This is a genomic window from Niallia circulans NBRC 13626 (assembly GCF_001591585.1).
Lineage (GTDB): Bacteria > Bacillota > Bacilli > Bacillales > Cytobacillaceae > Niallia > Niallia circulans.
Genome location: NZ_BCVE01000002.1, coordinates 230,686 through 346,028, shown reverse-complemented (window position 1 = coordinate 346,028; position 115,343 = coordinate 230,686). Strand labels below are relative to the sequence as shown.

The window sequence follows — 115,343 nt, the reverse complement described above, 5'->3', positions numbered from 1 at the left end:
AAAATACATAGCTTTCAGTTTACAATTGTAATATATAAATTATATATTATTTATGATAAACAATTGTTGGTTTATATTAAGGTTGTTTAAGTTTGAAAAGTTTAGCTTATGTTAACATCTTATAACTTAATCGATAAAGGAGAATGATTTTATTATGGTAGAAAAACAATTTAAAGTTATTGCAGATACAGGAATTCATGCTAGACCGGCGACTCTTTTAGTACAAGCTGCTAGCAAGTTTGACTCAGATATTCAATTAGAATATAAAGAGAAAAAAGTGAATCTTAAATCGATTATGGGTGTTATGTCATTAGGTATTGCTCAAGGTGCTGATATTAAAATTATTGCTGAAGGTAACGACGAACAGGAAGCAATTAATGGATTACAAGAAACTTTAAATAAAGAAGGTTTAGCAGAATAATGAGTTTTTTACAAGGAATTGCTGCATCTAGTGGAATAGCCATTGCTAAAGCTTATCGCCTAGTTGAACCAGATCTTTCTTTTGAAAAGACTAGTGTGGAAAATGTAGAAAGTGAAATTTCTCGTTTTCAAGAAGCTTTAAATAAAGCGAAATCAGAATTAGAAGCTATTCGTGAAAAAGCTAATAAAGAGCTTGGTGCGGATAAAGCTGCTATTTTTGAAGCGCATTTATTAGTATTAAGTGATCCAGAATTAATTGCACCTATTGAAGACAAAATTAAAACAGACCTAGTGAACGCAGAATTTGCATTAAAAGAAACAACAGACATGTTTATTACGATGTTTGAATCAATGGATAACGAGTATATGCAAGAAAGAGCTGCAGATATTCGCGATGTAACAAAGCGTGTAATGTCTCACCTTTTAGGCGTACATTTAGCAAATCCAAGTATGATTTCTGAAGAAGTAGTTGTAGTTGCAGAAGATTTAACACCATCTGATACTGCACAACTTAACCGCCAATTTGTTAAGGGATTCACAACAGATATTGGTGGAAGAACATCTCACTCTGCCATCATGGCTCGTTCTTTAGAAATTCCTGCTGTTGTAGGGACAAAAAAAGCAACAGAAGAAATTAATAATGGCGATTTAGTCATTGTTGATGGATTAAAAGGAGAAATCCATGTTAATCCAACACCTGAAGTAGTCGAAAGCTATAAAAAAGTTGCCGAGCAATATGAACAGCAAAAAGCAGAGTGGGCTAAACTAGTTAATGAACAAACAGTAAGCTCTGACGGTGTTCACGTTGAACTTGCTGCAAATATCGGTACACCTAATGATTTAGAAGGGGTAACGAATAACGGTGCAGAAGCTGTCGGTTTATATCGTACAGAATTCTTATACATGGGAAGAGATCAGCTTCCAACAGAAGATGAGCAATTTGAGTCTTATAAAGCTGTTCTTGAAGGCATGAAAGGAAAGCCAGTTGTTGTTCGTACATTAGATATTGGTGGAGATAAAGAATTACCTTATCTAGATCTGCCAAAAGAAATGAACCCATTCTTAGGTTTCCGTGCAATTCGTCTTTGCCTGGAGGAGAAAGATATTTTCCGTACGCAATTAAGAGCATTGCTGCGTGCAAGCTCATATGGAAATCTAAAAATTATGTTCCCAATGATTGCTACATTAAATGAATTCCGTGCAGCTAAATCTCTTTTAGAAGAAGAGAAAGCTAATTTAGTGTCTGAAGGCGTTAAAGTTGCAGACAAAATCGAACTAGGAATCATGGTGGAAATTCCTTCTACAGCAGTGCTTGCAGATCAGTTTGCGAAAGAAGTTGACTTCTTCAGTATTGGAACAAATGATTTAATCCAATATACAATGGCTGCAGACCGTATGAACGAACGCGTTTCATACCTTTACCAACCATACAATCCTTCTATTCTGCGTCTTGTTAAAATGGTTATTGATGCAGCACATAAAGAAGGTAAATGGGCAGGTATGTGTGGAGAGATGGCAGGAGATGAAACAGCTATTCCTTTATTATTAGGATTAGGCTTAGATGAATTCTCTATGAGTGCTACATCTATCTTAAAAGCAAGATCACAAATTCTAAATCTTTCTAAAGCAGAAATGGAAGAATTAGCAGCAAAAGCATTACAAATGTCTACAACGGAAGAAGTTATGGAAGCAGTAAAAGCAGCTGCGAAACTTTCTTAAAAAAACAGGTTTATCCTTAAAAATAGTGGGTATAAATAAAAATAGCATAAGCTCTTTTTACAAGTTAGCTTAACGCTATTCTCATTTTCCCCTTATTTGAACTGACTAGATGATTCTAGTCAGTTTTTTTTTTGCTTATCTTTAAAGTTTCAACCATACATGAAAAGGAAAGATGGAGGCAAAATACAACTATTCCATTGTTTTTTGAGACAGGTTTATAAAAATTAAATAATGGGAAGGGGTTTTAAATAGAAGTATGCCGCTATACATATGAACAAAGAACAGTTTATTTGTTCCATTTCATTAAGGTGTAATAAGACGGAATCATAAGGAGTTGAATAAAGTCACGTGGAATTTTATCAAAAGGATAAAGAAGCAGTATTAAAAGATTTGCAGTCATCTGAACAAGGACTATCAACAGACAAAGTAAAAGAAAGCTTGGAAAAAGAGGGTTACAATGAGCTACAAGATAAAGAAAAAATACCAACTTGGAAGCTCTTTTTAGAAACGTTTAAAGACCCAATGGTTATTGTCTTATTACTAGTAATTATTATCCAATTAATCATGGGGAAATTTGTTGAATCTCTTATTATTTTTTTAGTGTTATTGCTAAATTCTGTTATTAGTGTGATTCAAACAAAAAAGGCAGAAAGTTCTTTAGATGCTTTACGTAATATGAGCGCACCGGAGGCAAAAGTAAGGCGAGATAATACCAATATCACAATTCCTGCACGGGAGTTAGTTCCAGGAGATATCGTCTTTCTAGAAGCTGGTGATTTTATCCCAGCAGATGGACGTATTTTAGAAAGTGGTTCTCTGAAAGTAAATGAAGGAATGTTAACAGGGGAATCAGAAGCTATTGAAAAACAAGATAAAGTAATAGTTGAGGAAGCTGCACTTGGCGACCGGATTAATATGGTATACAGTAGTTCACTAGTCGTTTATGGCCGAGGGACCTTTGTTGTAACCGGTACAGGGGAAAAAACGGAAATTGGTAAAATTGCTGATATGCTTAATAAGGCAGAGGAAAAACAAACACCATTACAACAGAAGCTTGCCGAATTTAGTAAAAAATTAGGAGTAGGAATTCTTCTCTTATCTATTCTTATTTTTGCTATTCAAGCATTAAGAATATGGTTAGGAGATGAAAATGTTGATGTTACAACTTCTATTCTTAATGCGTTACTATTTGCAGTAGCCGTTGCCGTAGCGGCTATTCCAGAAGCTTTATCATCTATTGTAACCATTGTCTTGTCGGTTGGAACTAATAAAATGGCAAAACAGAGTGCTATTATACGAAAGTTGCCTGCAGTCGAGACGCTTGGTTCTACCAGTGTGATATGTACAGATAAAACTGGAACATTGACACAAAATAAAATGACCGTAACCGATTATTTTATACCGGAAGGAGTAAGAGAACATTTACCACCAGATCCTTCTCAATGGAATCATTCGGAAACTTTTTTGCTGAATATAGCTGTATTATGTAATGATTCGTACATTAATAAAGAAAATAGAGAAGTGGGAGATCCCACAGAAGTGGCGCTTATTAACTTCTATAATGATGGTAAAAGAAATTATGAACAAATTCGCTCAAGATATCCTAGAGAAGCAGAATTACCGTTTGATTCGGATCGCAAACTAATGTCTACGATTCATACCATTGATAATAAACGTTTCATGCTTGTAAAAGGTGGCCCAGATGTTATGTTTAACCGGGCGACAAAAATATTAGTAAATGAAAGGGAAGAGCCATTTACAAACGATTGGTTAAAGAAGTTGCAGGAGGCTAATGAGGATTTTTCCAATCAAGCATTAAGAGTTCTTGCATATGGATATAAGCATGTGCCCGAAGATAAGAGAACTATTACGGAAGAAGATGAATCGGATCTCATCCTTGTTGGTTTAACGGCGATGATGGATCCACCACGTGAAGCTGTTTACGGATCGATTGAGCAAACAAAAGATGCGGGGATTCGTACAGTAATGATTACAGGAGATCATAAAACCACAGCACAAGCCATTGGCCGTAAAATCGGATTAATGGAGAATAATGATATTGCTTTAACAGGCCAAGAATTAGATGCATTATCAGATGAAGAACTGAATCAAAAATTAGAACAAATATCTGTATATGCACGTGTTTCTCCAGAAAATAAAATCCGCATTGTGCGAGCTTGGCAAAAGAAAAATCGAATTGTTGCGATGACAGGTGATGGAGTCAATGATGCGCCAGCACTAAAACAGGCAGACATTGGTATTGCAATGGGAAGCGGGACAGATGTTGCTAAAGATTCAGCTGATATGATTCTTACGGATGATAACTTTGTTTCGATTGTAAATGCTGTAGGAGTAGGAAGAACTGTTTTTGACAATATCAAAAAATCAATTGGCTATTTGTTTGCAGGAAACTTCGGTGCTATTATAGCCATTTTGTTTGCGGTTATTGCAGGATGGGCAAATCCCTTTACAGCATTACAATTATTATTTATAAACTTGGTAAACGACTCCTTACCAGCCATTGCTCTTGGAATGGAAAAGTCAGAGCCTGGTGTTATGAAGCGAAAGCCGCGAGACGTGAAAGAAGGAATTTTTGCAGGTGGGACGCTTCGAGCGGTCGTTGTAAGAGGGGTATTAATTGGTATTGCGGTTATTATCTCTCATTATATTGGTTTACAGCATTCAGATGAATTAGGAGTAGCGATGGCCTTCACCACGTTAATCCTTTCTCGTTCCTTGCAAACCTTTGCTGCACGTTCTAGCACCCAAACAATCTTTGGTGTGGGCCTATTCTCTAATAAATATGTATTAGGAGCAGTTGGTATTTGTTTCTTGCTTTATTTAGTTACCATCCTGCCTTTTGCTAGAGAAGTATTCGCCATTCCTGATTCCTTTGGCTTAAACGAATGGTTAATTGCAGCTGGGTTGGCCATCGGAGCAGTAATAGCAATGGAAATAATGAAAATGCTTCTTGTGCGGGTATTACGTAATAAGTAAAAGAAAAAACTACCTAGTATTATGCGATCGGTTTAGAAAGATTGGGATATTGGGTAGTTTTTTTCTATTAGCAGTTTTCAATATTCTATAGAAGAATTATACCTGCTTTCATGATACTATTAGAAAAAGAAAGTTATTTGCCAAAAAAGGGAGAGGATCGGATGTTGGCGAAAGAAACAACTATAATTGGTTTTATTGGTACTGGTGTAATGGGGAAAAGTATGGCAAGCCATTTATTGCATGCAGGGTATCCTGTTATGGTGTATAACCGCACGAAAGCAAAGGCAGACGAACTAGTAGCTGCTGGAGCAGAATGGGCAGACAGTCCCCATGAAATTGCTTTAAAAGCAAATGTCATTATTACGATTATTGGTTATCCGAAAGATGTAGAGGAAATATATTTAGGAGAACTAGGATTAATTAACAATGCCAAAGAAAATACATATTTAATCGATATGACCACCTCAACTCCTAGTCTTGCCAAGAAAATATACGAAGAGGCGAAAAAGAAAAATATATATGCAGTTGATGCCCCTGTAAGTGGTGGAGATGTAGGGGCAAGAGAAGGAAAGCTATCCATTATGGTAGGTGGGGAAGAAGCAGTTTTCCAACAGCTTCTGCCTCTATTCGAGATACTTGGCACTAATATTGTCTATCAAGGACCTGCAGGTTCTGGTCAACATACGAAAATGTGTAATCAAATTGCCATTGCTTCTACAATGATTGGTGTAAGTGAAGCCATCGTTTATGCTCAAAAAGCTGGACTAGACCCTGAAAAGGTATTGCAAAGTATCTCAAGCGGAGCTGCTGGGAGCTTTTCCTTAAGTAATCTAGCACCTAGAATGATAAAAGGGGATTTTGAACCTGGATTTTATATCAAGCATTTTATAAAAGATATGAGAATTGCTCTTAAAGAAGCAGAGGAAATGCAAATGGAAACACCAGGATTATCTCTTGCGGAAACATTATACAGCCGCCTGTCAGCGAAAGGAGAAGATGAGAGCGGAACACAAGCTTTATATAAATATTGGGATTGAAAAAACAGCTTCTAATCGGTGAAAGCCAAGATTAGAAGCTGTTTTTTTATTTTGCTAGATGTATTTTTACATATTCCTCAAAACGATTGCATGCATCTTCCAATGTTTCCATAGAATAGGCAAAGGAAATTCGAAAATATCCTTCTCCTAATTCAGAAAAGGCACTTCCAGGAACAACCGCTAGATTTACTTTATCGACTAGATCAAGGCAAAAATCAAAAGAATTCAATTTAGCTGTTGGCACTTTTATGAAAAAGTAAAACGCCCCATCTGGCATGACTACATCCAATCCAATAGAGGACAAGCGATCATACACATATTTTCTTCTTCTTTGATAATCTTCTCTCAAAGGTGCTGCATCATTAATACCAATAGTTAAAGCTTCTAATGCCGCTCTTTGCGAGATTGAAGAGGCACAAGTTACATTATATTGATGGACTTTAATGATTTGTTGACAAAGATAAGAAGGAGCAAATAATAGACCAACTCTCCATCCAGTCATGCTATGTGATTTAGATAGACCATTAATCACAATAGTTTGTTCGCGTAGATATTGAGCAATGGATACATGCTCTTGATCATATAGTAATTCACTGTATATTTCATCTGCTAAAATAAAGATATCTTTTCCTTTAATCAGGGCTGCAATCTCCTTGATTTCTTCTTTTGTTAGGCTGACACCTGTTGGATTTGACGGATAGGGTAAGACGATACATCTTGTTTTTTCCGTGATATATTTTTTTATGACGTCAGCTGTAAAACGGAAAGAAGTATGACGAATATCAGCATGCACAGGAATCGCACCACATAAACGAATAATTGGTTCATATCCAGGATATACAGGTCCTGGCAGGATTACCTCCACTCCACCGTCGAGAATTGTTCGAAATGTCACATCAATAGCTTCGCTAGCTCCCACGGTAACAATCACTTCTGTGGAAGGATCATAAGAAAGATTATATTTTTTATTTACAAAATGGGATGCCGCTTCCCGTAACGCAAGGTCTCCAGCATTATGTGTATAAGAAGTATAGTTTTCATCAATGGAAGTTTTTGCTGCCTCTTTAATATGTAGTGGGGTGGGAAAATCAGGCTGGCCGATGGTTAAAGAAACCATTCCTTTTTTTCCAGCAACCATATTAGCGAACTTTCTAATACCAGAAATCTCAATATTTTTAACTTTTTTATTGATTAAATGTTCCATATCAAGTCTCCTAACGTAACGTATTCTATAATGATATCAAAAGCTATGATTGTTTTAAATACATAAAACAAAATAAAAAGAGCAGGGGATAGAAGAATATATCCCTGCTCCAAGCTTGCTCTAATATCTATTTAATTAGTAACCATAATCCCAATCAACGCCTTCTTCCATTAATAAAAGTTGTTCATGGTTTGATTGATTCAGATGATTTTCTAAAAGCAGTTTCCCATTGTCCATTTTATCTGTTTTTTTCCATGTGTCTAAATCGACATTTTCTAGAAAAGTTACCGTTAAGTCATCGTGAAAAAGAATTGCAGTACCCTTCATTGTGTACTCGTCCTCTCTTTAATTAATTAAATAATATTCGGTTTTCTTCCTTCACAACTTACACTATTAGCGTATTCTAATAGCATAAAATCGTCTAGGTGTTTGTTTGACATTTCACAAATTAGAAAAAAACAAATAAACATTTTATGAACTTTTAAAGACAAGGAGCAGGAAGGTTTCTCTTTTGTTTAATAATTGTAAAGCTAGCAGTCATTTCATAAAAAAGGTTGTTTAGAAAATAAATACCATTTATCATATTAGTGGGGAGGGGAAAATAAATGGTAACAACTATACAAATAGAAGAAAAGGAAAATCATCCTCAATATGCAGGATTTTGGATTCGTTTTGGAGCATGGGCAATTGATAGTATCATTTTAGGCATTCCATTATTATTTTTTTCCAATATCATTTTTGCTTTATTTATTAGTTCAATGGAAATACCGGATGAATTATTGATGGATCCAGCCAGTATAAATGCATTATCTGATTCTGAAATTTTATCTCTATTAGGCTCATTAATGACCGCTTTTTTGGGAACGATGGCAGTATGTATGTTTATTAGTCTTTTTTATTATTCACTGCTTCATTCCTCTAAATGGCAAGCGACGATTGGAAAGAAATTATTAGGTTTAAAGGTAGAGGATTTGAAAGGAAATAAGCTTTCTTTCTGGAGAAGTCTAGGAAGATACATCGTATCAAGTCTCCTTTCAGGGATTTTATTAATTGGCTTTATTTTGGCAGCGTTCACGGAGAAAAAACAAGCGTTACATGATTTAATTGTAGGTTCCATTGTTGTAAAAAAATAATTCATAAACCTGTGGGCTTATCCATAATGTGAGTAAGACGACAGCATTATGGATAAGCCAAATGGTTCTTAAGGAGAACAAACAGGAGTATGTTGTTTTATCCCTACATACCCGCTATTTGAGAGGAGAGCTTAATAGATGGAACCGATAACTAATAAAACAGAAATAAAAAAAAGAGGGCTGGCATTATATTTTTCTTTGCCTATAATCTCATGGGCCCTTTATGATGCGGCCAATACTATTTTTTCGTCTAATATTAACACTATCTTTTTTCCTATGTATTTACAAGATATGATTGGCTCAAATGAAGTTAATAAACAGATTGCTTCGACTTTTATTTCATATGCGAATGCATTAGCTAGCTTTCTGTTAGTTATCTTTACACCATTATTTGGCGTTATGATGGACAGAACTGGAAGAAAGAAAAAATATATTGTTATATTAACATTATTAACCGTATTTGGAACCATAGCTATGGGTTTTTTCTCTTTTATCCCGTCTACACAAATGATATTTGGGATTCCGATATCTTTATCACTTGTTATCCTCTTTTTTGTTTTATCTAAATTTACTTATCATTCTAGCTTAGTGTTCTATGATACGATGATTTCTGATTTAGGAACAAAGGAACAGATTCCATTAATCTCAGGTTTTGGTGTAGCCATCGGTTATATTGGAACACTGATTGGATTAACTGTTTATCTCTTTATAGATAAAGGGGCATATAATCAATCCTTTATTCCAACTGGTATTCTTTTTTTACTTTTATCCTTGCCATTATTTTTTTTCATTAAAGATACACCAAAAGAAAATATCCAAAAACAATCTGTTCTTTCTGGATATCGAGAAATAATAGAAACTTTTAAACAAATGAAAAGTTATCGGAAAATTTTCACCTTTATGCTTGCTTACTTTTTTCTAAATGATGCATTAGCTACTACTATTGCGACGATGTCTGCATATGCCAATGCGGTTATTGGATTAGATACTGGTAAATTTATTGTTCTTTATCTTGTGTCAACCATTGCAAGTATTATTGGTTCCTTTGTTTTTGGATATATAACGAAAAGTGTTGGTGCATACAGAGCTGTTCGTTATGTGGGGATATTGTTAGTTATTGCGATTATTATTGCAACGCTTGCTAAGAATGAAGGGTTATTCTGGGTAGCTGGCAGTTTATTTGGAGTAGCGCTTGGAAGTATGTGGGTAACAACAAGATCATATATCGTTGAAATTACGCCGGAAGAGAAAAGAGGACAATTTTTTGGTTTATTTGCTTTTTCTGGAAAAGTATCATCTATTATCGGTCCTATAATATATGGGACGATTACATTTGTTTTTGCTGAGTATGGTAATATGGCAAGTAGATTTGCACTAGGTTCCTTAATCATTCTAACTATTATCGGTTTAATTATTCATGCACGTATAAAGGAAGAATGATATTGAAAAAACTTTTCTTCTTTCCAATAGAAGAGGAAAACTAAGCTGTTCATGAAAGCTAACGATAGAAAATATTCTTTGAGAGGATTGGAATATTTTCATATTGTTCTTTCATGAACAGCATTTTTTTTAGCCATTTACTAGTAAAAATCGTGGAGACTGAAATACTATCGGATGGTGAACAGCTTTTCGTCTTTCGAATTTAGGGAAATTACCGAGTCCTACTTTAAGAGTGGATAAAAAGTCCGATATAAAAGATAGGTATAAATAATTTGATGTAGTCTGGCTAAATAAGTGAATTTTTAGGCGAGCGAAAGGACAAACAGAAATGAAAAATGATAAAGGGATACTTTTAGAAACGGGAACAAATGAATTAGAAATTGTAGAATTCAGCGTAGGAAAGAATCATTTTGGAATCAATGTGATTAAGGTTAAAGAAATCATTAATCCAGTACCTATCACACCAATCCCACACGCACACCCATATATAGAAGGGATTATGGAGTTAAGGGGAGAAGTATTAACTGTTGTTAATCTTGCAAATGTATTAGGTTATCCTCCTTCTGATACTCCTGAAAAGGACAAGTATATTGTTTCTGAATTTAATAAAACAAAAATAATTTTCCATGTTCATAATGTAACACAAATTCATCGTATATCATGGGAAAACATTGAAAAACCATCTGAGACATACTATGGAACGGAAAGTCAGATTATCGGGGTAGTCAAATTAAATGGAGAAATGATTTTATTATTAGATTTTGAAAAAATCGTTGTTGATATTAATCCGGAGTCGGGAATCAATGTTCAACAAGTAAAAAAATTAGGTGAAAGAAAAAGAAGTGACAAGAAACTAATTGTTGTGGAAGATTCTGCCCTTTTAAGAAAATTATTAGAAGACACTTTAAATGCTGCTGGATTCCAGGATATCACCTTTTTCGAAAATGGGCGTGAAGCATTAGACTATTTAACGAAAGCTATAGAGAACGGTCATCCAGTAGAAGAAGCTGCTCAGTTAATGATTACCGATATAGAAATGCCTCAAATGGATGGACATCATTTAACAAAAGTAGTGAAAGACAATCCTGACTTAGCAGCATTGCCAGTTGTTATATTTTCTTCGTTAATTACAGATGATTTAAGACATAAGGGCCAGGTAGTAGGAGCGAATGATCAAGTAAGTAAACCTGAGATTAATGAATTAATTCATATTATCGATAACATCATTTTATAAAATGTTTTTGATGTATGGTGTGGCCTTTTAGTTTAGAGACGGTTACCTGTATACTATAGATTCCCAATACTGGTCTTTGTTGATTCATATTACTTTGCATTTCTATTCTTCATTTATGAAAAATAACATTTTGTAGAAGGAAGCTTTATGAGATGCACAATTAAAACGAGACTCAACATAACTAAATAGAGGATCTTTCTGCGGGAAAGAAGCGGATTCTGCTTAATTTGTCTTTAAGAACTACTTAAAAGACCTGGGGCATAAGTGTCCCTACCAAATATAAGCCCAACCAATTATACAAAGAAGTTGGGTTTGTGATGATCACCCGCAGCCTCAATATTGTTCGGTAAGGGTTATCTAATAGTAATTTTCTGAAACAGCCTTTTAGGACGAAAAACAGCCACCCCAGCATTCGAACGTTCATGTGATGGGGTGGCTGTTTCTTTAGTTGAAATGCTTATTCTAGCCACATTCTTGTATTATAATAAGGCTGCTTATTTTCTTTTAATTGATAGAATCGAGGGGATTACCGTTTTCATTCAAGATTAATAGCTTTCACCAAGTTTTTTAAAAACAGGTTTTTGGTATTTCTTTTTGCGGATTGAATGATTTGGTGGTGTCTCTTCTTTTAATCCAGTATAGGTGGATAAAAGCTTTTTAGATTGTGTTAAGGAAAGAGTTGATTTGGGATTTCGAATACTTTGATTGAGAGATCCTAAATGTGGCAATTCCTCAAAATCCTTTTTAGTCGGAGGCAAATGAAATGTATAGTTTTCACACGCAATCAATAAATCTGATTGTTGTTGACTATATTTTGGATTATTTGAGAAGTGTAGACCGATTTTCTTTGCTTTTCCTTCTGCTAATAGTTTATGTAAACTGTCATGTTTTAATTTATATAAAAACTTTGGGTTTGGAGCAGTCTTTGCATGACGGTTTACAACTGAGATTGCTTGTAGAAGATTTACAACAGTAGGTTGTATTGGCGGCGGATATTGTTGCTGCTTATTCAATTGTTTTAACTCTCCTTTCTATTGTTTAGTACAAGTTATTATACTATTTTTACGAAAGAAAGGAAATAAAAAAAAATAGCTTGTCTGTCAAGTGTGCTCCTGAAGCAAGATTAAGATAAACTTTATTTTAAGAATAGACATAATTTTTTATCTATTTGAGTACAGAAATGGATTCACATGCCGATAATAGTAGTAAAAGAAGACGTTGGTGTATTGTGTATATCTTTTAAGAACAAATTAATATATTGCTGCATGTAAGGAATGAGATGGATGGACAAATATAACAAGAATAGCACAAGTAAGAAAATGATCGCTCAATCCAAATCAAATATAGAGAATATTATTTTTGAAATTATTTTTATGTATATTAAAGATATGGTCTTTATTATGAAAGTCGAGAAAGGGGAAGTTTTTCGCTATATTTTTGTGAATGAAGCTGCATACTTGTTTGCTAAATTACCACTCAACTTTATAGGGAAAAAAATCCAAGATGTTAATTCTGCCTACATAGCGGCTAGATTACAAAAGGAATATTCTACAGTATGTAAGATGAAGGGAAATCATAGTTATACAGATGAAATCAAGCTTGAAGATGGAAATATTATCTATGCAGAATCTGTTTTAACGCCTATAAAGGATGATCAAGATGAAGTAAAATATATTGTTTCTATTACGAGAGATATTACAGAATCCATCAAGGAAAAACATTTATTACTTGAAAGTGAACAACGATTTCGTTCATTAGTAGAGAATAACTTAGATGCTGTTCTCACAGTCAATTTAGATGGAGTTATACAGGAGGTGAATCCTGCTGGATTGAAATTAATTGGTTTTAGTGACGAAGCTAAAACGATTTTTTCGCTTTATGATCTAATAGATAGGGAGAATACAGTTTTTTATGGAAGTTTTAGAAAATGTAAACTGACAAATACATCACAATCAATCGATTGTAAATTAATGAGCACAAAGGGAACAGAATTATCTGTACATTCAAAATTCGTACCTATTATAGTGAATCGAACCATTAAGGGGATTTATGTCATCTTAAGAGATATTTCAGAAAGGAGGAAGACGGAAGAAAAGATTCAGTTTATGTCTTTTCATGATCAGCTGACAGGACTTTATAATAGACGAGCTCTAATGGAGGATATAAATCTTGAAATAAAAAGAGCGGAAACAGAGCAAGCTGCTTTCGCCTTAATGACCATTGATTTAGACAGATTTAAATATATCAATGATACATTTGGTCATATTGTAGGTGATCAAATTCTTGTAAAAGTAGCGGAACGCTTATTAGAGTTTAATAATTACAAATGTCATGTGTATCGTCAAGGAGGAGATGAATTTAATATTCTCCTTTCGCAGACGAATAGACAAGAAGCAGCAAGCAATGCTCAGCAAATCCTTTCAACCTTTGCTAATTCTTTCTATCTAGATTCTCAGGAATATTATATAAGTCCCAGTATTGGAATTAGCATGTATCCACAGGATGGAGAAGATATTGAAACATTGATAAAAAATGCTGATGAGGCACTTTTTCGAGTAAAAGAAAGAGGCAAAGCACACTATCAATTTTATCGTTCTGATATGACAACAGCTTTAACTAATATAGTATCAATTGAAACAAAATTACGAAAAGCTATTCAAAGGAATGAACTGAAATTGTATTATCAGCCGCAAATTGATTTGAATGATTATACTTTCAATAGCTTTGAAGCACTATTACGGTGGGAGAGTCCATCGTTAGGCTTGGTTGCTCCAAATGACTTTATACCGCTTGCTGAGGATACGGGTCTCATTATATCGATTGGGAATTGGGTTATTGAAACGGCGTGTGAGCAGATAAAGATTTGGAAAACACTTTACAACCTAGATACCAGAATCGCTGTGAATATTTCTCCTAAGCAATTTCAACAACCTAATTTTGTAGAAGTAATTCGAGATGCTATCCAAAAATATAACATCCAGCCATTCCTCTTAGAAGTGGAAATTACAGAAGGGGTTATGGAGAATATTAAAGAAGCAGTTCCTATTTTGCGGAATTTAAAGGAATTGGGTGTTATTATTTCTGTTGATGATTTTGGAACGGGCTATTCTTCTCTTAGCTATATAAAGCAATTTCCCATCGATGTGTTAAAAATTGACCAGTCTTTTATTAAAGATGCTGTGATAAATGCCAAGGATGCTGCCATTACAACTACAATTATTCACTTAGGTCAAAATTTAGGAATGGAAGTAATTGCAGAAGGTGTCGAGAATAAAGATCAAGAAGATTTTTTAAAAAAGGCAAATTGTCAGAAAGCACAAGGTTATTATTATTCAAAGCCATTGACTTGTGAAGACGCAGAACAATTTCTTAGGCAATTTTAAACATGATTGATAAGAGTAAATCATAAACATACAGGAGGGAAGGATAATTGAAAATTTGCCATTATAATTTAAGTGTTTAAAAAGTGTGAAGTCTTGATTTTATAGGGAATAAGAGGGTGGAGAGTAAGGCAGCCTGAATACAAATTCCTAGGGTTAGCGCGATCAAGAACTCATATGAAGAGCAGCGTTCGCCTACATAGAAAGTGAAGTGTATTCAAGCTGCTGATTAGCTGTTAGCAAATACTAAAGGGAATGCAGCCAGCCACTTAGAGATATTCAGCTTTGATCCATACAAAGTGTAAAAAACTTTTTGGCTTTAGCGATAACTAATTGCTCTTGACTTTAAAGCATGCCAGGAGTTAATAAAGTTTTTTTTATTTACTTTGACGTTTTTCTTACCAGATAAGGGATCATTTAAGTAAACATGCTCTTTACTGAACCCGACTAAAACAACTGCATGTAAATCCAATGGTGTTTTAATTGTTCTTCCATTATGTTCCCATGATTCCCATCTATCGGGTAAACGATAATCCCCAGTCGTCCACACGACAATTGGATAACCATTCTCAACATGTTTTTCTAAGTCATGAAAAGAAGAATTTGTTAAATTAACTGCTCTTTCAGGTAAATATTTGTTAACAAGATCTTCCATTGGTCTATCAAATACAGCGTAACCAGCCTTTTTTCCAGTCATATCTCCAACAAAGCCAATAGAAGGATCTCCCCATTTAATAATATTTCCGTTTTTTCGGACTAATGGATCTGAGTCCTTCTCTATGTCTTTAAAAAGGTCCATTTTCGTTACTTTAACACCAGCATAATTTAAGACCATTGCTAAACTTGTTACCTCACATCCATATCGTAATTCTGGATTTTGTTTTATCAATGGAACATCTAACAGTATTTTATTAGAAGAGCTTGATACTTGACTTACTATTTCGTTTTTTTGTCTTGGATGGTCATCAATATGGAAGTATTCCCAAACTTGCTCCGAACTAAAAAAGGGAGCGAGCAAAAGTAATAGTTTCAACAACTTCATATTACTACCTCTTTCTTGCCAACTCCTAATGTTATCATACGATATTATCATCGAAATATGAGGGCATATTATTACCAAGAAGGCTAAATTAAGTTGATTCAAGTTTAGGGATTGTTTAGAAAATAGAAAGAATTTTCTATCATTATTTCGATAGCTAGGTGTTTATATGATATAATTAAGTTTATTTAATTTCTTAAAATAAAGTGAAGAACCTTTGCTTACTAATTAATAAATCCATTTAAGATAAAGACTTTTTACTTTTTGGAAGGCGTCGATTTGCCAAATTCTTAATTATGATATGCAAAGGAGCTTGCTTTTCTTATTAGGGAGGCGATCAAAATATGGATGCTTTGGATATTTTGACTGATTTAGAAAATGTCATCCCTTATTTTCAAGCTATTTTTAGCGCTGATGAACATCAGGTTATTGGATATGAAGTATTAGGTAGATACAATGGGCAAAATGGAGTGGAAAGTCTTGGCGATTTTTTTGTAGATGAAGGAATTCCAGATGAATATAAGCTTGAAGTAGATCAAGTTATTTTGACAAAAGCTTTGGATAAAGCTTTATCCCTTGATGAGGACGTATTGCTCTTTATCAATAGAGATGCTGAAATGCTGATGAAGGATGATGGAGAATCATTTTTAGATACTTTATTGGAGTACGAAGAGAAAGGCATCAAGCTGAATCGGATCGTTCTAGAGCTGTCTGAAAGAAATTATCAAGGACAATTTGATCATTTAGATCATTTATTAATTTACTATCGAACATATGGTATAAAGATTGCGATTGATAAAATGGGAAGCGATAGCAGTTATCTTGATCGCCTAAGTGATTTAGGGCCTGACATTTTGAAGATTGATTTATTGGCTTTGCGGTCTACGTCCACCTCGCACACTTATCAAGATGTATTGTATTCATTATCTATGCTTGCTCGAAAAATTGGTGCTACTTTATTATTTGAAAATATTGAGATGGTTTATCAGCTTCAATTTGCTTGGAAAAATGGAGGAAGATTTTATCAAGGGTATTACTTACATTATCCAGAGGAGAATTTCGTTGAACGTAATATTAGAAAGGAAACATTGAGAAATATGTTTCATGAATTTATCCTTTCAGAAAAGAAGAAATTATCGACGATCTATGACTTAACAGAAGAGTTTCAAGGTCAATTACAAGCACTGCTTGTCAAATACAAGAAATATTCTACCTATGAGGAGTTATTAAAATTATTGTCTGCCGAGTTAACGGATGCTGCTTTTCGAATGTATGTTTGTGATGAAGATGGGTTTCAGAAATCTGCCAATATCATTAAATATGAGAATGATTGGCTTATACAACCCGAATATGCACATAAAAATTGGAGTTGGAGACCATATTTTTTAGAAAATATTATGAAGATGCGAACTGAAAAACGAGGGATATTATCCGATCTATATAGTGATATTGAAACCGGTGAAACGGTTAGAACGTATTCTTATCCGTTAAATTCAAAAGAATATTTATTTATTGATTTGTCCTATAATTATCTTGATCGAATGAAATTATTGCTTCCTTAACAACAAGCTGAAGAGATTTTCTCTTCAGCTTGTTTTATTAGGAATAGAAAGGGTATGGAATAGTAATGAAATGGAATCAGCGTAATTAGAGAAGGGAAGGATTTGATGAAAAAAAGCTTCTTTATCTTATTGATTATTTCTATGTGGAGTGTTTTTCCGTATTCCATTGACGCCGCCAGCCATTTGACAAGTCGAGAGGAAGTATTCGCTTTTGTAGAAAAGGCATTCCGGGCACAAGTATCATTAAGTAAAGAAGCAAGAGAAATGGAGGAGATAGAAGAAATCCTAACGCCTTATTTTTCAGACAAACTAATTTATTTATTTCTTAATGAAAACTTGACTGGAGAACAAGGGAACTTTTTTACATATGGTAATGAATTTGGTAAATATTATCTACCTTTTTATCAATTATCAGAACAAACCTTTGTAGAACAAGAAGAGAATAGTATACTCCTATATGAATATTATGAACCAATTGTTATTGGAGAAAAAGTATATGAAGGTTCTTATGAAGGGATTTTGATAAGAAAATGGAATAATAAATGGCTTATAACCAATATGCTTTCAGATAAAGAGGTAAGGTCCATTTTAAAGAGTAAAGAAAAAAACTATAGTACATTAGTGTATATGCCGTTATTTTCCATTGATAATCAAGTTACTTATATAAAGAATAATAAAAACTATAATGATTTAAACACAAATCATCTCTAATATTATCATTGTAAAGTTTATGGCGCACATTAGGTGCTGTGCGCCATAATAAGTATTAAGAAAGATTCAAAGCTTCCTTTAGCTTTTCCAAATCAAATCCATAAATGACCGTTCCATCAATTACGAATGTTGGAGTGGAAAAAGATTGATATTTCTTTATTAAGTCTTTTTTGGCACGAGGGTCCTTTTGAATATCTCTCATTTCGAAATCAAAACCATGTTCTTTTAAGAATAGCTTTGAATATTCGCAAGGGGGACAATCTGGTTGAGTAAACAATGTGATTTGACGCATAATGTTCCTCCTACTTTTATCTTTAACTAATCATACAAAGAAAGTTATTATCATGCAATTCTTTTGAGTGATAAAAGAAGTTCTTGTCATCATTTTAGCTAGAAATTATACTCCTAAGGAAAGTGTGTATGTTAATTTGTCAAATGGTAAGAATATTCAGAGGAAATAAATAATAAAAAAACACCGAGTTTTTTTCAGTTTTACTTGGACAAACTCTCGACAATCTTTTATTCTGTTAGTATTGGCATTTTACACAAGAGGCGAATTGTACTAAATTAAACGAAGAAAGTGTATAGAAACATGCTAATAGTGAAACCTATGCTTAATAAAGGTTTGTTTGAAAGGAGAGAGAGCATGTCACAATTACAAGGCATATTAACAAGATTGAAAAATCTACAAGAGCAGGCAACTGGGGGAGAACCAACTCAACGTTTCTTTGAGGTAAATGGAGAGAGAAAGTGTCAAGTAACATTCCATCCAAAAACAGAGACGTTTGAACTAGAAGTATATAATGACAAGGAAAAACCAAAAAGATATCAATTTGATAATGTTGATATGATTACAATTGAGATTTTTGATTTAATTCAGTAATCTTATTTAAAAAAACCTTCAGCAAGGTGGAATAGTCCATTTTGCTGAAGGTTTTTTTTACTTCTAGTATTAATAGTCCTGCTAACGGCTAGTAAATCAGGAGAATTCAATATAAGGATAAAAACCTGCTGAACATTGAAGATTTTTCCTACATGAAAAAAAACATGGGAAACCATACTAATGGTTGAGGTGATAAATATGATGCCGACAGTTATTTGTCCAGAATGTTCAAAAGAAGAAAAACTAGAGAATGTCTTAACTGCTCAATCTAATCAAAATGTAATCTTTCAATGCCCACATTGTCAACTGCTTGTAAGGAATATAAAAACGAGTAAGGGTTAAAAGAGCATAATGCCGAGAACTATGATAAAATGAGGTATAAATATATTTTGTGAGGAGTTTTCGGCTATGATAAGTATGCACAGCGAAGAGTTTTTAAACATTACTTTAAAGGACTTATTAATTCCATCTGAACGAGTAGCACATGTGCAGATAGGAAATAGTTTAGAACACGCTCTGCTTGTCTTAACAAAAAGTGGATACTCAGCAATACCAGTATTAGATGCTCATTATAAACTCCATGGCTTAGTCAGCACTCCGCTCATCATGGATAGCATATTAGGCTTAGAAAGAATTGAGTTTGAGAAGCTTGAAGAAATAAAAGTAGAAACAATTATGAATAAGGTAATACCAAGAGTGAAGAGCAATAGTTCTGTATTACATACGATAAAATATTTAGTAGACCATCCTTTTATTTGCGTGGAAACAGAAGATGGCTATTTTGATGGAATTTTAACAAGAAGAGCAATATTAATGCGACTTAATATTTATTTGCATCAAATCAATCAAAATGAACGCTAAACGTATTATACCTTCATCTACGGCTGCCGCTCTTGTCTGCCTCTTCATTAGAGATGTATCCCTCTTTTGATAACAATTTTTATTTTATGAGGATAATGTTATGTCAACAATTTCTGAATTACAACTATTAACTGTACTTTCACAGGAAATGAATATGCGCAAAGCAGCAGAGAGATTATTTGTCACCCAGCCAGCCCTTTCTCAAAGGCTGCAAAATATTGAGAAAGACTGGGGAACCCCGTTATTTATTAGGTCGCAAAGAGGCCTCTCTCTTACTGCCGCAGGAGAATTAGTAACGAAATTTGCAAGGGAAACTTTAAAAAAAGAAGAAGAAGTAAAAGAATCCATTCATGCATTTAAAGAAGAGGTATATGGAACATTAAAAATCGCTGTCGCTAGTATAGTAGGACAAAATTGGCTTCCAGAAGTTTTAAAACGATTTGTCGAGCGCTACCCACAAGCAAAAGTATCATTAGTAACTGGTTGGAGCAGCGATATGATGAAATCAGTTTCAGAGGATAATATGCATATCGGTATCATAAGAGGGGTATCTGATTGGAAAGGGATAAAAATGCATTTATTCGATGATCCACTTTATTTAGTGGATCGAGAAATTGCTAAGTTAGAAGATATTGCCTTAACTGATCGACCGTTTATCCAATTTAAAAGTGATTCTAACTATTACGAAGAAATACAAGTTTGGTGGCATCAGAATTTGCAAATGCCTCCTAAGAATACTATTGTTGTAGATCAAATTGAAACGTGTAAACAGCTTTCTTTTAATGGCATTGGATATAGTATCTTACCTTCCATTGCCTTAAGAAAAGCTGATGAGGCACTATCAAGAATACCATTATTTAATGATAATAATAAACCTATTACAAGAGGGACTTGGTTAATTGGCTATGAGGCAAATTTTCAATTAAAGCAAGTTCAAGCGTTCTTAGAGATTGTCAATGAATACCTTGAAGAAGAAAAAGTGAAAGCAATTAATCCTTAATATTATAATAATTATTGCTTGTTTTCATAACTTTTGTTTGGTAAAGTAATTTTTATATTGTAATTTATACATAACTGGAGGTAAAGAAATGAAAATGATGGATGCAAATGAAATTATTTCATTTATTCAAAATAGTACAAAATCTACACCTGTTAAGGTATATGTAAAAGGGGATTTATCAGCTGTTGAATTTGGTGAGAATATCCAAACCTTTATCAGCGGCAATTCTGGGGTGATTTTTGGAGAATGGACAGACATTCAAAGTGTAATTGAAGCTAATAAGGATAAAGTAACGGATTATGTAATTGAAAATGATCGCAGAAATTCCGCTATTCCTTTATTAGATTTAAAAAATATAAAAGCTCGTATTGAGCCAGGTGCAATTATTCGTGATCAAGTTGATATTGGTGATAACGCTGTTATTATGATGGGTGCTGTTATTAATATTGGTGCTGTTATCGGCGAAGGTACAATGATTGATATGGGAGTTATAATGGGTGGACGAGCTACTGTAGGTAAAAACTGTCATATTGGAGCAGGTGCAGTATTAGCTGGTGTAATTGAGCCTCCTTCTGCTAAACCAGTTATTATCGAAGATGATGTATTGGTTGGTGCAAATGCAGTTATTGTAGAGGGTGTAACTGTAGGAAAAGGTTCTGTAGTTGCTGCAGGAGCTATAGTATTAGAAGATGTTCCCGCGAATACATTAGTAGCAGGAGCACCTGCACGAGTGGTAAAAGAAATTGATGATAAAACAAAATCAAAAACAGAAATTATGCAAGAGTTACGTCAATTATAATTTTGATGAAAAGCGTGGAGAAACTTCCGCGCTTTTCTTGTAGGTAACCTAAAGGCTATGTAAAACGATATAATGAACAAAAGGAAAAGTAGGGGAGCTAGATGGGGAATACGATAGATTTAGTTACTATTCGCAGACAACTGCATAGAATTCCAGAACTTGGATTTAAAGAATTTAAAACACAGCAATATTTACTACAGATGATTCATAGCGTCGCAGATGAACGTGTAGAAGTGAAAACATGGAAGACTGGAATCATCGTAAAGGTCAATGGACTTAATCCAACAAAAACGATTGGCTATCGTGCTGATATGGATGGATTACCGATTGTGGAAGAAACAGCATTATCTTTCGTATCAGAGCATCCGACTGAAATGCATGCTTGCGGTCATGATTTTCATATGACGATCGCATTAGGTGTGCTGATAAATATTATTAATAATCCAATTAACGATGATGTGGTATTTATCTTTCAACCTGCAGAAGAGGGACCAGGAGGGGCTGAACCGATGTTGAAAAGTGAGGAGCTCCAAGCATGGAAGCCAGATATGATAATAGCACTTCATGTTGCTCCTGAATATCCTGTAGGGACGATTGCGATTAAGCCTGGCTTATTATTTGCGAATACATCAGAACTCTTTATTGATTTAAAAGGGAAAGGGGGACATGCAGCCTATCCTCACTTAACAAATGATATGGTCGTTGCTGCATGTACATTGGTATCCCAGCTCCAGTCAATCGTGTCTAGAAATATAAATCCACTAGAAAGTGCTGTTGTAACGATTGGGAAAATCACAGGCGGTACGGTTCAAAATGTTATCGCCGAAACAGCAAGGCTAGAAGGAACGATGCGTACGCTTTCTAGTGAAGCAATGGAAAAAGTGAAAAATCGCGTCCAATCTTTAGTAAAAGGAACTGAAATCGCCTATGACTGTGAATGCACCATTGATTTCGGAAGTGGTTATTATCAAGTGGATAATAATGAGCTATTAACAAAAGAGTTTATGAATTTTATTATAGAGGAAACAGAAGCAACATTATTTGAGTGTAAAGAAGCCATGACAGGGGAAGATTTCGGCTATATGTTAAAGGAAATCCCAGGATTTATGTTTTGGCTTGGAGTAGACTCTCCCTTTGGATTACATCATAGCAAGCTCAATCCAAAAGAGGATGCCTTACAGGTGGCTGTAAATATATTAACAGCGTATTTAACCAAAAAAGGCAATTAAGAATATTTAGAGGAACTCTGTTTATATAAAAGAGAAGGCTTACTGCGTAATGGAGCAGTAAGCCTTGTTTTAACTCTTTTTATCTACTATAAGCGGAGTTTCTGGAAGTTTAATACCATTTTCATCAAGCGCGATCTTTACTTCTTGTCTGATTAATCGCTCGACCCCCCATTGCTCCATATTGATGGTTTTGGCCAGTATTCTAATAGTGATAGTATTTGATTCCATGTTTTGTATCCCAATCACATCTGGTCCATCCGTAATTACTGGATTTTCTTTGGCGATACGTTCACATAAGGCTTTAAAATTTCTAATGTTTTCGGTAGATCATTATGTACAGAAATATCTATATCTACTAAAGCTTGCATTTCTCCCCGAGAGTGGTTACTTAGCTGTGTGATTTCACGATTAGGGATAAAGTGCAGAGTTCCATCAGCAGCTCTAATTTGTGTTGTTCGCAGCCCTACTTGTTCAACAGTACCTGAAAAATCTCCTATTGATACAAGTTCACCCACTTCTAATTGTTTTTCTAATAATAAAAAGAATCCTGACACTAGGTCGCTTACTAAACCTTGTGCACCAAAACCAACTGCTAATCCAATAATACCAGCTCCAGCTAATATGGCCGTTGCGTCAATTCCTAGTAATTGAAGAATGGTAATAATGAGTATAAAAAATAATACATAAGTAATTACATTATTCGTTAAGCTTTCTAAAGTGAAGGCTCTGCCTCGGGAGATAGAATGCTTTTGAATATAAGTTTCGAATAATTTATTTATTACTTTCTTAGCCATCTTCTTGATGAAAATATAACTTAACAAGATCAAGAGAATTTTTATAGTTACATAGGAAGTGTCTAGAAGGAAATCCCCCCATTCAATATTTCGAATATTCGTTTTAACTTCATCCACATACATCATTAGAAATTGTACTCCTTTTATTAAAAAATAAGTTTTTTCTTTTTATTCCCTTTAAAGTATTTGATAAACTAAGAGGTGAAGCTATTCTATTGAGCTTCGTATAAGTTAGTTACTTTAATAGGTTTGCAAATAGGATATTCTGTTTATCTGAAAGCGGGGAGACATGATTCACTAACTTTTTATGCAAATGTATATATAGGGATAGAAGGAAAGAAGGTAACGAATCATTGAAAATAGGTGAGCAACTTCCAAACTGGAACACTCCGACCATATGGGTTAACGGAGAAACAAAGCTTACAGATGAAATAAGAGATAAGCTGATTTTAATTCATTTTTGGTCTGTAAGTTGTTATTTTTGTAAAAAGGCTATGCCCGAATTAAACCAATATAGGGAGTTATATAAGGATAATCTTGTAATAATATCTGTGCATTTCCCGCGAACAGAGCGAGATTTAGATATTGATTTAATAAAACAGACTGCCGAGACGTATAGTATGACACAATCTATTTATGTAGATCATGACTTTCAGCTAGCCAAGACGTTTTCGAATGAATATGTTCCCTCCTACTATTTATTTGATAGGGAAAGAAAGCTGCGGTACTACCAGGCGGGCGGTACTAATTTAAAAATGTTAAATACACGTATCAACCGTGTCATAAATAATCAACAATAACTGGTTGGGAAACATCATTAGCTTTTGTATGTTAATCAAGTGATTTAATGTTATAATAGGGACGATTTATTTAGGTGAAATTTTTATGATTGTTGGAGGATTTTATTGTGAAAAGAGCTTTTGCGGTTATTGGCCTCGGAAGATTTGGTGGTAGTATTTGCAGGGAATTAACCGAGCTAGGTATGGATGTAATGGTCATTGATAAAAGTGAAGAAAAAGTAAATGAATACGCAAATCTAGTTTCACATGCAGTGGTAGGTAATGCAGTAGATGAAACAGTATTGAAAGGTCTCGGAATCCGTAATTTTGACCATGTTATTGTTGCAATTGGGGAAGATATCCAAGCAAGTATTTTAACAACTTTAATGCTGAAGGAATTAGGAGTGCAAAATATAACGGTAAAAGCCCAAAATGATTATCATGAGAAAGTACTAAGTAAAATAGGGGCAGATGCAGTTGTTCATCCTGAAAGGGATATGGGCAAGAGAATAGCCCATAATATTGTCTCTAACAATGTCCTAGATTATTTAGAGCTATCGGATGAGCATAGTATTGTGGAAATTAAAGCAAGTCATAAATTAGATGGTCGCTCGATCATTGATTTAGATATTCGTGCCAGATATGGAATTACTATTGTTGCCATAAAAAGAGGGAAGGAAATTATCGTTTCTCCTCAAGCATCAGAATCAATCAGAGAAAAGGATATCTTGATCGTAATTGGAGCTGACTCGGATATTAACCGTTTTGAGAACAAGGTTATGTCTTAACAAGAAAAAGGAGCTATTTGTTCGTTATCGAACGAATAGCTCCTTTTTACTTATTTATACTTCCATAATAATAGGAAGGATCATTGGGCGACGTTTTGTTTTTTCATATAGGAATGGAGAAATAGTATCAATTATTTCATTCTTTATTTCTGACCATTGTGTCGTTTTGCGCTCCATTACTTTATTTAAATGTTTACTTATTAATGTTTGTGCATCATTGATTAAATCACCAGACTCGCGCATATACACAAATCCTCTTGAAATAAGATCAGGTCCAGCGGCAATTCTAAAATCAGTCATATTAATACTTACCACGACAACCACTAAGCCTTCTTCTGAAAGAATTCGACGATCGCGTAAAACGATATTACCAATATCGCCAATTCCGCTTCCATCAATATATACATTTCCAGATGGAATTTTACCAGCGACCTGTGCTGTATCGCTTGAAAGTGCTAATACTTCACCATTATCCATAATAAAGCAGTTCTCTTCTTTTACACCACAATCAACAGCAGTTTGTGCGTGTGTTTTTTGCATTCTAAACTCTCCATGAATTGGCATAAAGAATTTAGGTTTAATTAATCGAAGCATTAACATTTGCTCTTGTTGACCGCCATGACCAGAAGTATGAATATTGTTAAGTGGTCCATGAATTACTTCCGCACCTGCTCGGTAAAGTTGATTAATTGTTTTATTAACACTTAATGTATTACCTGGTACTGGATTGGAAGAGAATACCACAGTGTCACCAGGGATAATTTGGATTTGTCTATGTGTACCATTAGCAATTCTTGATAGAGCTGCCATTGGTTCACCTTGGCTTCCTGTACAAAGTATGACCACTTGATTAGCCGGCAGTCGGTTAATTTGTTGCGGGTCAACAAAGGTTTCTTTTGGTGCTTTTATAAAGCCAAGTTCTAAACCGATGTTAATAGCTGCTTCCATACTGCGTCCAAAAACAGCTATTTTGCGGCCAAACTCTACGGCTGCATCTGTTACTTGCTGTAAACGATAAATATTGGAAGCGAAAGTAGCGAAAATCAATCTACCGTCGGCTTTGATAAAAGTATCATGGATGCTTTTTCCGACTTTTTTTTCAGACATAGTAAAATTAGGTACTTCACTATTTGTACTATCAGATAATAAGCACAAAACGCCTTCTTTCCCTATTTCAGCCATTTTTGTTAAATTGGCAGGTTCCCCAACTGGAGTAAAGTCAAATTTAAAATCTCCAGTGTGTACAATGTTCCCAGGTGGTGTTTTGACAACAATCCCATAGGAGTCAGGTATACTATGAGTAGTTCTAAAGAAAGAAACAGATGTTTTTCTAAATTTAATAATATCGTCTTCTTGAATTTCGTGCATCGTTGTTTGTCGCAATAAACCATGCTCTTCTAGCTTGTTACGAACAAGTGCTAATGCCAGTTTGCCTCCGTAAAGAGGGATATTAACTTGTCTTAAAAGGTAAGGAATACCACCAATATGATCTTCGTGACCATGCGTGATAAATAAGCCTTTAATTTTGTCTGCGTTCTTCTCTAAAAAAGTATAATCAGGAATAACATAGTCAATTCCTAAAAGCTCGTCCTCAGGAAATTTAATCCCAGCATCAATTAAAATAATTTCATCTTGAAACTGGACACCATACGTATTTTTACCGATTTCCCCTAATCCTCCTAGGGCAAATACAGCAGTTTGATCATTTTTTACAAATTTCATTATTCAATCTCCAATACTGTAAAGTCTTCGTTTTGTTGTTCATATTCTAAGAATGCACCTTCTACGCTAGTAATAAACTCGATATTATATGGTTTTTCTGCTAATTTTGTTCGAACATCTCTTTCTGATACACCTTTTACGAAAATAGTTCTAGTATTTTCTCTTACTGGTACCTCTGTTTTTAAATCTTGAAAATATACTTTAAATATCATTGTAAATCGCTCCTTAATCATTTGTTTCTGAAATTTATTATATAAAAAAACAACATGGTTTTCATGTTTTTTCTTTTAATAGCCATTATATTAGAAAGGTTCTTTTCTCAGTAAATTCATATAAAAATGAGGAATGAAAAAAGATATTTACCCTCTATATATTATTATGAAACATAATAATATTACATAACTTTTATGTATGATCATTCTAATGAAATCGTTATTAAAACAAAAGGTCAGACTCAGTACCACAATGCTTGGTTTGTATAGCGGTATAATAACCACTATATTTAACTAAGCGTGGTATAGGCCGGACCATAAAAATACCCTTCAATTTTTTAAGCTATTGTTTTTTTGCGAAGTAAATCTTTCCACTGTTTTAAAAGCTTTTTTCTTAGCTTCTTTAACATAGTGGATCATCTCCTTAACTCTATTTTAAACCATTCTTGGACAAAGTAAAGTCATCTTCTCATTTTATATTTCTTTTTGTAAAAAATAGTTTATTAGATGGTGTTTTTTCAATCCGATTATTCAAAATGGAAGGCGATTTTACATTATTTTAGCTACGGAAGAATGGTTTACTCCTTTTATTTGGCCCTATTCCATTTGCGGTTCTGTATGAGAGTGTTTAGGAAGCTCCATCTTCCATCTTTAGTGTGAAGCCAATGGAAAGAAAGTTTTTTGACACGATGAGCATTCCTTGTATTTGCTATGAAAACAGCCTTTTATATAAATAGTATATGAATATTTTTGTAGGATTCTCATGGATAATGTTGGTAATTGTAAAATAGGCTGAATGGAAAGTGAGCAATTGCAGCGGGGTAAAGCCTTATTTAGTATGAAACAGGGGCGAAATAAGAGAAAGAAGAAGAGGCTCGAATAATGATGATCGAACCATTTCTTAGATACAAAATTTATCTTTCAACAGGTATTGCATTATCAATAGGAAGAAAAGGATCTTTTTCATTGATATGATCATAAAACATCACACCATTAAGATGATCAATTTCATGTTGGAATACAATTGCTGGTAATCCTTTAAGGCGTAATTTAATTTCTTTTCCGTCTAAATCGATCCCTTTCAAAGTAATTCTTGCATACCTTGGAACGAAACCTGGAATGGTTTCATCGACAGAAAGGCAGCCTTCGCCAGTTGTTAAATAAGCTTTTTCTATGGAATGGCTAATGATTTTAGGATTGAATAAAGCGTAGCTGTATTGCTTGTCATTTTCATCTTTAACATGCACAGCAATCATTCTTTTGGAAACATTTATTTGCGGAGCAGCTAAGCCTACTCCGCCTCTTAAACCATACTTTTCTGCTAATTCGGGGTTTTGGCTATTTATTAAATATTCCATCATGCTTTTTAGAATGCTTTTGTCTTCTTCGCTTGGTGGCATGGTAACTTCACTTGCCACTTGTCTCAGTGTTGGATGACCGTCGCGAATAATATCTGTCATTGTTATCAAAATAATCACTTCCTTGTATCTAACGGTTTATAAAAGTAGTCTAACAGAGATAGAATAAAAAGTTAATAAATGAGAATAGTACTTTATGCAAGAAGATAATTAGATATACCTATAATATATTATAGGACAAGCTAATATGTTTATAATATAAAAATATTTCTAAAGTAATCAGCGCTGCCTGTTAAAAAAATCAGCAACTGATAATTATGCAGGGAAGAATTGTGTTTTTATCAAATTTTTTAAAGAATCAAGATGGATACGAAGAAGGGAACCATTATTGTCAAAGTACAGAAGAATCGATATAGTAATAAGAAAGTGAGGAGGAAAGAAATGAAACGAAGTGTTTTAATTAGTACAATTATGCTTTTTACGATAATTGCTGCTGGGTGCAATTTTAATTCTCCAAGTGAGAAAATGTATGAAAAACTAGAAGAAGTAGTTAAGATTGAAAGTGGTTTTGAAGAACAGCAAGAGCCTCTTGTCAAATTAGAAAAGAAGGAACAAGATATTTATTCTAAAATAATTAGTCTTGGATTAGAGGACATGGATGAAATTACAAAATTATCGGACGAAGCTCTAGAATCTATTTCTAAAAGAAAAGAATATATGGATAAAGAAGCAGACAGTATAAAACAGTCACAAAAAAAGTTTGAAACAATAGCGACAGACATAGAAGAATTAGATAAAAAGGAAGAGAAATCATTAAAGAATAAGGCAGATGATCTTTACCAAACAATGATGGCCCGTTATGAAGAACATGATAAATTATACGCAAATTACATAGAAGGGCTTAATAGTGATAAAAAGCTTTATGAAATGTTTAAAGATGAAGACGTGAATATGGACGATTTAGAAAAACAAGTAAAAAAGATCAATGATACGTATGAGACGGTTTATAAAAATAACCAAACATTTAATGAATTAACGAAGAAATATAATGATTTGAAAGTAGATTTCTATAAAGAAGCCGGCATAAAAATCAAAATGAATGAAGAGGAAGAAGAGAAAAAGTAATACTTATTATTTGATTATTACCTTTATCCTATTAAAATTTTTATAAGTTACAAAATAGAGAGGACAAACGGGGCATGAATTTTGTTTCTTTGGACACACTTTGTTTTGTGGCTTTTTTTTGTAGGATACTATTTTAAAATGTAGGAGGTGCTTTGTATCATGCAGTATTCAAAACATACAAAGAGTTCATATAGACAAGGAATGATTTTTCGACACTCAGGGAAGTTATTATAAAACAGTTGTAAATAGTGTTTTCTGTATGATACAGATGTTGTGTTGTAAATAATACAGATGTATTAATTTTGTGTAAAAAAATAATAAAAACTTCGAGCTTAAAGATTGACGGATAATATTTAAGTATATTAAATTTATAAATGTATTGAACAGTTGTATTAATATTTACATATAAATAATTGATACAGTCTATACGGAAACCGAATTAATTTTATAAGACGTTTTTTCTTGCGTATTTTGTGGAAAACTGTTTAAGTATGGTTTTTTTTGTTGCTTAGAGCGATATGCTTTAAGGAATAGAAAGCGTTACCCAACTAAGTGTTTACCACGTTGAAACACATTGTAAACATCTATTTGTTTTACAGAAAAAAGTCTTTTAATATGAAAGGAAAGGGTGGCTTTAATGGCTTCTAAAACAAAGAAGGCACAATTTGATGTGCAAGCACAGCTTGAACAAGTGGCAAACCAATTTCAAACACTTCAGATTTTAAATGAAGAGGGTGAAGTTGTAAACGAATCTGCAATGCCTGATTTAAGTGATGAGCAATTACAAGAATTAATGACTCGTATGGTTTATACTCGTATTCTTGATCAACGCTCTATTTCATTAAACAGACAAGGTCGCCTAGGTTTCTATGCACCTACTGCAGGACAAGAAGCTTCGCAATTGGCTTCACAATTCGCATTAGAAAAAGAAGATTTTATTCTTCCAGGATATCGTGATGTTCCGCAAATTATTTGGCATGGACTTCCTTTATCTCAAGCATTCTTATTCTCACGTGGTCACTTCCAAGGAAACCAAATTCCTGAAGGTGTAAACGTAATTTCTCCACAAATCATTATTGGTGCACAATACATCCAAACTGCTGGTGTAGCATTAGGAATGAAAAAACGTGGTGCTAAAGCTGTTGCGATCACTTATACAGGTGATGGTGGAGCTTCACAAGGTGATTTTTACGAAGGAATTAACTTTGCTGGTGCATTTAAAGCTCCTGCAATTTTCGTTGTACAAAACAACCGTTTTGCAATTTCTACTCCAGTTGAGAAACAATCTGCTGCGAAAACAATTGCTCAAAAAGCAGTTGCTGCAGGTATCCCTGGAATTCAAGTAGATGGTATGGATCCATTAGCAGTTTACGCTGCTGTACGTGAAGCTCGTGAAAGAGCAATCAACGGTGAAGGTCCAACATTAATTGAAACTTTAACTTACCGTTATGGTCCACATACAATGGCTGGGGATGACCCAACTCGTTACCGTACTGCTGATCTTGATAGCGAATGGGAAAAGAAAGACCCATTAGTACGTTTCCGTAAATTCCTTGAAAACAAAGGTATTTGGAATGAAGAGAAAGAAAACGCAGTAATCGAACGTGCTAAAGAAGAAATTAAAGAGGCAATCAAAATTGCTGATGAAGCTCCAAAACAAAAAGTTACTGACTTAATGAACATCATGTATGAAGAGTTACCAGTTAACTTAAAAGAACAATATGAAATTTATGCAGCAAAGGAGTCGAAGTAAGCCATGGCGCAAATGACTATGATTCAAGCAATCACTGATGCGTTACGCACAGAATTACGTAATGATCCAAATGTATTAGTATTTGGAGAAGACGTAGGTGTAAACGGCGGTGTATTCCGTGCGACAGAAGGTCTTCAAAAAGAATTCGGTGAAGATCGTGTATTTGATACTCCATTAGCTGAATCTGGAATTGGCGGATTAGCAATCGGTTTAGGACTTCAAGGTTACCGTCCAGTACCGGAAATTCAATTCTTTGGTTTCGTTTATGAAGTAATGGATAGTATTTCTGGACAAATGGCTCGTATGCGTTATCGTTCAGGTGGTCGCTACAATGCACCGGTAACTATTCGTTCCCCATTTGGTGGTGGAGTTCATACTCCTGAACTTCATGCCGACAGCTTAGAAGGATTAATGGCACAACAACCTGGTCTTAAAGTTGTTATCCCATCAACTCCTTATGATGCTAAAGGTTTATTAATTTCTGCTATTCGTGATAACGATCCTGTTATTTTCTTAGAGCATATGAAATTATACCGTTCATTCCGTCAAGAAGTTCCAGAAGAAGAGTATACTATTCCTCTTGGAAAAGCGGATGTAAAACGTGAAGGTAAAGACCTTTCTATCATTACTTATGGAGCAATGGTTCAAGAGTCTATTAAAGCAGCAGAAGAATTAGAAAAAGAAGGATACTCAGTGGAAGTAGTTGACTTACGTACTGTTAGCCCACTTGATATCGAAACAATCATTGGATCTGTTGAAAAAACAGGTAGAGCTGTGGTAGTTCAAGAAGCACAAAAACAAGCTGGTATTGCAGCTAATGTTGTTGCTGAAATCAATGATCGTGCAATTCTAAGCTTAGAAGCTCCAGTTCTACGTGTAACTGCACCAGATACTGTTTTTGCATTCACACAAGCTGAAACTGTATGGCTTCCAAACTTTAAAGATATTATTGAAACAGCTAAAAAAGTTCTAACTTTCTAATTAAAACCGAATAATATTCGCACAAGAATTAGAAGATAAGTTAGTTAAAAGAAGAAAATTTTTTCATAAGATATTAGGAGGTTGTCACATTGGCTTTTCAATTTAGATTACCTGACATCGGTGAAGGTATTCACGAGGGCGAAATCGTAAAATGGTTTGTTAAACCAGGCGATAAAGTTCAAGAAGATGATGTATTATGTGAAGTTCAAAATGATAAAGCAGTAGTAGAAATTCCTTCCCCAGTTGAAGGTACTGTAGAAGAAGTGAAAGTTGAAGAAGGAACAGTTGCAGTTGTAGGAGATATCTTAATTACATTTGATGCTCCTGGATATGAAAACCTTCAGTTCAAAGGTGATCATGGTGATGAAGCTCCAGCTGCTGCTGAAGAAGCAAAACCTGAAGCTGTTGAAGAAAGCAAAGGACAAGAGACAGAAGTTGATCCAAGCAGACGTATTATCGCAATGCCTTCTGTACGTAAATATGCTCGTGACAAAGGCGTAGAAATTCAACTTGTTTCTGGTACTGGTAAAAACGGACGTATTTCTAAAGAAGATATTGATGCTTACTTAAATGGTGGTGCAACACCTGCTAGCCAACCAGCTGCAGAAGCTGCTCCAGCAGAAACAGCAGCGGAAGCTCCTAAGCCGCTTGCTATTCCAGAAGGTGACTTCCCAGAAACTCGTGAGAAAATGAGCGGAATCAGAAAAGCTATTGCTAAAGCAATGGTAAATTCTAAGCACACTGCTCCTCACGTAACATTAATGGATGAAGTAGAAGTGTCTAAATTAGTTGCACACCGTAAGAAATATAAAGAAGTTGCAGCTGCAAAAGGTATCAAATTAACTTTCTTACCTTATGTAGTAAAAGCTTTAACAAGTGCATTAAAAGAATTCCCAGCTTTAAACACATCATTAGATGATGCTACAAGCGAAATCGTTCATAAGCATTACTACAATATCGGTATTGCTGCTGATACAGAAAAAGGTTTATTAGTTCCTGTTGTTAAAAATGCTGATCGTAAAGGTATCTTTAACATCTCTAACGAAATTAATGAACTTGCTGTTAAAGCAAGAGATGGTAAATTAGCTCCAGCTGAAATGAAAGGTGCTTCTTGCACAATTTCTAACATTGGATCTGCTGGTGGACAATGGTTTACTCCAGTAATCAACCATCCTGAAGTTGCTATTTTAGGTATTGGTCGTATTGCTGAGAAAGCTATCGTTAAAGATGGAGAAATTGTTGCTGCTCCTGTATTAGCACTTTCTTTAAGCTTTGACCACAGAATGATTGACGGAGCTACTGCTCAAAATGCAATGAATCATATTAAACGTTTATTGAACGATCCAGAACTATTGTTAATGGAGGCGTAAAAACATGGTAGTTGGAGATTTTCCTATTGAAACAGATACTATAGTCATTGGTGCGGGTCCTGGTGGATATGTTGCAGCAATTCGTGCAGCACAATTAGGACAAAAAGTTACAATTGTTGAGAAAAACGTATTAGGTGGAGTTTGCTTAAACGTTGGATGTATTCCTTCAAAAGCTTTAATCTCTGCTGGACACCGTTACGAGCATGCTGCACATTCTGCAGACATGGGTATTACAACTGAAAACGTAACAGTTGACTTCTCTAAAGTTCAAGCTTGGAAAGACAGTGTTGTTAAAAAGCTTACTGGTGGAGTTGAAGGTCTATTAAAAGGGAACAAAGTTGATATTGTATACGGTGAAGCATATTTCGTAGATGCTAACACTTTAAAAGTAATGGATGAAAAATCATCTCAAACTTATACTTTTAAAAATGCAATTATCGCAACTGGATCTCGTCCAATCGAAATTCCTACTTTCAAATTCTCTAAACGTGTTCTTGACTCAACTGGTGCACTTGCACTTCAAGAAGTTCCAGAGAAAATTGTAGTAATCGGTGGAGGATACGTGGGTACTGAGTTAGGTGGAGCTTATGCTAACTTTGGTACACAAGTAACAATCCTTGAAGGTGCAGATGAAATTCTTGGTGGTTTCGAAAAACAAATGTCTTCATTAGTTACTCGCAACCTTAAGAAAAAAGGTGCTGAAATCATTACAAAAGCAATGGCTAAAGGTGTGGAAGAAACAGACACTGGAGTTGTTGTTAAATATGAAGTTAAAGGCGAAGAAAAATCAGTGGAAGCTGATTATGTATTCGTAATGGTTGGTAGAAAACCTAATACAGACGAACTTGGTTTAGAACAAGTTGGTATTGAATTAGGCGAACGCGGAATCATTAAAACAGATAAGCAATGCCGTACAACTGTAAGCAATATCTTTGCTATCGGTGATGTTATTTCTGGTCCTCCATTAGCGCATAAAGCTTCTTATGAAGGTAAAATTGCTGCTGAGGTTATTGCTGGACATAATTCAGAAATCGACTATTTAGGAATTCCTGCAGTTGTATTCTCTGAGCCAGAATTAGCAACAGTTGGTCACACAGAAGCTTCAGCTAAAGAAGCTGGTATCGAAGTGAAAGCTGCTAAATTCCCATTTGCAGCAAACGGTCGTGCATTAGCACTTAATGATGCTGAAGGTTTCTTGAAGCTTGTTACACGTAAAGAAGATGGTCTTGTAATCGGTGCGCAAATCGCTGGTCCAAGTGCATCTGATATGATCGCTGAATTAGGCTTAGCAATCGAAGCTGGTATGACAGCTGAAGATTTAGCTATGACTATCCATGCTCATCCAACTTTAGGTGAGGTAACAATGGAAGCAGCGGAAGTTGCAATTGGCAGCCCAATTCATATCTTACGCTAATTATAAAAGGAAGTCCTCGATTGAGGGCTTCTTTTTTTTGTTTTAAAAGCGATTCGGGAAGATTTTTCCCTATGTCTAATCTAGTTTTAGTAGAGAAAATTAGCTAGTAGAATTTAGTCCTATTACTGTTTTTTGAAATGAAATAAATATAAAATAAAACAAAAGATTGGTACATATACTAGTATTAATTGTTAATGGAGGAAGGGTGGTGTTTTTCTTGAAGATTTATACAGCAATTTTATTTCAGCTAATGATTTGGAGTGGATTTTCCATTATTGAATGGTTATCAAGATATGATTTAATTTTATATAAGGTGTTTATGTTTGGTGTGTTCTTTTATTTAGCGATTATCATAGGAAATACAATCATAAAATCAACAAGAAAAACAATGCTGGCCACGATGATTAGTTTATCCATTTACGGTTCTTTTCATTTAATTATGACCATTATCTCCGTTGTCTAAATCATATAAACATAACATGATGATTTATTTTAAATATATTCTTTCTTGAGAAGAGAAGAAGAAAATCAGCTCTTTCTTTCCTGCTCTTGCGAAAAGGAAAGACTTTCTATTTATTATGAAAAATCCTCCTATACATATATAAATTCAGCACCAAAAATGCCTTATTCTAAAAATATAGGCATTTTTTAATACAATAAATTCTTATGTAGCTATAATCTCCGCTGTTTTGTTGATTATTTTCCAAAAAAGCTACTAAAAGCGGTAAAAATCGATAGAATTAATAAGAAAAATACAAGAAAACTAAAAATAAATGGAATTGGATGGAAAATAGTTTTCGATTGCACAGGTGATTCGAATGTAATTTCTAAAGGGTATGCCTCAACGGAAGTTGGCAGCAGCCTTTTTTGTTCAGCAAATGGAATGGGACCACCGAAACGGAATGACTGTTCTAATTGTTCAGGTTTTTGTGCCACATAATTTTTAAAAATAAATGGAGAAACTAGGCTAATTAGTAAACTGATAATCATTATAACAATATATTTTTTCAAAAAGGAAAACTCCAATCTTTTTATATACAAGAAACAAATGCTGTCTTTTCATTTATCTCCAAATTAAAGACAGGAATACCCTAAATATGGCATCCCTGCTCTCCGAAATTTATTTATCTTATTGCACGATGCTCTTTAATAACACGAAGCTTTTTGAAATCGTAATCCTCAGGCCCCTGAACAGGCAATCCTGCTTCCATATTTCTTTTTATATAAGCAAGGTTATCTTCTGTAATAATTTCGCCAGGAATGAAAATTGGGATTCCTGGAGGGTATACCATAATAAATTCTGCAATTACTCTTCCAACTGAATCATCAAAATCGATTAATTCTGTCTCTGAATAGAAAGCATCTCTCGGCGTTAGTGCGAGTAAAGGGATGTTTGGCAGCATCACTCGTGCTTCTACTTTTGAAGCCTTATCTTTTCGTTCTACTGCAAGAGCTTTTAAGGCGTCAATTAAAATGTTGGCCTCTTTTTCAGAATCTCCTGGTGTAATAATGCACAAAATATTATACAAATCGGACATTTCTACTTCAATGCGATAATTTTTCCGAAGCCATTCTTCCGCATCGTGGCCAGTTAAACCAAGGTCTTTAACAGATATAATCAGTTTTGTTGGGTCATAATCAAAAGCAGAATCAGATTCCAGAATTTCTTCACCCACACAATATAGATGTTCTATGTCATTAATCTGTCTTCGAATGTATTGTGCAAGATTAATCGTTTTATCAATCAGTTCTTTTCCTTCTGTTGCAAGACGCTTTCTGGCAACGTCTAAAGATGCTAGAAGCAAATAGGAAGTACTAGTCGTTGTCAGCATACTTAAAATAGATTGTACACGTTTATAGCTAATCAGGTCGCCTCTCATATTTAAAATGGAGCTTTGTGTCATCGACCCACCGAGTTTGTGTACACTTGTTGCGGCGATATCTGCTCCGGCTTGCATAGCCGACATTGGCAAATCCTCGTGGAAATGAATGTGAACTCCATGTGCTTCATCTACAAGAACAGGGATATCATAGGAATGCGCCAAATCTACAATCGTTTTTAAATCAGCAGATATGCCAAAATAAGTAGGATTAATCACTAAAAGCCCTTTAGCATCTGGATGAAGATCTAAAGCATGTTGAACAGACTCGATGGTGATTCCATGAGAAATACCAAGATTTTTATCTACTTCAGGGTGGATAAAAATTGGGATTGCACCTGCAAATATAATGGCAGACATAACAGATTTATGGACATTTCTAGGAACAATAATTTTATCTCCTGGGCCACAAACACTCATGATCATCGTCATGATAGCACCACTTGTGCCTTGAACGGAAAAGAAAGTATGATCTGCTCCAAATGCTTCAGCAGCAAGCTGCTGTGCATGTTTAATCATCCCTTTTGGATAATGAAGATCATCAAGAGGACCAATATTAATAAGGTCTATCGAAAGAGCGTTTTCTCCGATAAAGTTTCTAAATTCTGGATCCATTCCATTCCCTTTTTTATGGCCGGGTATATGAAATTGAATAGGATCCTTTTTAGCATGTTCCAATAATCCGTGGTATAACGGTGTTTCGTGTTGTGACAATTTATTACCACACCTCTTTATTTAGTATTTTTATGCAATTTTAAGCGAACTTTATTTAAATTTCTTATGTACATTTAAAAATTTTATTGTACATCGCTGCCGCTGTTTTGTCTTTAATTTCATTACTCTTAACAAGTTTTACCCTAATCTCTAAATATAAAAATCAGAAAACAAAAGAATTATAGCATTTTTTATTTTCTTTGCATACAATTAGTTTTCACTATAGGAAAAAGAATTATTTTTTATTCCTATTTTTTCTTTTTACAGTTTATCTAACAAAGGAAAAGAACAGGAATAAGGATCCATATTTTACTTTCTTAGCTACTTAAATTACAATAGTTTTTATCTGAAAAACTTCAATATAATAGGATGTGGAAATATGGATTATCAATACCCAATCGATATTGATTGGTCAACGGATGAAATTATTACAGTCATTAAATTTTTTGAATGCATTGAGAAAGCATATGAAAAAGGGGTAGAGAAGGCAGAATTAATGGAGCAATACCGCGCCTTTAAAAAAATTGTCCCGGGAAAAGCGCAAGAAAAGAAAGTTTGTGATGAATTTGAAGAAGTAAGTGGCTATTCAACTTATCGAACAATCAAAAAGGCGAAAGAATCTGCAGATGATATTCGAATAAAGATGGCATAGGCAAGGAATATTGAATTTTATTGCTTATAACTTTCTGCTAGAAGATAATAATAAAAAAACTGTAAACAAACCACAGATTTTAGTTTGCTTACAGTCTAAGAGGCTGTAGATATCGGCCTCTTTTTTTAGCTAATCCCAATCTAATACTCCAATGATAATTTATAAAGGGGAAGCAATGTATCATAAGTTTTTTCGATTAATGCAAGCAGTTCCTCTCCATTTGATAGAATAGAATCTCCAGCAGCAATTCTCTGACCAACTAAAAATTCGGCTTTTTTCACATCACGGAATCTTGTTAAAGCTGCCTCTAAATTTGTTTCTCCAATTTTAACTGCATCCTTTTGCATATGGTCCATGGAAAGAACATAATCTTGTGGTAAAGTGGACTGCAAAAGCTTGTAATTTGCCAAAAAACCTTCAGCGATTTCTTTCTTTTTTGGAAGTTCATATATATATGCTAACCATATAAAAAGATGGTCATCAAATAAGCCGACTTGGAAATGTGGATGCTGTTTGTAGCCTCGTTTATTATTTGCGATGGCAAGCCAAGTATCCTTTGGCGGGTTAACTGTTCGTCTTGCATGCTTTGCGATATGTAGGAACATTTCCATGCCAAGCTTTCCAGAAAGCTGTTCAGTAAGCTGTGTGCCAATTTCACGAAACTTTGGCTGAATTCTTTCCTGGATCGCTTCCATTCGAGCATCTAGTCCATCAATTGTAAAGGTATCAAAATCTTTTTGTGTAAAACCAGTGAATGACATTATTTCTTATCTCCTTTTTAGTTTATCTCTACTGTTTACGGGTAAATACTGTATATAAAATCAAGTAAGCTATTTAGTCACTTAAATGTAGCTTCATCTTAGCTAGCCTTTTCGCAAATATTGTAGCATACATAAATAATATTATGAAGGAATTTGGATTGCGCTGGGTTATAGCACAAAAAAGGAGCAAGCTAATTAGTTTCCACATAATATATATGAAATCAACAGAAATGCAAGTCGATGAAAGGGGTGTTCTGTCAGTGAAACAATTGATGAATTTAGCGAAGAAAATGGAAGTGGAAAAGGAAAAAAAGGCTGTTCTTCGTCTAGAAATGGATTATGAATTGGCTACCTTATTCGATGCAATGAATGAAAAGGATGAAAAACAAAAAAAATTAAGTAAGCAAAAATTAGAAAGAATTAGACAGGAACTTCTAAGACTTAAAGCATTATAACTAATGAATAAGCTGATAGGTAATCATGCAGCTGACTCTATAGGAAGCAACCTTTCATTCCTATAAAGTCAGCTGCATGATTTTGCATACCATATGATTTCACAATAACTAATATATCAAGCTGTTTTCAATAGGCAAATGTGCTTTAGAAATACTGCGCAGTTTGAATGTGGATTGTAACTGCAGTGAAGAAAAGGATTGGAAAGGAAAATATGTTTATGCTTGGGCTCCTAGTAATAGACTTTAAGAAACAAAATTCATAAGTTATCCAAAAAAACTGTATTCATAGAATTTTCTTGTTTTATGATACTATATAGAAGAAGGATAGATTTTTTTAGAAGTATGTTTAGGGATAATCTAAGTTAAAATATAGGAAACGATGAAAAAAGAAAGTAAAGAAGGGTTGAGAAGATGACAAATTGGCTGGAAATCGATAAATATGCGAAAGAATGGATAAAAGAGGCAGGGGCAAGAATTATCAAGTCATTTTCGTCTGAGCTCATTATCCAAACGAAATCAAATAAAAATGACTTGGTTACCCAAATAGATAAGGGGACAGAAGAATTTTTGATTAATAAGATCAATAAAGTTTTTCCTTCCCATCGTATTTTAGGCGAAGAAGGATTAAGTGAAGAACTAGAAGATTTGAAAGGGATAGTCTGGATTATTGATCCTATTGATGGAACGATGAATTTTGTCCATATGCAGCGGGATTTTGCCATCTCTATCGGCATTTATGAAGATGGAGTAGGAAAGATTGGATTAATATATGATGTAGTAGCAGACGAGCTATATCATGTTCGAAAGGGAAATGGTGTTTTTATGAATGACATAAGGCTATTACCTTTAAAAGATACGGCTGTGGATGAGGCTATTATCGGATTAAATGCTACGTGGGTAACGAAAAATAAGCGGATTGATCCGACTATCCTAGAACCACTTGTAAAAGAGTCAAGGGGAACGAGGTCATTTGGATCTGCCTGTTTAGAATTAGCGTACATAGCAGCCGGAAGAATGGATGCTTATTTAACTTTAAGATTATCGCCCTGGGATTATGCAGCAGGTAAGATAATGGTAGAAGAACTAGGCGGCAAGGTAACAACTTTAAGAAACGAACCACTTGATTTATTAACGCAGCAATCTTTCTTTGCATCCAAACCTGGATTGCATGATGAAATACTACAAAAATATTTAAAAGAAGGAAATTGGTAATAGTTGTTAAAGTTATTTTTCGGTTACATGTAGCATTTTCTTTTTCTTATTGGATTTTAAGAACCAAATTCCACAAAAGAGGCAAAAACAAATTATACTGCCAGCTAACGTTTTTTCTAAAATACATATTCCAATGCTGATAAAACTAGATGTACCGTAAACGTTATAGTAAAAATATGGATAATTATCAAAATTCATGTTTATCTTCCTTTATTATGGTCTATATTTATCATAAATAATAGCATATGATAGTAAAGAAATCCCACAGCGAATGTTGTGGGTATTTTTTAACTGTGTCTCCTCTATCATACTATGGTATGGAATGGAAAGAACAGCGATAATGTAAATAAATTGTTATATTTAAGCGTAAATTGATGCTAAAATAAATTATTTTGTAATAATAACGTTTACATTTGTTATTTTTATAAAAGGTTTTAGGTTTCTGTGAAATTATGTGATATAATGACTCAGTTATAATATTATTAAAAAAATAAATTAATCCAGATAGACATATTTAGGTAGGAGTGAAATTTTTGAAAATTAGAGAAGATATTCGTAATATTGCTATTATTGCTCACGTTGACCATGGTAAAACTACATTGGTTGACCAGCTGTTAAAACAATCCGGCACATTCCGTACAAATGAACATGTGGAAGAACGTGCAATGGATTCCAACGATTTAGAAAGAGAACGTGGAATAACAATATTAGCGAAAAATACTGCTATTCAATATAAAGATAAACGTATTAATATCCTAGACACACCAGGACATGCTGACTTTGGTGGAGAAGTAGAGCGTATTATGAAAATGGTTGATGGTGTTCTACTAGTTGTTGATGCATATGAAGGTTGTATGCCTCAAACACGTTTCGTTTTAAAAAAAGCTTTAGAGCAAAACTTAACTCCAATTGTTGTTGTTAACAAAATTGACCGTGACTTTGCTCGTCCTGCTGAGGTTATTGATGAAGTATTAGATTTATTTATTGAGTTAGATGCAACAGAAGAACAATTAGAATTCCCTGTTATCTACGCATCGGCTATTAATGGTACTGCTAGCACAAATCCTGAAAAACAAGATGAAAACATGCAATCATTATATGATGCGATTGTTGATCATATTCCTGCACCAGTTGATAATCGTGAAGAGCCTTTACAATTCCAAGTAGCTCTTTTAGATTACAACGATTATGTTGGAAGAATCGGTATCGGCCGTGTATTCCGCGGTACGATGAAGGTTGGACAGCAAGTAGCGTTAATGAAATTAGATGGAACAGTTAAGCAGTTCCGTGTAACCAAAATCTTTGGTTTCTTCGGATTGAAGCGTCAAGAAATCGAAGAAGCATATGCTGGGGATTTAATCGCAGTATCAGGAATGGAAGATATTAACGTTGGTGAGACAGTATGTCCGTTTGAACACCAAGAGGCACTTCCAGTTTTACGTATTGATGAACCAACTCTGCAAATGACATTCTTAGTTAACAACTCTCCTTTCGCAGGTAAAGAAGGTAAATATTTAACTTCAAGAAAAATTGAAGAAAGATTGCGTGCACAATTAGAAACAGATGTAAGTTTACGTGTTGAAAATACAGATTCACCAGATGCATGGACAGTATCAGGACGTGGGGAGCTTCATTTATCTATCTTGATAGAAAATATGCGTCGTGAAGGTTACGAGCTTCAAGTGTCAAAACCTGAAGTTATCGTTAAAACAATTGATGGTGTTCGTTGTGAGCCAATTGAACGTGTACAAATTGATGTACCTGAAGAGCATACAGGTGCAGTTATGGAATCTATTGGTGCTCGTAAAGGTGAAATGTTAGATATGATTAACAATGGTAATGGACAAGTTCGTTTAATCTTTAACGTACCTGCTCGTGGACTAATTGGTTATACCACTGAATTCTTAACATTAACACGCGGTTATGGTATCATCAACCATACATTTGATAGCTATCAACCAATGGCATCAGGTCAAGTTGGTGGACGTCGTCAAGGTGTATTAGTAAGCATGGAGTCTGGAAAATCATCTACTTATGGAATTATGCAAGTAGAAGACCGTGGAATTATCTTTGTAGAAGCTGGAACAGAAATTTACGAAGGAATGATTGTTGGGGAGCATACTCGTGAAAATGACATTACTGTTAATATCACAAAAGTAAAACAAGCAACAAACATCCGTTCAGCAAACAAAGACCAAACGGCAACAATGAAAAAACCAAGAATTATGACTTTAGAGGAATCTTTAGAATACTTGAACGAAGATGAGTATTGTGAAGTAACTCCTGAATCTATTCGCTTACGCAAAAAAATCTTAAATAAAGCAGAACGTGAAAGAGCTGGCAAGAAGAAAAAATCTGCTGAATAATAAAAGATAAGGAAGTCATCTATTGATGGCTTCTTTTTTTTGTATTCAGTAGAGTGGAGGTGTGGAATATGACTGAGAATGCAAGCAAGGAAAACTAAAGTGAGTGTGAACAAAGAAGAGTCCTCAATGACTGTAAGCAAGTTGGAAGAATGGGGTTCATTATTTTGAATTGTGAGAGAGGGAAACAGAGTTCATGGAGGAAATGAACACCATTTTTGCATTGGGAGAGAAGAAGAATGGTGTTCATCGAGGAAATGAAAGCCACATTCAGCATTGGGAGTGTAGAAAATGGTGTTCATCGAGGGAATGAAAGCCACATTCAGTATGGGGAGAGAAGAAGAATGGTGTTCATCGAGGAAATGAAAGCTACATTCAGCATGGAGAGTGTAGAAAATGGTGTTCATCGAGGGAATGAAAGCCACATTCAGTATGGGGAGAGCAGAAAATGGCGTTCATCAAGGAAATGGAGGACAAAGAAATCAGAGTAAAAGGTCATGGAGACCATCTCTCGTAGCTCTCATAAGTTAAACCCAATCTCCAATCGTAATAGAAGCACATATTTCAAAAATAAATTAGGTGTTTTCTTCAACCCATCTCTAATTTATAATTAGTAAATAAAGGAAAGGGAGGAACAGAATGAAAATTTTTCAATTTAATAAAGAATATGGTAAGCAAATCACTCAATATAATTCCTATTTTATTATGAGTCGTATAGTGGAAACTAAGAAAGAAGCTCATATTGGATGTATGTATCTTGAAGAAAATGGGATTATTGGTTTACATCAAGCTGTAATACCACAACTTCTGTTAATCGTTAGCGGCGTAGGCTATGTTCGAGGAGAAAAGAATGAATGGTTTCAAGTTAGAAGTGGAGATGCGGTATACTGGGATAAAAAGGAATGGCATGAAACGAAAACAGATCTAGGGTTAACAGCCATTGTTATTGAAAGTGAAGAGATAATGCCAGCATTAATGATGCGTTTAAAAGAGAAGAACATATAAAAAAGAAGACCTTAGGTAAAAGATCTTCTTTTTATTTAAAATGCTTGTCTACTTACCAATCATCTTCTTGAGTTTTGTTTTGATAAAGAACAAAGTTACCCGAATCGATTCTTTTTTTTGTGTTTTTGGCGATTCTATCGTCACACTCATTACACATATACGTATGAATTGGGCGATTTCGTAGTCGTTTTGCCTGAAAGGAGTTTTCGTCTATATCTTCAATTTTATCACATATCACACATTTAACTTTCAATACTTGCACCTCTAATCATAAAATAGATTATAGGCACATTATAATATATAATCATATAGAAAATCGAATTTTAATCTCTTATATGATTATTTGATTGTTCATCTTGGTCATTTTTCAACTCTTTTTCTTCTTTATCATTCAATTTTTCATCTGGTTTTTTGAGATCTCTATCTGGCTCATTTCGAATCATATCCGCTGGTACCTCTGGGATAAGTCTGCCGCTAATATCAGCTAATTCATTGAATATGCCTTGAATAGGCTTTCCGTTTTGAATATCTTCCCCAATTTCTTTCAGTCTTGCATTAATGTCAGGGTCGGCAATGACAACAGCATTAGCGCCATCAGGATCGTTTTTTAAACTCTCGGCTACCGCATATTTTATTGAACCAACCTCAGAACGATCTAAGTCTGCGTTGATATCAATTCCTACGAGCGCATATTTACCGATTACTACCGCTGTTGCATCATTAACATTATCAATGCTTGTTGCAAGAGCTACGAGCCTTTTGGCGATATCCTGTCCAGTCTTACGGTCAACCCTTTGGTTGGTAGAATTTTTTACATTTGTAACTTGAGGGCTGTTTTCTCTATTCTCAGATTGCTGGTTATTTTCTGCGTTATTATTTGTACATCCTGCAAGAAGAAAAAGGACTGCGATGAAGAAAAACCATTTTTTCATAAAATTCCCTCCTTTAATATTGAAGAACTACATTTAAAAGTGTACATTTCCCTGATTTGTAGGTGGAAATGAGCATTTTTATGATTTTTTACACTTCCTCTTTCTTTATTGTGCAAAATATCTTCTATCTTTATGCGGTAAAACATATATTTTACCAAGGTTCTTTCCGTTACACGGATAAGTGCAGCAATATATGACGTTTTAGAGCAGGGGGCATCGGTTTGAGTAAAATTTACGTATTGGATACAAATGTCTTGTTACAAGATCCTTATTCTATTTTTTCTTTTAGTGACAATGATGTAGTAATTCCAGCAGTAGCTTTAGAAGAGGTAGACAGCAAAAAACGGTACATGGATGAAATCGGAAGGAACGCAAGGCAAATATCTAGATTGATCGATAACTTAAGAGAGTCAGGAAAGTTGCACGATAAAATTCCATTGGAGAATGGTGGAACTTTACGGATAGAATTAAATCACCGTTCTTTTCACGAACTCCAAGAAATATTTGTAGAAAAAACAAATGATAATCGCATATTAGCAGTCGCAAAAAATTTATCAATAGAAGAAAGTAAAAAAGAAAATGGACGAACCGTTATTCTTGTTAGTAAAGATACACTTGTCCGTGTAAAAGCAGATGCAATTGGTTTGAAGAGTGAGGATTTTTTAAGTGATCGAGTAGTAGAAAATGAACATTTATATACTGGTTTTATGGATGTACAAGTAACCATAGATGTGTTGAATAACTTTTATGAAAATGGTCAACTCCCGATTACGGAAATTGGGAATGGCAATTACTATCCAAATCAGTTTCTTATTTTAAAGGATGTATTGGGATCTTCCTCTTCTGCATTAGCAATTGTGGATTCATCGCGGAAGTTTGTTAAAAAGCTAGTGTTCGATCATGAGCATATTTGGGGAATCCGTCCAAGAAATGTGCAGCAAACGATGGCAATTGAAATGCTATTAAAAAAAGATATGCCATTAGTGACATTAATAGGAAAAGCAGGTACAGGGAAAACACTATTGGCATTAGCATCTGGATTAATGCAGACAGAAGATTTTGGAGACTACAAAAAACTATTAGTGGCAAGACCGATTGTACCGATGGGGAAGGATTTAGGTTTTCTACCTGGAGAAAAGGAAGAAAAATTACGTCCGTGGATGCAGCCTATTTTTGATAATCTTGAGTATTTGTTTAATACAAAGAAACCAGGAGAGTTAGAAGCAATTCTGGCTGGAATGGGATCTATTGAAGTGGAGGCATTAACGTACATTAGAGGAAGAAGTATTCCAGACCAGTTTATTATTATTGATGAGGCCCAAAACCTAACGAAGCATGAAGTGAAAACAATTTTAACAAGGGTTGGAGAAGGTAGTAAGATTGTTTTGATGGGAGATCCTGAACAAATTGATCATCCCTATTTAGATGCTTTTAATAATGGATTAAGCTATGTAGTAGAACGTTTTAAAGACCAGCCGCTAGCAGGTCATGTAAAACTAGTTAAAGGGGAAAGATCTTCTTTAGCGCAGCTTGCCGCAGATTTATTATAATTTACAGTAAAACATTGTTACGCCATCTGCCAATAGCTAGATGGCGTATGTATGGATGAATACAATTATGTAATTTTAAATGCTCTGATATTTTTGATAGGGGTTTGATCTGGGCCTTTTGTTTGATCAAAAATATGTACAGGACCATCTTCTGTAAGCGGTTTTCCTTTTACGCAAAATAATAAGAAGATCGAATCGATTTTTTCTAAAGGAATCGCATATTCTGCCTCTTCTGTTGTGATTAAAAGAGTTGTTGCCTCTTCCTGCGGTTCTGCATTTTTTATAAAGGGAGCTAAAGCCATATAGAAGGTACCGGTTAGCATTTCCACTTTTTTATAGGTTTTTGTGGATTGCTCTGGGGCTTTGGCTCCCTCTGTAATCTCTTGATCCCAGTGTTTGGAGGCTTCTTTTGTATACGCTTCTAATTCGTCCTTTACTTCAACTGGGGCAAATACCGTATCAGCTGATTGTTTTCGATCATCAAAGATCCAGACAGTAGGATCAATAGTAATCGGAAAATTTACCAACCCAGAAACTTGAATAATACTATCCATTTTATATCTCCTCCGTAAACGTGTTCTTTGTTATGTATAAAAAATTCTGCAAATTAGTAGCTGCTTCTAAAAGAAAATATTTTATATCGGCTAAATTTTAATTGGCAGATTAAAACAGTTGTTACGTTAAGTATAGCTTTTTCTTGTCTTTCTGTCATTTGAGATGATAGAATGTAAACTTTTAAATTTTTTAAAAGGGATTGTTCTTGCAATTTTTCTAGGTTGAGTTTAAACTTTATAGATAGGATAATCGCTCGGAAACGGGGGGATAGGATTGACTTCTGAAATGATTATTAATCATAAAGAAAAAGCAAATGAGTTATTGAAAGCAGATGCTGAAAAAATATTAAAACTAATTAAAGTTCAGATGGATAATTTAACAATGCCACAATGCCCTCTATATGAAGAGGTTTTGGATACGCAAATGTATGGATTGTCTAAAGAGATAGATTTTGCTATTCGATTAGGTTTAGTAGAAGAACAGGTTGGTAAGAAAATTTTAGATGAATTGGAAAAAGAGCTATCGATTTTGCACGAAGCATCTATAAGAAAATAAAAAGTAAACTCAAACAAAAGCATGTATTGTTTGAGTTTTTTTAGTGGCTATGTGTATTATTTGTAAATAAGGGAAGTACATACGAACAAAAGCGCTTGATCTCATAAGCTTGTAGTGACTTATTAATGGACCGTAAGCAGCGATAAAAATAAGTAATTTGTTATGATAATTAGCAAAAATAACAGAAGACGGCCCAATATTTTAAGAGAATGAAAATTAGAAGTTTATCCTTTTCAGCAGGAAAAAGATAAGACATAACGAATACTCTAAATGAGGAGATTGAATAAGGGATGCGGTTGAATGATAAAGAAGATATTAAAATCGTATGATTATACATTAATTATAGCAATGGTACTTTTAATTCTATTTGGATTGATTATGATTTATAGTGCCAGCATGGTTTCGGCAGTCCAATATTATGGAGAAGACAGCAGTGATTTTTTTTATAAAAGACAACTAAAATATATTATCATTGCCTTGATTGCTTTTGTGATAGTAGCTATTTTTCCATATAAGGCATTGTTAAGCAATAAAATATTAGTACCAATGGTATTTGGCTCAATTATTTTTTTAGGTGGAATCTTTTTATTCGGTAGTGTTTTTGGAAATGCGCAAAGCTGGTATAAAGTTGGAACAGCTAGTCTTCAGCCAGCTGAGTTTGTTAAATTGGCTGTGATTATTTATTTATCAGCAATTTACTCTAAAAAGCAGGCGTATATAAATGAGTTTAATCGGGGAGTTGTTCCCCCGCTAGCATATTTGGTTATTGTTTGTGCATTGATTATTCTTCAGCCAGATTTTGGTACGGCAGCGATTATTTTTATGATTGGTGCTACGGTTATTTTATGTTCAGGAATGAACTGGAAAAACTTGTCCAAGTTAGTGCTGATTGGCTTGGCGTTTCTATTATTACTTGTTTTAATCCTCCAGCTAGCAGGAAAAAGCATTTTCACTGAAAAGCAAATGGCGAGAATCTTTGTTTTTCTGGATTCCCCTTTTGCTGAAGATGTTGTACAAGAATCTGGTTACCATATGAGTAACTCTCTTATTGCTATTGGATCTGGTGGTCTAAAAGGGCTAGGTTTGGGTCAAGGTGTTCAAAAACTGGGTTACTTAACAGATGGTCACACTGATTTTATTATGGCAGTAATTGCTGAAGAATTGGGGATTTTTGGTGTAGGCTTTGTAGTGGTAGGACTAAGCTATATTGTTTTAAGAGGGATTTATACAGGACTAAAGTGTAAAGATCCATTTGGAAGCTTATTAGCAATCGGTATTTCCAGTATGATAGGAATCCAAGCTTTTATCAATATTGGAGGAGTTTCTGGATTAATACCATTAACAGGTGTCCCGTTACCTTTTATTAGTTACGGGGGATCGTCTTTATTACAATTGTCCATAGGTATGGGGATTCTTGTTAATGTTTCTATGTTCGTTAAATATGAAAGAGTTTATAAGCATAAAGAAGAGAATGTTGCAGAAATAGCAGTGAAAAAGCAGCCTACTTCAGGTTTTGTACGGCCAAACCGTCATTTTTAATCAATTAGATAATAATGGCTGGGATATAAGTTTTCCAGCTGAAGAAAAACCAAAATCATTTACGAAGATATTAAAGTATTTCGTATCAGGATTTTGGTTTTTTATCTTTTTTATAGATGAATGCTATTGGAAAGAGGTTGATTCATTTGCTTCCTTGCTAAAAAAGGCTATAATATATAGAGTGTCTTTTTGTTTGTAAAACGCTTTCGAATATGATGTGAGGAATGTTAAAGTTTACCAATAATGTGACAACTGAAGTTTTTAGCGTAAAAAGAGAGAAATATTCATGAAAATATGGTTTAATAGCAAAAGAGTCTTTTTTAACATTGCTATGATGTTTAAATGTGAATAATGACACAATGAAACGAACGGTATTTTATATAGTATGATATCTTTTTCTATGTAATGAAAGGGGAGGCATGATCAAATGGCTAATTCTCGCGTTTATCCTGAGGCCAAATTGACGAATCAACAATCAGAAACAAGTGCGTGGAAGGATTTTCTCGCATTAATTAAAATAGGAATCGTAAATTCAAATTTAATCACTGTATTTACTGGAATCTGGCTTGCAATAGTTTTCACAGATGCAAAGTTTTTAGAGCGAATTGATACAGTATTATATACACTAATCGGATCAGGCTTAATTATGGCAGGTTCCTGTGTATTAAATAATTTTATCGATCGTGATATTGATCCATTAATGGAAAGAACGAAGACAAGACCGACAGTAACAGGAAAAGTGAAGCCTGCAAAAGTTGCTGTTTTAGGTTTTAGTTTTCTCTTCATTGGTACTTTATTCTTATTATTAACGACAATAACTGCAACTGTCATTGCTTTAATCGGGGCATTTAGCTATGTCGTTGTCTATACTATGTGGACAAAGCGTCGACTAGTATCTAACACCGTAATAGGAAGCTTTTCAGGAGCATTTCCACCACTAATTGGATGGGCTGCCATTGATCCTGGCCTTCATGTTATTGCTTGGAGCTTGTTTTTAATTATGTTTGTTTGGCAGCCGCCACATTTTTATTCTTTAGCAATTCGAAGAGCAGAAGAGTACCGAGCAGCAGGAATCCCAATGCTCCCTGTTGTTAAAGGTTTTGAGGTAGCAAAAAGGCATACGTATATATGGATTATTGCTTTATTTCCACTGCCATTTTTGTTATACCAAATCGGTATTCCATTTTTAATATTAGCAACATTATTAAATATCGGTTGGGTTATTACTGGAATACGTGCAAGTAAAAAGCAAGATGAATACAAATGGGCAACAGCAATGTTCATTTATTCTATTCAATATTTAACAATATTATTTGTCTCAATGGTAGTATTTACATTATTCTAAAAAGGATTTGTTTTTAGGGGAGAACATTCCAGGAGAATAATGGTTGATTTCTTATTGGTTAAAGCTTGATGCTTTTTCCAATAAGAAACATTAATATCCTGAAATTCGGAGGAGTCTGAATACATATAGACGTCGGTGGGATTAGTGAGACAGAGGAGATCAAGCAAAGCTCACTTTCATAGAAAGATCGAGGGTGTGCATTCAAGGTTGCTTTGGTCACCTACACTAAATTTGTGAACCAGTCTTATGGAAAAAAGGAACTTTGGGAGTTTGTTAAACAAAGAGGTAAATACTTTATGGAGTGGGTAGCTAAATGGAATTTACATTACCGATATTGCCGACAATAAGTACTACGTTTATTATTTTAAGTGCCATTTTTGTAGCGATTGGTTGGGGATTAATTAAGCAGAAAAAAAGACAACAACACCAGACTGTCATGTTATTTGCAGCGATTTTTGCGGTAATCTTTTTCATCATTTATGCATCAAGAACGATTTTTATTGGTAACACTTCTTTTGGAGGACCAGATGATATTAAGATTTACTATACTATATTTCTTATTTTTCATATCACCTTGGCAACAATAGGTGCTGTATTAGGAATCATTATGTTATATACAGGTTATAAGCAGCAATATGCAAAGCACCGAAAGTTAGGACCGATCACAAGTATTATTTGGTTTATTACAGCTATTACAGGAACAGCAGTTTATTTACTACTCTATGTTTTTTATCATGGAGGAGAAACGACATCTGTTATTAAAGCAATATTAGGTTTTTAAAATCAAAATGTAAAAAATGCTTCTAAAAAATAGAAGCATTTTTTATTTGCTATCTAAGAGAGAAATGGGTGGTTTTAAATGTAACTTTATTTACATAATTGAAAAACTACTTATTCTATTAAAATTATTTAAAGTAAGTTATACTATTTAGTAAGAAAGCCACATATATTAATAGAAACAATGCTAGAGAGGGGGGAATCCTCTGAAAATTTTATTAAGAACTGTCATAATTATTGCAGTATTATCAGCGATTGGAATCTATTTTAGTATAACTGATGATAATAATCAGCCAGATGTATTAGTTGAAAATGGTGATCATCCTAAAAAAGTAGAGGATAATCTCAAAGAAGCAAGTGAAAATACGCAAATTTTACCAACTCCTAAAGAAGGGTTAGGGAGTTTAATCGGTAAGAGTACAAGTGAACTTAAAAAGAAGTATGGGGAGCCAGCGAGAATTGATCCTTCCGCTTATGAATATGACTGGTGGATATTCAATAAGGATGACTCTAAGTATTTTCAAGCTGGAATTCTTGATGACAAAGTAGTTACCATTTATGCAATTGGAAGCTCAGTGAATATTACGCCTTATAAAATTGGACAAGAAGTTGGAGATATTTATACAATGACTCCCATTGAAACCAATATTAGCTTTAACTACGAAAATTCTTCCTACCGTTTTGAATTATCGGAGGATGAAATAAATAACCGCCCTCTCATTCAAATCGGTGATTATTATGCACAGCTATACTTTGATAAATTTAATGGTACTTTATCAAGTATTCGGTATATGGATGCTCGAACGTTACTTCATTTAAGACCATACGAGTTAGTTTATCGGGGAGAATTATTAGAGACAGAGAGTAATGGGAAGAATAATGAAGCAATACAAGAAGGAAACGAACGACAAATTCTAGATATGACGAATGTATTAAGAAAAAGATTCAAGCTCAATACAGTAGAATGGGATCAGCCTACTGCGGAAGTAGCATTAGGGCATAGTAAGGATATGTTTGATACGGAAAACTTTTCTCATACATCTGAGAAGTATGGTGATCTTGAGGATCGTTTAAAAGCAGGGGATGTCTTTTATCAAGTTGCTGGGGAGAATATCGCAGCAGGGTATTCAGATGCTCCCGCGGTAATGGAAGGTTGGCTAAATAGCAAAGGTCATCGTGAATGTTTATTAAATGAGAAATTTACTCATCTTGGAGTAGGAGTATTTGATAAATACTATACCCAAAATTTTATCGAAAAATGGTAAGAGCAGAAAGACAATCAGTCGACAAACTCAGCGGAGGAGTGGTCGGCTGTTTTTTTTACCTGAGTTATTGCATGGCGGGGATAATTACATTGCAGGTTTGATTATCTTCAACCAATCTTGTTAGTCATAGGGCTTTGAGAGAGAATTTAAAGAGAAAGGCACATTTTTTTAAAAGCCATCATAAAGTAATATAGGCAGATGTATCAAATTAGAGGTGAAATAATGATGGCTGATAAAAAACTTCATCCTTCTGTAGAAGAATTTAAAGCATTTGTAAGAGCAAACCCAAAAATATTGAAAGAGGCAAGAAGTGGGAATGTGACATTACAGGAATTATATGAGGATTGGTATTTATTAGGTCCGAACGATACTAGATGGGATGGTTTATTAGAAGGAAGTGCTGTGTCCACCCAAAAGGAAGAAGAGGCATCAGGTAATCGGACTGTCTGGATGTCAAATATTGTTGATACATTAAAAAATATGGACCAAAATCAAATCCAAGGATATTTGGCAAACTTAAACCAAGCTTTAGGTACGTTGCAAGGTGTTATCTCTCAATTCGCTCCAAATAGTGGTTCTAGTGGATCATCTGCGCCAACTGAACAAAAACCTTCTGGACCATTTTCTTTTAGGAAAGATTAAATAGGAGGACTATATGAGACAGAATATTAAAGAATATATTGCGCAGAATGCAGAATTGCAACAGTTTATTCGAGAACAGCCACAATGGTATAGAGAATTAAGCAGAAATCCAAATCAGTTAGAAGTCTTTGAGATTGCTTCCCTTCATTATTATAAAAAAACCATCCCAGATCACGTGGAAAAGTTTTCAAATGGTGTACAAATGGCGTCTATGATGGTTAGCATGTTTCAGGCAATGAATGCACAATCCTAAGTCTTTAAAATTCAATAAATACTCCGAGTAAAACAAACAGGAATGGTAATACTAACCGAAAATAAAACATTATTAAAATTACCAGGAGTGTTTATGTTGAAAAAAATCCGATTGATTTGTATTCCTGCTTTTCTCTTTTTAACAGGGTGCCACAATGATATCCCTGATCCAAAAGTAAAACCTCATAAGGAAGCAGTAAATGTTGTAATCTCATCAAATATGGCTGTACAAGCCTCTATTACTTCTAGCGATACGGAAAAGATGGTTGTGCATCATTTAGTGAAGGGAAATAAAGTATTTGTAGAATGCAGAGTAAAAGACTATTCATTCAGAGAAGATAGTCAGGGGAAATTAGGCAAAATACTTTTAGAAGTTGATGGCCAGAAGTATGAATATTCTTCTGCAGCCTTTGTAATCGAAGGGTTGAAAGCAGGAAACCATACAATTAATCTTTCTGTTATAGATGCAGTAAATAAGACAACAAAATACCAAAAGGCATTTCAAGTAATGATTAAAAGTTAGATAAAAAAGGAAATCACAAACCTTTTCTTTCTAGTGTCTTTCATGTAGAATAAGAAATGGAGGTGAGCGAATACGTGCTTGCGACAACTGAAATACTCCTTATTCAAGAGGAAGCAGAAGAGATTGCTGAAATGATATTAGAATCAGATGTTGCAGAACAATACCGTATTTGTTTGGCCAATATACAATCAAACAAGGAAACACAGCGGAAAATTCATTCTTTTAACAAAATGAAAGAGCTATATGAAGAAGTTCAGCGTTTTGGAAAATATCATCCTGAATATAAAAAAGTGATGATGGAAATAAGACAGCTTAAACGCGAGATGGATTTAGATGATAATGTAGCAGCATTTAAAATAGCTGAGAATGGTTTACAAAAGCTTTTAGATGATGTTAGCGTTATTATTGGGCGTTCTGTTTCTACTTTCATTAAAGTACCAACAGGTAATCCATTTTTTGATGAACTTTCTGGCTGCTCCGGAGGTTGTGGTAGTGGTGGAAGCTGTAGTTGTTCTGCATAATATACTTAAAAGCAATGATCCAGATGATCATTGCTTTTCTATTTTCTTTTCCTATGCTATTATGATAAATAATGGTATTTAAAGGGGTTAAATTATGCTAGGGCAACGACAAGGGATCATTGTTTGGTTATTTTCACTAAAACAAGCAAAAATGTTAAGAAGATATGGGAATGTTCATTTTATTTCCAAAAGGTTAAAATATGTTGTGCTCTACACAAACCAAAGTGACGTGGAAAGCATAATGGAAAAAATAAATGCTCATTCTTTTGTTAAAAAGGTAGAACCTTCCTATAAACCATTTTTAAAAATGGAATTTGAAAATTTGCGGCCAGATAAAGCGAAAGAATATGATTATAAAATGGGAATTTAATAGCTTGCTTAAAAGATATTAAAAACAGTATGTATGGAAGCTTAGTTAGAAGTATTATTTCTGCGACTAAGTCATCATACATACTGTTTTTTCTTTTATAGAATCCCATATAAATTGAGAAGGGAAGTAAAAAAAAGCCTGCAGGCAAATACCTGCAGGCTCCTTCCACATCCTTACTATTCATAAGGAAAGAAGGTAAAGGGAGAGGAGAAACCGGAGGAAAACTTAGGGGAAACGTAAGTCTTCTCCGCGGTTGGCAACAACATCCTCGAATAGATGCTGTTAATTACATTATCCCCAACCATGGAACACTTATACCTAATCAAAATATTTTTTTTGGATAAAGTAAGATAGTCTCCTTTTTTAGTTAATAGGTGGAATAAAACTATTCATGGTATGAATAGTAAAAAATCTTTAAAATGTTGGCTCGGTATAAGGTTTATGGTAGGATAGGGAAGGTAAAAGCAGTTAAAGTAAAATTAGGGTTGTGGTGATTGAAATGAGAGTTGTCTCCGGTAAGAATAAGGGGATTCCATTGAAGGCAGTGCCTGGTAACTCGACTAGACCTACTACAGATAAAGTCAAAGAAGCCATCTTTAACATGATAGGCCCATACTTTCAAGGAGGAGAAGGCCTTGATTTATTTGCTGGTAGTGGTGGACTAGGTATTGAAGCTTTAAGTAGAGGATTGGATCTTGTTATTTTTGTAGACAAAGAAGGAAAAGCGATACATACTATTAAAGAAAATCTTTCTATATGCAAATTAAATAGTCAAGCAGAGGTATATCGCAATAATGCGGATCGTGCTTTAAAAGCATTACAAAAAAGAGAAAAAAGATTCGATTATATTTTTTTAGATCCGCCATATAAAAAGCAGCAGTTAGAAAAAATCCTAACATTTATTGATGAAGCAGGTCTCTTAAAGGAAGACGGAGTTATTGTTTGTGAACACGGTTCGGAAATTTCTTTGCCTGAGGCAGTTAGCAGACTTCAACAAGTGAAACATGAAAAATACGGAATAATTGCGGTTTCTATTTATTCCTTACAAAATGGTATGGAGGACTAAGAAATGGCTAGTATAGCAGTTTGCCCAGGTAGTTTTGATCCGATAACGTATGGTCATATTGATATTATTAAACGATCAGCAAAGGTATTTGACCATGTATACATATGTGTATTAAATAATTCTGCCAAAAAACCTTTTTTTTCAGTAGAGGAAAGATTAGAGTTAATTAGAGAAGTAACAAAAGATATTAAAAATGTTTCTGCGTCGTCCTATGAAGGACTTTTGATTGATTATGCAAAAAGTGTAAAAGCGAATGCAATTATTAGAGGATTACGAGCTGTATCAGATTTTGAATACGAAATGCAGATTACCTCTATGAACCGAGTTCTATCAGATGATATTGAGACATTCTTTATTATGACAAATAATCAATATTCTTTCTTAAGTTCAAGTATAGTGAAAGAAGTCAGCAAGTATGATGGAGACATTTCGGAGCTTGTCCCAAAGATTGTTCATGATGCGTTAAGAGCAAAGTTTCATAAAAATCGTCCCTAACGCTTACTCTCCAGTAATATGAATAAAAAGGACTTATTGCCCAAAAAAGATTTTTAACATCTTTTTGGCAATAAGTCCTTTTTATACTTCTTCTCTTGGAGATAATCTTTTTACTAAGATAAAACAATAAATCATTAGGGAAATAATCGTGACAATTGGACCCCATGTGCTAATATTTTCAAATATTTGTTGCAAGAAAGCTCCCTCTTGGTTTAATCCTGGAATCGCAATCGTTGGAGCATCTTTTGCCAAAAAGTTTTTGTTAAAGAAATCCCACGCGATAAATGTATAAATTCCAGAGAAGATTGCTTGCATTATTCTTGCTATAAAAAAAGGTTTAAAACGAATATCTGTCTGTGCTAGAATACTTGCAACCTGTGCTTGTACACTCAAACCACTAAAGCCGAGGATACAGCTAGTCAGGATTGCTTGATGCATAAGGGTGGAAGTTTCTACATCACTTGTTAATTGACTTCCTAATGTAATTTCAAATATCCCAGCAATGAATGGAATCGCTAATTCGCCAGAAAAAGTGAATAGCTGGAAAACGGCTTCTAACAATTTAGCAGCAAAAGAAGTAATATGTAAGTGAAATAGTAATCGATTAATAACAGAAAAAAGAATAATGAAGCCGCCGACCATTAATAACGATTGAATCGAAGAAGTTACAGCATCTCCCATTAATTTGCCAAGTGGACGCTTGTCTTTTAACCGAGTATGATGTAATTCCCGTAACGCTCTTTTGATGGAGGCTTTTTCAGTTGCCTCCTGTTTCTTTATTTCTGTGTCCTTGCCATGAAATCTCATAAATAGTCCTACTGTAAAGTTGGCTAAATAATGAGAAAAGGCAAGAAGCAGTCCTAGTTTGGGACTATGAAAAAAAGAAGCTGAAACTGCACCAATAATAAACATCGGATTAGAAGCGTTAGAAAAAGAAACGAGTCTTTCTGCTTCTGTTCTTGTTAATTGTTTTTCTTCACGCATTCTTGCTGTTAATTTTGCACCAGTAGGAAAGCCTGATACCATGCCCATTGCCCAAACGAATCCACCTACACCTGGAACTTTAAAGAGAGGTCGCATAATGGGTTCCAATAAAACACCAATAAAACGAACTACACCAAAACCGATTAAAATTTCGGATAAAATAAGGAAAGGAAGAAGTGAAGGAAAAACAATCGTCCACCATGTGTTTAGTCCATTTTTGGAAGCGTCAACTGCAACTCCTGGAAAAGAAATTAGAGCAAGAGCTAATAGGGATGCAGATAAAGCGAGTACGATTGTCTTAAATTTTGAGCGTAACAAATTATATTGCTCCCCCTTCAAATAGAAAATAGTAGGTAAGTATTCTTATTTATAGAAGAAAGGCTGTTTAAGAAACTTTTTAGTAAAAAAGAATACTTGTACACAAACAGCCTGAAGAATATCCCTCTACCAATCAATATACTCATAACATAAAAAAAAAGACCATAAGAATATATAGATTATTATTTTGAAAAGAATAGGTGGGACAATATGGAACGCCCAAAAATTGGATTAGCGTTAGGGTCAGGTGGAGCGAGAGGATTTGCACATATTGGGGTCATAAAAATACTAAGAGAAGAGAATATCCCAATAGATTATATTGCTGGCAGCAGTATAGGGGCTATAATTGGCTGTTTATATGGAGCAGGATCCGATATTGAGCGGTTATACACTTTATCCAAGTTCTTTAAAAGAAAATACTATTTGGATTTTACTGTCCCTAAAATGGGGTTTATCGCAGGGAACCGTGTAAAGGAGTTAATTCATTTGTTTACCTATGGAAAAAATTTAGAGGAGTTGGATATCCCTGTTGCCATTGTTGCGACTGATTTATTAACGGCAGAAAAAGTAGTTTTCACAAAAGGGCCAATTGCTGATGCTGTTCGGGCTAGTATTTCTATTCCAGGTATATTTGTTCCAGAAAAAATTGACGGGCGATTGCTTGTAGACGGAGGAGTAATCGATCGTGTTCCCGTCTCAGTTGTGAAGGAAATGGGAGCAGATATTGTAATTGCTGTCGATGTCGCAAAAGTGAACATTCATACAGATATTTCTAACATTTATGATGTAATTATGCGTTCATTAGATATCATGCAAATGGAACTAGTAGAATCACGCGAGGTTGCAAGTAATGTGATGATTAAGCCGCCTGTTGAAATGTTTAATAGTAAGGCATTTACTGATTTGGAGAAAATTATTGAAATAGGGGAAACAGAAACGAGAAAATATATAGAAGGGATTAAAAAGGAAATCAGAAAGAGAAGAAAGAATGAAAAAAAGTAATTATAGAGTAACAAATAAAGATTAAAGGTTCTCGCTTAATACAGTGGAGTGCCTTTAATCTTTAAGCTGTTTATTAAGAACTTCAACTAATAAAAACTAGTCCTAACAAAGGAATTATTTCATGATAGGAGGTTTGGTGTAATCCATCTCTAATAGTTGATGCTGAACAAGATTAGGAACACCTAAAGCATAAATCTGCGAAGCGCGAATATCCAATGCGATTTTTTCTTTATCAAAAGCAGAAAGCTTGCTGATAATTGGCAGCTGAAACTGCTTCTTTTTTTCTTTTAAATAGAGACGGCCATTTACAGTTGTTCCAAGTAAACGAATATAATTTGGCTTCAATGAAGAACTCATTTCTGCCTTTTTGGTATTTGTTAAAATATGTACGCAAATTCTTTGCAGCCTTGTCCATGTATATCTTTTCGTCTTTACTAAACGAATAAAATCGTGAAAAGAGGATGCTGTTTTTACATATTTAAGGAAGCGATACTCTAAACCTTCCTCCATCTCATATATGGCAGCTAACTCTTCTGCTGTTGACTGAAGGAGACGGAATTTTAAATAGTGCCAGTAATTCTCCCAAGTATGGTAAGTGAGGTATGTTTCCTTATACTGCTGTAGTAATTGATAACTACTTGCGGGGAGGAAGGGTTTTATTTTTCTTATGTCTCCTTTATCATGCAATAGTTCTTCGCGAATGCTTGTTGCGCTAGCTATTGTATCCGAAGTAAATGTTTTGTCATGATAGTCTGCTTTCATGCGGGCAACTGTGCAAATCTCCATGGGATACTTATTGGTATGCACTGCCTTATAGTATTCATATCCCAAGATGTTATTTGGCATACTAAGATTTAGCGCGGTGTGATCATCACTAGTTGTTAATTCTTTTATCGCCAATGATTTAGCTTTCGGATAGCTCATTCCTTGTTTCATAAACCCCTTAACAAGTAAATCCTCTTCCATTCCTTTTCCTTGCAGCAGGGTAAAAGTCTGCTGAAAAGCATCGATGCTGCCTGATTCACTGCCAAAACATAAGAAATCACAACTTAAGCTTTGCAAAATATCAACAGCGCCAGAAGCAAATACGGCAGCATGCTGTGTGGCAAAAGCATAGGGAAGCTCCACAATAAGATCTACTCCACTTTCCAAAGCCATTTCTGCTCGAGCCCACTTAGAAACAAGGGCAGGTTCTCCTCTTTGCAGAAAAGGACCGCTCATAACAGCAGCCACAATATCCGCCTGTGTTAGTTCTTTCGCTTTTTGGATATGATACAAATGACCATTATGAAATGGATTATATTCTACTACTACTCCAACTGCTTTCATCACATTCTCCCTAACTATATTCTTTATGGTTGTATTAATAAAAGTTTATCCTAAAAATAGTGGTTATAAAAGAGAAACCTATATGGATCTGCCTGTTTTAGTATATAAAAGATTCCTTGTAAATTTATATGTGAGAAACAGTAAAAGAATAGGACTAAATGCTGGTTTCAAAGATGCAATATAATCCTGGGTTTTAATAGTGCTGTCTACTTTCTAATATAGTTTCTATTCTACGAATTTTTGAAGTAAAGCTTTGCTAAAATAGCTTAAATGGAAGCAAGGGGGAGAGAAATCAAGATCATTTTAGGAAGTTTTGGTTGCAATTCTGATGAATATGGGTAGAATAGAAAAGAAATCACGAAATATGATCGTGATTCAGGACATATCTCTTATTATTTACTGTAAAGAAAAAATATTGACAAATAATTATATGAAAGCTATAATTACCTTTGTTGCCTTGGGGTGATATATATGAAATGGACGTTAAGCCAGTTACAAAAATTTCGAAGTAAGGGATTGCCAATTGATGAAACAATAAATATGGATGAGATCAAAGAAACAGATCCGACCATAAGAAAAGTATCTCCTATTCATATAACAGGACGTACGGATATTGATTCAACGAAAGTGACTTTTCATTTAAATATAAAAGGATCGCTCGTGCTACCTTGCTCTCGTACTTTAGTAGACGTGGATTATCCAATTAATGTTGAAACAACAGAAACCTTCCTATTAAAAGTTTCGGAATATGAAACAGACGAAGAGGAAGTTCATCAGGTAAAAGGGGATGTAATTGACTTAAAGCCAATTATAGCAGAAATACTTTTACTTGAGGTACCGATGCAAGTCTTCTGTGAAGATGTAACAGAAGAGGGAGCTCCACAATCAGGAAATGATTGGGAAGTAATCCAAGAGCAAGATTTACAGGAGAAGAAAGTTGATCCTCGTCTTGCAGGACTTGCTAAGTTTTTTGAAAATGAGTAAATTAACTCATATTTAATTATGCAAAAGAAAAATGTGAGATTGGAAATATCTTTTCTCATTACTTTCTTAATACTCTTTAAGGAGGTGGGACGAATGGCTGTACCTTTTAGAAGAACATCTAAAACTGCAAAGAGAAAACGTCGTACACATTTTAAATTACAAGTGCCTGGTATGGTAGAATGCCCTAACTGTGGTGAAATGAAACTTGCTCACCGTGTATGCAGCGCTTGCGGAACATACAAAGGGAAAGAAGTTGTAAGCAACTAATTATCTTTTTTGTTGATTAAAAGCACAAGAACTTAAGTTCTTGTGCTTTTTTTCATATTATAGCTATTATTACAAAAATAGCTGAAGTAAAATAAAAGGAAGTTTTGAAAGTTAGAAGAAATACATAATATGAGGTGATAAGCAATGATTGTCATAAGTTCTTGTTTAGCAGGTCTGAAAGTTCGGTATAATGGGACGGATTGTTTAGATACCAACATAGAAGAGTTTATAAAAAAAGAAAACATAAGAACGGTTTGTCCGGAATTATTGGGAGGCTTCTCTACTCCGAGGGAACCAGCTGAGATAGTCGGAGGGGATGGTTATGATGTTCTTGATGGAAAAGCATTTGTTAAAGATGCTAAAGGGAATGATGTGACGCAAATGTATATCGAAGGGGCTAATAAAACCTTAGTTTTTATTAAAGACTTGGAGGCGGAAATGGTAGTCTTAAAAGAAAATAGTCCTTCTTGTGGTAGTGGTAGTATATATACAGGGAACTTTGATGGCACAAAAATGGGCGGTGTGGGTGTAACCACTGCGCTTTTAAGAAGAAACGGTATCAAAGTGGTGTCAGAAGACGAATTATTTTCTTAACTAGGTCTATAAGTAGCAAATTTTCTTTTTGCATGCTGCTAATTTTTCTTTTTGTAATATGAATAAATCAGTCTATCTTTTCTAGTAGATGCATATGTATGAATAAAAAACACTAGGAGGGTATACTGATGACAACAACGAGACAAGATGCTTGGTCAAAAGATGAAGATATTTTACTTGCTGAAATTGTTCTTCGTCATATTAGAGAAGGCGGTACACAGCTTCAAGCATTTGAAGAAGTGGGGAAATTATTATCAAGAACAAGTGCAGCATGTGGATTTCGCTGGAATTCATATGTACGCAAACAATATAAATCTGGTATCGAACTTGCCAAAAAACAAAGAAAGCAATTGAAAAAGACAAATGTAGCAGAAGAGTTTTCTCAAGAAGAAGTAACTGCTGTTCAGCCTGCTATATCTCCAGCTCCTATACAGAATCAATTTGATGAAATGATGTTATATTTAAAAGATTTATATGATAAAGCAACTAAGTGGGAGCAAGAAAATATTGACTCTTCCACCGTTAAAGAGAAAACGAAGGTATTAGAGGAAAAGCTAGCTATATTAAAGAAGGAAAATGAAGCGTTGCAAAGTGAATTAGACTCCATGGAAGGCGCTTATAAAGCATTAGTGGAGCTGATGGAAAAAGCAAGGCAAATGGTGGTTTTTAAAGATGAGGATAAACTTCCCAAGGTGTAAGTAAAGTTTTTCTTTAGCTAAAATGCTAATGGGATCTATATCTATAATAACATGGTCAAATAAATATGCTATATTGCAGGAGGAATCCTGTCAGTTAGGAAGCATCCGCTCGACTCCTGTATATAAAAAGGTGAGGCAGAGGAGAATCATTGGATTCACTTGACTTACAAGGAGAATCTGGGCGGCTGCTTTATATAAGTCAATTAAAATCTCTAATCTTCCAGATGCAAAAGAAAACAAAATCAATTTTTTGGTGTTTTAATCTATCCAATGAGTATAATACCGCATCCTCCCCATTAAGTTGTAACATTCTTCTCTAATTTTATTCCTTTCTATATTATTAAACCTTAAAAAACTCTTTTATAGATTATCTTTCAAAACTATTTGATTGCACTCGTCTTTTAGCTTTTCTTTCGTTTTTGAGGCAAGCATCATATTTTATTTTTTTTCTATTCCTGTGATTTTCGTACTACAAACATTTCAGAAAATGTTAATATATAACTAACGATAACTTGAAACGATAAAGGAGCTTCTAATGGAAATTGCAATTATTGGAGCTGGGGCAATTGGCTTATTATGTGCATACCAGTTAAAGGAAAAGCATGATGTCACCTTATATGTTCGGTCAAAGCAGCAATACGAGCGAATCCTAGAGAAAGGAATATATTATAAAGCAAATGACGAAAAGAAAAATCGAACAGTACGCGTACGGTTTTTTAAAGAGTGGAATGGACAAGAAGAGTTGACGATCGTCGCAGTAAAGCAATATCAACTAGCGTCCATTTACGAGAAGATGGAAAAAATGGGCGATAAAATAAAAGCAATGTGCTTTTTGCAAAATGGAATGGGACACATAGAGACAATTAGGAATTCGCGAGTTGCTAATATATTGATAGGTATTGTCGAACATGGAGCGATGAAAGAAGATGAGCAAACAGTAATTCATACTGGTGTAGGAGCAATAAAAATAGCTTGTATAAAAGGAAAAATGGACGATATAGTTACCACGCTCACAACAGCTACTAATAAAGACTTTTTATTTATAATGGAACATAAATATGAAATAATGCTGCAAAAAAAATTAGTCGTAAATTGTATTGTAAATAGTTTAACTAGTATTTTGCTGGTGCCAAATGGTCTTTTGCTGGAAAACGCTTATTATTCTCAATTGATGACTATGTTGATGAATGAGGTATTAGAGGTTTTAACGATAACCGAATCTGAAAAAAAAATCTATCGAGAGTATTGTATGGAAGTCGTAGGAAAAACAGCTTTAAATAAATCTTCGATGCTAAAGGACATGGAGGCGGGAAGACCTACGGAAATAGATGCCATCTTAGGATACATAATAGAAGAAGCAAAAAAGAAAAAACAGAGTGTGCCTATTGCAAATGCGGTTTATCTGATGATTAAGGGAAAAGAACGAGAAAGAGAGGTGTTTATCCATGATTAATCTAACTTCACATCTCATTAGTTTTCTCGTGGTTTTTCCAATCTTTACATTGTTTATTGTTTTTGTTATTAGTAAGTTGATTACAAAAAAGCATCGTCTATCTATACATCTAGCACTAGATATTAGTACCATCTTTTTTATTGTTTCTGTCCATTTTCTTATACAATCTATCTGGCATACTTCGGTCTTATTGTATATTGTGATATTTATCTTGTTGATTGGCATGTTATTTGTTATTGTTCATTGGAAGTTTAAAGAGGAAATACAATACAAAAAAGTATTTAAAGGAATTTGGCGTGTAAGCTTTCTTCTTTTTTTCCTTTTATATATTGTATTGCTCGTTTATGGTCTTTTCCTATCTATATGGAGAACACTTGGAATGGTATAATAGTTGATTACAATAAAATAACTTAAATGTTTAGCAAGTCAGTGCTACTTAGAATGAATAGGTGGACTCAATCTGGAAGATGCTAATAAGAAGATAAATCGAAAAGATAAAGGCTTATAAGCAACTTTTTTTCTTTTATAGTAAAGGGATGCTATACTTTTCTATGTAGCGAAATAAAATGAATGCTTTTTATAAGCAGCTGGATGATAAGCTCGTGGTTGGACTCCCACTATAGAAAGAGTCTTTAATAAGGAGAAAATACATATATAGGAAAACTCGAATTGGAGAAAGGAAGTACATAGATGGAGATGATGAATCTCTCTTTGCCTGTGGCAAATAAATTCGTAACAGATTATTTAGAACAAAAGAATAGTGCGGAAGACTTTTTTCATTATTCTTATCTTGATAATGGTAGCTATGAGAAGAGAGTTAAAGAATTAGAAACGAGAACTTTTATGAGGAATGATCTTGCAGATTATATCGAAGATTACATGAAAAAGTTCCCTCAAGGGGAAAAGGTGAGGCAATCCCTTTCTAAATTAAGAAAGGAAAACAGTGTAGTTGTTATAGGTGGACAACAAGCGGGTGTTTTAACAGGTCCATTATACTCTATTCATAAAGTAATTAGTATTATCCTGTTAGCTGAACAAAAAGAAGAAGAATTAGGTATTCCGGTTGTACCAGTGTTCTGGGTAGCGGGAGAAGACCATGATTATTTAGAAATTAATCATATTTATACACCAGGTAAGGAAAAAATGAAGAAGGCAGTTTATCCACAAAGAGTGTTGGATAAAAGAATGGCTTCCGATATATTGCTGGAAAAAGAGGTCTGTATAGAATGGCTGGAAAAAATCGTCGAATCCTATGGTGAAACAGATCATTCTAAGCCTTTATTGCAACTTTTGCACAATGCTGTCCATGAATCCACTACGATTGTTGACTTCTTTAGCTATATTACAATGAGTTTATTCCAAGATTATGGATTACTATTGGTTGATTCTGGTGATAAAGAGATTCGCAAGTTGGAGAAAGAAATTTTCCTTAAACAAATTAATGAATTTCAAAAATTAGCAGATTCCGTTTCAGAACAACAAAAGTTAGTACAGGAGAAGGGATATTCGCTTGTGATTGAAATGGCAGAAAATCCTGTTAACTTGTTTTATTATGATGAATTAGAGCAAGAAAGAGTATTGCTGCAATACGATGAAATAGAAAATTGTTTTATCGGGAAAGATAGAACAGTATCCTTTACTATGGAACAGTTAATAGAGATTGCGAGTGAATTCCCTCAAAAGCTAAGCAATAATGTCGTAACGAGACCAATAACGCAAGACTTATTATTTCCTACGTTAGCATTTATTGGCGGACCTGGAGAGATTGCGTACTGGGCGGAACTTAAAAAGGCTTTTGAACACTTAGGAATTAAAATGCCGCCAGTTATTCCTCGCTTAAATATTACGCTCTTAGAGAGAAGCGTGGAAGCAGACATAGAGGAACTAAAATTATCAATAAAGGATGTTCTTGTTAATGGAACTTCTGAAAGATGTGCGGAATTTTTAAAGTCTGTCTCAAATGAACGGATTGAACAGATACTTAATGAAATAAAAGAGGTAATTAAAACGAAATATGATCAAGTGGAAGAGGAAATGAAGGCAGAGTATAAAGGTTTGCTGCCGTTATTAGAAAAAAATGAAGATTTTTTAGTAAGCCAGCTTGAATTTTTGCAGAACAAAGTTGATGCTGCCGTAAAATTAAAGCATGAAGTACTGGTAAATAAATTTAACCGTATTGAACAAAATTTAAAGCCAGAAGGGTCTCCCCAAGAAAGAGTCTGGAATATCACCTATTTCTTAAATAAATATGGAATGGATTTTATTCAAGATGTAATGGAATTGCCGATGGCCTTTGATGGAACACATAAGGTTATTAAATTATAAGGAAGAAAAGAATGATTACCCCCTAATTATAGGACGGTTCAGACTGTCGACAAACTCCTAATTCAGTAATTAGGAGTTTGTTTTAGTTTATACATATACATTTTTTTAAATAAGAATTGATTTCCGTTGCAGGGGTACGCTTTCCGTGGGTCTCGCGCTGAGCCGCTTCGGCCTAAAGGCCTGCAGAATCTCAGACTGTCTCGCAGATCCCACAGAGTCTCACCCCTTCCATTCCAATCAATGCATAATAATTCCATTTGCATTTCCTAAATTCCTTTTGTCAACAAGCTGTACCGTCCTAATTATAGGACGGTTTTTTTATTGTTATAACGCATTTTCATTCCCTCCTTTAGTTTTGTCTTTTAGAAAATAAACAGCCAATTCTCAAAAAGTAGTGATAAAGAACCCCGTTTATTCTTTTCAAAATTATTATTTTTGTTGCAGGAAATATACAAAATAGATAGAATTAAAATTAATAGTGGAGGAAAGTGGGGGAATGTGGTACATTGAGGTTAGAAAGTGGGGGACAAGGGTATGTTTATGGGTGAATATCATCATAATGTTGATGCAAAAGGACGTATCATTGTTCCTGCGAAGTTTAGAGAGAACTTAGGTGAAACCTTTATTCTAACCCGTGGCCTCGATCGATGTCTTTTCGGTTACCCACTTAATGAATGGGAGATAATTGAAGACAAGCTCAAGCAATTACCTTTAACCAAAAAAGATGCTAGAGCATTTACCCGATTTTTCTTCTCCGGAGCAACAGAATGTGAAATTGATAAACAAGGTCGCATTAATATTGCCTCCCCCTTATTTCAATATGCACAGTTAGAGAAGGAATGTGTTATTCTCGGTGTTTCTAATCGTATTGAAATATGGGATAAACAAGAGTGGGAAAATTATTTTTCCGAATCAGAGGATTCTTTTGCAGAAATTGCAGAAAATATGATTGGGTTTGATATTTAATTTTTTCACTATGTACATAATAAATACTACCTACAAGAAAAATTTATAGACAGGTGTGGATTCATGTTTAATCATACAACAGTATTACTGAATGAAGCTGTCGATGCTCTCGATATTAAGCCAGATGGAATTTATGTGGATTGTACTTTAGGTGGAGCAGGGCACAGCGAATTAATTCTTTCCAAATTATCAGGCAGTGGAAGGTTAATTGCATTTGATCAAGATGAAGTAGCAATAAAAAATGCACAAGTAAAATTAGCCCCATATAAGGACAGATTGACGATTGTCAAAAGTAACTTCCGCTATTTAAAAGAAGAAATTCACAACTTAGGGATTACACATGTAGATGGAATTCTTTATGACTTAGGTGTATCTTCCCCGCAATTGGATACTCCTGAGCGTGGATTTAGTTATCACCATGATGCACCACTTGATATGCGTATGGATAATGAAGCGGATGTTACTGCATATGATGTTGTTAATTCTTGGTCTTATGAATCACTAGTTAAAATTTTCTTTCGTTATGGAGAGGAGAAATTCTCTAAACAAATAGCAAGGAAAATTGAGGCAGCAAGAGAAAATCGCCCAATAGAAACGACTGGAGAGTTGGTTGAATTAATTAAGGAAGCTATTCCAGCGCCAGCTAGACGAAAAGGCGGTCATCCTGCAAAAAGAGTTTTTCAAGCAATACGAATTGCAGTTAATGATGAACTTGGCGTATTTGAAGCTTCGTTAGAGCAAGCCATTACGTTACTAAATCCAGGCGGAAGAATCAGCGTTATCACCTTCCATTCCCTTGAAGACAGAATTTGTAAGTCGACATTTAAAAAGATGAGTGATCTGCCGCCATTGCCGCCAGGACTACCGGTTATTCCAGATGAGTTTAAACCAGAATTGAAATTAATTACTAGAAAGCCGATTATCCCATCTGAAGAAGAATTAGAATTTAATAACAGAGCAAGATCAGCGAAACTACGTGTTGCAGAAAAACAATAACCAAAGGGTGCAGGAGGTAATTAAATGAGCAACTTAGCAAGAAAAATGCAGCAGGATCAATATCAACAACAAGAAGAAAAGCAGTCGGTTAAAAAGGTTATTAAACAGACTAAATCATTATTATCTCCTGGAGAGAAGATTTTAGGAATTGCCTTTGTAGTCATTATTTGTATTGGCGGCGTAAAAATTGTAAGCAATCAATCGGAGATTTATCAAGTAAATAAAGATATTCAAGTAGCGGAAAGCTCCATTAATTCGCTTGAAAAGTCAAACAAAGAATTAGATACACAAGTAAAGGATTTAAGCAGCTTTGAACGCTTACGCAAAGTAGCAGGGAAATTAGGTTTAGATTTTAGTAAAGACAATGTAAAGGTTGTGCATTAAGCAATGATCCGAAAACAACCTAATATTAATTTTGGAGCAGCCATCCTTTTTGTTTTCTTTTGTCTGCTCTTTTTTGTTTTAGTTATTCGGTTTGTCTATATTCAGGCGACAGGAGAAGTGTCAGGAGTAGAGATAGCTGCGCAAGCAGAAAAAAAACATAACACTTCCCGTGTGCTAGAGGCTTCAAGAGGAAGTATATTAGATCGCAATGGGGACGTAATTGCAGAGGATGCAGTTTCCTATAAGCTAGTTGCTGTAACAGATGAATCATTGAGTAAGAATCTGGATAAAAATGTTCATGTTGCGGATCCCGAATTGACAGCTAGAGAATTAGCAAAATATATCGATTTAAAAGAATCGGAGATTTATAGAATTTTAACCAAAAAGGGCGCAAAACAAGTGGAATTTGGGGAGGCCGGAAAAGATCTTTCCTATGAGACGAAAAAGAAAATTGAAGATTTAAAGCTTCCTGGTATTCAAATTGTCGAAGGGAAAAAGCGTTTTTATCCGAATGGAATCTTTGCTTCCCATGTTATCGGCTATTTAGAAGAGGATGAAGGTAAGGAAACAGGCAGATTAGGTATTGAAGAAAGTTTAAATAAAATGCTGACAGGTACAAATGGCAGTATGCAGTATAGTAAAGATTTTTGGGGCTATATTTTGCCAAACAGTAAGGATAAAATCGTGCCTGCTCAAAATGGCAAGAATGTTTATTTGACACTTGATAAGAAAATCCAATCCTTTTTAGAAGATACGCTGAATAAGGTAAATGCAGAATATAATCCTGTAAAAATGATTGCGATTGTAGCTAATCCGAAAACAGGAGAAATATTAGCGATGAGTCAAAGACCATCCTTTGATCCCGAAACAAGAGAAGGTATTACAGCTTCCTGGCATAATGAAGCAATTGAAACCAATTATGAACCAGGATCCACTATGAAAATATTTACTTTAGCTGCAGCGGTGGAAGAAGGAGTATTCAATCCAAACGACTATTATCAGTCAGGCAGATATGAAGGAATAGGAGATCATAATAATGGAGCTGGTTGGGGAAAGATTTCTTATTTAGAAGGAGTTCAGCGATCTTCCAATGTAGCGTTCGCGAAACTTGCCAAGGAAAAAATCGGCTTTGAGACATTCAGAGAGTATTTAACAAAATTCGGCCTTGATCAGCCAACTGGAATCGACCTACCAAGAGAAGCAAATAGCTCGATTGTATTTAATTGGCCAATAGAAAAAATTACAACTGCTTTTGGTCAAGGTACAGCTTTAACACCAATTCAGCAAATTCAAGCGGCAACAGCTATTGCCAATGATGGAAAAATGGTGAAGCCGTACGTTATTGAACAGATTAAAGATCCAAATACAGGGAAAATCATCAAAAAAGGCGAGACGCAAGTGGCAGGAACACCAATCTCTGCAAAAACAGCCAAAGAAGTCCGCGATATTCTTGAAACAGTTATTACGAGTAAAAAAGGGACGGGTTACAAAAAATTCAATATTGATGGATATGATGTTGCCGGTAAAACAGGAACCGCACAAATTCCTAAAAGCGGCGGCGGTTATTTAGAAGGTAAAAATGATTACATTTTTTCTTTTTTAGGTATGGCTCCGAAGGATGATCCTGAATTAATAATGTATGTTGCTGTTCAGCAGCCAGAGCTAAAGGAAACGGAAACTGGGTCTGAACCAGTCGCTGAAATTTTCACTTCAGTCATGAAGAGCAGTCTGCAGTATATGGATATAGTACCAACAAAAGAAGTAATTTCGAAGCCGATTGAAATCCCCAATTTAAGTGGAATGACTGCAGAAGAGGCGAAGAAAATTCTAGAGGATAAAGGGCTGAATGCCGTTATTATCGGAGACGGCAAGACAGTGGAAGAACAGCTTCCAGTCAAAGGAGATACTTATCTAAAAGGCGAGAAAGTAATCTTAAAGACGGATGGTAAAGAAACAGTTCCTAATATGAAGGGCTGGTCATTACGCGATGTTTTAAAAGTAGTGGACCTCAATAAGCTGAAACTTGAAAGTTCCGGCAGTGGATATGTGTCCTCTCAGAGTATAAAAGCAGGGTCTAAGGTTAAAGAAAACGATAAGGTATCGGTTAAGTTAAAAGAACCAGAGTAAGAGAGAGCTTCACTACATTTTTGAGATGTAGTGAAGCTTTTTTGTTGGAGATGGACGCGGTATTGTATACTAGAAATAAGCGTTCGTTTGTAATGCTTCAGTAAAATAGGAGGGTGAAAAATTGTATAAGAAAAGAAGGGAACCACTGGAATTAGCTTTATTAAAATCATTAAATAGCCGAATGGAATTATCTAATGAATTGAAGACAAAGTACTTAAATCAAGGGAAAGGCTGGGAAGGAGAGAGGAAGTTTGATAAGTATTTAAAGGATTTAGCCCCAAATAGTATTATATTAAATGATTTATTATTACAATCACACCAGACGACATTTCAAATCGACTCCTTATTGATAGAAGGAGATGCACTTCATCTCTATGAAATTAAGAACTATGAAGGTGACTTTTATTATGAAAATGATCGATTCTATAAGAAAAACAATAAAGTAGAAATCAATAATCCTATTACTCAATTAAAACGAACCGATTCATTATTAAGACAATTAGTTCACCAGCTTGGTTACTCCATTACAATTATTCCACACGTTGTTTTTATAAACCCCGAATTTATCTTATATCAAGCTCCACTTCATTTGCCTTGCATTTATCCTAACCAATTAAATCGTTATGTTAAATTATTAGAAAAAAATAAATCACAAGTAAAAAAACAGCATGCGGTCTTTGCTGAAAAGTTGATCGCTCTTCATATGGATGAATCACCTTATCGAAGAATGCCAAGTTATACCTATGAAGAACTTAAGAAAGGAATCCTTTGCGATAAATGTAACTCACTGTTCATTTCAACAGAAAGTGCAATGATCAAATGTGATGTATGTGGATATACAGAAAGCTTGGAGTTAGCTGTTTTACGAAGTGTTAAAGAATTTAAGCTGCTTTTTCCAGAAAGAAAGATAACGACAAAAGAAATACATGACTGGTGTCTGATATCGGGAGGAATGCGAAGGATTAAGAGAATATTAGATAAGCATTATAGGCTTATTGGTGTACATCAGTGGGCGTATTATGAGTGAAAGACAGTATTCAACAAGGGGATGAACACCAAAATAACCAGAAGAAGCAGGAAAAGTGCTTTCATCAAAGGAATGAACACCAAAATAACTAGAAGAAGCAGGAAAAGTGGTTTTCATCAAAGGAATGAACACCAAAATAACCAGAAGAAGCAGGAAAAGTGGTTTTCATCAAAGGGATGAACACCAAAATAACTAGAAGAAGCAGGAAAAGTGGTTTTCATCAAAGGGATGAACACCAAAATAACCAGAAGAAGCAGGAAAAGTGGTTTTCATAAAGGAGATGAACACCAAAATAATCAGAAGAAGTAGGAAAAGTGATTTTCATAAAGGAGATGAACACCAAAATAACCGGAAGAAGCAGGAAAAGTGCTTTCAGCAAAAAAATTCCTCACAAAATCCCCTCCCTCCTTACAAACCAACTAACCAATACTCCCCGTTCTATTCCGATTCGTACAAGCATATATTTCAATTGAGTTAGTATAAAGGAGGTTCCATCTGTATGCGGGTTTCAAACGTAACCGTTCGGAAGCGATTGTTGATAGCGCTTGTTGCTGGGATAGTTATTTTTCTAATAATTGATACAAGATTAGCGTATGTTCAATTTTTTCTAGGGGACGAGCTTACAACGAAAGCGAAAAATTTATGGAGTAGACAAATTGCTTTTGAGCCACAACGAGGAGAGATCTTGGATCGCAATGGAATAGCGCTTGCCACTAATGTCAGTGCGCCAACGGTTTATATAGTACCACGCCAAATTAAAGATCCAGCCGACACCGCTGAAAAGCTTGCAGAAGTATTAGAAGCAGATAAGGAATCTGTTTATAAGCAGATTATTCAAAGGGAGATGAGTGTTCGCTTAAAAGAAGGCAGGAAAATCACGCATGAAAAAGCCAAAAAAGTTCGTGCACTTGATATAGACGGTGTATATATTGGTGAAGATTCAAAGCGATCTTATCCTTTTGGAAATTATTTATCCCATGTATTAGGGTTTGCTGGTATTGATAATCAAGGGCTAATAGGTTTAGAGCTGGAATATGATGATGAGTTGAAGGGAAAGAAGGGATCTGTTCAATATTATTCGGATGCGAAAGGGCAGAGAATGAATGATATGGCTGATGCCTATGAAGCTCCGGTAAATGGGAATGATTTAGTCCTTACTATTGATACAAAAATTCAAACGATTGTAGAAAGAGAATTGGATATAGCTCAACAAACCTATGATCCTGAATCGATTATCGCACTTGCGATGAACCCAAAAACTGGCGAGGTTTTGGCAATGTCAAGTCGACCAGGCTTTAATCCATCTGATTTTCAAAATGTGGATTCCACTGTTTATAATCGTAATTTACCGATCTGGAGTTCGTATGAACCAGGATCTACCTTTAAAATTATTACATTGGCAGCAGCTTTAGAAGAAGGAAAAGTGGACTTAGATAAGGACACTTTTTATGATAAAGGGTATGCAGAAGTGGGTGGAGCAAAACTTAAATGCTGGAAGCGAGGAGGACATGGCTCGCAAACGTTTTTAGAGGTCGTTCAAAATTCTTGTAACCCTGGTTTTGTAGAATTAGGGGAACGTCTTGGCAAAGATAAGCTGTTTCAATATATTCGTGATTTTGGATTTGGGCAAAAAACAGGAATTGATTTACAAGGGGAATCAAAAGGGATTTTGTTTAACATGGACAGAGTAGGCCCGGTGGAGCAAGCGACTACAGCATTTGGTCAAGGTGTCGCCGTAACACCAATTCAGCAAGTTACGGCACTATCTGCCGCAATTAATGGAGGTACTTTATATACTCCTTATGTAGCAAAAGAATTGATTGATCCATCTACAGGTGAAGTAGTTATGGAGAAAAAACCTGTTGCAAAGAGAAAGGTAGTTTCTGAAGAAACATCTAAAGAAGTGAGACGGGCATTAGAAAATGTTGTGGCAAAGGGATCTGGAGGAAAGGCCTTTGTGGAAGGCTATCGAGTTGGTGGAAAAACTGGGACGGCTCAAAAAGCTTCTGGTGGAAGATATTTAGAAAATAACTATATTCTTTCCTTTATCGGCTTTGCACCTGCTGATGATCCTGAATTAGTTGTGTACGTGGCAGTAGATAACCCAAAAGGAACGGTGCAATTCGGTAGTGCGGTTGCTGCTCCAATTGTTGGTGCGATTATGGGAGATAGTTTGAGAGCCCTTGGTGTGGAACCGCGTAAAGATCAAATTGACAAAGTATATAAATATCCGGAAAATCCATTAATAGAAGTGCCAGACCTTGTTGGGCATACGAAAAAAGATATTAGTGAAATGTTTATTAATCTTAAAATTGATTCAAGCGGAAGCGGGGATACGGTGATTAAGCAGTCTCCAGAACCTGGAACAAAAGTGAAGGAAGGATCAACCATTTTGATTCAGTTTAATTAATTGGATAAGAGGCGGCCGAATAATACGTGCCGCTTCTCTTTCCCCTATAAAAAAAGCCTCTAGATCCTGTTAATACTGGAATCGAGCTCGTATGTACATAATTAAAATTTTCCTCTATCTTAAATTATTCTTCTAATATAAATTCTCCAACAATAAGGTACAACATAGATAAATTTTTTTTAATCATGTAAAATAATATACGCTAAGAAAATTGTATAATCTATATGGCTGGTTCATTATTTAGTATATAATTAATATTTATGAGCAATCAAAGATTACATATAGAGCTAGAGAAAAGAGGAATCAAAAAGCGATGCAATTAAAAAAACTTATTGAGAGTTTACAGCCATACACTTCTTATACCGGAGAAGATGTGGAAATAAAATCAATAGAGAATGATAATCGCAAAGTATCAGATGGCAGTCTTTTTATTTGTATAAAAGGATATACAGTGGATGGTCATGATTTTGCCCAAAAAGCATACGAATCTGGGGCAGTCGCTGTCATAGCAGAAAGAAGTTTATCCTTGCCTATTCCAGTTATCATTGTAAAAGATACAAAAAGAGCTAGTAGTGTGCTTGCAGATGTATTTTATCAAAAGCCGACCCAAAAGCTTCAGCTTATTGGGATAACAGGTACAAATGGAAAGACAACAACTAGCCATTTAATAGATGCTATATTAAAAGAGGCGCATAAAAAAACAGGAATCATCGGTACGATGTATACCAAAATCGGTGAGGAAATACAAGAAACAAAAAATACAACTCCAGAAGCTGTGACACTTCAGAAGCTGTTTCATCAAATGGTGGAACAAAAAGTTGATACAGCTGTTATGGAAGTATCTTCCCATGCCCTTGTAGAAGGCAGAGTATTTGGCTGTGATTATGATATTGCTGTTTTTACCAATCTTAGTCAAGATCATTTAGATTATCATGGTACGATGGAAGAATATAAAAAAGCGAAAGGATTGCTTTTTACAAGACTAGGAAATGCCTTTTCGTCTGAAAAGCCGAAATTTGCTATTCTAAATAAAGATGATGCAGCAGCAAATGAGTATGAAACCATTACAGCGGCTCATATTCTAACATATGGAATTGATACAGAAGCTGATATAATGGCAAAAAATATAAAAATCACGGCAGCAGGTACATCATTCGATTTACATTCTCCGCTTGGCATACATTCTGTCCAGTTGAAAATGGTTGGAAAATTTAACGTGTATAATACACTAGCAAGCATTGGTGCTGCAATTGCAAGTAATATTCCAATGGAAGTGACCATCAATGCACTTGAAAAGGTAGCAGGAGTCGCAGGGAGATTTGAAACGGTTAATGCCGGCCAAGATTTTTCAGTGATCGTTGATTATTCACATACACCTGATAGTTTGCAAAACGCTTTGCAAACGGTAAAAGAATTTGCTAAGAATAACATATATGTAATCGTTGGCTGTGGGGGAGATAGAGACAAGACGAAGCGTCCTTTAATGGCGAAAATTGCTTGTGAGGAAGCGAGCTATGCTATCCTAACCTCCGATAATCCTAGAAGTGAAGATCCGCTTGCCATATTAAAAGATATGGAGCAAGGAGTTAAGGGAGAACAGAATTATACAATAATCTCTGATCGCAAAGAGGCTATTGCCTTTGCTGTTGATCAAGCCCAGCCTGATGATGTTATTCTAATTGCAGGGAAAGGCCATGAAACGTATCAAATTATTGGTTCTAAAGTGTTAGATTTTGATGACCGTTTAGTTGCAAAAGAAGCGATAGAGGAGAGAAAAAATGACACTGTCCTATAAATTAATCCTCCAGGCTATACCTGAAGCAAAAGGGTTTGTGAAAGAAGATTTGCGTTTTCAAACCGTGTCATTCTTAGCAGAGTGCGAACAGCCAAAAGGACTGTTTATTCCATTATATAAAGATAACTCTGGTGATTTGAGTGCTGCTATAACAAATGGAGCAATTGGAGCGATTTGGGAAGAGGGGATGGAACTCCCAACCTATACACCTAATCATTTTCCAATTTTTTATACAAAAGATTTAAAGGAAGGCATATTAAAAATGAGCAAAATTTACGAGCAACAATTACAAGCACAAGAAAAAACAACTAAATTTATTTTTTTGCAAGAAAACAGTCTGAATTCCCATATAGAAACATATGATATAGCGGTAATTAGAGAGCATGTATTAAATACAAACAATCAAGTGAAAGGAGGGAATTAAAATGCAGGAGAAAGTTATCTTTTTTACGATTCTATTAGGTTTTTTAATAACGGTATTAATTTCTCCCTTTTTTATTCCCTTCTTGCGAAGATTAAAATTCGGACAAAGCATTAGAGAAGAAGGACCGAAATCTCATCAGAAAAAAACGGGAACGCCAACTATGGGGGGCTTAATGATTATTTTCTCCATTGTGGTAACGACTTTGGTAATGATTAATAAATTTTCAGAGCCGACGATTAAGACGTATTTATTACTTTTAGTATTAGTCGGGTTTGGATTGTTAGGCTTTTTAGATGACTTTATAAAAGTAGTGATGAAGCGTAATTTAGGATTAACTTCTAGACAAAAGCTATTAGGGCAGATTGTTATTTCGCTTATTTTTTACTTTGTTTTACGCGAAAACGAATTTTCTACTGCTATTTCGATTCCTTTTGTAGATAAACCACTAGAATTAGGTTGGTTCTATGCACTATTTATTATTTTTTGGTTAGTTGGATTTTCTAATGCGGTGAATTTAACAGATGGCTTGGACGGATTAGTTTCTGGGACTTCTGCTGTGGCGTTTGGAGCGTTTGCTGTCCTTGCATGGAGTCAATCACAGTTTGAAATTAGTATTTTCTCGGTAGCCATTGTGGGCGCAGTTTTAGGATTCTTAGTATTCAATGCCCATCCAGCAAAAGTATTTATGGGAGATACTGGTTCACTTGCACTTGGAGGTGCTATTGCAGCGATTGCTATCTTAACAAAGACAGAAATCTTGTTAATATTAATAGGTGGAGTATTTGTTATTGAGACACTTTCAGTCATTCTTCAAGTAATATCTTTTAAATCAACAGGAAGAAGAATTTTCCGTATGAGTCCATTACATCACCATTATGAACTAGTTGGCTGGTCTGAATGGCGAGTAGTTGTGACATTTTGGACGGTAGGATTATTATTCGCCGCTCTAGGAATTTATATTGAGGTGTGGTTATAATGAAGCAGATTAACGATTTTCATCATAAAAAAATACTAGTATTAGGCCTTGCTAAAAGTGGAGTAAGCGCAGCTCAATTACTACATAATTTAGGGGCCTTTGTAACAGTAAATGATAGTAAGCCATTGGATGAAAATCCGGAAGCGCAAGGTTTATTAGAACAAGGAATAACGGTTATCTGCGGAAGCCATCCTATTGAGTTACTGGAGGAAGGTTTCCAGCTGATCGTAAAAAACCCTGGCATTCCTTACTTTAATCCAATGATTAAAAGGGCGGTGGAGCGCGGCATTCCTGTCATCACAGAGGTAGAACTAGCATATAGAGTTTCCGAAGCCCCATTCCTTGCGATCACTGGGTCAAATGGGAAAACAACGACCACAACCTTATTGTTTGATATGTTAGAAGTTGATAAGAAAAAGCCACTGATAGCTGGGAATATTGGAACAGTTGCTTCTAATGTAGCCCAAGTTGCAGAGGAAGATAATAAAATAGTGATTGAATTATCCTCCTTTCAATTAATGGGAATTGAAAAATTCAAGCCGAAAATTGCGATCATTACAAATATTTATGAGGCACATTTAGATTATCATGGGACACGGGAAGAATATGCGAAGGCAAAAGGAAACATTACGAGAAACCAAGATGAAAGTGACTATTTAATTGTGAACGTCGAACAAGAGATTGTCATGGATATCGCGAACAGCAGCAATGCAACGATTATTCCTTTTTCTGCAAAACGTGAACTTGAGTATGGGGCCTATGTAAAAGATAATATTATTTATTTTAATGATCAAAAAATTATGGCATTGTCAGATATAATGTATTTAAGTGCATTAAATTTAGAAAACATCCTTTCATCTGTTGCAGCAGCAAAATTATCAGGTGTAACAAATGAAAGTATTTTTGCAGTATTAAGTACCTTTAAAGGGGTTAAGCATCGTCTGCAATTTATTAAAGAAGTTAATGGACGGAAATTCTATAATGACTCGAAAGCAACAAATATTCTGGCAACACAAAATGCCCTTGCAGCCTTTAATGAACCGGTTATTCTGCTAGCTGGTGGACTGGACCGTGGAAATGAATTTGATGAACTCATTCCATCTCTTAAAAATGTAAAAGCTATGATTACTTTTGGACAAACTGCTGGAAAAGTGGAGAAGGCAGGCAAGCTTGCAGGAATAAAAACCATTAAACGCGTCGATAATGTGGACAAAGCAGTACCTGCTGCCTATGACTTATCAGAAAGCGGAGATGTTATTCTTCTTTCCCCAGCATGTGCAAGCTGGGATCAATATAAAACTTTTGAAGTCAGAGGAGACATTTTTATCAATGCGGTGCATATGCTTAAATAAGGGCTTGTCTGTAAGTAGGCGTTGAAAGAAAACTTGAGATCTATATGGATAGAAATAAAAAAGTATCCATATAAAATACTTACTTTAAAGTAAGCTCTGTAAATGATAACAAGGTTAGTAGAAAAAGGATGCAGGTTCCATTTCATCTAAATTGGGGTGGAAGGAACAATCTTCCCTTTTTCCTGTTTTAACTGATGATTTACAGAGCTTTCTTTTTTTTATCCGATTCCTCAGTAGTATACAAAGAAATCTGGATATAAATCGCTTTTCTTTGTTGCAAGCCCTTAATCTTGCAGGTTCGAGGTGTTAATGGTGCCATCAAAAAAAACGACTCCAGATATAATTTTAATGATTATTACATTTACATTGCTAGCTATAGGGTTAATCATGGTGTATAGTGCTAGTGCTGTTATGGCGGAACGAAATTTAGGTGATTCTTTTTTCTTTGCTAAAAGGCAAATGCTTTTTGCAGGGGTCGGAATTGCAGCAATGTTATTTATTATGAATCTAGATTATTGGATATGGAGATCCTGGGCTAAACCGATTATTATAGTTTGTTTTATTTTACTTGTCGTTGTTTTAATTCCTGGAGTGGGGTTAGTTCGAAATGGTTCACAAAGCTGGATTGGAGTAGGAGCTTTTTCCATTCAGCCCTCTGAATTTATGAAAATAGCAATGATTCTTTTCTTAGGAAAATTTCTATCGGAAAATCAAAAGCATATAACCTCCTTTAAAAAAGGGTTACTTCCCTCATTAGGTCTGGTATTCCTTGCCTTCGGAATGATTATGCTTCAGCCGGATTTAGGTACTGGGACAGTTATGGTTGGTACAAGTATTGTCATGATTTTCATTGCTGGTGCTCGCATTCGCCATTTTGTTATATTAGGTCTTATTGGAGTAGCTGGTTTTATCGGACTGGTTGCATCAGCCCCTTATAGGATTAAAAGGATAACATCCTTTCTGGATCCGTGGTCAGATCCATTAGGAAGCGGATTTCAAATAATCCAATCTTTATATGCAATTGGTCCAGGCGGTTTATTCGGTTTAGGCCTTGGGGAAAGCAGACAAAAATTCTTCTACTTGCCTGAGCCCCAGACAGATTTCATTTTTGCGATTCTGTCAGAAGAATTAGGCTTTATCGGCGGCTCTCTGATTTTATTATTATTTGCACTTTTACTTTGGAGAGGCATAAGAATTGCATTAGGAGCTCAAGATTTATTTGGAAGCTTTGTGGCAGTCGGGATCATTTCCATGGTTGCAATTCAAGTTATGATTAACATTGGGGTGGTAACAGGGCTAATGCCGGTTACAGGGATTACACTTCCGTTTTTAAGCTATGGCGGCTCATCGCTGACACTTATGTTAATAGCGATAGGCATCCTTCTAAATGTAAGCCGATTTTCGCGGTATTAAATGCAGCCTCTTATCCTTAATAGGCGAGGAAGCCTCATAATTGGATATTTTTATAGAATTTATAGAAACCTAGTGAAGTGAGTGCATTCTCATTTACTAGGTTTTTTATGTGGAAAGCTAAAGATTGTTTATCGTAGTAGTTTCTGCCTTAAAAAGGGAAGGAGTGTTATAGAATACAAAAAATTTATTTTTTTCACACATATGATAAATCTTTTTCAAACATGACAATATGACTTGTAGGAAGACGAAATGTATTACATTTCATTATCATTTTCAAGATATTCATAAAGCAAGTTTAAAATATAGTACAATAAGGTATCTATTATTTGGGAGATGACGGCAAAGCTAAAAAATATCTTAAAAAATAGCAGAAGATTATTTCTGTTTTATGTTATTTGAAGCTATAATGTAAAAGAGAAGAAAACAACGTTTTTTTCAGGAAAAAGTAGAGATGAGAAGTATTTTGAGGTGGAAAGAATGAAAATAGTAGTAAGCGGCGGAGGAACAGGGGGACATATATACCCTGCATTAGCATTGATTCGCGAAATAAAAAGAGAAGTGAAGGATGCTGAATTTCTTTATATCGGAACAGAGCAAGGGCTAGAAAGTAAATTAGTTAGAAGAGAAGATATTCCATTTAAAACAATACATATCACAGGGTTTAAACGAAAACTTTCCCCGGAAAATGTGAAAACAGTTTGGAGATTTATTGCAGGTGTACAAAAAAGTAAAGCGATTTTAAAAGAATTTGAAGCAGACGTTGTCATCGGAACAGGCGGATATGTTTGTGGCCCGGTTGTATATGCGGCAGCTAAGCTTGGAATACCGACTATTATTCATGAACAAAATAGTGTTCCAGGGTTGACCAATAAGTTTTTAAGTAGATATGTCGATAAAATAGCGATTTGTTTTGAAGAAGCTGCTTCTTTTTTTCCAGATGAAAAAGTTGTGATGACTGGGAATCCAAGGGCATCCGAAGTGTTAAACCAGGATGGAATAAAAGGTCGCTTATCAGTCGGATTAAAATTAAAAGAACCCGCTGTTCTTATTGTTGGCGGGAGCAGAGGAGCAAGACCGATAAATGATGCTGTAATTGCGGCTTTACCACAATTAGGGGAAAAAGCTTATCAAGTTCTTTATGTAACAGGAGAGGTACATTACGAAGCGGTAAAGAAAGAAGTAGAGCGTGTCGGCAATCCGGAAAATGTTATTATTAAGCCATTTGTCCATAATATGCCTGAAGTATTAACGAGTATTGATTTAACTGTTGCAAGAGCCGGCGCAACAACATTAAGTGAGTTAACCTCGCTTGGTATTCCGAGCATTCTTGTGCCAAGTCCTTATGTAACGAATAATCATCAAGAAAAAAATGCACATGCATTAACAAGTAACGGAGCAGCCAAAATGCTCCTTGAACGTGATATGAATGGCCAAAAATTGATAGAAGAAATGGATACTATCATGCTAAATCCTGTTTTGCTGAAGGAGATGAAAGAGGCTTCCAAAAAATTAGGTATTCCTGATGCGGCAATGAGGCTGTATAATGTCATGAAGGAAGTAATCAATAACAAGAAAAAATAAGATAGCAAATAGAAAATGTGTTTGTTAAAAAAAGGTGGACAACCTATTGTATTGTTATGTACTATTTCCTTATTTAATAATATCGGGGTGATTTTTTGGAAAAAGGGAAGGTAGTTTCTTTAGAAGATAGAATTCCAAAATTAAAAGAGCAGAGACGAAGAAAAGCGAATCGCCGCCTTATTTTCCTTCTCCTTCTATTCTTCCTAATCATCGTTTGCGTTATATACTTCCAATCACCTTTAAGTCATGTGAAAAACATCGAAATTACGGGGAATCGTTTATATTCTTTTGAAGACTTGGAGAAAATGAGCGGAATTAACAGCAAAACAAATATTTGGACAATCAAAAAAGATAAGCTCACAGAGAAATTAAAAGACTCAGGTGGAATTAAATCTGCTAAGATTTCTATTGTTTTTCCAAATACTGTTCATATAGACGTAAAAGAGTACAGGAAGATTGCTTACTTTGAAGTAAAGAATGAATTTATTCCACTTCTTGAAAATGGGGAGATGCTGCAGGATAGAGCAATGACCAATAGTCCCTATGATGCTCCTATTATTAAGGATATGAAGAGCGATGATAAAGTAATCAAAAAAATAGGGGAAGAACTAAATAAACTGTCAGCAGAAGTGTATAATGCGATTTCTGAAGTAAGGTATACTCCTAGGAATACAGATAAGTGGCGTGTTACTGTATATATGAATGATGGGAATCAGGTATTAGCTTCTTTATCCTCTTTTTCTGATAAGATGCAGCATTATCCATCCATCATTTCCCAGTTGAATACAGATAAAAAAGGCGTTATTGATTTAGAGGTAGGTTCCTATTTTAAAGCTTTTGATTCGGAAGGGGAAAAGAAGAGTGAAGAATAATAAAAGAAGAAGAAATGTTATCTTCTCCTTAGTTTTTCTTGTACTTGGATTTATGATTTCTTTTTCCTATCAAAATACAAAAAAAGATGAAGGTAAAGGACTGAACGAGAGCCAATTTGAAAGAGATTTGGATTTGCGCAATGAGCTAATCGAGCAGGAAGAAAAGAATAATGAGTTATATAAGGAGTTAAAGGGAAACCAAAGGGAATTGGTTCAATTAGAGAAGAAGCTTTCTAATGAAGCAGAGACTTATTATAACTTGGCAGAAGATGCGGAAAAATACCGGATATATTTAGGAAAGGTTGCAGTAAAAGGGGAAGGGGTACAAATTGCTTTGGAAGATGGTGAGTATAATCCAAAGGAAGATAATGTCAATAATTATTTGGTACATGAGCATCATGTATTTAAAGTGATTAACGAGCTGTATATTGCTGGTGCAGAAGCGATTAGTATCAATGGACAAAGACTAGCACATAATTCTTATATCATTTGTAATGGTCCCGTAATTGAAATAGATGGTTACCAGCACCCGGCCCCTTTTGTTATTACGGCAATTGGCGATAGCGATGTGTTAGAAGGCGCAATAAATATCAATGGTGGCGTAAAGGATTTGTTAGTAAATGATAATGTAAGATTTACGCTTGAGAAAAAAAGAATGATACAAATGGATCCTTTAAATGTTAATTAACGATAAGTATGATTTAGAAAGTATGATGCGCTTTGAATAAGAAATTTATAACCATGACGGGAATTACGCTTATTGCTGGATTTATGATAGCAGTTCAATTTCAGACAATAAAAGAACCTGCTGTCCGAGACACGAGAGATACTTGGGAGTTAAGAGAAGATCTTATCCAAGAGAAAAAAATAGAGTTAAAGCTAATAGATGAGATACGTTCGACTAATGGAAAGATAGAAGAATATGAGAATGAAACCCCAAGAAGCAAAGAAGCGGTATTGAAAGAGACTTTGGCAGAATTAAAGCAGGAAGCGGGCTTAACAGAAGTAACGGGAAAGGGAATTATCTTAAAGATTGAGCCTGTCAGTACAGAAATTCTTTTAGGTGAAGATCCCGGAGTAGTTACCTCTGAATTATTACAACGGTTAGTAAATGAATTAAACTTATATGGTGCTGAGGAGATAGCGATAAATGATAATCGTTATGTAAATACAACGGTTATCCGTGAAATTAACAATGTGTTAAAAATGGATGGGAACCCCCTGAATCAGCTGCCAATTGAAATAAAAGTGATAGCGAAGGATGCTGACACTGCTGAAAAACTATTTAATTACATGAAGGTTTCCAAGTCAGCAGATGAATTTTTCTTATCTAATCTGTTATTGAATGTCGTGATGCCAAAAGAACCGATCAACATTCCAGCATATAGTAACCCCATAAATATCCATCATATGAAGCCTGTAAGTACAAGTAAAGGAGGAGATTCTTAATGTGGCTTCCTATATTTGGGTTGATTGTTGGGATAGTATTGGGATTATTAACCGATATAAAAGTGCCAGACGAATATGCTAACTATTTATCAATCGCTGTTCTCGCTGCACTGGATACTTTATTTGGAGGAATTCGTGCTCATCTGCAAAATATATTCGACGAGAAAGTATTTGTAACTGGGTTCTTCTTTAATATTGCTCTTGCAGCAAGTTTAGCTTTTCTAGGTGTACATCTTGGTGTAGACTTATACTTAGCGGCTATTTTTGCATTTGGTGTTCGACTATTTCAAAATATAGCTGTCATCCGCAGTATTATCTTAAAGAAATCAAATGCGCATTCTCTTGAAAAAAATGAAAAAAGTTGACAGAGAAAAAAGGGAATATATTAGTTTTGGCGAATAATTTAAATATTAATAGATATAGTGGAAGTGAATTACGATATTTCCTTGTGGAATAAGTAATTAGTCCTATTTGTAGTAAAAAAGACCAAAATTGTGTTGACACTTTGCAAAAACTTAGTGAAAATATGGTGTTGCCTGGTATACAATAGAATAGTTGTGAAGATTAGATTATTTTATGTATATCAAATAAACTATGTAAATAGCAGACATTACTTCTGATAAAAAAGTTGAATTTTTGACTGTATGACATAACTTGTTGTTCACATTATTTAAAATGCAAAAGGAGGTGCCCGAGAATGAACAGCAATGAACTTTATGTAAGTCTAGACATCGGTACATCCAGCATAAAAGTAATCATTGGAGAAATGATTAACGAATCTTTAAATATTATTGGTGTAGGCATCGTCCCATCAGAAGGTTTAAAAAAAGGTTCAATTGTGGATATAGATGAAACCGTTCATTCTATTCGACAAGCAATTGAGCAGGCCGAACGAATGGTTGGGATGGAGATAAAGCAAGTAGTTGTTGGCGTTTCGGGAAATCATGTAAATCTGCAAACCTCACGTGGAGTAGTTGCAGTTTCAAGTGAAAATCGCGAAATTACAATTGAAGATGTAATTAGGGTAAAGGATGCTGCACAGGTAGTTTCCATTCCCCCAGAAAAAGAGATTATTGATATAATTCCTAAACAATTTATTGTAGATGGATTAGATGAGATTACTGATCCGCGAGGAATGATTGGTGTAAGATTGGAAATGGAAGGTACTATTATTACTGGAAGTAAAACCATTTTACATAACACCTTAAGATGTGTGGAAAGAGCAGGTCTTGAAATTCAAGATATCTCCTTGCAGCCACTTGCCGCAGGATCTTTTGCGCTTTCAAAAGATGAGAAAGACTTAGGAGTGGCGTTAGTAGATATAGGCGGAGGATCTACTACTATTGCTGTATTTGAAAATGGATTCCTTAAAGCCACCAGCATTATTCCTGTAGGTGGAGATCATATTACCAAAGATTTATCCATTGGTCTTCGAACTACAACAGAAGATGCAGAGAAAATAAAAATAAAGTATGGTTATGCTTTTTATGATCATGCTTCTGAAGAGGAAGTATTCAGCGTTCCTATTATCGGAAGCGATCAGCATCAGCAATTTAATCAATTGGAGATTTCTGATATTATAGAAGCAAGATTAGAAGAAATCTTTGAACTTGTTGGTCATGAACTAGCGAGACTAGGAGTATACGATCTTCCAGGAGGATTCGTATTAACTGGAGGAGTAGCTAGTACGAAGGGAATTTTAGAATTAGCGCAAGATATTTTCCAAAGCCGAGTTAGAATTGCTATTCCTGATTATATCGGAGTAAGAGAGCCACAATATACTACTGCAGTTGGTTTAATTAAATTCTCCTATAAAAATAGTAAACTTCAAGGGGGAAATATTCATAACCCTGTTACTGTTCCTGCTGAAACAAGGGAAAAAGTTCAAAAAACAGCATCCCAAAAACCAGCTTATGAGAAAAAACAAGTGGAAAAAGAACCCTCAAAGTTTAAGAAATTTATGGGATATTTCTTTGATTAATGAAATGTCTTTAATAGGACAAGCATAATTTTGATAAAAAGAACTTCGAGAAGGCTGAGAGTCGTTTAGGGTCAGTCTAGGTATTAAAATGGTATGTTACTCCATATCACCAAGACTTGAGATGCGGACAGTTCGATACTGCTGAATATCGACGAATTAGGAGGATTTGTCATGTTGGAATTTGATACAAATATAGATTCACTAGCTGTAATAAAGGTTATAGGAGTAGGTGGCGGTGGAAATAACGCTGTTAACCGAATGATTGAGCATGGGCTACAAGGGGTAGAGTTTATTGCTGTGAATACAGATGCACAGGCATTAAATTTATCTAAAGCAGAAATCAAGATGCAAATTGGCGGAAAACTTACAAGAGGATTAGGCGCGGGTGCAAATCCTGAAGTAGGGAAAAAGGCTGCTGAGGAAAGCAAAGAACAAATAGAAGAAGCATTAAAAGGAGCAGATATGGTCTTTGTTACGGCAGGAATGGGTGGCGGAACTGGGACAGGTGCTGCACCAGTTATTGCTCAAATCGCCCACGACCTAGGCGCATTAACAGTAGGGGTAGTTACAAGACCATTTACTTTTGAAGGAAGAAAAAGATCCACACATGCTGCAAGCGGAATTACAGCATTGAAGGATGCTGTGGATACATTGATCGTTATTCCAAACGACCGCTTACTTGAAATCGTAGATAAATCAACTCCGATGCTTGAAGCGTTTAGAGAAGCGGATAATGTATTACGCCAAGGTGTACAAGGTATCTCTGACTTAATCGCAACACCAGGTCTGATTAACTTAGATTTCGCTGATGTGAAAACAATTATGGTGAATAAAGGTTCTGCACTTATGGGCATAGGTGTTGCAGCAGGGGAAAACCGTGCAGCTGAAGCAGCGAAAAAAGCAATTTCTTCGCCACTGCTGGAGACTTCCATTGATGGAGCACAAGGAATATTAATGAATATCACTGGTGGTACGAATTTAAGCTTGTATGAAGTACAAGAGGCAGCCGATATTGTGGCATCCGCTTCCGATCAAGATGTAAATATGATTTTCGGATCCATTATCAATGATGATTTGAAAGATGAAATTGTTGTTACGGTGATTGCTACTGGCTTTAACCAAGATTTATCGCAGCTGCAGCCAGATAGACCTGGATTTGGCGGTTTAAAGCCAAATAACAATAATACAAACCCTATTAATAATCAGGTTAACAATAGAGAAGTAAAACGCGAAGAGCCGCATGTGCAAAAGGAACAACAACCAAGAAGCAATGCACAACAACCAGAGGATGCTTTAGATATCCCGACATTCTTAAGAAATAGAAACCGCAGAAGGTAATTATTTCTATAGCAAAAACCTTTCCATTTTTTCATAATGGAAAGGTTTTTTTGTTTTCTCTTTCAAAAATGAAGCAATCTCCCCTTTTATTTATAGTAAACCTCATCGCTTCTTTTATTTTTATTCCTTAGAATTAGTAAAAAAACTGATAATATTTCGCTAGAACTTAAAGTTTTTAACAGAGGAGATATAGTGACAAAAACCGTTAGAAATAGAGCAAATTTCTGATATTTTGATTACAGAAAGTGACAGAATTTCAAGAACAAGTACGTTATACTTTTTCGTAACAGATTAGTAGAGAGAAGATTTACTTCTTTTGTTGCTTTTATAAAAGAGAGGAGGAGTTACATGCTTGGCCATTTATTTAGATGTGATATGGCTATTAAATTTACTGTTTGACAGTTTATTACTATATTTAACAGGCATTCTATTAAAGAAAAAAATCATCCATTGGCGAATATTGCTTGGAGGGCTAATTGGTTCCCTTATTATCCTTTTTTCGATAACGCCGCTCAGTCCCTATTCTAATCATCCCATATCGAAGCTTCTGTTTTCTATTGTGATGGTGGCAACGGCTTTTGGATATAAGCGATTTCGTACCTATATCCAAGCTTTAATGATATTTTACTTAGCTACTTTCTTAATCGGAGGAACATTGATAGGTGCTCATTATTTTATCCAGTTTGATTTCGATCTTTCTTCTTCTGTCCTTCTTGCTAGTATTAAAGGGTTTGGTGATCCGATAAGTTGGCTTTTTGTTTTGTTAGGATTTCCGATTGTTTGGTACTTTTCGAGAAGAAATCTGGAAGGGATGGAAGTGACAAAAATCCAATATGAACAAATAATCGACGTTATTTTTCAAATAGGGGGAAAAGAATTTTCTATCAAGGGTCTGGTGGATAGTGGTAATCAAGTATATGATCCCATTTCCCGCCTTCCAGTAATGTTTGTATCTTTGAAAAATATAGAAAAGGATATGCCAGCAGAAATAATTCGTCTCACGGAGCAGCCAGAAGCCATTATCTATGGCAGTCAACCAATCGCACCAGAATGGGAAAGCAAGATGCGAATTATTCCATATAAGGTAGTTGGCAAGGACCACCAGTTACTTATTGCCGTGAAACCGGATACTTTGTTTTTAAAAAAAGAGCAGGAAGTAATTGTTGTGGAAAAGGGATTAATCTCGTTTACCAGTCAAGTTCTATCTGCTGAGGGCATATTTGATTGTATTGTTCATCCGAAAATGCTTTTAGGAAAAAAATCAATCGAAGAAAAGGTTAGTTAATATATTATACTCACGAAAATCATCGTTTAGAAGGAGGAAATGCACATGAGTAAATGGAAGCTTCGCTTATCTTATTATTGGTACAAATTACTGATGAAACTTGGATTGAAAACAGACGAAGTATTTTATATTGGTGGAAGTGAAGCACTGCCTCCTCCGTTAACGAAAGAAGAAGAGGAAATCCTTTTAGAAAAACTCCCAAAAGGAGACCAAGCAGCTCGTTCGATGCTGATAGAGAGAAATTTACGCCTTGTTGTTTATATCGCAAGAAAGTTTGAAAATACTGGGATTAACATCGAAGATTTAATCAGCATTGGCACAATTGGATTAATTAAGGCGGTTAATACGTTTAATCCGGAGAAAAAAATAAAACTGGCAACATATGCTTCTAGATGTATTGAAAATGAAATATTGATGTATTTGCGCAGAAATAATAAAATCCGTTCAGAGGTTTCATTTGATGAGCCATTAAATATTGATTGGGATGGAAATGAACTTCTTCTCTCCGATGTAATGGGGACAGAGGATGATATTATAACGAAAGATTTAGATGCAAGTGTAGATAAAAAGCTATTAGTAAAAGCGCTTCACCAATTGTCTAAAAGAGAGAAACAAATTATGGAATTACGGTTTGGTTTAGGAACGGGAGAAGAAAAAACGCAAAAAGATGTAGCGGATATGCTTGGGATATCCCAATCGTATATTTCTCGATTAGAGAAAAGGATTATTAAAAGACTACAAAAAGAATTTAATAAAATGGTCTAAAAAAATTTTTCGTTTGAAAAGCCTTGTCCCACATAATTTCAGTTAAAATTAGCGTAAATTGGAAATTTAACAAAAATTCATCCCATGCATATTTTTCCTTCTCGGGGAGATACTGTTTTTTGTACAGCAGCTCCTGTGAGGAGGGAAATAGATTGACTCGAAATAAAGTAGAAATTTGCGGTGTGGATACATCAAAGCTTCCAGTGTTAAAAAACGAAGAAATGAGATTGCTCTTCAAGCAAATGCATGAGGGAGATACATCCGCAAGGGAAAGTCTCGTAAATGGGAATCTCCGCCTCGTATTAAGTGTTATACAGCGATTTAATAATCGAGGAGAATTCGTGGATGACTTATTTCAAGTGGGTTGTATTGGTCTAATGAAATCTATCGATAATTTTGATTTAAGTCAAAATGTTAAGTTTTCCACCTATGCTGTTCCGATGATTATTGGAGAGATTCGTCGTTATTTACGCGACAATAATCCAATTAGGGTTTCCAGATCTCTGAGAGACATTGCTTATAAGGCACTACAGGTCAGAGAAAGGTTGATGAACAAAACATCAAAAGAACCAACAGCTGAGGAAATTGCCAAAGAGTTAGACATTCCACATGAGGATATTGTCTTTGCATTAGATGCTATTCAAGATCCAGTATCGCTTTTTGAACCAATCTATAATGATGGTGGAGATCCGATCTATGTAATGGATCAATTAAGTGATGAAAAGAACAAGGATATACAGTGGGTGGAAGAATTAGCATTAAAAGAAGGAATGCGCCGATTAAATGATCGAGAAAAGTTGATTTTGCGAAAGCGGTTTTTTCAAGGTAAAACACAAATGGAAGTGGCAGATGAGATCGGCATCTCACAAGCGCAAGTCTCAAGATTGGAAAAAGCTGCTATTAAACAAATGAATAAAAACATTCAAAGCTAAATAGGAAATAAAACAGGTTAGACTTCTTAAAGTAGGTACTTTAATGATTGTCTAGCCTTTTCTATTGGTATAAAATTTTACTATATATAGCTCTAGTGAGGGAAAATAAAAGGGAGAGGAATGGCAGGGAAGAAAAGAGTGAATTTCATAAATGCAAGCTTATTTCTAAAGAAAAATATGTTTTTCTGTGACCAATGATAGCTCCATATGGTAAACTAAAACAAAAAGATGGAGTTAGATAATGGAACCTTTTATTTTAAGAAATAAGCAGTTTTTCAATCTTGATTTATGGGAGCGGAAGTTTCCTAATTTAATAGCTGGTTTCACAACAAAAAATGGTGGGAAAAGTATAGGCGATTATGCAAGTTTAAATATGGCGTTTCATGTAAATGATCAAAAGGATACAGTGGTTGCAAACCGTAATGAACTAGCGCAAAAATTATCTTTCCCATTAGAGCAATGGGTTGGTGCTGTGCAAACACATCAGGTTAATATTGTGGAAGTAACACAAGCGCATTTAGGTATGGGTGCAAGCGATTATGATAGTGCGTTAAAAGATACGGATGGTTTGTTTACTTTTGAAAAAAATATATTATTAACTTTATGTTTTGCGGATTGTGTTCCATTATATTTTATTCATCCAGCTACAAAAGCGGTAGGTATCGCTCATGCTGGATGGCAAGGAACCGTAAAAGGTATTGCCGGGGAAATGATGAAAGTCTTTGCTTCTCATAAGATTCCAAGAGAAGAAGTGCTCGCTGTTGTTGGTCCTTCTATCTCAGCGCGCCATTATGTCGTGGATGATCGTGTCATCAATGAAGTGGAAAAGGCGATACAATCGCAACAAAAGCCATTTACGACTATTTCTCCAGGACAATACAGACTGAATTTACAAGAAGCAAACAAGCAGATATTGTTAGAAAGTGGTATGCTTGAAAGTAATATTCATCTAACTGACTATTGTACTTACGAAGATGATGCTTATTTTTTCTCTCACAGAAGAGATAAAGGGAAAACTGGGAGAATGATGAGTTATATTGGATGGAGAGAGGAAGACGGAAATTAAATGTTAGTGAAAGATAATCTTAATGAAATAAAACAAGAAATAGCAGGGGCATGTAAAAAAGTGAATCGTCAGCCAGAAGAGGTTACGATAATTGCTGTCACAAAATATGTTACAATAGAGCGAGCAAAAGAAGCACTCGATGCTGGGATTGTTCATTTAGGGGAAAATCGTGAAGAAGGATTATTAGCAAAGTATGACGTTCTACAAGACAAGCCTATATGGCATTTTATCGGATCATTGCAGACGAGAAAAGTAAAAGGTATTATAGATTATGTAGACTATATTCACTCATTGGATCGGCTTTCTTTAGCAAAAGAAATACATAAAAGAGCAAAGCGAACCATAAAGTGTTTTGTACAGGTTAATGTTTCGAACGAAGAGTCAAAGCATGGAATGAAGCCAGAGGAAGTTATCGATTTTGTTAAACAGTTGTCCGAATATCCACATATTCAGGTAGTTGGATTAATGACGATGGCACCATTTACAGATGATAAAGAATTCTTGCGTGAATGCTTTCGAAAATTAAAAAGCATTCAGGAAGATGTAAAAGGACTACAATTACCATATGCTCCATGTACAGAGCTTTCTATGGGAATGTCGAATGATTATTCTATTGCGATCGAAGAGGGAGCAACGATGATAAGAATTGGAACTGCTTTAGTAGGAAGCGAGAAATAGGAGGCGAGTGAAATGAGCATAAAATCAAAAATTAAAACGTTCTTCTTTTTAGAAGATGAAGATTATGAAGAAGGTCAAGTAAACTATCAAGAAGAACCAAACGAGCCGGCAAGAAATTATAAGCAGCCTGTACAGCACACTCACAGTCAGCATAACCATAACCATCATATTCAGCAGCAACAGCCGAAAAACAGTCAAAATGTTGTGAGCTTACAAAGTGTACAGAAGTCATCGAAGGTATTTTTAGTGGAACCTCGTGTATACGCAGAAGCACAAGATATTGCTGATCAATTAAAAAATCGCCGTGCAGTTGTTGTGAATTTACAGCGTATTGAAAAAGATCAAGGGAAACGTATTGTTGATTTTTTAAGTGGAACTGTCTATGCAATTGGCGGCGATATCCAGAAAATCGGTACGGATATATTCCTGTGTACGCCGGATAACGTAGAAGTTTCAGGGAATATTTCGCAAATCCTGCAAGATGCAGAATACGAAAATACGAGGTGGTAAAATCGAATGACGTTCATTATAAGTATTTTAGCTAATGCTTTAACCATATATTCTTACGCGCTTATTGTATATATATTAATGTCATGGATTCCGAATGCTCGCGAAACATCTATAGGTATTTTTCTGGCAAAAATCTGTGAACCATATTTAGAGATGTTTAGAAGATTTATTCCGCCTCTTGGCATGATCGATATTTCGCCAATTGTTGCAATCTTCGTATTGAATCTAGCAGGAAGAGGGATTGGACAATTATTTTATTGGTTCTAAGTAATTTTATAAAGGTCAATACTGAACAAAGGTAGAAAGAGGCAGGGACAAAACAAAATATATAATGCATAAAGACGAACAATCTCTAATTAAGTAGTAAAACCAATTCGTTCCATTGCGCTACAGACCCTCGCTTTCCGCGGGGAGCAACCTAAGCCTCCTCGGCTAAAGCCTGTGGGGTCTTAGGTTTTGCTCTGCTTTCCACAGGAGTCGAGGGTCCTCCGCTCCATTCCACTCCGTTTTTAAAGGTTGTTTCGTTCCATTATTTTTTAAAAAAAGAAAATATAATTATTAGGAAAAACGGAGCAGACTGAATACACGTAGACTCCTATGGGATCTGCGAGAAAGTCCGAGACCCTGCAGGCGAAGCCGAAGCGGCTCGGCGCTCGCCCCATGGAAAGCGAAGTGTATTCAGTCTGCGGTGACTAACCATAAAACCCATTCAGAATGAAAAAAACAAACAATTATACGAGAATTTGATTAGCATCTCCATATAATTGTTCGGTTTTATATTTGGTTGGAATACTTTTGTCCCAGCCCTTTTTCTATGCCAAAAAGGAGTTACAAAGATGTCAATTTATCAACATTTTCGTCCGGAAGAAAGAGAATTTATCGATCAAGTGCAAAATTGGCAAAGTTATGTCGCGAATACTTATGCACCGAAATTGACTGATTTTTTGGATCCGCGTGAACAGAAAGTTCTTCGGATGATTATCGGAGAAAATCAGGAAGTGAAATATGCATTTTTTGGCGGCCATGAACAAGCGGAAAGAAAAAGAGCTATCCTATACCCTGAATATTATCAACCGATGGAAGCGGATTTTAATTTGTCCTTATTAGAAGTGAATTATCCCAAGAAATTCATCACAATAGAGCATCCGCATGTTTTAGGAAGTTTAATGTCTCTTGGATTAAATAGAAGTAAATTCGGAGATATATTCGTTCTTGACGGGGATATTCAATTTGTCGTTGCTAGTGAGGTTGAGGATTATGTGAGACTTCAACTTGATTCTATCGGAAAAGCAAAGGTAACACTTGCTGCTGTATCTTTAGAAAACATAATTTTAACAGAAGAACATTGGACAGAGATGACAACGACTATTACTTCTCTTCGGCTTGACGCCATTGTTGCTGCTATTTATAATTTTTCAAGAGAAAAAGCAAAGACCTATATTACTCAAGGCTTAGTCAAAGTAAATTTCACTTTAAATGAAAATGTCTCTTTTATGTGTGAAGAAGGAGATGTCTTCTCAGTGCGCGGAGCAGGTAGGGCCATGATTAAATCTATTGAAGGTAAAACAAAAAAAGATAAATGGAGAATTGTAGTAGGTAAATTGAAGTGAAAAATCAGAAATGAAGGAGTTCCCATAATTTCTATTTCAGACAAAAAACATAGTTTTTTTATCGAGTATATATGATACAATATTTTTTAGCAGCATTATTTTTCATGTTTCTTCTTATTTTTTAAAAATAATGCAGGAAATCCGGTAATACTGTCGAAATAAGGATGATACATAAGAAATTGAAGTTTGGGAGGTGGCTTTATGCCATTAACGCCGTTAGATATTCATAATAAGGAATTTGCCAAAGGCTTCCGTGGTTACGATGAAGACGAAGTAAATGAATTTCTTGATCAGGTAATTAAAGATTATGAAAATATTATCCGCGAGAAAAAAGAACTAGAAGAAAGATTAAACGAGTTAACTGACCGTATCGGCCACTATAATAATATTGAAGAAACATTAAATAAATCAATTGTTGTAGCACAAGAGGCTGCTGAGGAAGTTAAACGTAATGCACAAAAAGAAGCAAAACTAATTATTAAAGAAGCGGAAAAGAATGCGGATCGAATTGTGAACGAATCATTATCAAAGGCAAGAAAGATTGCGCTAGAGATTGAAGAATTGAAAAAGCAATCAAAAGTATTCCGTACACGTTTCAAAATGCTGATTGAAGCACAATTAGATATGTTAAACAACGATGATTGGGATCATTTATTAGAATACGAATTAGATGCATCAGAGTTAAATTCTACAAAATAAAGACCATTGCCTTGACGATAAGGTAGATTTGCAATATAATTTTTCACAAATATATATATTCATGTAGCGTTGATAGGGAAAGTAGATTGCCGAAAAACTTATGATTAGCGAATCAGGGATGGTGGGAGCCTGATATAAGTTGGAAATTGAAAATCACCCTGGAGTCTTTTTCTGAAAAAGTTAAGTAAGAAAAAGCGGTTCATTGCCGTTAAAAAATGTCTAAGTGGATAAAAGAAACTTTTATCTATAAGGGTGGTACCGCGGGAACCTAATGATCGACCTTCTCGTCCCTTTCATGGGGATGAGAAGGTTTTTTGCTGTCTATACTGAATTTATAGAATATTGGTTAGATGGAAGTATACATGAAAAAAGAGAATTAAGTTGGAGGAAGAAAATGGAATATAAAGATACGTTGCTTATGCCAAAAACAGCATTTCCGATGAGAGGAAACTTGCCTAATCGTGAGCCTGAAATTCAAGCGAAATGGAAAGAAATGAACATTTACGAAAAAGTGCAGGAACGTACTCAAGGTCGCCCAATGTTTGTTTTGCATGATGGACCTCCATATGCGAATGGGGATATCCATATTGGACATGCGCTTAATAAAATTTTAAAAGATTTTATTGTACGTTATAAATCAATGACTGGCTTTCAAGCACCATATGTGCCAGGATGGGATACACATGGTCTGCCAATCGAACAAGCTTTAACCAATAAAGGAGTTAAACGTAAAGAAATGACGATTGCCGAGTTCCGTAAGCTATGTGAAGAATATGCATTAGGGCAAATCGACAGTCAACGAGAACAATTTAAACGCTTAGGGGTTCGCGGAGATTGGGAAAATCCTTATATTACTTTAAAGCCTGAATATGAAGCACAGCAAATTAAAGTGTTTGGAGAAATGGCGAAAAAAGGCTATATTTATAAAGGTAAAAAGCCGGTATATTGGTCTCCAACAAGTGAATCAGCTCTTGCTGAAGCTGAAATTGAATATAAAGACAAAAAGTCTGCCTCCATTTATGTTGGGTTTAAAGTAAAGGATGGCAAAGGGATTCTAGCAGAGGATGTACAAATCGTTATTTGGACAACTACTCCATGGACAATTCCGGCTAACTTGGGTATATCTGTTCACCCTACTTTAACGTATGTTGTAGTAGAAGAAAAAGGCAGCAAATACTTAGTTGCACAAGACTTATTGGAAAGTGTCAAAACAGAAATTGGCTGGGAAGAAGCAAAAGTTGTTCAAGAAGTGAAAGGGGCAGACCTAGAGTACATTCTAGCTGCACATCCAATCTACGGCCGTGATTCTTTAGTAATGTTAGGAGAACATGTAACAACAGATGCGGGTACTGGATGTGTTCATACTGCTCCTGGACATGGGGAAGATGACTTCTTAGTTGGTCAAAAATACGGATTAGAAGTTCTTTGTCCTGTTGATGATAAAGGGGTAATGACAGAAGAAGCACCTGGATTTGAAGGATTATTCTATGATAAAGCGAATAAGCCGATTACAGAAAAACTTGAAGAGGCTGGTGCATTATTAAAGCTGCAATTTATCACTCACTCCTATCCACATGACTGGAGAACGAAAAAACCAGTTATTTTCCGTGCTACTGCACAATGGTTTGCTTCTATTAAAGACTTTAGAAACGAACTATTAGATGCAGTAAAAGAAACAAAGTGGGTTCCAGCATGGGGCGAAACAAGATTATTTAATATGGTTCGGGATCGTGGAGACTGGTGTATTTCAAGACAACGTGCATGGGGTGTGCCAATTCCAGTGTTCTATGCAGAAAACGGTGACAGCATCATTACAGATGAAACAATTGAGCATATTTCTAATTTATTTAGAGAAAATGGTTCAAATATTTGGTTTGAAAAGTCTGCGAAGGAATTATTGCCAGAAGGATTTACACATCCTGGAAGCCCTAATGGAGAATTTACGAAAGAAACAGATATTATGGATGTATGGTTCGACTCTGGTTCTTCTCACCAAGCTGTATTGCTAGAAAGAGATGATTTACAACGTCCTGCTGACTTATATTTAGAAGGTTCTGACCAATATCGCGGCTGGTTTAACTCCTCTTTATCTACAAGTGTAGCGGTAACTGGGAAAGCACCTTATAAAGCTGTTTTAAGTCATGGCTTTGTTTTAGACGGAGAAGGCCGTAAAATGAGTAAATCACTAGGAAATGTAATGATTCCTGCAAAAGTTATGAATCAATTAGGTGCAGATATTTTACGACTATGGGTAGCTTCTGTAGACTTCCAAGCAGATGTACGTGTATCTGATGCAATTTTAAAACAAGTAACAGAAGGATATCGTAAAATTAGAAATACATTCCGTTTCTTATTAGGAAATCTTGCTGATTTCAATCCAGAAACAGATGGACTTTCCTATGATGAATTACGTGAAGTTGATCAGTTTATACTGATTAAATTAAATAAATTGATTAAAAACGTAACAGAATCCTATGATAAATACGAATTCTCTACGATTTATCATAATATTAATAATTTCTGTACACTGGACTTAAGTGCATTCTATCTTGATTTTTCAAAAGATGTACTGTACATTGAAGCAGCAAATAATAAAGAAAGAAGAGCGATTCAAACCGTTCTTTACGAAAGCTTAATCAGCTTAACAAAATTAGTTGCACCAATCTTACCGCATACTGCGGATGAGGTTTGGGATCATATCTCTTCTGTACAAGAAGAAAGTGTACAGCTAACTGATTTCCCAGAATACACAACATTTGAAAATAGTGATGTGTTAGAAGAAAAATGGAATAAATTCTTGGTTGTACGGGATGATGTGCTGAAAGCATTAGAAGAAGCTCGTAATCAAAAAGTGATCGGTAAATCACTTGCTGCGAAAGTAACATTGTATGTTAATGAAGAAGTAAATACCCTTCTAAATTCCATTCAAGAAAACTTACAGCAATTATTTATCGTATCAGGTTTCGAAATTTCTGGTGAATACAATAACGCACCTGAAGAAGCTCTAAAACTTGAAAATGCGGCCATTGTCGTTACAAAAGCAGCTGGTGAAACATGTGAAAGATGCTGGACTGTAACAACAGATGTCGGTAAAGTGGAAGCACATCCAACACTATGTGAAAGATGCGCACATGTAGTAGAAGAAAATTATTAAAAACTTTATAGGAGACTGGAATATAAACTTTCCAGTAGCTGAAGTTAACTCCCAAACAAGGATTCGAAAAAATATTTCGAATCACTTGTTTGGTTTTTTTTATAAAAGGAAAAAAGTTTTGGAAAAGCCTTTTATTGGGAAAGAGAAAACAGAAAAGTGATTACATAGTGTAAAAAACATACCTGGCTATTATCATAAAGCGGAGGGAATTTTTTATACATGAGAAAAGAAGTGAAATACTTCCACCTCCGTTAATAGTTGTTATGCCTGTTAAATCTTTAATCGGTTTTTGTCTCCTTCAATGGAAATGCTAAAAATAATTAAAGAAACGGAGGTAATGGAATTGAATTCAACTATTGAAAAGCTTTATACAGAACTCCGTATGACACAAATTGAATTAGTAACAACGTTAAGCATAAAAAGAGATTCAAAAATAAACAAATATATTGAAGACGAACTAAAAGATGTAGAAGAAACGATGCAAAAATTAGAAAATGGCAATTTTGGAATGTGTGAAATGTCTGGTGAATTGCTGCCATTTGATTTGTTAGAGATGGTTCCGATAATTAGGACAAAGAACGATATAAACAGCATTCAATCCTATTATCGAAAGTCAATCCACTGATTAAAACACTACTTCAAATGGAAATATGCGGCCAAGCTATCGTTTTCATCTAGTTTATGCTAAAATGCTAAAGGAGACTCGAGAATTGGAGGAAACTTTAGTGTTTTATTACATAATTGCAGCTATTATTATTATTATTGATCAATGGACAAAATGGTTAGTTGTAAAAAATATGGAGCTGGGGGAAAGCATCGAAGTAATAAAAGATTTTTTCTACCTAACATCTCATCGTAATAGTGGAGCCGCATGGGGCATGCTGGAAAACCAAATGGTATTTTTCTATATTATCACCGTCGTTGTTGTGATTGGGTTAATTTATTTGATTCAAACTGGTACAAAAGGAAAAATGCTATACGGCGTCGCACTGGGTCTAATTTTAGGTGGTGCGCTTGGTAATTTTATTGACCGTGCCAGACATCAATATGTAGTCGACTTTATCAATACGTATATCTTCAATTATGATTTCCCTATATTTAATATTGCAGACTCATCTTTAGTAATTGGTGTTATTTTATTAATCCTAGTGATGCTGAGGGAGGATCGAGACGCAAAGAAGGAGAAGAAACATGGAAAAAAAGGAACATATCATTCAAAGTGAGCAAGTAAATGAACGAATCGACAAGATTGTTTCCACAATTAATGCAGATTGGTCAAGAACGCAGGTTCAACAATGGATAAAAGACGGTCATGTGACTGTTAACGGACAAACCGTTAAAACAAAGTATAAAGGTGTTTTAAACGATGTAGTAGCTATTGAAGTACCGGAAGCAGTTGAGCTAGATGTAGAGGCAGAGGAAATGGATTTGGATATTTATTATGAAGATCAAGATGTTATCGTAGTAAATAAACCAAAAGGAATGGTTGTACATCCAGCACCTGGCCATGTAACAGGAACATTAGTGAATGGTCTAATGGCCCATTGTAAAGATCTTTCTGGAATTAATGGGGTGATGAGACCTGGAATTGTTCACCGAATCGATAAAGATACGTCTGGACTGCTGATGGTTGCTAAAAATGATGCTGCTCATGAAAGTCTAGTGAATCAATTAGTAGCAAAAACTGTAACGAGAAAATATAAGGCATTAGTACATGGTTCTATTCCCCATGATTATGGGACAATTGAGGCACCGATTGGTCGTGACACGAAAGACAGACAAAGTATGGCTGTTGTAGATAAGGGGAAACATGCGGTTACTCATTTTCATGTACTAGAAAGAATAGCGGAATACACTTATATTGAATGCCAATTAGAGACGGGACGCACCCACCAAATTCGTGTGCATATGAAGTATATTGGCTATCCGCTTGTGGGAGATCCTAAATATGGACCAAGAAAAACACTAGATATTGGCGGTCAAGCACTTCATGCTGGCTTACTAGGATTTGAGCATCCACGAACTGGAGAATATTTAGAGTTCGAAGCACCTTTACCTAAAGAATATGAACAGCTTTTAGATACTTTACGAAATAATCGTTGACAAGCGCTCTATCATATATTAAGATAACTTTAGTTGAATAAGTCCTTTAAATCAATCCTGTGAGGTTGAGAAGGTAACGGATTCTAGCTATTTTTAGTAATAGCTATCTTAGTATACGTATATCCTCTCATCCAAAAGGGTGAGAGGATATTTTTTTTAGATTGAATCACAGCATGGATGGTGATCAAAATGTCGAAAAAGGCACTTGTACTAGACGATCAAGCAATTAGACGAGCATTAACAAGAATCGCTCATGAAATTATTGAAAAGAATAAAGGGATAGAAGATTGTATTCTAGTTGGCATTCGGACAAGAGGTATTTATATTGCAAATCGTCTTGCCGAAAAAATTGCCCAAATAGAAGGAAAGCCAATCGAAGTTGGCGAATTGGATATTACGTTATATCGAGATGATTTAACGAAGAAAACAAAGAATGAAGAACCATTAGTAAAAGGATCAGATATTCCAACAGATATCCAAGGCTTAAAAGTCATTCTGGTAGATGATGTATTATATACAGGAAGAACTGTTCGTGCCGGAATGGATGCACTGATGGATATGGGTAGACCAGCATCCATACAGCTTGCGGTTCTAGTGGACAGAGGTCATCGAGAACTTCCAATAAGAGCTGATTATGTAGGGAAAAACATTCCTACTTCCAGTTCAGAAAAAATTGTAGTTGAGCTTGATGAAGTCGATGGTCATGATGAAGTAAATATATTTGAAAATTAAATAGATCCCTTTTAAAAGCAGTCCTGTGAGGCTGAAAAGGGGAGTTTTTTCCTAAGGTTTCTTTAAACCTGCTTAAAACCCCTTTTTTGCTGCGCAGAAAAGGGGTTTTATTTGTTCAATAGGGGATATTAATAACTAATTTATACTCAATTTTTTTAACAGAAAGAGGAGACAGAAATGAACGAAACAAAACCCTTATTAGGAATTAATGATAAACCAAGTGCCCTTCAATGGATTACCTTAAGCTTACAGCATTTATTCGCCATGTTTGGCGCAACTGTTTTAGTACCATTCTTAATTGAATTGAGTCCAGCGGTTGCTTTAGTCTCAAGTGGAATAGGTACGCTCGCATTCTTAATCATTACACAATTTAAAGTACCTGCGTACTTAGGTTCCTCTTTTGCTTTTATCGCACCAGTTATCGCGGCGAAGACAATGCCGGGCGGCGGACCAGGCGCAGCCATGATCGGAACCTTTATTGCCGGAATTGTTTATGGAATTGTTGCCTTAACGATTAAAAAAGCAGGATATCGTTGGATTATGAATATCTTACCGCCAATCGTTGTCGGACCTGTAATCATGGTCATTGGATTAGCGCTTGCTACAACAGCGGTTGGACAATCGATGTTTATGAATTATGGAGCTAAGAATCAAGAATACAGCTTACTTTATATCTCTGTTGCACTAGTAACGTTACTTGCAACCATCCTTTTCACGATGTTTGGCAAAGGAGTATTCAGCTTTATCCCAATATTAGCAGGTATCGTAATCGGCTATGTCTATGCCTTGCTTGTAGGAGTGGTTAACTTTCATGGAGTCTTGGATGCCAAATGGTTTGCAATGCCAGATTTTATCTTCCCATTCGTAGATTATCCTGTAACGATAAACCTTGCACTACTTACAATCTTTGTTCCAGTGGCAATCGTCACACTAACAGAGCATATCGGTCATCAGCTTGTATTAAGTAAAGTAGTTGGAAAAGATTATATAAAAGATCCTGGCCTTCACAGAAGTATTTTAGGAGATGGAACTGCAACGATTATCTCTGCTTTAATGGGGGGACCTGCAAAAACAACTTATGGAGAAAATATTGGGGTTTTAGCAATAACGAGAGTGTATAGTGTATATGTTTTAGGTGGAGCAGCAGTATTAGCAATAGGTTTTGGGTTTATCGGAAAAATCGCGGCCCTTATACAGTCTATCCCAACACCAGTAATGGGAGGCGTATCTATCCTTCTATTCGGAATCATCGCATCATCTGGATTAAGAATTATTGTAGAAGCAAAACTTGATTTCAATAAAAACCGCAATTTAGTTATTGCATCTGTCATCCTTGTAACTGGAATTGGCGGATTCTCGATTCATATGGGTGAACACTTTAAATTAGAGGGAATGGCTTTTGCTGCAATCCTTGGAATTATTTTAAACCTAGTATTACCTGGTAGAGAAAAAGCAAAAGAAGATTTGTTCGAAGATTCAATCGCAGTAGATGAAACTAAATAAGAACACCTTTTAAACAAGTACAGAGAGACTTATAAGGGTGCCAAAAACGATGCATGGATTATAGCCGCAGGTTTACTTTGCCTAAATCTATGCAAAAGTGAAATTTTTGACGCCCTAACGAGTATGTTAGGGCGTTTTTTTTGCGAAGTGAAGTTATTAAAAGCAGCAAATAACGGGAGGTAGTATCATGGAAAACTTATTAACGACGACTGAGTTAACCGTTACAGAGATTCAGGAAATCTTAAGAGATGCACAAAAATTTGCAGATGGAGAAATATGGCGGCCGGCAAATCAATGTTTTATAGCAAATCTTTTTTTCGAAGCTAGCACGAGAACAAAAAGCAGCTTTGAAGTAGCGGAAAGAAAGTTAGGACTTGAAGTGATTCCATTTGAAACGACAACCTCAAGTGTTGTGAAAGGAGAAACACTATATGATACTGTTCGAACGCTGGAATCAATAGGAGTAAATGCTGTAGTCATAAGGCACGAAAATGACCGCTACTTTGATGAGTTAGTCGGAAGAGTAAATATACCAGTCCTTAATGCAGGAGATGGCTGTGGTCATCACCCTACTCAATCATTGCTTGACCTTCTAACGATACAGCAGGAATTCCAACGCTTCAACGGCTTAAAAGTAAGTATTATCGGTGATATCAGCCATAGCCGTGTTGCAAGATCTAATGCAGATGCTCTGACAAGGCTAGGGGCAGAGGTTGTTTTTTCCGGACCAAGAGAATGGTTTGATGAAACAGTCTTACAAGATGCAAATTATGAAGATATTGATACAGCGATTGAAACATCCGATGTAGTGATGCTGCTGCGTGTCCAACATGAAAGGCACGGTGACGAAAGAGCTGCTTTTGACAAAGAAAGCTACCATAAGCTTTATGGACTAACAATAGAAAGAGAAAGAAAAATGAAGCAAGGAAGCATTATCATGCATCCTGCCCCAGTAAACAGAGATGTTGAAATTGCCGATGAGCTTGTGGAATGCGAACGCTCCAGAATTTTTAAGCAAATGGAAAATGGTGTATTTATCCGCATGAGTGTACTAAAAAGATCATTAGAAAATATCGGAGGGAGAAATGAACATGTCAATACTTATCAAAAATGGCCAGTTGCTTAATACTACAGGGGAATTAGAACAGAACGACATCTTGATTGAAAATGGAGCAATTAAGATGATTGCAAAGGAAATCAAAGCAATTGCAGATGAAGTGATTGATGCAGCTGGAAAAGTTGTTGCTCCAGGCTTTATTGACCTACATGTTCATTTAAGAGAGCCAGGCGGCGAACAGAAAGAAACAATTGCAACAGGGACAATGGCAGCAGCACGCGGCGGATTCACAACGATTGCGAATATGCCAAACACTAGACCTGTGCCTGACACTGTCGAAAATCTACATAAATTAAATGAAAGAATTAAAAATACAGCAAATGTAAATGTTTTACCGTATGCCTCCATTACCATTAGGCAATTAGGGACGGAGCTTACTGATTTTAAGGCGCTTAAAGAATTAGGGGCATTTGCCTTTACAGATGATGGCGTGGGAATTCAAGAAGCTGGCCAAATGCTTGAAGCAATGAAGCAAGCTGCTGCATTGGATATGGCGATTGTCGCTCACTGTGAAGACAACAGCCTCATTAATAATGGTTGTGTCCATGAAGGGGAATTTTCGAAGGCGAACGGTGTAAATGGGATACCAAGTGTTTGTGAATCAGTCCAAATTGCAAGAGATATTCTTTTAGCAGAAGCAACAGGCTGTCATTATCATGTTTGCCATATCAGTACAAAAGAATCTGTACGTGTTGTAAGAGATGCGAAAAAAGCTGGAATAAGAGTGACTGCAGAGGTATCACCACACCACTTACTATTAGCAGATACAGATATTCCTTCCCTTGATACGAATTATAAAATGAATCCTCCTTTAAGAGGAACAGAGGATCGTGCTGCTCTAATCGAAGGGCTGCTAGATGGAACAATTGATTTTATTGCAACAGATCATGCACCACATACAGCAGAAGAAAAAGCACAATCGATGCAGCTTGCACCATTTGGAATTGTTGGTTTAGAAACAGCATTTCCGCTCCTTTATACGAACTTTGTAAAAACAGGGGTCATGACGCTGCAACAGTTAATGGATTATCTAACGGTAAAACCAGCTCAAAGCTTTAAATTGGATATGGGAACATTAGAAGCAGGAAAGAAAGCGGATATCGTAATACTTGATTTAGAAGAGACAAATAAAATTGATCCTGAAACATTTTTATCAAAAGGAAGAAATACCCCATTTGCTGGTTGGGAATGTCAGGGTTGGCCAGTTGCAACAATCGTTAGTGGAAAGATTGCTTGGAGAAAGGAAAGTGTACACGCATGAAAAAACAACTAATTCTTGAAGATGGCACAGTATTTATCGGAAAAGGCTTCGGTGCCGATACAGAAAAATTTGGTGAAATAGTATTTAACACAGGTATGACAGGCTATCAGGAAATTCTATCCGATCCATCCTACTGTGGACAAATTGTCACACTTACGTATCCTTTAGTGGGGAATTATGGCATTAATAGAGATGATTTTGAATCGATAACGCCTGCCATCCATGGATTTATTGTCAAAGAAGTGTGTGATTTCCCTTCAAACTGGCGAAATGAACTATCATTAGACGAATATTTTAAACAAAAGAAAATTCCCGGAATTGCAGGAATAGATACGAGAAAATTAACCCGTATTATCCGTCAATATGGAACGTTAAAAGGCGCCATTTGCAGCATCGAAGAAAATGCTGAGGATGTAATTGCAAAATTAAAAGATATTACATTAAGTGCAGAACAAGTAAAGCAAGTTTCAACAAAGAAACCTTATCCAAGTCCTGGCCGTGGAAGCCGCGTTGTTTTAGTAGATTATGGCATGAAGCATGGTATTTTACGAGAATTAAATAAACGAGATTGTGATGTAATCGTTGTTCCTTATAACACTACAGCAGAAGACATTCTAAATTTAAGTCCAGATGGTGTGATGTTATCTAACGGACCTGGGGATCCAAAGGACGTACCAGAGTCCATTGAAGCAATTAAAGGAATTATTGGGAAAGTACCGTTGTTTGGAATCTGTCTAGGTCATCAATTGTTCGCACTTGCAAGTGGGGCAAACACGGAGAAAATGAAGTTTGGTCATAGAGGATCAAACCACCCAGTGAAGGATTTATTAACAGGGAAGGTTTCGCTGACATCGCAAAACCATGGCTATACAGTAGAGGAAGAATCTATTAAACATACAAACTTAGAAATAACACATATTGCTTTAAATGATGGAACAATTGAAGGCCTACAGCATAAAGAATATCCAGCATTTACCGTGCAATATCATCCAGAAGCTTCACCTGGACCAGAGGATGCCAACTATTTATTCGATCGTTTTATGGAAATGATACAATCTCACAAACAGGAAGGTGCCGCATATGTCAAAGCGTAAAGATATTAAAAGTATATTAGTAATCGGATCAGGACCAATCATCATTGGGCAGGCAGCAGAATTTGACTATGCAGGAGCGCAAGCATGTATCGCCTTAAAGGAAGAAGGCTATCGTGTTATTCTAGTAAACTCCAACCCTGCAACCATTATGACAGATACAGAAATGGCAGATAAAGTGTATATCGAACCATTAACACTTGAATTTGTCAGCAGAATTATCCGCAAAGAGCGACCAGATGCTATTCTTCCAACATTAGGGGGGCAAACTGGCTTGAACCTTGCTGTTGAGCTTTCCGATGCTGGTGTGTTGGAGGAATGTGGAGTTGAAGTACTAGGAACGAAGCTAGCTGCCATTCAGCAGGCAGAGGACCGCGACCTTTTCCGTAATTTGATGAATGAATTAGGTGAACCTGTACCAGCTAGTGATATTATCCACAATATGGAGGAAGCAAAAGCTTTTGTGGAGAAAATTGGTTATCCGGTTATCGTCAGACCTGCTTTTACACTAGGAGGAACTGGTGGAGGGATTTGCCATAATGACGAAGAATTAGAAGAAATCGTAACAAGCGGCTTAAAAAATAGCCCAGTTACACAATGTTTATTAGAAAAAAGCATCGCGGGCTTTAAAGAAATTGAATACGAAGTAATGCGTGATAGCAATGATAATGCCATAGTAGTGTGTAATATGGAAAATATCGATCCAGTAGGGATCCATACGGGTGACAGTATTGTCGTGGCACCAAGCCAAACATTAAGCGACCGTGAATATCAATTACTAAGAAATACATCTTTAAAAATTATCCGTGCCTTAAAAATTGAAGGCGGCTGTAACGTGCAGCTTGCCTTAGATCCAGATAGCTTTCAATACTATATTATCGAAGTAAACCCAAGAGTAAGTCGTTCATCTGCCCTTGCTAGTAAAGCAACTGGCTATCCAATTGCAAAGCTGGCGGCAAAAATTGCAGTAGGCTTAACATTGGATGAGATGATGAATCCTGTAACGGGGAAAACTTATGCAAGCTTTGAGCCAGCCCTTGATTATGTAGTAAGTAAAATCCCACGCTTTCCTTTCGATAAGTTTGAATCAGCAAAACGTAATTTAGGGACCCAAATGAAAGCGACTGGAGAAGTAATGGCAATTGGCCGTACTTTTGAAGAATCTTTACTAAAAGCGATCCGCTCTCTAGAAGCAAAAGTATATCATTTCTCTCTAAATGCAGCAGATGAAACAAGTGATGAATTACTCGAGAAACGAATAAGAGTTGCCGGTGATGAAAGATTGTTTTATATAGCAGAGGCACTTAATCGGGGCATAAGCATAGAAACCATTCATGAGTGGAGTAAAATTGATCTCTTCTTCCTGTTTAAACTGGAAGGCATTATTAAGTTCGAGAAAGAGTTAATTAACCATCCGTTTGATGAGGAATATGTAAAAGAAGCAAAAGAAAAAGGATTCGCTGATATTCAGCTTGCAAAGCTTTGGAACACAACAGAGTTCGAAGTATATAACTGGAGAAAAGAGAAAGGTATTGTACCTGTCTATAAAATGGTCGATACATGTGCTGCTGAATTTGAATCAGAAACTCCATACTACTACGGAACATATGAAGAGGAAAATGAATCAATTGTCACAGATAAGAAAAGCATTGTAGTCCTTGGTTCTGGACCAATTCGTATCGGACAAGGAATTGAGTTTGACTATGCAACGGTTCATTCTGTTTGGGCAATCAAGGAAGCAGGATATGAAGCGATAATCATCAATAACAATCCAGAGACTGTTTCAACAGACTTTAGTATTTCAGATAAACTTTACTTTGAGCCACTTACAATTGAAGATGTCATGCATATCATTGATTTAGAAAAGCCAGAGGGAGTAGTGGTTCAGTTTGGCGGACAGACAGCCATCAACTTAGCTGGTCCATTAGCAGAGCGTGGCATCAAAATTTTAGGAACATCTCTTGAAGACTTAGATCGCGCTGAGGACCGTGATAAGTTTGAACAAAGTCTTCAAGACTTGGGTATACCACAGCCAGATGGAAAAACAGCGTTAACAGTTGAAGAAGCAATTGTCGTTGCACAATCAATTGGCTACCCAGTACTTGTAAGACCATCTTATGTATTAGGTGGAAGAGCGATGCAGATCGTTTATAAAGAAGAAGAGCTGATTCCTTATATGGAAAATGCGGTTAAAGCAAGTCCAGGACAGCCAATCTTAATTGATCGTTATTTAACAGGGAAAGAAATTGAAGTGGATGCAATCTGTGATGGCACTGATGTAGTAATTCCAGGAATTATGGAGCATATTGAGCGAGCAGGAGTACACTCAGGCGATTCGATCGCAGTCTATCCGCCACAAAGCTTATCTGCAGAAATCAAGCAAACATTAGTAGATTATACAACAAGGCTGGCAAAAGGGTTAAAAATCGTTGGTTTGCTGAATATCCAGTATGTTGTATCCAAAGGAGAAGTTTTTGTACTAGAAGTAAATCCTCGCTCTAGTAGAACAGTACCTTTCTTAAGTAAAATTACGAATGTGCCAATGGCGAAAATAGCTACAAAAGTTATTTTGGGTACTTCCTTAAAAGAACAAGGCTATCAATCCGGCTTAGTAGCAGAGAAGTCTGGTGTTTATGTGAAAGTTCCAGTATTCTCCTTTGCAAAATTACGAAGAGTAGATATTACCTTAGGTCCTGAGATGAAGTCAACAGGAGAAGTAATGGGCAAAGACATCACTCTTGAAAAGGCTCTTTATAAAGGGTTAATTGCTTCAGGAATGAAGATTAAAACATTCGGAACTGTTCTGATGACAATTGGCGATAAAGATAAGGAAGAGGCTTTACAGCTTGCAAACAGATTTACGAATATCGGCTATAGCTTAATGGCAACAAGTGGAACAGCAGCTTTCCTTGAAAGCAATGACATTCCAGTAAAAGTGGTTGGCAAAATCGGTGGAGAAGGCCATACATTAATTGATGTCATCAGCAATGGAGAAGCACAATTTGTCATTAATACCTTTTCCAAAGGCAGTCAGCCAGCAAGAGATGGATTCCGTATCAGACGTGAATCTGTCGAAAATGGGATTCCATGTTTAACTTCTTTAGACACAGCAGAGGCGATCCTTCGAGTAGTTGAATCCATGACATTTTCTACAGAGGCAATGGAGCCAAGTAAAAAGCAACTGGAGGCATTGTTAGTATGATCAAAAACGAAATTTGTACAGTAGTTGAACAGAAGGAAATAGCGGAGAATATTATGGAGCTCACCTTAACAGGTGAGCTTGTCTCTGAAATGAACGAGCCAGGTCAATTTGTTCATATCAAAGTAAGTGATCATTCTGCACCGTTATTAAGACGTCCAATTAGTATTTGCCACATTGATCCGGAAAGAAAAACATTTACGATGATCTACCGCGCTGAAGGAGCGGGCACAAAGCTTCTTGCCAAAAAACAAGCGGGAGAAGCTATTGATATCCTCGGTCCTTTAGGAAATGGTTTCCCAGTTGAAGAAAGCAAGTCAGGGCAGACAGCTTTATTAATTGGTGGAGGAATTGGAGTGCCGCCATTATATGAATTAGCCAATCGTCTAGTTGCCAAAGGAGTAAAGGTAGTGGCTGTATTAGGCTTTCAAACAGAATCCGTTGCTTTTTATGAAGAAAAGTTTGCGAAACTGGGGGATACGTATATCGCTACAGTAGACGGTAGTTATGGTGCACAAGGATTTGTAACAGACGTTATTTTTCAAGAAAAACTAGAATTTGACGTATTATACTCCTGTGGACCAACACCAATGCTTAAAAATCTAGAAAAAACATTTCCAGATAAAAAGGTGTTCATTTCTCTAGAGGAAAGAATGGGATGTGGGATAGGTGCATGTTTTGCTTGTGTATGTCATACAGCAGACGATCCAACAGGTTTTAGTTATAAAAAGGTATGTACAGATGGACCAGTATTTAGAACAGGGGAGGTTGTCCTATGAACCGACTTCAGGTAAAGCTTCCTGGATTAGAGCTTAAAAACCCTATTATGCCTGCCTCTGGCTGTTTTGGATTTGGACGGGAATACAGTAACTTATATGATTTAAGCAAGCTTGGTGCCATCATGATTAAAGCGACAACAGTAGAGCCTCGTTTTGGCAATCCTACACCAAGGGTCGCAGAAACTACTTCTGGGATGCTTAATGCCATCGGTCTGCAAAATCCCGGTCTTATAAAAGTAGTTGGGGAAGAATTGCCATGGCTAAGTCAGTTTGATGTACCAATTATTGCAAATGTTGCTGGATCCGTTGAAGAGGATTATGTTGCGGTTGCGAAAGAAATTTCCAGAGCTTCGAATGTCGCCGCATTAGAACTAAACATTTCTTGTCCAAATGTAAAAACAGGGGGAATTGCTTTTGGAACAATCCCTGAGGTTGCAAAGGAATTGACGAAAAAGGTAAAGGAAGTATCAGAGGTTCCGGTATATGTAAAGCTATCTCCCAATGTAACAAATATTGTGGAAATGGCAAAAGCAGTGGAAGCAGGAGGAGCAGATGGGATTACCATGATTAATACGCTTGTTGGCATGCGCCTGGACTTAAAGACAGGTCAGCCGGTTTTAGCAAACAAAACAGGGGGGTTATCAGGCCCAGCTGTTAAACCTGTAGCAATTCGAATGATCTACGAAGTAAGTCAAGCGGTAAATCTGCCGATTATCGGAATGGGCGGTGTTGCGTCGGCTGAGGATGTCCTAGAGTTTTTCTATGCTGGTGCAAGTGCAGTTGCAGTCGGCACAGCAAACTTTGTGGACCCATTCATCTGCCCAAAAATAATCGAAGACTTACCTGAGTTATTAGATAAATACGGATTTGAACATATTTCAGAAGTAACTGGAAGGAGCTGGGGAAAGCATGAACAATTCGCTTATCATCGCGCTTGATTTTGCAACAAAGGAAGAGGTACATTCCTTTTTGAAAAAATTTAATGGGGAATCTTTATTTTTAAAGGTAGGAATGGAACTTTTTTATAAAGAAGGTCCAAGTATTATCAAGGAATTAAAAGAGCAAAATCATCAAATTTTCCTCGACTTAAAATTACATGATATCCCTAATACTGTTGGTAGTGCGATGAAAAATATTGCTAGCTTAGGCGTTGATTTAGTAAATGTCCATGCAGCTGGTGGAGTGGACATGATGGCTCGTGCAGTGGAAGGACTTGAAGCGGGGACACCATCTGGAATGAAGCGAGCGAAATGTATTGGAGTAACTCAGCTAACAAGTACGTCTGAAGCAAGCATGCAAAAAGAGCAGTTAATTCAAGTTCCTTTATTGGAGTCTGTTTTACATTATGCATCGATTACGAAAGAGGCTGGACTGGATGGCGTTGTTTGCTCCACATTGGAAGCTGGGGCCATTCGTGAACAATTAGGAGAATCGTTTCTCACTGTAACACCTGGCATTCGTTTAAAAACAGATGAAGTACAGGATCAAGTGCGCGTTGCAACACCTCAAGTTGCCCGTGAGAATGGTGTATCAGCAATTGTTGTTGGTCGTTCGATTACAAGAGCAGAAAATCCATATAAAAGTTATACGTTATTTAAATCAGAGTGGGAGGGTATCACGCTATGAAACATGAAATTGCCGAACAATTGCTAGAGATTAAAGCCGTATTTTTACAGCCAAATGATCCATTTACTTGGTCTTCAGGATTAAAATCTCCAATCTATTGCGATAATCGCTTAACTTTGTCCTATCCTAAAGTGCGAAAAAATATTGCATCAGGGTTAGCTGGTTTAATTAAGGAGAAATTCCCTGAAACAGAAGTTGTGGCGGGAACAGCGACAGCCGGCATTCCTCACGCTGCTTGGGTAAGTGACCTTCTAGATTTGCCAATGGTATATGTGCGCTCTAAAGCAAAAGCGCATGGAAAGGGAAATCAGATTGAAGGAAAAGTGGAAAAGGGCCAAAAAGTAGTAGTAGTCGAGGATTTAATTTCTACTGGTGGAAGTGTTATCACAGCTGTTAATAGTTTACGAGAAGCAGGCTGTGAGGTGCTTGGAGTGGTTGCTATTTTTACATACGAATTACCAAAGGGGAAAGAATTACTTGGGGAGGCTGAGATTACAGCCTACTCATTAACAGACTATACGAGCTTATTAGATGTAGCACAGAAAAAAGGCTATATTCAAGAAGGAGATTTGGCAAGCTTAAATGCTTGGAAGGAAAGTCCGGAGAATTGGGGATAGATTAAGGAGTGAACAGCACTTTTATGTAAAGTGCTGTTTTTTAGTTTGAGTAAAAAAGTTAGTTATTGTTTGGGATTTGGTGAGAAGAATTGTTCATAAGAGGGATGAACGCCGAAATAGGAGCAGGAGGCAAGAAAAGTTGCGTTCATAAGAAGGGTGAACGCCGAAATTAGTGCGGCGGGCAAGAGAAGTGGTGTTCATAAGAAGGATGAAAACGGAAGACCAAGGATCGGAGACAAATCAGCTCTTCAAGCTATTATCATCATAAAAAACCAAAGTCACATGCATAATTAAACAAAAACGAGAGGCAGCTAAAGACCTCTCGTTTCAAACTATTTAGCTTTTTTTCAAGCGAATAACCGTTTCTTCATCTGGTGTAACATAAACAGTTTGCTGGTTATCATAAATTACAAAACCAGGCTTTGCGCCACTTGGCTTTTTCACATGACGTACTAATGTGAAGTCAACGGGAACAGAACTAGATTGGCGTGCTTTGCTAAAATAAGCTGCTAACTTTGCTGCTTGCATGATTGTTTCCTCGGAAGGCTCTTTGCTGCGAATAACAACATGGGATCCAGGAATATCCTTTGTATGCAGCCAAATTTCATCTCTAGCTGCTACTTTGTTTGTTAAATAATCATTTTGTTTATTATTCTTTCCGACGATAATTTCTGTACCCTCGGACGAAACATAGTAGTCTAAGACAGGCTTTACATTTTGCTGTTTCTTATTTTGCTTTTTCTGTCTTTCTCTAAGGTAACCTTCTTCCACTAACTCTTCCCGAATTTCCTGAATATCTTTTGGAGAGGCAGCAAGAATTTGCTGGTATAGTGTTTCAAAGTATTCATATTCTTGTTCTGCTAGTTTAATTTGTTCCTTGATAATATCAATCGAATTTTTCGCTTTTTGATATCTTGTGAAATATTTTTGCGCATTTTCAGAAGGAGACAGTCTTGGGCTAAGCGGAATCTTAACGGTTTTACTATCTTCATCATAATAATTGATTACTTCTACTTCTGACATGCCCTTTTTAACCGCATAAAGGTTTGCAGTCAAAAGTTCACCAAGTAATTGATATTGTTCCGCATTTTCAGCTTCCGATAAAGAACGTTCTAGTTTTTTTATTTTCTTTTTGTTTTTATCTCGTTCATTTACAATAAATCGTTCTAAATCATTGCTTTGCTGTTTCACTCGATCTCGTTCTGCTTTTCCGAAATAATAGCGATCAAGCATTTTACTTAATGTAGGAAAGGACTTCACGTTTCCTTTGACATGCTCCATTGATAGGCAGTAAAAATATTCTTTCTCTGGAGTATCCATGATAGAAGGAGCATAATTGCCTTTTTTTATTGGCTCCATTACCATAAGAAATGCTTTTGGTAAAGTTTCACGGTTTGCAAGACCAGCCAGATAGACCATTTCTTTAGCAATTAGTGGAGATAATCCAGCAAACTGCTGGACAAGCTGTTTGTCCAGTTTGCCGCTATTAAAATCAATAGCCCGCAGTACATCTTCCTCTGATGCTGTATAAGGATCTTGTTTTTCTTGTTTTGGCGGAGCTAAATACTCATAACCGGGAAGAATAGCTCTATGACTATTAACAGCATACGAAATATGTTTAATGCTATCTAGAATGGTATTTTTATCGCGGTCAACCAAAATGATATTGCTGTGTCTACCCATTATCTCGATCATCAGTTTTTTATAGGAAGTATCGCCAATTTCATTTCTTCCCCTAATTTCTAAAACAATGATCCGTTCATTGTCTATTTGATAAATATCTTCTATAAAATAACCTTCTAAATGCTTGCGGAGAAGCATGCAGAACATTGGTGGTTCTTTAGGATTTTCATAATTTTCTTCCGTAATTTGAATGCGGGCATAGCTAGGATGAGCCGATAATAGCAATTTTTGATTTTTTCCATTAGCTCGAATGGATAAAATAATTTCATTGGTAAAAGGCTGTTGAACTTTATTAATTCGGCCTCCTAGTAAAAGCTCTTTTAATTCAAGAGACATTGCGCGTGTAAATAAACCATCAAATGACATAACTAACGACCTCATTTATAATAATTTCCCTCTTTACTCTATCTTTATTGAGGAAGAAATACAAGGATTTGGGTTGAAAATGCTTGTGATTTTGCTATAGATGCAAGAATAACGAGAAGTGGAGGCAGCCTTCGCAAAATTTTAATTTGTAAAAAATAGATGAGATCTAGGCATATGGTATTTTTTCTCATAGTAAATAGGAATTAAATCTCTATCCTTAGCATTTTTTCGGCCAAGCTTGAATATGATTCTCTTAGAGTGGTGTTGGGACAACTATGTATGTTAGTAAGTTGCTAACTTTTGTTCAAAACAGCTACGAATTTCTTCGCTGCTACTATAGCGAACGGTGAATGAAAAAGGGGGAAGTGAGATGGCCGGATGAACTATCATGAAATGAACGAAAAAGAAGTAGAACAAACATTGAATACTGATTTTTCGGCTGGGTTATCAGATGAAGAAGCGGAAAAGCGACGAAAGAACTTTGGATACAATGAATTAGAGGAAGGAGAAAAGCAATCACTCCTGCTTATTTTCTTCAGTCAATTTAAGGATTTTATGGTACTCGTTCTTTTAGCTGCCACGCTTATTTCAGGTTTATTAGGCGAATATATTGATGCAATTGCGATAATTGCAATCATCATTCTCAATAGTTTTCTTGGATTTTTTCAAGAGATAAGAGCAGAAAAATCTTTATCTGCTTTAAAAGAATTATCACAGCCTCATGTTCAGGCACTACGGAATGGAGAATGGATTAGTCTATTATCGAAAGAGTTAGTTCCTGGAGATGTCATAAAATTCGCGAGCGGGGATCGAATTGGAGCAGATGTCAGAATTATTGAATCAAGAAGCCTGGAAGTGGAGGAATCTGCTTTAACCGGAGAATCTGTGCCAGTTCCTAAAACAGTATCTGCAATCAAAAATAACAATCTAGCACTTGGTGATATGGAAAATATGGGCTTTATGGGAACGATGGTATCCCGTGGAAGTGGTGTCGGGGTTGTTATTGGGACAGGGATGAAAACAGCAATGGGGCAAATTGCTGATTTGCTGCAAAATGCAGATTCGGTTACCACCCCGCTGCAAAGACGTTTAGAGCAGCTAGGGAAAATTCTCATTGTCACAGCATTACTATTAACCGTATTAGTTGTG

General features: G+C 35.6%; 111 protein-coding genes, 1 pseudogene and 1 other annotated feature (1 of these 113 running past the window's edge). Of the genes and pseudogenes, 93 read left to right on the top strand and 19 right to left on the bottom strand.

Going from position 1 to position 115,343, the window contains the following annotated elements; translation table 11 throughout:
• The first annotated feature begins 154 nt into the window (after positions 1-154).
• From BCI01S_RS04090 to BCI01S_RS04075, 4 genes are all read left to right on the top strand, one after another.
• Positions 155-421 carry a phosphocarrier protein HPr gene (locus BCI01S_RS04090; RefSeq protein WP_016200927.1) on the top strand — a complete coding sequence of 89 codons (267 nt, stop codon included), beginning with the start codon at positions 155-157 and terminating at the stop codon, positions 419-421.
• A complete protein-coding gene (gene ptsP, locus BCI01S_RS04085; protein ID WP_061796805.1) occupies positions 421-2,139 on the top strand; it encodes a phosphoenolpyruvate--protein phosphotransferase in 1,719 nt (572 codons plus the stop codon). Before BCI01S_RS04090 ends, ptsP begins: the two co-directional genes overlap by 1 nt.
• A 348-nt stretch (positions 2,140-2,487) precedes the next feature.
• On the top strand, positions 2,488-5,136 hold the full coding sequence (locus BCI01S_RS04080) for a cation-translocating P-type ATPase (protein ID WP_061796803.1): 2,649 nt from the start codon (positions 2,488-2,490) through the stop codon (positions 5,134-5,136).
• Positions 5,137-5,297: 161 nt separating this feature from the next.
• Positions 5,298-6,173 (top strand): NAD(P)-dependent oxidoreductase, encoded by an 876-nt coding sequence (locus tag BCI01S_RS04075; RefSeq protein WP_047943014.1) that lies wholly within the window; start codon positions 5,298-5,300, stop codon positions 6,171-6,173.
• A 46-nt stretch (positions 6,174-6,219) separates the two neighbouring features.
• On the opposite strand, the gene BCI01S_RS04070 is transcribed toward BCI01S_RS04075, so the two are convergent.
• Entirely contained in the window at positions 6,220-7,377 is a 1,158-nt protein-coding gene (locus tag BCI01S_RS04070; protein WP_061796801.1) for an aminotransferase A, read from the bottom strand.
• Between the two features lie 135 nt (positions 7,378-7,512).
• The gene (locus BCI01S_RS04065; protein WP_047942970.1) at positions 7,513-7,704 is read right to left on the bottom strand and encodes a protein YkzT; all 192 of its coding nucleotides are present in this window, start codon (positions 7,702-7,704) and stop codon (positions 7,513-7,515) included.
• Between the two features lie 278 nt (positions 7,705-7,982).
• On the opposite strand from BCI01S_RS04065, the gene BCI01S_RS04060 reads away from it, so the two are divergent.
• From BCI01S_RS04060 to BCI01S_RS04050, 3 genes are all read left to right on the top strand, one after another.
• Entirely contained in the window at positions 7,983-8,510 is a 528-nt protein-coding gene (locus tag BCI01S_RS04060; protein WP_047942971.1) for an RDD family protein, read from the top strand.
• A gap of 138 nt (positions 8,511-8,648) precedes the next feature.
• Positions 8,649-9,950 carry an MFS transporter gene (locus BCI01S_RS04055; RefSeq protein WP_047942972.1) on the top strand — a complete coding sequence of 434 codons (1,302 nt, stop codon included), beginning with the start codon at positions 8,649-8,651 and terminating at the stop codon, positions 9,948-9,950.
• 328 nt (positions 9,951-10,278) lie between these two features.
• Positions 10,279-11,184 carry a chemotaxis protein gene (locus BCI01S_RS04050; RefSeq protein ID WP_061796799.1) on the top strand — a complete coding sequence of 302 codons (906 nt, stop codon included), beginning with the start codon at positions 10,279-10,281 and terminating at the stop codon, positions 11,182-11,184.
• A gap of 545 nt (positions 11,185-11,729) precedes the next feature.
• Here the strand turns inward: BCI01S_RS04050 and BCI01S_RS04045 are convergent.
• Complete coding sequence (locus tag BCI01S_RS04045) at positions 11,730-12,197, bottom strand: YkyB family protein (RefSeq protein WP_047942975.1); 468 nt, start codon at positions 12,195-12,197, stop codon at positions 11,730-11,732.
• A gap of 270 nt (positions 12,198-12,467) precedes the next feature.
• On the opposite strand from BCI01S_RS04045, the gene BCI01S_RS04040 reads away from it, so the two are divergent.
• Positions 12,468-14,567: a sensor domain-containing protein gene (locus BCI01S_RS04040; RefSeq protein WP_082138362.1), complete on the top strand. Its 2,100-nt coding sequence runs from the start codon at positions 12,468-12,470 to the stop codon at positions 14,565-14,567.
• 316 nt (positions 14,568-14,883) lie between these two features.
• Here BCI01S_RS04040 and BCI01S_RS04035 read toward each other — a convergent pair whose 3' ends face one another.
• Positions 14,884-15,606 (bottom strand): C39 family peptidase, encoded by a 723-nt coding sequence (locus BCI01S_RS04035; RefSeq protein ID WP_047942977.1) that lies wholly within the window; start codon positions 15,604-15,606, stop codon positions 14,884-14,886.
• 341 nt (positions 15,607-15,947) lie between these two features.
• Here BCI01S_RS04035 and BCI01S_RS04030 point away from each other — a divergent pair, with 341 nt between their 5' ends.
• A complete protein-coding gene (locus BCI01S_RS04030) occupies positions 15,948-17,165 on the top strand; it encodes an EAL domain-containing protein (protein ID WP_047942979.1) in 1,218 nt (405 codons plus the stop codon).
• 105 nt (positions 17,166-17,270) lie between these two features.
• Positions 17,271-17,876 carry a DUF3993 domain-containing protein gene (locus tag BCI01S_RS04025; RefSeq protein ID WP_061796797.1) on the top strand — a complete coding sequence of 202 codons (606 nt, stop codon included), beginning with the start codon at positions 17,271-17,273 and terminating at the stop codon, positions 17,874-17,876.
• A 55-nt stretch (positions 17,877-17,931) separates the two neighbouring features.
• Here the strand turns inward: BCI01S_RS04025 and BCI01S_RS04020 are convergent, their stop codons facing one another.
• A complete protein-coding gene (locus BCI01S_RS04020; RefSeq protein ID WP_061796795.1) occupies positions 17,932-18,168 on the bottom strand; it encodes a glutaredoxin family protein in 237 nt (78 codons plus the stop codon).
• Positions 18,169-18,522: 354 nt separating this feature from the next.
• On the opposite strand from BCI01S_RS04020, the gene BCI01S_RS04015 reads away from it, so the two are divergent.
• The 6 genes from BCI01S_RS04015 (at position 18,523) to BCI01S_RS03995 (ending at position 22,648) form a co-directional block, all read left to right on the top strand.
• Positions 18,523-18,759: a YkuJ family protein gene (locus BCI01S_RS04015; RefSeq protein WP_016200943.1), complete on the top strand. Its 237-nt coding sequence runs from the start codon at positions 18,523-18,525 to the stop codon at positions 18,757-18,759.
• Between the two features lie 180 nt (positions 18,760-18,939).
• Positions 18,940-19,101, top strand: a complete 162-nt coding sequence (locus BCI01S_RS25160) for a hypothetical protein (protein ID WP_156485386.1) — start codon at positions 18,940-18,942, stop codon at positions 19,099-19,101.
• Positions 19,102-19,167: 66 nt separating this feature from the next.
• Entirely contained in the window at positions 19,168-19,620 is a 453-nt protein-coding gene (cbpB, locus tag BCI01S_RS04010; protein ID WP_047942983.1) for a cyclic-di-AMP-binding protein CbpB, read from the top strand.
• Positions 19,621-19,720: 100 nt separating this feature from the next.
• Positions 19,721-20,620: a transcriptional regulator CcpC gene (ccpC, locus tag BCI01S_RS04005; RefSeq protein ID WP_047942984.1), complete on the top strand. Its 900-nt coding sequence runs from the start codon at positions 19,721-19,723 to the stop codon at positions 20,618-20,620.
• Positions 20,621-20,708: 88 nt separating this feature from the next.
• Positions 20,709-21,419 carry a 2,3,4,5-tetrahydropyridine-2,6-dicarboxylate N-acetyltransferase gene (gene dapD / locus BCI01S_RS04000; RefSeq protein ID WP_047942985.1) on the top strand — a complete coding sequence of 237 codons (711 nt, stop codon included), beginning with the start codon at positions 20,709-20,711 and terminating at the stop codon, positions 21,417-21,419.
• Positions 21,420-21,520: 101 nt separating this feature from the next.
• Positions 21,521-22,648, top strand: coding sequence for an N-acetyldiaminopimelate deacetylase (locus tag BCI01S_RS03995; RefSeq protein ID WP_047942986.1), 1,128 nt, complete (start codon positions 21,521-21,523; stop codon positions 22,646-22,648).
• A 69-nt stretch (positions 22,649-22,717) separates the two neighbouring features.
• Here the strand turns inward: BCI01S_RS03995 and BCI01S_RS03990 are convergent.
• Positions 22,718-23,565 (bottom strand): annotated as a pseudogene (locus tag BCI01S_RS03990) (mechanosensitive ion channel family protein).
• Between the two features lie 230 nt (positions 23,566-23,795).
• On the opposite strand from BCI01S_RS03990, the gene BCI01S_RS03985 reads away from it, so the two are divergent.
• Positions 23,796-24,242, top strand: coding sequence for a TlpA family protein disulfide reductase (locus BCI01S_RS03985; protein WP_047942988.1), 447 nt, complete (start codon positions 23,796-23,798; stop codon positions 24,240-24,242).
• A gap of 107 nt (positions 24,243-24,349) precedes the next feature.
• Complete coding sequence (locus tag BCI01S_RS03980) at positions 24,350-25,009, top strand: potassium channel family protein (RefSeq protein WP_047942990.1); 660 nt, start codon at positions 24,350-24,352, stop codon at positions 25,007-25,009.
• A 54-nt stretch (positions 25,010-25,063) separates the two neighbouring features.
• Here the strand turns inward: BCI01S_RS03980 and rnjA are convergent, their stop codons facing one another.
• The 3 genes from rnjA to def form a co-directional block, all read right to left on the bottom strand.
• Entirely contained in the window at positions 25,064-26,731 is a 1,668-nt protein-coding gene (rnjA, locus tag BCI01S_RS03975) for a ribonuclease J1 (RefSeq protein ID WP_047942991.1), read from the bottom strand.
• The gene (locus BCI01S_RS03970) at positions 26,731-26,943 is read right to left on the bottom strand and encodes a DNA-dependent RNA polymerase subunit epsilon (RefSeq protein ID WP_047942992.1); all 213 of its coding nucleotides are present in this window, start codon (positions 26,941-26,943) and stop codon (positions 26,731-26,733) included. The genes rnjA and BCI01S_RS03970 overlap by 1 nt, the downstream gene beginning before the upstream one ends.
• 914 nt (positions 26,944-27,857) lie before the next feature.
• On the bottom strand, positions 27,858-28,412 hold the full coding sequence (def, locus tag BCI01S_RS03965) for a peptide deformylase (protein ID WP_047942993.1): 555 nt from the start codon (positions 28,410-28,412) through the stop codon (positions 27,858-27,860).
• 330 nt (positions 28,413-28,742) lie between these two features.
• On the opposite strand from def, the gene BCI01S_RS03960 reads away from it, so the two are divergent.
• The 6 genes from BCI01S_RS03960 to BCI01S_RS03935 all read left to right on the top strand — a co-directional run bounded on the left by BCI01S_RS03960 (position 28,743) and on the right by BCI01S_RS03935 (position 35,407).
• Positions 28,743-29,426, top strand: a complete 684-nt coding sequence (locus tag BCI01S_RS03960; protein ID WP_053215713.1) for a YkyA family protein — start codon at positions 28,743-28,745, stop codon at positions 29,424-29,426.
• Positions 29,427-30,063: 637 nt separating this feature from the next.
• On the top strand, positions 30,064-31,179 hold the full coding sequence (gene pdhA / locus BCI01S_RS03955) for a pyruvate dehydrogenase (acetyl-transferring) E1 component subunit alpha (RefSeq protein ID WP_047942994.1): 1,116 nt from the start codon (positions 30,064-30,066) through the stop codon (positions 31,177-31,179).
• A gap of 3 nt (positions 31,180-31,182) precedes the next feature.
• Positions 31,183-32,160 carry an alpha-ketoacid dehydrogenase subunit beta gene (locus tag BCI01S_RS03950; RefSeq protein WP_047942995.1) on the top strand — a complete coding sequence of 326 codons (978 nt, stop codon included), beginning with the start codon at positions 31,183-31,185 and terminating at the stop codon, positions 32,158-32,160.
• An 89-nt stretch (positions 32,161-32,249) separates the two neighbouring features.
• Complete coding sequence (locus BCI01S_RS03945) at positions 32,250-33,530, top strand: dihydrolipoamide acetyltransferase family protein (protein WP_047942996.1); 1,281 nt, start codon at positions 32,250-32,252, stop codon at positions 33,528-33,530.
• A gap of 4 nt (positions 33,531-33,534) precedes the next feature.
• Positions 33,535-34,944 carry a dihydrolipoyl dehydrogenase gene (gene lpdA / locus BCI01S_RS03940; RefSeq protein ID WP_047942998.1) on the top strand — a complete coding sequence of 470 codons (1,410 nt, stop codon included), beginning with the start codon at positions 33,535-33,537 and terminating at the stop codon, positions 34,942-34,944.
• 208 nt (positions 34,945-35,152) lie between these two features.
• Entirely contained in the window at positions 35,153-35,407 is a 255-nt protein-coding gene (locus BCI01S_RS03935) for a hypothetical protein (protein WP_369988435.1), read from the top strand.
• 233 nt (positions 35,408-35,640) lie between these two features.
• Here BCI01S_RS03935 and BCI01S_RS03930 read toward each other — a convergent pair whose 3' ends face one another.
• Positions 35,641-35,955 (bottom strand): hypothetical protein, encoded by a 315-nt coding sequence (locus BCI01S_RS03930; protein ID WP_061796793.1) that lies wholly within the window; start codon positions 35,953-35,955, stop codon positions 35,641-35,643.
• Positions 35,956-36,068: 113 nt separating this feature from the next.
• On the bottom strand, positions 36,069-37,538 hold the full coding sequence (locus tag BCI01S_RS03925; RefSeq protein WP_047943000.1) for an aminotransferase class I/II-fold pyridoxal phosphate-dependent enzyme: 1,470 nt from the start codon (positions 37,536-37,538) through the stop codon (positions 36,069-36,071).
• A gap of 379 nt (positions 37,539-37,917) precedes the next feature.
• On the opposite strand from BCI01S_RS03925, the gene BCI01S_RS03920 reads away from it, so the two are divergent.
• The gene (locus BCI01S_RS03920) at positions 37,918-38,190 is read left to right on the top strand and encodes a UPF0223 family protein (RefSeq protein ID WP_047943001.1); all 273 of its coding nucleotides are present in this window, start codon (positions 37,918-37,920) and stop codon (positions 38,188-38,190) included.
• Positions 38,191-38,330: 140 nt separating this feature from the next.
• Here BCI01S_RS03920 and BCI01S_RS03915 read toward each other — a convergent pair whose 3' ends face one another.
• Positions 38,331-38,951, bottom strand: a complete 621-nt coding sequence (locus tag BCI01S_RS03915) for a YktB family protein (protein ID WP_047943002.1) — start codon at positions 38,949-38,951, stop codon at positions 38,331-38,333.
• A gap of 260 nt (positions 38,952-39,211) precedes the next feature.
• Between BCI01S_RS03915 and BCI01S_RS03910 the strand changes: the two genes are divergently transcribed.
• Together BCI01S_RS03910 and BCI01S_RS03905 are read left to right on the top strand one after the other, a co-directional pair.
• Positions 39,212-39,406, top strand: a complete 195-nt coding sequence (locus BCI01S_RS03910) for a YkzI domain-containing protein (RefSeq protein ID WP_047943020.1) — start codon at positions 39,212-39,214, stop codon at positions 39,404-39,406.
• A gap of 411 nt (positions 39,407-39,817) precedes the next feature.
• Complete coding sequence (locus tag BCI01S_RS03905; protein ID WP_047943004.1) at positions 39,818-40,618, top strand: inositol monophosphatase family protein; 801 nt, start codon at positions 39,818-39,820, stop codon at positions 40,616-40,618.
• Positions 40,619-40,630: 12 nt separating this feature from the next.
• On the opposite strand, the gene BCI01S_RS26320 is transcribed toward BCI01S_RS03905, so the two are convergent.
• Positions 40,631-40,816 carry a DUF5325 family protein gene (locus tag BCI01S_RS26320; RefSeq protein ID WP_222125395.1) on the bottom strand — a complete coding sequence of 62 codons (186 nt, stop codon included), beginning with the start codon at positions 40,814-40,816 and terminating at the stop codon, positions 40,631-40,633.
• 335 nt (positions 40,817-41,151) lie between these two features.
• Between BCI01S_RS26320 and typA the strand changes: the two genes are divergently transcribed.
• The 3 genes from typA (at position 41,152) to BCI01S_RS03890 (ending at position 43,986) form a co-directional block, all read left to right on the top strand.
• Positions 41,152-42,984, top strand: coding sequence for a translational GTPase TypA (typA, locus tag BCI01S_RS03900; RefSeq protein WP_047943005.1), 1,833 nt, complete (start codon positions 41,152-41,154; stop codon positions 42,982-42,984).
• Positions 42,985-43,220: 236 nt separating this feature from the next.
• On the top strand, positions 43,221-43,472 hold the full coding sequence (locus BCI01S_RS03895) for a hypothetical protein (RefSeq protein WP_061796791.1): 252 nt from the start codon (positions 43,221-43,223) through the stop codon (positions 43,470-43,472).
• A gap of 148 nt (positions 43,473-43,620) precedes the next feature.
• A complete protein-coding gene (locus tag BCI01S_RS03890; protein ID WP_047939877.1) occupies positions 43,621-43,986 on the top strand; it encodes a cupin in 366 nt (121 codons plus the stop codon).
• Between the two features lie 52 nt (positions 43,987-44,038).
• Here BCI01S_RS03890 and BCI01S_RS03885 read toward each other — a convergent pair whose 3' ends face one another.
• Both BCI01S_RS03885 and BCI01S_RS03880 read right to left on the bottom strand, forming a co-directional pair.
• Positions 44,039-44,239, bottom strand: a complete 201-nt coding sequence (locus tag BCI01S_RS03885) for a YlaI family protein (RefSeq protein WP_047939878.1) — start codon at positions 44,237-44,239, stop codon at positions 44,039-44,041.
• A 70-nt stretch (positions 44,240-44,309) separates the two neighbouring features.
• Entirely contained in the window at positions 44,310-44,918 is a 609-nt protein-coding gene (locus BCI01S_RS03880) for a YhcN/YlaJ family sporulation lipoprotein (protein ID WP_047939879.1), read from the bottom strand.
• A gap of 221 nt (positions 44,919-45,139) precedes the next feature.
• Here BCI01S_RS03880 and BCI01S_RS03875 point away from each other — a divergent pair, with 221 nt between their 5' ends.
• On the top strand, positions 45,140-46,468 hold the full coding sequence (locus BCI01S_RS03875; RefSeq protein WP_047939880.1) for a PhoH family protein: 1,329 nt from the start codon (positions 45,140-45,142) through the stop codon (positions 46,466-46,468).
• Between the two features lie 65 nt (positions 46,469-46,533).
• Here the strand turns inward: BCI01S_RS03875 and BCI01S_RS03870 are convergent, their stop codons facing one another.
• Positions 46,534-47,022 carry a hypothetical protein gene (locus BCI01S_RS03870; RefSeq protein ID WP_047939881.1) on the bottom strand — a complete coding sequence of 163 codons (489 nt, stop codon included), beginning with the start codon at positions 47,020-47,022 and terminating at the stop codon, positions 46,534-46,536.
• Between the two features lie 274 nt (positions 47,023-47,296).
• Between BCI01S_RS03870 and BCI01S_RS03865 the strand changes: the two genes are divergently transcribed.
• The 12 genes from BCI01S_RS03865 to coaD all read left to right on the top strand — a co-directional run bounded on the left by BCI01S_RS03865 (position 47,297) and on the right by coaD (position 56,373).
• A complete protein-coding gene (locus BCI01S_RS03865; protein ID WP_016200976.1) occupies positions 47,297-47,578 on the top strand; it encodes an Fpa/YlaN family protein in 282 nt (93 codons plus the stop codon).
• A 300-nt stretch (positions 47,579-47,878) separates the two neighbouring features.
• The gene (locus BCI01S_RS03860; RefSeq protein WP_047939882.1) at positions 47,879-49,117 is read left to right on the top strand and encodes an FtsW/RodA/SpoVE family cell cycle protein; all 1,239 of its coding nucleotides are present in this window, start codon (positions 47,879-47,881) and stop codon (positions 49,115-49,117) included.
• A gap of 427 nt (positions 49,118-49,544) precedes the next feature.
• On the top strand, positions 49,545-50,462 hold the full coding sequence (cyoE, locus tag BCI01S_RS03855; protein WP_061796789.1) for a heme o synthase: 918 nt from the start codon (positions 49,545-49,547) through the stop codon (positions 50,460-50,462).
• 313 nt (positions 50,463-50,775) lie between these two features.
• Positions 50,776-51,243 (top strand): DUF420 domain-containing protein, encoded by a 468-nt coding sequence (locus tag BCI01S_RS03850; protein ID WP_047939884.1) that lies wholly within the window; start codon positions 50,776-50,778, stop codon positions 51,241-51,243.
• A gap of 202 nt (positions 51,244-51,445) precedes the next feature.
• Positions 51,446-52,504, top strand: a complete 1,059-nt coding sequence (locus tag BCI01S_RS03845; RefSeq protein WP_047939885.1) for a CAP domain-containing protein — start codon at positions 51,446-51,448, stop codon at positions 52,502-52,504.
• Positions 52,505-52,726: 222 nt separating this feature from the next.
• Positions 52,727-53,146 (top strand): YlbD family protein, encoded by a 420-nt coding sequence (locus tag BCI01S_RS03840; RefSeq protein ID WP_235844434.1) that lies wholly within the window; start codon positions 52,727-52,729, stop codon positions 53,144-53,146.
• Between the two features lie 13 nt (positions 53,147-53,159).
• On the top strand, positions 53,160-53,399 hold the full coding sequence (locus tag BCI01S_RS03835; protein ID WP_047939887.1) for a YlbE-like family protein: 240 nt from the start codon (positions 53,160-53,162) through the stop codon (positions 53,397-53,399).
• 93 nt (positions 53,400-53,492) lie between these two features.
• Positions 53,493-53,921, top strand: a complete 429-nt coding sequence (locus BCI01S_RS03830; protein WP_144544170.1) for a hypothetical protein — start codon at positions 53,493-53,495, stop codon at positions 53,919-53,921.
• A gap of 74 nt (positions 53,922-53,995) precedes the next feature.
• Entirely contained in the window at positions 53,996-54,442 is a 447-nt protein-coding gene (locus tag BCI01S_RS03825) for a YlbF/YmcA family competence regulator (RefSeq protein ID WP_047939888.1), read from the top strand.
• 94 nt (positions 54,443-54,536) lie between these two features.
• On the top strand, positions 54,537-54,812 hold the full coding sequence (locus BCI01S_RS03820) for a YlbG family protein (protein ID WP_061796785.1): 276 nt from the start codon (positions 54,537-54,539) through the stop codon (positions 54,810-54,812).
• Positions 54,813-55,311: 499 nt separating this feature from the next.
• Complete coding sequence (gene rsmD / locus BCI01S_RS03815; RefSeq protein ID WP_047939890.1) at positions 55,312-55,878, top strand: 16S rRNA (guanine(966)-N(2))-methyltransferase RsmD; 567 nt, start codon at positions 55,312-55,314, stop codon at positions 55,876-55,878.
• 3 nt (positions 55,879-55,881) lie between these two features.
• Positions 55,882-56,373: a pantetheine-phosphate adenylyltransferase gene (gene coaD, locus BCI01S_RS03810; protein ID WP_047939891.1), complete on the top strand. Its 492-nt coding sequence runs from the start codon at positions 55,882-55,884 to the stop codon at positions 56,371-56,373.
• A gap of 81 nt (positions 56,374-56,454) precedes the next feature.
• Here coaD and spoVV read toward each other — a convergent pair whose 3' ends face one another.
• Positions 56,455-57,675, bottom strand: coding sequence for a dipicolinic acid transporter SpoVV (gene spoVV, locus BCI01S_RS03805; RefSeq protein ID WP_047939892.1), 1,221 nt, complete (start codon positions 57,673-57,675; stop codon positions 56,455-56,457).
• Between the two features lie 210 nt (positions 57,676-57,885).
• Here spoVV and BCI01S_RS03800 point away from each other — a divergent pair, with 210 nt between their 5' ends.
• Positions 57,886-58,677 carry a patatin-like phospholipase family protein gene (locus tag BCI01S_RS03800; RefSeq protein WP_047939893.1) on the top strand — a complete coding sequence of 264 codons (792 nt, stop codon included), beginning with the start codon at positions 57,886-57,888 and terminating at the stop codon, positions 58,675-58,677.
• A gap of 114 nt (positions 58,678-58,791) precedes the next feature.
• Here BCI01S_RS03800 and BCI01S_RS03795 read toward each other — a convergent pair whose 3' ends face one another.
• Positions 58,792-60,006 (bottom strand): nucleotidyltransferase, encoded by a 1,215-nt coding sequence (locus BCI01S_RS03795; protein WP_047939894.1) that lies wholly within the window; start codon positions 60,004-60,006, stop codon positions 58,792-58,794.
• A 471-nt stretch (positions 60,007-60,477) separates the two neighbouring features.
• Here BCI01S_RS03795 and BCI01S_RS03790 point away from each other — a divergent pair, with 471 nt between their 5' ends.
• From BCI01S_RS03790 to pyrE, 48 genes are all read left to right on the top strand, one after another.
• Complete coding sequence (locus BCI01S_RS03790) at positions 60,478-60,990, top strand: YceD family protein (protein ID WP_061796783.1); 513 nt, start codon at positions 60,478-60,480, stop codon at positions 60,988-60,990.
• A 93-nt stretch (positions 60,991-61,083) separates the two neighbouring features.
• Entirely contained in the window at positions 61,084-61,257 is a 174-nt protein-coding gene (gene rpmF, locus BCI01S_RS03785) for a 50S ribosomal protein L32 (protein ID WP_016200993.1), read from the top strand.
• A 144-nt stretch (positions 61,258-61,401) separates the two neighbouring features.
• The gene (locus BCI01S_RS03780) at positions 61,402-61,851 is read left to right on the top strand and encodes a 2-thiouracil desulfurase family protein (RefSeq protein WP_047939896.1); all 450 of its coding nucleotides are present in this window, start codon (positions 61,402-61,404) and stop codon (positions 61,849-61,851) included.
• Between the two features lie 128 nt (positions 61,852-61,979).
• A complete protein-coding gene (locus tag BCI01S_RS03775; RefSeq protein ID WP_047939897.1) occupies positions 61,980-62,549 on the top strand; it encodes an RsfA family transcriptional regulator in 570 nt (189 codons plus the stop codon).
• Between the two features lie 535 nt (positions 62,550-63,084).
• A complete protein-coding gene (locus tag BCI01S_RS03770) occupies positions 63,085-64,002 on the top strand; it encodes a 2-dehydropantoate 2-reductase (RefSeq protein WP_061796781.1) in 918 nt (305 codons plus the stop codon).
• Complete coding sequence (locus tag BCI01S_RS03765; RefSeq protein WP_047939899.1) at positions 63,995-64,390, top strand: DUF3397 domain-containing protein; 396 nt, start codon at positions 63,995-63,997, stop codon at positions 64,388-64,390. Before BCI01S_RS03770 ends, BCI01S_RS03765 begins: the two co-directional genes overlap by 8 nt.
• A 302-nt stretch (positions 64,391-64,692) precedes the next feature.
• On the top strand, positions 64,693-66,327 hold the full coding sequence (gene bshC, locus BCI01S_RS03760) for a bacillithiol biosynthesis cysteine-adding enzyme BshC (protein ID WP_061796779.1): 1,635 nt from the start codon (positions 64,693-64,695) through the stop codon (positions 66,325-66,327).
• A gap of 534 nt (positions 66,328-66,861) precedes the next feature.
• A complete protein-coding gene (gene mraZ, locus BCI01S_RS03755) occupies positions 66,862-67,293 on the top strand; it encodes a division/cell wall cluster transcriptional repressor MraZ (protein WP_047939902.1) in 432 nt (143 codons plus the stop codon).
• 63 nt (positions 67,294-67,356) lie between these two features.
• The gene (rsmH, locus tag BCI01S_RS03750; protein WP_047939903.1) at positions 67,357-68,289 is read left to right on the top strand and encodes a 16S rRNA (cytosine(1402)-N(4))-methyltransferase RsmH; all 933 of its coding nucleotides are present in this window, start codon (positions 67,357-67,359) and stop codon (positions 68,287-68,289) included.
• A 24-nt stretch (positions 68,290-68,313) separates the two neighbouring features.
• Positions 68,314-68,673, top strand: a complete 360-nt coding sequence (ftsL, locus tag BCI01S_RS03745) for a cell division protein FtsL (protein ID WP_047939904.1) — start codon at positions 68,314-68,316, stop codon at positions 68,671-68,673.
• Between the two features lie 3 nt (positions 68,674-68,676).
• Positions 68,677-70,800, top strand: coding sequence for a penicillin-binding protein (locus BCI01S_RS03740; RefSeq protein WP_047939905.1), 2,124 nt, complete (start codon positions 68,677-68,679; stop codon positions 70,798-70,800).
• 121 nt (positions 70,801-70,921) lie between these two features.
• Positions 70,922-71,827, top strand: coding sequence for a nuclease-related domain-containing protein (locus BCI01S_RS03735; RefSeq protein WP_047939906.1), 906 nt, complete (start codon positions 70,922-70,924; stop codon positions 71,825-71,827).
• A 499-nt stretch (positions 71,828-72,326) separates the two neighbouring features.
• The gene (locus BCI01S_RS03730) at positions 72,327-74,237 is read left to right on the top strand and encodes a stage V sporulation protein D (RefSeq protein WP_061796777.1); all 1,911 of its coding nucleotides are present in this window, start codon (positions 72,327-72,329) and stop codon (positions 74,235-74,237) included.
• Positions 74,238-74,550: 313 nt separating this feature from the next.
• Entirely contained in the window at positions 74,551-76,032 is a 1,482-nt protein-coding gene (locus BCI01S_RS03725) for a UDP-N-acetylmuramoyl-L-alanyl-D-glutamate--2,6-diaminopimelate ligase (RefSeq protein ID WP_047939908.1), read from the top strand.
• Positions 76,016-76,456: a hypothetical protein gene (locus BCI01S_RS03720; RefSeq protein WP_047939909.1), complete on the top strand. Its 441-nt coding sequence runs from the start codon at positions 76,016-76,018 to the stop codon at positions 76,454-76,456. Before BCI01S_RS03725 ends, BCI01S_RS03720 begins: the two co-directional genes overlap by 17 nt.
• A gap of 1 nt (position 76,457) precedes the next feature.
• The gene (gene mraY, locus BCI01S_RS03715; RefSeq protein ID WP_047939910.1) at positions 76,458-77,432 is read left to right on the top strand and encodes a phospho-N-acetylmuramoyl-pentapeptide-transferase; all 975 of its coding nucleotides are present in this window, start codon (positions 76,458-76,460) and stop codon (positions 77,430-77,432) included.
• A complete protein-coding gene (gene murD / locus BCI01S_RS03710; RefSeq protein WP_061796775.1) occupies positions 77,432-78,784 on the top strand; it encodes a UDP-N-acetylmuramoyl-L-alanine--D-glutamate ligase in 1,353 nt (450 codons plus the stop codon). Before mraY ends, murD begins: the two co-directional genes overlap by 1 nt.
• Before the next feature lie 312 nt (positions 78,785-79,096).
• Positions 79,097-80,197, top strand: a complete 1,101-nt coding sequence (gene spoVE / locus BCI01S_RS03705) for a stage V sporulation protein E (RefSeq protein ID WP_047939912.1) — start codon at positions 79,097-79,099, stop codon at positions 80,195-80,197.
• A gap of 477 nt (positions 80,198-80,674) precedes the next feature.
• Positions 80,675-81,778, top strand: coding sequence for an undecaprenyldiphospho-muramoylpentapeptide beta-N-acetylglucosaminyltransferase (murG, locus tag BCI01S_RS03700; RefSeq protein WP_061796774.1), 1,104 nt, complete (start codon positions 80,675-80,677; stop codon positions 81,776-81,778).
• Positions 81,779-81,873: 95 nt separating this feature from the next.
• Positions 81,874-82,650, top strand: a complete 777-nt coding sequence (locus tag BCI01S_RS03695; protein WP_061796772.1) for a cell division protein FtsQ/DivIB — start codon at positions 81,874-81,876, stop codon at positions 82,648-82,650.
• A complete protein-coding gene (locus BCI01S_RS03690; protein WP_047939915.1) occupies positions 82,640-83,338 on the top strand; it encodes a DUF881 domain-containing protein in 699 nt (232 codons plus the stop codon). Before BCI01S_RS03695 ends, BCI01S_RS03690 begins: the two co-directional genes overlap by 11 nt.
• A 32-nt stretch (positions 83,339-83,370) precedes the next feature.
• Positions 83,371-84,099: a DUF881 domain-containing protein gene (locus BCI01S_RS03685; RefSeq protein WP_369988450.1), complete on the top strand. Its 729-nt coding sequence runs from the start codon at positions 83,371-83,373 to the stop codon at positions 84,097-84,099.
• Positions 84,099-84,464 carry a small basic family protein gene (locus BCI01S_RS03680; RefSeq protein ID WP_047939917.1) on the top strand — a complete coding sequence of 122 codons (366 nt, stop codon included), beginning with the start codon at positions 84,099-84,101 and terminating at the stop codon, positions 84,462-84,464. Before BCI01S_RS03685 ends, BCI01S_RS03680 begins: the two co-directional genes overlap by 1 nt.
• A 332-nt stretch (positions 84,465-84,796) precedes the next feature.
• A complete protein-coding gene (gene ftsA, locus BCI01S_RS03675) occupies positions 84,797-86,080 on the top strand; it encodes a cell division protein FtsA (protein ID WP_061796770.1) in 1,284 nt (427 codons plus the stop codon).
• 171 nt (positions 86,081-86,251) lie between these two features.
• Positions 86,252-87,418, top strand: coding sequence for a cell division protein FtsZ (gene ftsZ, locus BCI01S_RS03670; RefSeq protein WP_047939919.1), 1,167 nt, complete (start codon positions 86,252-86,254; stop codon positions 87,416-87,418).
• A gap of 352 nt (positions 87,419-87,770) precedes the next feature.
• Positions 87,771-88,703: a sigma-E processing peptidase SpoIIGA gene (gene spoIIGA / locus BCI01S_RS03665; RefSeq protein WP_047939920.1), complete on the top strand. Its 933-nt coding sequence runs from the start codon at positions 87,771-87,773 to the stop codon at positions 88,701-88,703.
• Between the two features lie 45 nt (positions 88,704-88,748).
• Positions 88,749-89,468 (top strand): RNA polymerase sporulation sigma factor SigE, encoded by a 720-nt coding sequence (sigE, locus tag BCI01S_RS03660; protein WP_047939921.1) that lies wholly within the window; start codon positions 88,749-88,751, stop codon positions 89,466-89,468.
• A gap of 152 nt (positions 89,469-89,620) precedes the next feature.
• The gene (sigG, locus tag BCI01S_RS03655) at positions 89,621-90,400 is read left to right on the top strand and encodes an RNA polymerase sporulation sigma factor SigG (protein ID WP_047939922.1); all 780 of its coding nucleotides are present in this window, start codon (positions 89,621-89,623) and stop codon (positions 90,398-90,400) included.
• A gap of 241 nt (positions 90,401-90,641) precedes the next feature.
• Positions 90,642-91,466: a peptidoglycan editing factor PgeF gene (gene pgeF, locus BCI01S_RS03650; protein WP_047939923.1), complete on the top strand. Its 825-nt coding sequence runs from the start codon at positions 90,642-90,644 to the stop codon at positions 91,464-91,466.
• Positions 91,467-92,144 carry a YggS family pyridoxal phosphate-dependent enzyme gene (locus BCI01S_RS03645; protein WP_047939924.1) on the top strand — a complete coding sequence of 226 codons (678 nt, stop codon included), beginning with the start codon at positions 91,467-91,469 and terminating at the stop codon, positions 92,142-92,144.
• 12 nt (positions 92,145-92,156) lie between these two features.
• Entirely contained in the window at positions 92,157-92,654 is a 498-nt protein-coding gene (locus BCI01S_RS03640) for a cell division protein SepF (protein WP_047939925.1), read from the top strand.
• Positions 92,655-92,660: 6 nt separating this feature from the next.
• Complete coding sequence (locus BCI01S_RS03635) at positions 92,661-92,921, top strand: YggT family protein (protein ID WP_047939926.1); 261 nt, start codon at positions 92,661-92,663, stop codon at positions 92,919-92,921.
• Between the two features lie 569 nt (positions 92,922-93,490).
• Positions 93,491-94,264, top strand: a complete 774-nt coding sequence (locus tag BCI01S_RS03630) for a YlmH family RNA-binding protein (RefSeq protein WP_061796768.1) — start codon at positions 93,491-93,493, stop codon at positions 94,262-94,264.
• A 201-nt stretch (positions 94,265-94,465) separates the two neighbouring features.
• Positions 94,466-94,963 (top strand): DivIVA domain-containing protein, encoded by a 498-nt coding sequence (locus BCI01S_RS03625; RefSeq protein ID WP_016201026.1) that lies wholly within the window; start codon positions 94,466-94,468, stop codon positions 94,961-94,963.
• A 60-nt stretch (positions 94,964-95,023) separates the two neighbouring features.
• Positions 95,024-95,258, top strand: a binding site (T-box leader).
• A gap of 99 nt (positions 95,259-95,357) precedes the next feature.
• Complete coding sequence (gene ileS, locus BCI01S_RS03620) at positions 95,358-98,117, top strand: isoleucine--tRNA ligase (protein ID WP_061796766.1); 2,760 nt, start codon at positions 95,358-95,360, stop codon at positions 98,115-98,117.
• A 343-nt stretch (positions 98,118-98,460) separates the two neighbouring features.
• Positions 98,461-98,742: a hypothetical protein gene (locus BCI01S_RS03615; protein WP_061796764.1), complete on the top strand. Its 282-nt coding sequence runs from the start codon at positions 98,461-98,463 to the stop codon at positions 98,740-98,742.
• Positions 98,743-98,806: 64 nt separating this feature from the next.
• The gene (gene lspA, locus BCI01S_RS03610; RefSeq protein WP_082138207.1) at positions 98,807-99,340 is read left to right on the top strand and encodes a signal peptidase II; all 534 of its coding nucleotides are present in this window, start codon (positions 98,807-98,809) and stop codon (positions 99,338-99,340) included.
• Positions 99,309-100,220 (top strand): RluA family pseudouridine synthase, encoded by a 912-nt coding sequence (locus tag BCI01S_RS03605; protein WP_061796762.1) that lies wholly within the window; start codon positions 99,309-99,311, stop codon positions 100,218-100,220. The genes lspA and BCI01S_RS03605 overlap by 32 nt, the downstream gene beginning before the upstream one ends.
• Positions 100,221-100,409: 189 nt before the next feature.
• The gene (gene pyrR / locus BCI01S_RS03600; RefSeq protein WP_047939931.1) at positions 100,410-100,952 is read left to right on the top strand and encodes a bifunctional pyr operon transcriptional regulator/uracil phosphoribosyltransferase PyrR; all 543 of its coding nucleotides are present in this window, start codon (positions 100,410-100,412) and stop codon (positions 100,950-100,952) included.
• Positions 100,953-101,129: 177 nt separating this feature from the next.
• Complete coding sequence (locus BCI01S_RS03595) at positions 101,130-102,455, top strand: solute carrier family 23 protein (RefSeq protein ID WP_061796760.1); 1,326 nt, start codon at positions 101,130-101,132, stop codon at positions 102,453-102,455.
• A gap of 187 nt (positions 102,456-102,642) precedes the next feature.
• Complete coding sequence (locus tag BCI01S_RS03590) at positions 102,643-103,581, top strand: aspartate carbamoyltransferase catalytic subunit (protein ID WP_047939933.1); 939 nt, start codon at positions 102,643-102,645, stop codon at positions 103,579-103,581.
• Entirely contained in the window at positions 103,547-104,833 is a 1,287-nt protein-coding gene (pyrC, locus tag BCI01S_RS03585) for a dihydroorotase (RefSeq protein ID WP_061796758.1), read from the top strand. The genes BCI01S_RS03590 and pyrC overlap by 35 nt, the downstream gene beginning before the upstream one ends.
• Entirely contained in the window at positions 104,830-105,927 is a 1,098-nt protein-coding gene (locus BCI01S_RS03580; protein ID WP_061796756.1) for a carbamoyl phosphate synthase small subunit, read from the top strand. The genes pyrC and BCI01S_RS03580 overlap by 4 nt, the downstream gene beginning before the upstream one ends.
• Positions 105,914-109,126 carry a carbamoyl-phosphate synthase large subunit gene (gene carB / locus BCI01S_RS03575; RefSeq protein WP_061796754.1) on the top strand — a complete coding sequence of 1,071 codons (3,213 nt, stop codon included), beginning with the start codon at positions 105,914-105,916 and terminating at the stop codon, positions 109,124-109,126. Before BCI01S_RS03580 ends, carB begins: the two co-directional genes overlap by 14 nt.
• A complete protein-coding gene (locus BCI01S_RS03570; RefSeq protein WP_061796753.1) occupies positions 109,123-109,902 on the top strand; it encodes a dihydroorotate dehydrogenase electron transfer subunit in 780 nt (259 codons plus the stop codon). The genes carB and BCI01S_RS03570 overlap by 4 nt, the downstream gene beginning before the upstream one ends.
• On the top strand, positions 109,899-110,840 hold the full coding sequence (locus BCI01S_RS03565; RefSeq protein ID WP_061796750.1) for a dihydroorotate dehydrogenase: 942 nt from the start codon (positions 109,899-109,901) through the stop codon (positions 110,838-110,840). Before BCI01S_RS03570 ends, BCI01S_RS03565 begins: the two co-directional genes overlap by 4 nt.
• Positions 110,812-111,528, top strand: coding sequence for an orotidine-5'-phosphate decarboxylase (gene pyrF, locus BCI01S_RS03560; protein WP_047939939.1), 717 nt, complete (start codon positions 110,812-110,814; stop codon positions 111,526-111,528). The genes BCI01S_RS03565 and pyrF overlap by 29 nt, the downstream gene beginning before the upstream one ends.
• Entirely contained in the window at positions 111,525-112,145 is a 621-nt protein-coding gene (gene pyrE, locus BCI01S_RS03555) for an orotate phosphoribosyltransferase (protein WP_061796748.1), read from the top strand. Before pyrF ends, pyrE begins: the two co-directional genes overlap by 4 nt.
• A gap of 336 nt (positions 112,146-112,481) precedes the next feature.
• Here pyrE and BCI01S_RS03550 read toward each other — a convergent pair whose 3' ends face one another.
• The gene (locus BCI01S_RS03550; protein ID WP_061796747.1) at positions 112,482-114,194 is read right to left on the bottom strand and encodes an Rqc2 family fibronectin-binding protein; all 1,713 of its coding nucleotides are present in this window, start codon (positions 114,192-114,194) and stop codon (positions 112,482-112,484) included.
• A gap of 378 nt (positions 114,195-114,572) precedes the next feature.
• On the opposite strand from BCI01S_RS03550, the gene BCI01S_RS03545 reads away from it, so the two are divergent.
• Positions 114,573-115,343, top strand: the beginning of a protein-coding gene (locus tag BCI01S_RS03545) for a calcium-translocating P-type ATPase, SERCA-type (RefSeq protein ID WP_047939942.1). It continues 1,908 nt past the right edge of the window; 771 of the gene's 2,679 nt are visible here — the first part of the coding sequence; its start codon is at positions 114,573-114,575; its stop codon lies beyond the right edge, outside the window.

Coding starts and splice junctions, on each gene's coding strand:
- BCI01S_RS04030 (WP_047942979.1), top strand. CDS start 15,948: ATGGATGCTTTGGATATTTTGACTGATTTAGAAAATGTCATCCCTTAT.
- BCI01S_RS03635 (WP_047939926.1), top strand. CDS start 92,661: ATGACGTTCATTATAAGTATTTTAGCTAATGCTTTAACCATATATTCT.
- rnjA (WP_047942991.1), bottom strand. CDS start 26,731: ATGAAATTTGTAAAAAATGATCAAACTGCTGTATTTGCCCTAGGAGGA.
- BCI01S_RS03605 (WP_061796762.1), top strand. CDS start 99,309: ATGGAAAAAAAGGAACATATCATTCAAAGTGAGCAAGTAAATGAACGA.
- murD (WP_061796775.1), top strand. CDS start 77,432: ATGAAGCAGATTAACGATTTTCATCATAAAAAAATACTAGTATTAGGC.
- BCI01S_RS03780 (WP_047939896.1), top strand. CDS start 61,402: ATGATTGTCATAAGTTCTTGTTTAGCAGGTCTGAAAGTTCGGTATAAT.
- BCI01S_RS04020 (WP_061796795.1), bottom strand. CDS start 18,168: ATGCGTCAAATCACATTGTTTACTCAACCAGATTGTCCCCCTTGCGAA.
- BCI01S_RS03765 (WP_047939899.1), top strand. CDS start 63,995: ATGATTAATCTAACTTCACATCTCATTAGTTTTCTCGTGGTTTTTCCA.
- BCI01S_RS03905 (WP_047943004.1), top strand. CDS start 39,818: ATGACAAATTGGCTGGAAATCGATAAATATGCGAAAGAATGGATAAAA.
- BCI01S_RS26320 (WP_222125395.1), bottom strand. CDS start 40,816: ATGAATTTTGATAATTATCCATATTTTTACTATAACGTTTACGGTACA.
- BCI01S_RS04060 (WP_047942971.1), top strand. CDS start 7,983: ATGGTAACAACTATACAAATAGAAGAAAAGGAAAATCATCCTCAATAT.
- sigE (WP_047939921.1), top strand. CDS start 88,749: ATGAGTAAATGGAAGCTTCGCTTATCTTATTATTGGTACAAATTACTG.
- ptsP (WP_061796805.1), top strand. CDS start 421: ATGAGTTTTTTACAAGGAATTGCTGCATCTAGTGGAATAGCCATTGCT.
- BCI01S_RS03730 (WP_061796777.1), top strand. CDS start 72,327: ATGCGGGTTTCAAACGTAACCGTTCGGAAGCGATTGTTGATAGCGCTT.
- BCI01S_RS04035 (WP_047942977.1), bottom strand. CDS start 15,606: ATGAAGTTGTTGAAACTATTACTTTTGCTCGCTCCCTTTTTTAGTTCG.
- BCI01S_RS03580 (WP_061796756.1), top strand. CDS start 104,830: ATGAAAAAACAACTAATTCTTGAAGATGGCACAGTATTTATCGGAAAA.
- BCI01S_RS03820 (WP_061796785.1), top strand. CDS start 54,537: ATGCTAGGGCAACGACAAGGGATCATTGTTTGGTTATTTTCACTAAAA.
- mraZ (WP_047939902.1), top strand. CDS start 66,862: ATGTTTATGGGTGAATATCATCATAATGTTGATGCAAAAGGACGTATC.
- rsmD (WP_047939890.1), top strand. CDS start 55,312: ATGAGAGTTGTCTCCGGTAAGAATAAGGGGATTCCATTGAAGGCAGTG.
- BCI01S_RS04055 (WP_047942972.1), top strand. CDS start 8,649: ATGGAACCGATAACTAATAAAACAGAAATAAAAAAAAGAGGGCTGGCA.
- BCI01S_RS03895 (WP_061796791.1), top strand. CDS start 43,221: ATGGTGTTCATCGAGGAAATGAAAGCCACATTCAGCATTGGGAGTGTA.
- ftsL (WP_047939904.1), top strand. CDS start 68,314: ATGAGCAACTTAGCAAGAAAAATGCAGCAGGATCAATATCAACAACAA.
- ftsA (WP_061796770.1), top strand. CDS start 84,797: ATGAACAGCAATGAACTTTATGTAAGTCTAGACATCGGTACATCCAGC.
- rsmH (WP_047939903.1), top strand. CDS start 67,357: ATGTTTAATCATACAACAGTATTACTGAATGAAGCTGTCGATGCTCTC.
- ileS (WP_061796766.1), top strand. CDS start 95,358: ATGGAATATAAAGATACGTTGCTTATGCCAAAAACAGCATTTCCGATG.
- BCI01S_RS03775 (WP_047939897.1), top strand. CDS start 61,980: ATGACAACAACGAGACAAGATGCTTGGTCAAAAGATGAAGATATTTTA.
- pyrF (WP_047939939.1), top strand. CDS start 110,812: ATGAACAATTCGCTTATCATCGCGCTTGATTTTGCAACAAAGGAAGAG.
- BCI01S_RS03800 (WP_047939893.1), top strand. CDS start 57,886: ATGGAACGCCCAAAAATTGGATTAGCGTTAGGGTCAGGTGGAGCGAGA.
- pgeF (WP_047939923.1), top strand. CDS start 90,642: ATGGAACCTTTTATTTTAAGAAATAAGCAGTTTTTCAATCTTGATTTA.
- BCI01S_RS03740 (WP_047939905.1), top strand. CDS start 68,677: ATGATCCGAAAACAACCTAATATTAATTTTGGAGCAGCCATCCTTTTT.
- BCI01S_RS04075 (WP_047943014.1), top strand. CDS start 5,298: ATGTTGGCGAAAGAAACAACTATAATTGGTTTTATTGGTACTGGTGTA.
- BCI01S_RS04050 (WP_061796799.1), top strand. CDS start 10,279: ATGAAAAATGATAAAGGGATACTTTTAGAAACGGGAACAAATGAATTA.
- rpmF (WP_016200993.1), top strand. CDS start 61,084: ATGGCTGTACCTTTTAGAAGAACATCTAAAACTGCAAAGAGAAAACGT.
- BCI01S_RS03890 (WP_047939877.1), top strand. CDS start 43,621: ATGAAAATTTTTCAATTTAATAAAGAATATGGTAAGCAAATCACTCAA.
- BCI01S_RS03595 (WP_061796760.1), top strand. CDS start 101,130: ATGAACGAAACAAAACCCTTATTAGGAATTAATGATAAACCAAGTGCC.
- BCI01S_RS03645 (WP_047939924.1), top strand. CDS start 91,467: ATGTTAGTGAAAGATAATCTTAATGAAATAAAACAAGAAATAGCAGGG.
- BCI01S_RS03870 (WP_047939881.1), bottom strand. CDS start 47,022: ATGGATAGTATTATTCAAGTTTCTGGGTTGGTAAATTTTCCGATTACT.
- BCI01S_RS03915 (WP_047943002.1), bottom strand. CDS start 38,951: ATGTCATTCACTGGTTTTACACAAAAAGATTTTGATACCTTTACAATT.
- BCI01S_RS04025 (WP_061796797.1), top strand. CDS start 17,271: ATGAAAAAAAGCTTCTTTATCTTATTGATTATTTCTATGTGGAGTGTT.
- BCI01S_RS03640 (WP_047939925.1), top strand. CDS start 92,157: ATGAGCATAAAATCAAAAATTAAAACGTTCTTCTTTTTAGAAGATGAA.
- ccpC (WP_047942984.1), top strand. CDS start 19,721: ATGTCAACAATTTCTGAATTACAACTATTAACTGTACTTTCACAGGAA.
- BCI01S_RS03790 (WP_061796783.1), top strand. CDS start 60,478: ATGAAATGGACGTTAAGCCAGTTACAAAAATTTCGAAGTAAGGGATTG.
- BCI01S_RS03995 (WP_047942986.1), top strand. CDS start 21,521: ATGGGGAATACGATAGATTTAGTTACTATTCGCAGACAACTGCATAGA.
- BCI01S_RS03920 (WP_047943001.1), top strand. CDS start 37,918: ATGGATTATCAATACCCAATCGATATTGATTGGTCAACGGATGAAATT.
- BCI01S_RS04070 (WP_061796801.1), bottom strand. CDS start 7,377: ATGGAACATTTAATCAATAAAAAAGTTAAAAATATTGAGATTTCTGGT.
- BCI01S_RS25160 (WP_156485386.1), top strand. CDS start 18,940: ATGGTTGAGGTGATAAATATGATGCCGACAGTTATTTGTCCAGAATGT.
- BCI01S_RS03950 (WP_047942995.1), top strand. CDS start 31,183: ATGGCGCAAATGACTATGATTCAAGCAATCACTGATGCGTTACGCACA.
- mraY (WP_047939910.1), top strand. CDS start 76,458: ATGCAGGAGAAAGTTATCTTTTTTACGATTCTATTAGGTTTTTTAATA.
- carB (WP_061796754.1), top strand. CDS start 105,914: ATGTCAAAGCGTAAAGATATTAAAAGTATATTAGTAATCGGATCAGGA.
- BCI01S_RS04015 (WP_016200943.1), top strand. CDS start 18,523: ATGTCACAATTACAAGGCATATTAACAAGATTGAAAAATCTACAAGAG.
- BCI01S_RS03835 (WP_047939887.1), top strand. CDS start 53,160: ATGAGACAGAATATTAAAGAATATATTGCGCAGAATGCAGAATTGCAA.
- BCI01S_RS03880 (WP_047939879.1), bottom strand. CDS start 44,918: ATGAAAAAATGGTTTTTCTTCATCGCAGTCCTTTTTCTTCTTGCAGGA.
- BCI01S_RS03550 (WP_061796747.1), bottom strand. CDS start 114,194: ATGTCATTTGATGGTTTATTTACACGCGCAATGTCTCTTGAATTAAAA.
- BCI01S_RS03850 (WP_047939884.1), top strand. CDS start 50,776: ATGGAATTTACATTACCGATATTGCCGACAATAAGTACTACGTTTATT.
- bshC (WP_061796779.1), top strand. CDS start 64,693: ATGGAGATGATGAATCTCTCTTTGCCTGTGGCAAATAAATTCGTAACA.
- BCI01S_RS03590 (WP_047939933.1), top strand. CDS start 102,643: ATGGAAAACTTATTAACGACGACTGAGTTAACCGTTACAGAGATTCAG.
- BCI01S_RS03630 (WP_061796768.1), top strand. CDS start 93,491: ATGTCAATTTATCAACATTTTCGTCCGGAAGAAAGAGAATTTATCGAT.
- lspA (WP_082138207.1), top strand. CDS start 98,807: ATGCTAAAGGAGACTCGAGAATTGGAGGAAACTTTAGTGTTTTATTAC.
- pyrE (WP_061796748.1), top strand. CDS start 111,525: ATGAAACATGAAATTGCCGAACAATTGCTAGAGATTAAAGCCGTATTT.
- BCI01S_RS03625 (WP_016201026.1), top strand. CDS start 94,466: ATGCCATTAACGCCGTTAGATATTCATAATAAGGAATTTGCCAAAGGC.
- cyoE (WP_061796789.1), top strand. CDS start 49,545: ATGGCTAATTCTCGCGTTTATCCTGAGGCCAAATTGACGAATCAACAA.
- BCI01S_RS04090 (WP_016200927.1), top strand. CDS start 155: ATGGTAGAAAAACAATTTAAAGTTATTGCAGATACAGGAATTCATGCT.
- BCI01S_RS03960 (WP_053215713.1), top strand. CDS start 28,743: ATGAAACGAAGTGTTTTAATTAGTACAATTATGCTTTTTACGATAATT.
- murG (WP_061796774.1), top strand. CDS start 80,675: ATGAAAATAGTAGTAAGCGGCGGAGGAACAGGGGGACATATATACCCT.
- BCI01S_RS04065 (WP_047942970.1), bottom strand. CDS start 7,704: ATGAAGGGTACTGCAATTCTTTTTCACGATGACTTAACGGTAACTTTT.
- BCI01S_RS03860 (WP_047939882.1), top strand. CDS start 47,879: ATGATAAAGAAGATATTAAAATCGTATGATTATACATTAATTATAGCA.
- BCI01S_RS03830 (WP_144544170.1), top strand. CDS start 53,493: ATGTTGAAAAAAATCCGATTGATTTGTATTCCTGCTTTTCTCTTTTTA.
- lpdA (WP_047942998.1), top strand. CDS start 33,535: ATGGTAGTTGGAGATTTTCCTATTGAAACAGATACTATAGTCATTGGT.
- BCI01S_RS03565 (WP_061796750.1), top strand. CDS start 109,899: ATGAACCGACTTCAGGTAAAGCTTCCTGGATTAGAGCTTAAAAACCCT.
- BCI01S_RS03680 (WP_047939917.1), top strand. CDS start 84,099: ATGTGGCTTCCTATATTTGGGTTGATTGTTGGGATAGTATTGGGATTA.
- ftsZ (WP_047939919.1), top strand. CDS start 86,252: ATGTTGGAATTTGATACAAATATAGATTCACTAGCTGTAATAAAGGTT.
- BCI01S_RS03970 (WP_047942992.1), bottom strand. CDS start 26,943: ATGATATTTAAAGTATATTTTCAAGATTTAAAAACAGAGGTACCAGTA.
- cbpB (WP_047942983.1), top strand. CDS start 19,168: ATGATAAGTATGCACAGCGAAGAGTTTTTAAACATTACTTTAAAGGAC.
- coaD (WP_047939891.1), top strand. CDS start 55,882: ATGGCTAGTATAGCAGTTTGCCCAGGTAGTTTTGATCCGATAACGTAT.
- BCI01S_RS03840 (WP_235844434.1), top strand. CDS start 52,727: ATGATGGCTGATAAAAAACTTCATCCTTCTGTAGAAGAATTTAAAGCA.
- BCI01S_RS03795 (WP_047939894.1), bottom strand. CDS start 60,006: ATGAAAGCAGTTGGAGTAGTAGTAGAATATAATCCATTTCATAATGGT.
- BCI01S_RS04040 (WP_082138362.1), top strand. CDS start 12,468: ATGGACAAATATAACAAGAATAGCACAAGTAAGAAAATGATCGCTCAA.
- BCI01S_RS03725 (WP_047939908.1), top strand. CDS start 74,551: ATGCAATTAAAAAAACTTATTGAGAGTTTACAGCCATACACTTCTTAT.
- pyrR (WP_047939931.1), top strand. CDS start 100,410: ATGTCGAAAAAGGCACTTGTACTAGACGATCAAGCAATTAGACGAGCA.
- dapD (WP_047942985.1), top strand. CDS start 20,709: ATGAAAATGATGGATGCAAATGAAATTATTTCATTTATTCAAAATAGT.
- BCI01S_RS03570 (WP_061796753.1), top strand. CDS start 109,123: ATGATCAAAAACGAAATTTGTACAGTAGTTGAACAGAAGGAAATAGCG.
- pdhA (WP_047942994.1), top strand. CDS start 30,064: ATGGCTTCTAAAACAAAGAAGGCACAATTTGATGTGCAAGCACAGCTT.
- BCI01S_RS03770 (WP_061796781.1), top strand. CDS start 63,085: ATGGAAATTGCAATTATTGGAGCTGGGGCAATTGGCTTATTATGTGCA.
- BCI01S_RS03720 (WP_047939909.1), top strand. CDS start 76,016: ATGACACTGTCCTATAAATTAATCCTCCAGGCTATACCTGAAGCAAAA.
- pyrC (WP_061796758.1), top strand. CDS start 103,547: ATGTCAATACTTATCAAAAATGGCCAGTTGCTTAATACTACAGGGGAA.